We start from the raw sequence: 111969 nt of genomic DNA on the forward strand, positions 1-111969 counted from the left end.
AACGGCAGCTCCTCGCCCAGGGTCACCAGCACCACCATCAGCTCGCCGCTCTTGAAGCCCTTGCGGGTCATCAGGTTGCGCACACAGCCGGTGTGGTTCACTTCGTCATAGGCGGCGATGTTGTGCTCGCGCATCCAGCTGCGTACCCGGGCGTTCAGCTCCACGTGCAGCGAGTCCTGCACCGCGCAGTCATCGGCGGTGATGAGATCGTGGGAATGTTTGCGATAAAAGCCGATCTCGGCGCCAGCGTCGCAACCGCGCACCGCATATTGGGCCTTGTTGCGATAGGCAAACGGGCTGTCCATGCCGAGGATCGTCCTGACGGTGGTATCACCCAGTCCGGCCTGTTCCAGCGCACTCTCCACAAGCGCCTGTTTGAGCTTGAGCTGGGCCGGATAGGCCAGCGGACGCACCTGGCAGCCACCGCATTCGGTATTGGGGCAGAAGTCGGCGACCCGATCGGCGGAGGGCTGGAGCAGCTCGGTCACCTTGCCGTGCAGATAGTTGGGCTTGACCTCGGTCAGCTCCACCAGCGCCTGCTCACCGGGCAGCAAACCTTCGACAAACAGAGGGCGATCGAACAGGCGTCCTTTGCCATCTCCTTTGTCGGTCAGTTCCAGGATCTCGATCTGGTGTTGATGTCCCACTAACGGCATGAGCGGCTCCAAAAGTACATATAAAGAGGGGTGATGGAACCGGCCCGGCCAGCCCCATCAAGAAAAGGTGGCAGAGTTTAGCGGAGATCCGGCCAAATTGCAGGCATAAAACAGCAACAAGACCGAGGACATTACCCCGCCTGGCGTTATCTGTCGAAAAAGCCGGAATCCCCCACACGATCTTGAGGTTGTTCTTGTCAGGGGCATGGTGACCACGGACGGGCCATCATCCCCAACGGCCCAGACATCAAACAGGATGCTTGGCCTGGTGGGCGGACATAAAAAAGCCGCCGGCATGGCCGGCGGCAATATTGCTGATGACTAACAAATGGCGGATTACAGGCTGTAGGCCTTCTCGCCGTGGGTGGTGACATCCAGCCCCTCCCGCTCCGCGTCTTCTTTCACTCGCAGGCCGATCAGCAGATCCACCAGCTTGTAAGCCACCACCGAGATGATGCCGGACCAGAGGATGGTCACGCCGACCCCGATGGCCTGAATTTTGACCTGCGCCAGGATGGAGTAGCCCTCTGCCACCTGATTGGTGACGTAGTCCCACACCCCGGTACCGCCCAGATCCGGGCTTGCGAAAACGCCAGTCAACAGCGCACCCAGAATGCCGCACACCCCGTGCACACCGAACACGTCCAGGCTATCATCGGCGCCCAGCAGCCGCTTGAGGCCGTGGACCCCCCACAGCCCGGCAACACCGCTGATGAGGCCCATCACCAGACCGCCGCCCACACCGACGAAACCGGCTGCCGGAGTGATCACCACCAGCCCGGAGACGGCGCCGGAAGCCGCGCCCAGCAGAGAGGGGCGACCCTTCATCACCCACTCGGCCAGGGTCCAGGAGAGGGCTGCCGCCGCCGGAGCCACCCAGGTATTGATGAAGGCCAGTGCCGCCGTGCCGTTGGCTTCCAGCGCGGAGCCGGCGTTGAAACCGAACCAGCCGAACCAGAGCAGGGAGGCCCCGATCATGGTCATGGTAAGGCTGTGCGGAGTCATGGGGTCACGGCCATAGCCCAGGCGTTTGCCCACCAGATAGGCACCGACCAGACCGGCCACCGCCGCGTTGATGTGCACCACTGTGCCACCCGCAAAGTCCAGCGCACCGTGCTGGAACAGATAACCGGCGGTCGCGGTGGCTGCTGCCGCGGCATCGGCCGTGGTATAGGCATCCGGACCCGCCCAGTACCACACCATGTGGGCCAGCGGGATATAGGCGAAGGTGAACCAGATCACCGAGAACAGCAGCACGGCAGCAAACTTGATGCGCTCGGCGAAGGCCCCCACGATCAGACCACAGGTGATGGCGGCAAAGGCCCCCTGGAACACCACATAGATGAACTCGCTGATCCCGACTCCCTTGCTGAAGGTGGCGGCGATGGAGTCAGGGGTGACTCCCTTGAGCAGCGCCTTGCTGAAGGAGCCATAAACGCTGTTGCCCTCGGTAAAAGCCAGCGAATAGCCGTAGATCACCCACAGCACACAAATGAGCGAGAACAGGGTGAATACCTGCATCAGCACGCTCAGCATGTTCTTGCTGCGCACCAGGCCGCCATAAAACAGGGCCAGGCCCGGAATGGACATCAGGATCACCAGGGCTGCCGACAGCAGCATCCAGGTATTGTCCCCCTTGTTGATGGTCACGACTGCCGGTGCCGCAGCCTGCACGACCTCGGCCGAGGCGGCCACCACCTCTTCAGCCCAACTGGGGGCGGCCAGCAAGGCGGCAAGCGCCAACAGGCCAGTCATCACGAGTCTCTTGAGCATACAGCCATCTCCTTCCCTGTCGTCCCGGCTCCCGGCCGGGTTCATTTCCTGATATGAACATCGAAACCGACGATTCACGCACATCCACATTCGCTACACACTGGTGACCGCCCCGCCCATCATTCCTCGGATGAGCGGCATCATGGCGACATAAGAGCTTCAAAGCACAAAGCAGGCCAACTTGATAAATAGCTTTAAATCAATGAATTATGATTACTACAGCGAAGTGATGCACCAGATTGGCGCACGGGACGCGCTAACTTGAGCAAGTGCGCACTTCCGCTGTGCACACACATATTGCCGCACCGAAATAGCGCAGAGGGAGGTCATGCGGGGCATAGACGAGCAAGCCGGCTTGTCGATATCAGCCAGAAAACGGAAGAGCGATGAGAAAGGAGAAAGCGGAAAAACAAAAGGCCATCATTGCTGATGGCCTTTTATTTTGGAATTTGATGGTGCCCGGGGTCGGACTCGAACCGACACGGTTATTCACCGGCGGATTTTGAATCCGCTGCGTCTACCGATTTCGCCACCCGGGCAACTGCGAGGGATTATACGAATGGCGCTTGGGCATGCAAGGTGTTTTTCTTGCTCTCACAGTCGTTTGCTCATTTATTCAACGCCTTGCCGAGGCTGGGTCAGTTACATAGAATGCCCGCATCATATTAATGGAATAAAAACGATGGCCAAGCGTAAATCCGTCCAACCGACACCAACCTCTCCCGCGACTGCGCGCTACCCTTCTGCCGGCCTGCTGCGCCGGCTCGGCGCCCTGCTCTATGACTATCTGGTGGTCATCTCCTTGCTGATCATCGCCGGCTTTATCGGGATGGGGGTGGCACACTTGCTGCTGGCAACCGGCATGGCGACCGTGCCCGAAGGCAAAGACGCAGCCTGGCTGCTGACCAGCCCCATCTACAGCGCCTGGCTCGCCTTCATCATCTGCGGTTTCTACACCTGGTTCTGGACCCGTGCCGGCCAGACCATCGGCATGCGGGCCTGGCGTCTGCGCATCCAGAATGCCGACGGCAGCAACATTCGCATCACCCAGGCCCTGATCCGGCTGGCCACGGCGGCCTTCGGTCTCGGCAACCTGCTCTGCCTGTTCAACCACAAGTCACCCCGCGCGTTTCAGGACATCTGGTCCGAATGCGAAGTAGTGGTACTTGGCAAACAGGAGAACCTGGAACAGCTCAATCGCTGATCCTGTGGCAGCAACGAAAAAGGGCACCCCTAGGGTGCCCTTTTTGCTGGCCGATGCACTTACTGATTGCGACTCAGGATATAGAAGGAGATACCGCCAAACAGCAGTGCAGCAGGAGCGATGGGCGCCTTTTGTCAGCAGCGCCACCGCCCTCACAGCCCTTCAGGCCGCTACTGCTTGCGGCTCAAGATATAGAAGGAGATACCACCAAACAGCAGGCTCGGTGCGATGGCCGCCAGGATCGGCGGTACCGCATACACCAGACTGATGGGGCCAAACACCCGATCGCTGACGTAGACGGCAAAGCCGGTCATGATCCCCATCAGCATCCGCGCCCCCATGCTGACCGAGCGCAGCGGGCCGAAGATAAAGGAGGAAGCCAGTAGGATCATGGCTACCACCGAGAGCGGTGACAGCAGCTTGCGCCACATCTCCAGCTTGTAGCGCCCGGCATCCTGCTTGTTGGCATCCAGATAGCCGATGTAATCCAGCAGTCCCGCCACCGGCAGGTTTTCGGGATCGATGCTCACCACCCCCAGCTGTTTGGGCGTGAGCTCTGAGCTCCACTCCATCTGGGGCTGGGTTTCGCTCATGATCTGTCTGGGGTCATCGAAGCGGGTCACCTGTACCTGTTTCAGCAGCCAGTGATGCTGCTCGAACACCCCTTCCTGCGCCTGCAGGATATCGATCAGCTTGCGCTCCGGAGTGAAACGGTAAAGGGTGATGCCGGTCAGCGCGCCATCGTTGCGCACCCCGTTGATATTGACGAAGTTGTTGCCATCGCGGGCCCATACCCCGTAAGCCGACACGGTCAGCCGCCCCTCAGACAGGGCGCCCGCCTTGATGTCGTCCGCCATCCGCTTGGCGATGGGGGCCACGTACTCCCCCATCAGCCCCACCAGGATCATCAGCGGGATGGCGGTCTTGAGCGCCGCCATCACTATGCTGATCTTGGAGCGGCCCGCCGCCTGCATCACCACCAGCTCGGAGCTGGTCGCCAGCTGGCCAAGACCGATGAGACCGCCCAGCAGGGCCGCCAGCGGGAAGAAGAGCACCGCCTCTTTCGGCATGGAGAGCAGCACATAGTAGAGGGCGCTGAGCATGTCGTAGTTGCCTTCCCCTACCGACTTCAACTGCTCCACGTACTTGATGAGCGCCGCCAGCCCAACCAGGGTCAGTTCGCACAGCAGGACCGACATGAAAATAACACGGCCGATATATCTATCGAGAATGCCAAACATCAGTAGAGACTCCCAGATGGCAACATCATGCCGATTTTCTCTTGAAATAGAGGGTCTTGACCCCGTTCCACCAGCTGGTGCCCTGCAGGTTGAGCGGCAACCCGATCAGCAGCAAATAGACCAGCGGCACCAGGAACATGCCGGGCCAGTGCGGCAGCCGGCCGCTGTCGATGGCAGAGCGGGCGGCACTGAGCAGCAGGAAGTAGGAGAGGTAGAGCAGGATGGCTGGCAACAGCTTGGCATAGCGGCCCTGACGGGGGTTGACCCGCGCCAGCGGCACCACCAGGAAGGTCAGCACCAGAATGGAGAGCGGCAGCGACAGGCGCCACTGCAGTTCGGCCATCAGCTGGTTGTCCTGGGTACCCAGCAGCTCCATGGTCGGCTTGGCCGCCGCCTTGCGGTTGGAGCGCTCCATCTCCTGCTGGCGGATCACCAGGCTGTACTCGTCGAATTCGGAGATCTGGAACTGGCGGGTATTGAAGTGCCCCTCGTAGCGGGAGCCATCCTTCAGAGTCAGCCACTGCAGACCATTGCTGTCGACCGTGACCACCCCTTCGGTCGCCACCACCACCGACGGCGGCTTGCCGTCCTGAGAGCGCTGCAACACGAAGATTTTCTGCAGTTTGGAGCCCTTGTCGTTGAGATCCTGGATGTAGGCGACCAGGCGCCCCTTGTCGAGCTCCATGAAACGGCCGGCCTGCAGGAAGGAGATCCCCGGATCGGCCTTGAACTCGTCGATCACCTGGTACTCGCGCTCCTTGGCCTGCGGGGCCACCCAACCGGTGTTGAAGGCGGCAACGGCCGCCGTCAGCAAGGCCAGCACCATGGCGCTGCGCATCACGAAACGGTGGCTGAAGCCCACCGCATGCATCACCGTCATCTCGCTTTCGGCGTAGAGGCGCCCGTGAGCGAACAAGATGGCCAAAAACAGGCTGATGGGCAGCATCAACAGGGCCATGTTGGGCAGGTTGAGCAGCAGCAGGGTGGAGACCAGACGTGTCGGTACCTCGCCGTCGGCAGCGTCGCCAATAATCTGGATAAATTGCTGGCTGACAAAGATAAGCAGCAACACGAATAACACTGCCAGCTGGGTTTTCAGGGTTTCCCTGAACAAATATCGGAAAACGATCACAGTCATTCCCAAGTAAACTTGTGTTTTTAGTCGAATGCCTGAAAAATAGGGCCGTATATTGGATTTTTACCAGTTTGAACTGCGGAGCCAGTGCCTGTTCGCTCCGCCTCTGATACCCCAACAAGCACCGCATTATTCAATAAAAGGTGCCTTTTGTCTTTAGGATGTAGGAGATTCCATGGAGTTCAGTGTAAAGAGTGGCAGTCCTGAGAAGCAACGCAGTGCCTGCGTCGTGGTCGGCGTATTCGAGCCGCGTCGCCTCTCTCCGGTTGCCGAACAACTGGACAAGATCAGCGATGGCTACATCAGTTCGCTGCTGCGCCGTGGCGACCTGGAAGGGAAACCAGGCCAGATGCTGTTGCTGCATCAAGTACCGGGCGTGCTCAGTGAGCGCGTGCTGCTGGTCGGTTGCGGCAAGGAGCGGGAACTCGACGAACGCCAGTACAAGCAGATCATCAACAAGACCATCACCACCCTCAACGAAACCGGCTCCATGGAAGCGGTCTGCTTCCTGACCGAGCTGCACGTCAAGGGACGGGATACCTATTGGAAGGTGCGCCAGGCGGTGGAAACCACCAAGGCGGGCCTCTACAGTTTCGATCAGTTCAAGACCAACAAGGCCGAGCCGCGCCGTCCGCTGCGCAAGCTGGTATTCAACGTGCCGACGCGTCGGGAACTGACCATTGGTGAAAAAGCCATCGCCCACGGTCTGGCCGTGGCGAAAGGGGTGCGCGTCTGTCGCGACGTGGCCAACATGCCGCCCAATGTCTGCAATCCGGCCTATCTCGCCTCCCAGGCCCGTCGTCTGGCCGATGCCTTCGACAACATCACCACCAAGGTGATCGGCGAGCAGGAGATGGCCGAGCTTGGCATGAACTCCTATCTGGCGGTGGCCCGCGGCTCCGACAACGAAGCCATGATGGCCATCATCGAGTACAAGGGTCATCCGGATGCCAAGCCCATCGTGCTGGTCGGCAAGGGACTGACCTTCGACTCTGGCGGCATTTCCATCAAGCCGGCCGAGGGCATGGACGAGATGAAGTACGACATGGGTGGCGCCGCCTCCGTGCTCGGTACCATGCACGCCCTGGCCCAGCTGCAGCTGCCCATCAACGTCATCGGCGTGCTGGCGGGCTGCGAGAACATGCCGGGTGGCAACGCCTATCGCCCAGGCGACATCCTCACCTCCATGTCCGGTCAGACCATCGAAGTGCTGAATACCGATGCGGAAGGCCGCCTGGTGCTGTGCGATGCGCTGACCTACGTGGATCGTTTTGATCCAGAAACCGTGATCGACGTGGCCACCCTGACCGGAGCCTGCATCATCGCCCTGGGTCACCACACCACGGGTCTCCTGGCCAACCACAACCCGCTGGCCCACGAGCTGCTCAATGCCTCCGAGCAGGCGGGTGATCGCGCCTGGCGTCTGCCGCTGTTCGACGAGTATCAGGAACAGCTGGAGAGTCCGTTTGCCGACATGGCCAACATTGGCGGCCGCCCGGCCGGTACCATCACCGCCGCCGCCTTCCTGTCACGCTTCACCAAGAAGTACAACTGGGCACACCTGGATATCGCCGGGACCGCCTGGAAGAGTGGCAAGGACAAAGGCTCCACCGGGCGTCCGGTGCCCCTGCTGACCCAGTTCCTGCTGAACCGGTCAGGGGTGGTCATCGAAGAGAAGGAGTAACCCTTTTATCCCGTTCGATGCGAGCATCAAACGGGATGGCGTTACCCTGAATCACAAGGAAGAGGCCCGCCTCTTCCTTGTTTCATTGAGGGTTGGCAGGAATATCCCCTGCCCATCCTTACCGGCGGTCAATAGTCCGTCACCGCAAACGGGATCAACCTGATGAGCCAAGTGACCTTTTACCTGATGAGCGAGCAGGATGACGCGCAGGCTTCGGCCGTCGAACGCCTCGCCTGCCAGCTCGTAGCCGATAGCTGGGGTGCGGGCCATCTTTACCTGCTGTGCGACGACGAAGCGCAGGCCCTGCGCCTCGACGAGCTGCTGTGGCAGCTACCGCCGGAGCGCTTCGTGCCGCACCAGTTGCAGGGCGAGAGCGGTCAGGCACCGGTGGAGATCGGCCATCAGCCGCCACGGCGGCGCTATGCCTGCCTCATCAATCTGGCCAAACAGACACCTTTGTTTGCAGGACACTTCGCTCAAGTGGTAGATTTTGTCCCCACTGACGAAACGCAAAAGCAGCAAGCCCGCGAGCGCTACAAGCACTATCGCCAGGCAGGCCACGCCCTCGAGATGAGGGATCAGCCCGTCCTTGCCGCACCGGATCCGGCGCAGCCCTGACTGTGCCACCCTCGATCCACGACGAATCAACACCAGAATCCATCCATCCAGAATACGGCGAGACCATGGAAAAGACTTTTAATCACAACGCCATCGAACAGGCGCTCTATCAGCACTGGGAAGCCCAGGGTTACTTCAAGCCCCACGGCGACACCAGCAAAGACTCCTTCTGCATCATGATCCCGCCGCCGAACGTCACCGGCAGCCTGCACATGGGTCATGCCTTCCAGCAGACCCTGATGGACACTCTGATCCGCTACAACCGCATGCAGGGCAAGAACACCCTGTGGCAGGCAGGTACCGACCACGCCGGTATCGCCACCCAGATGGTAGTTGAGCGCAAGATCGCCGCAGAAGAGGGCAAAACTCGCCACGATTACGGCCGGGAAGCCTTCATCGACAAGATTTGGCAGTGGAAGGAAGAGTCCGGTGGCACCATCACCCGCCAGATGCGTCGTCTGGGTGACTCCGTGGATTGGGAGCGCGAGCGCTTCACCATGGATGAGGGTCTTTCCGCCGCCGTACAGGAAGTGTTCGTTCGTCTCTACGAAGATGGCCTGATGTACCGTGGCAAGCGTCTGGTGAACTGGGATCCGAAACTCAACACCGCCATCTCCGATCTTGAAGTGGAAAACCGCGAGATAAAGGGCCACATGTGGCACCTGCGCTACCCGCTGGCCAACGGTGCAAAGACTGCTGAAGGCCAGGATCACCTGATCGTCGCCACCACCCGTCCGGAAACCATGCTGGGTGATACCGCCGTTGCGGTAAACCCGGAAGACCCGCGCTACAAGGCGCTGATCGGTCAGCACATTCTGCTGCCACTGGTGAATCGTCTGATCCCCATCGTCGCCGACGAGCACGCCGACATGGAGAAGGGCACCGGCTGCGTGAAGATCACCCCGGCCCACGACTTCAACGACAACGAAGTGGGCAAGCGCCACAACCTGCCGATGATCAACATCTTCACCCTGGACGCCCACGTGCGTGCCGAGGCCGAAGTGGTCGACAGCAACGGCAACCCCAGCACCGCCTATGACGCCGCCCTGCCGACCGAGTTCGCCGGGATGGAGCGCTTCGCCGCCCGCAAGGCCATCGTCGCCAAGCTGGACGAGCTGGGCCTCTTGGCCGAGATCAAGGATCACGTGCTGCAGCAGCCTTACGGCGATCGCGGTGGAGTCCCCATCGAGCCGATGCTGACCGACCAGTGGTACGTGCGCGTGGCACCGATGGCCAAGACCGCCATCGAGGCGGTGGAAGATGGCCGCATCCAGTTCGTGCCGAAACAGTACGAAAACATGTACTTCTCCTGGATGCGCGACATTCAGGACTGGTGCGTCTCCCGTCAGCTGTGGTGGGGTCACCGCATCCCGGCTTGGTATGACGATGCCGGCAACGTCTACGTAGGCCGCAACGAAGACGAAGTGCGTGCCAAGCACAGCATCCCGTCCGTGACCGTGCTGCGTCAGGACGAAGACGTGCTCGACACCTGGTTCAGCTCCGCCCTGTGGACCTTCTCCACCCTGGGCTGGCCGAACAACACCGAGGCACTCAAGACCTTCCACCCGACCGACGTATTGATGAGCGGCTTCGACATCATCTTCTTCTGGATTGCCCGGATGATCATGATGACCATGCACTTCATCAAGGACGAAAACGGCCAGCCGCAAGTCCCGTTCAAGACCGTCTATATCACCGGCCTCATCCGTGACGAAGAGGGCCAGAAGATGTCCAAGTCCAAGGGCAACGTGCTGGACCCGCTCGACATGATCGACGGCATCTCGCTGGAAGATCTGCTGGAGAAGCGCACCGGCAACATGATGCAGCCGCAGATGGCCGAGAAGATCGGCAAGCGTACCGCCAAGCAGTTCCCGGAAGGGATCGAGGCCCACGGTACCGACGCCCTGCGCTTCACCCTGGCGGCGCTGGCCTCTACCGGTCGTGACATCAACTGGGACATGAAGCGCCTGGATGGCTACAACAACTTCTGCAACAAGCTGTGGAACGCCTCCCGCTATGTGCTGATGAACACCGAAGATCAGGATTGCGGTTTTGCCGGTGGCGAAATGCAGTTCAGCCTAGCGGATCGCTGGATCCAGTCCCAGCTGCAAGTGGCCATCCGTGACTTCCGTACCGCCCTCGATACCTACCGCTTCGACATCGCGGCTGGCGTGCTGTACGAATTTATCTGGAACCAGTTCTGTGACTGGTATCTGGAGCTGACCAAGCCGGTGCTGACCAAGGGTTCCGAGGCCGAGCAGCGCGCTGCCCGCCATACCTTGGTGACCGTGCTGGAAACCCTGCTGCGTCTGGCGCACCCGATCATCCCGTTCATCACCGAGACCATCTGGAAATCGGTCGCTCCGCTGGCTGGCGTACACGCCGACACCATCATGATTCAGGCCTTCCCGGAGTTCGACGCCGCCAAGGTGGACGAAGCCGCGATGGCGGATCAGGAGTGGGTGAAGGAGTTCATCGTCAGCATCCGCAACATCCGCGCCGAGATGAACGTGGCGCCGAGCGTGCCCCTGAACGTGCTGCTCCAGTGCGATGCCAAGGATGCCCAGCGCGCCGCTGACAACGAGGCCTTCCTCAAGTCGCTGGCCCGTCTGGAGTCCATCCGCGTACTGGCGGACGGTGAAACCGCCCCGCTGTCAGTGAAGAAGCTGATCGGTACCACCGAGCTGATGATCCCGATGGCCGGTCTCATCGACAAGGATGCCGAGCTGGCCCGTCTGGCCAAAGAGGTTGCCCGTCTGGTGGGCGAGTGCGGCCGGATCGAAGGCAAGCTTGGCAACGAAGCCTTCGTCGCCAAGGCGCCGGAAGCGGTCATCGCCAAAGAGCGCGAGAAGCTGGAAGATTACCGTCTCCAGCTGACCAAGCTGGAAGCCCAGCAGGCCGAGATCGCCGCGCTGTAAGCCGGATTTGACTTGGTAAAAGCCCCCTCCTGCAGGGGGCTTTTTATTGCCCGCCCGCCGCCCCCCGCGCTTTTTGCGCTTCTTCATGCAAAATTAGCGAGCCAAATCACCCGCTTTCACAAGCGCATCGCCCCCAAATTCATTACACTGCCAGCGATCTTTTCTACTCGGAGTGCTGTTGCAGTATGGAAATATTGATCCTGTTTGGATTGATTTTGCTTAATGGCGTCTTCGCCATGTCGGAAATCGCCATCGTCACCGCGCGCAAGGCCCGCCTCAGCAAGATGGTCAGCGAAGGGAGCCGTTCTGCCGCCATCGCCCTCAAACTGAGTGAAGATCCGACCCATTTTCTCTCCGCGGTGCAGATCGGCATCACCAGTATCGGTCTGCTCAACGGTATCTACGGCGAATCCCTGCTGGCCCAGCCACTGGCGCTCTGGCTGCAAGAGTGGGGCATGACCCCCAAGAGCAGCAGTCTGCTCGCCACCGTACTGGTCATCGTGGTGGTCACCTATCTCTCCATCGTCATCGGCGAGCTGGTGCCCAAGCGGCTCGGCCAGCTCAGCGCCGAACGCATCGCCTGCCTGGTAGCCCGCCCCATGATGTGGCTGGCGGCGCTTACCCGCCCCTTTGTCTGGCTGCTGTCGGCTTCCACCAAGGCCAGCCTGCGCATCCTGCGCGTCAGCCAGGACGGTGGCGCCAACGTGACCCAGGAGGAGATCCACGCCATGTTGGTGGAGGGTTCGGAGGCCGGGATCATCGAGGATCATGAACACACCATGCTGCGCAATGTGTTCCGACTCGACGAGCGCAGCCTCTCGTCACTGATGGTGCCGCGCAGCGACATCCGTTATCTCGACCTCGCCCTGCCGCTGGAGGTGAACCTGCAGCGACTGGTGGAGTATCGCCACAGCTTCTTCCCGGTCTGTGACGGCAGCCTGTCGGAACTGGTGGGCATCATCAACGTCAGCAAGGTGCTGCACGCCTACATCAAGGGAGAGCCCATCGATCTGGCGGCGCTGACCCAGGATGGCAGCCTGCTGCCGGAGACCCTGAACGGCCTCGAGCTGCTCAACCACTTCCGTACCCACTCAGAGCACATGGTGCTGGTGGTGGACGAATATGGCGAGCTGCAGGGACTGGTCACCCAGCAGGATCTGCTGGAGACCCTGGCCGGCGACTTCCAGCAGGAGGACGGCGACGACAACTGGGCATTCCAGCGTACCGATGGCAGCTGGCTGCTCGACGGCCTCATTCCGCTGCCGGAGCTGAAGGACTGTCTGGGACTGGTTCGGCTACCGGAAGAAGAAAAACATCACTATCACACCCTCGGAGGGCTTATCATGCTGCTCCTTGGCCGCGTTCCCCAGACCGGAGATCTGGTCACGCTGGAACAGTGGCAACTGGAAATTGTTGACATGGATGGTCTGCGCATCGACAAAGTGCTGGCCATGCCCTTGCTTGATCAACCCAGCTAACCTGCGGAGTTTGCAACTATGGAGCAGTTTTACCAACTGGCTCACGCCTTTATGCATCAGGATCTGGTGACGTTATCCGATCCCAAGATGGCCTTCATGGTCTGCGGCGTGTTATTGACGTTTCTGGTGCTGGAGAATGGCTTCATCCCCACCGCCTTTCTGCCCGGCGACAGCCTGTTGATCCTGACCGGAGTGCTCATCTATCAGGACGTGCTCTCCCTTGGGGTGATCCCGCTGCTGATCCTGGCCACCTTCGTCGGCACCTGGCTCGGTTACATGCAGGGGCGTTTCCTGGGCCACACCCAGCTCTACCACCGGCTGCTGTCCCATGTGGAAGAGAGGCACCAGCAGAAGGTGTATTACCTGCTCGACAAATACGGCATCGTGACCCTGATCACCGCCCGCTACATCGCCTTCGTACGCACCGCCTATCCCTATATCGTCGGCGCGACCGAGCTGCCCCAGGGGCGCTTTCTCATCGTCAATCTGGTCAGCTCCATCATGTGGATCTGCCCGCTGGTCGGCTTTGGCTACTTCCTGAGCCACACCAAGCTGGCGTCCGAGTATCAGTCCCAGTTCCTCAGCATCATTCTCTGCCTGCCTATCGTACTGCTGGTCGGCGGTCTCATCGCGCTGATCTGGCGCTGGCTGAGCAAACGCAAAGCCAGTGCGCCACGGGATTGAGACAAATACACAGGGCCATCGCAAGATGGCCCTTTTTTTAGCTAAATAATGGCGATTTACCCGCTGGCACTCTTGTCAAGCGAGGGTAAAAATGAGTGAATCTAGCGCCTTTTTTTCGACGTGAATGGAGTCGGTAGTATGCGGTGTCGGGTTAGCGCTATGGCGCTGGTTTATGCATTGGTTGGACTGCTGGGATTGCCAGCAGCATTGGCTGCCCCCAACCCGGCCAAACTGCAGCTGCAATCGAGCAGCGCGCTGGTGATGGATGTCGGTACGGGCAAGACCCTGTACCAGAAGAATGCCACCCGGGTGCGCCCCATCGCCTCGATCACCAAGCTGATGACGGCACTGGTGGTGCTGGATGCCCGTCAGGATCTCGGCCAGACCCTGACCATCGATCAGAACGACAGAGACGCCATCAAGCACACCTATTCGCGGGTACGCATGGGCACCCAGGTATCGCGCCGCGATGCCCTGCACCTGGCACTGATGTCGTCGGAGAACCGCATGGCCTCGGCGCTTGCCCGTCACTATCCCGGTGGACGCCCCGCCTTCGTGCGGGCCATGAACAACAAGGCCAAGCAGCTGGGCATGCGCAACAGCCGCTTCTATGACTCCACCGGCCTGTCGACTCGCAACGTCTCCACCGCCCAGGATCTGGCCAAGCTCATCGCCGCCGCCTATCGCCAGCCGTTGATCCGCGAGTTCACCCAGGACACCAGCAAGGACATGCGCTTTCGCACCCCTGCCTACAGCCTGATGTTCAACAACACCAACCCGCTGGTGAAGAACCCGGACTGGGATGTGCGCCTCTCCAAGACCGGCTTTACCGACGAGGCGGGCCGCTGCCTGCTGATGCGCGCCAAGCCGGACAACCGCGAGCTGGCCATCGTGCTGCTCAACTCGGTGGGCAAACGCACCCCCATCGGCGATGCCAACCGCATTCGCAAGTGGCTGAAAAGCTGATCCCGTACCACGGGGATGAAAAAGGATGCTGCGGCATCCTTTTTTATTGCCCGCAAATCGCCTCTGCGCCCATCTGGGGACAGTAATCACAAAGGAGGATAAAGGGTTGCCTCAGGCAAGGAGACAGCCATACGACGCGATACCGTGAACGTGAGGGGGAGAAGATGGCAAGGGTACACGACAAGGGAGCGCGTCATGCAGGCATAGGAGCCTTCGTCACGCTGTTGTTGGGCTGAGACCAAGACGGATGACGGCTGTCGAGCCAAACGGGAGGAGACCAAGAGCTGAGCCGTGTCAGCCCTTCCGGTGGCATGGCATATAAAAAAACAGCCCCGACCGAGGTCGAGGCTGTCTTCTGTATGGTGCGCCCGAGAGGATTCGAACCTCTGACCACCTGGTTCGTAGCCAGGTACTCTATCCAGCTGAGCTACGGGCGCTCATCAACTTTTGGTACTGCTTTCAATATGGTGCGCCCGAGAGGATTCGAACCTCTGACCACCTGGTTCGTAGCCAGGTACTCTATCCAGCTGAGCTACGGGCGCTCACAAACTTTTGGTACTGCTTTCAAAATGGTGCGCCCGAGAGGATTCGAACCTCTGACCACCTGGTTCGTAGCCAGGTACTCTATCCAGCTGAGCTACGGGCGCTCATAAACTTTTGATTTTGCTTTAAATGGTGCGCCCGAGAGGATTCGAACCTCTGACCACCTGGTTCGTAGCCAGGTACTCTATCCAGCTGAGCTACGGGCGCCCTGATTTAAAGCGATAAAAAAAGCTTACTCAACAGTAAGCCTTTTTCGGGTGTACCGGCTTGCTGATTGCCAGTACATGACTCATCGTGAGTCTAATATGGTGCGCCCGAGAGGATTCGAACCTCTGACCACCTGGTTCGTAGCCAGGTACTCTATCCAGCTGAGCTACGGGCGCAAATGGCGGAGAAGGGGGGATTCGAACCCCCGATGCGGGTATAAGCCGCATACTCCCTTAGCAGGGGAGCGCCTTCAGCCTCTCGGCCACCTCTCCGTTTGCGGGGCTGATAATACTTCACAGGGATTTTTAGTCAAACACTTTTTTGGAGAAAAAAGCGCGTTCGCTCAGCATTTGGCCAAAGAGTGGAATATTCAAGCAATATCGACACTTATCCCGCTCTTTTGCTCCCTGCTGCACGTTTTTCAGCACCCCAGAAAAACAAAAGGCGACACATGAGGTGTCGCCTTGTCACAGCCATTAATGCCGCTTAGAAACCGGATTGGCCCGGAACTTTCTCGGCCTGGATGCGCTGGTAGATCTCTTCGCGGTGTACGGAGACCTCTTTCGGTGCGTTCACACCGATACGAACCTGATTGCCTTTTACGCCCAGTACGGTGACAGTCACTTCGTCACCAATCATCAGGGTTTCCCCTACACGACGAGTCAAAATAAGCATTCGCTTGCTCCTGTATCCTGTTTTGTATTTATATCGATATGCGACATTATCTTACAAAGATACCGATATGGTAAATGGTTGAAACTAAATCAATCAGGGATTGTTTCCCAAGGGCTGCTCATGAGGCTCCTGATCCAGCCCAAAAGCGGAGTGCAAAGCACGCACTGCCAGCTCCAGGTACTTCTCGTCAATCACCACGGATATCTTGATTTCAGAGGTGGAAATCAACTGCATGTTGATCCCCTCCCCGCCCAATACCTTGAACATGGTGCGGGCGACGCCAGGATGGTTCCACATCCCGACTCCGACGATGGAAACCTTGGCGATCTCACCGTTGCCCTGCACGCAGGCGGCCCCCAGCTCGCTGGCGGTCTCCTCCAGCAGGGCGCGCGCCCGGCGATAGTCATCGCGATTCACCGTGAAGGTGAAGTCGGCGGTCCCATCGCCCAGCGTGTTCTGCACTATCATGTCGACATCAATGTTGGCGTCGCTGATCGGATTCAGGATCTGCGCGGCCACGGTGGGCCTGTCCGGCACACCCAGAATGGTCAGGCTCGCCTCGTTGCGATTGAATGCTATCCCGGATACCAGGGGAGCTTCCATCCTCTCACCTCCATATGTGATTAAGGTTCCCTCTCCATCGACAAAGCTCGACAGCACCCGCAGCGGTACGCGGTACTTGCCCGCGAACTCCACCGAACGGATCTGCAGCACCTTGGCGCCGAGACTGGCCATCTCCAGCATCTCCTCGAAGGTGATGGTATCGAGACGGCGCGCCTTGGGCTCGATGCGCGGATCCGTTGTATAGACCCCATCCACATCGGTAAAGATCTGGCATTCATCGGCCTTGATGGCCGCCGCCACGGCCACCGCCGTGGTATCAGAACCACCGCGGCCCAGCGTCGTGATGGCATTGTGCTCGTCACGGCCCTGGAAGCCGGCGATCACCACCACCTTGCCCGCGCCCAGTTCAGCCTGAACCTGCTCGGTGTCGATGTGGGTGATGCGCGCCTTGCCATAAGCGGAATCGGTATGAATGCGAACCTGATCGCCGGTCATTGAGACCGCAGGACAACCGCGTTTGTTCAACGCGATCGCCAGCAGCGCTATGGTGACCTGTTCACCGGTGGAGACCAGCACGTCCATCTCGCGCCGATTGGCATCAGGATCCAGCTGCTGGGCCATGCCCAGCAACCGGTTGGTTTCGCCCGACATGGCGGAGACAACCACCACCACGTCATGTCCCTGGGCGCGAGTCTGCTCGACCCGCTCAGCTACCGCCTCGATCCGCTCCAGCGTGCCGACCGAGGTGCCGCCGTACTTCTGTACATAGAGTGCCACAGATCACCTCGCCCGATTACAGGCGCTCTTCCAGCCAGGAGTGTACGGATTGCAGGGCTGCCGGCACCGCCTCGGGCTGGGTACCACCCGCCTGGGCCATGTCGGGACGACCGCCGCCCTTGCCACCCACCTGCTGGGCGACCAGATTGACCAGCTCACCGGCCTTGACCTTGCCGGTCAGGTCGTTGGTGACGCCCGCGATCAGGTTGACCTTGCCCTCGCCACTGGTAGCCAGCAGCACGACACCGGACTTCATCTGGTTCTTCAGTTCGTCCAGCATGCCGCGCAGGGATTTCGGATCGGCCCCTTCCAGCGCTGCAACCAGCACCTTCTGACCCTTGATCTCGATGACCTGACCCAGCAGGTCGTTACCGGCCTGAGCGGCCAGCTTGGCCTTGAGCTGCTCCAGCTCGCGCTCCATCATCTTGGCCTTGTCCAACACCTGGCGAATCTTGTCGGCGATGCAGAACTGGTCACCTTTCACCAGTGCGGCAGCCTCTTCGATCTGCTCGCCGACTTGATGCATGAAGTCGATGGCGGCCTTGCCGGTCACAGCTTCGATACGGCGCACGCCGGCGGCGATGCCGCTCTCGGCGATGATCTTGAAGAAGCCGATGTCACCGGTACGCTTGGCGTGAGTACCGCCGCACAGCTCGGTGGAGTAGTCACCCATACGCACCACGCGCACGTCGTCTTCGTATTTCTCACCAAACAGTGCCATGGCGCCGGCCGACTTGGCGGCTTCCAGGTCCATCAGCTGGGTGGTGATTTCGTGGTTGGCGCGGATCTGGTTGTTGACCAGCTCCTCGACCCGGCGAATGGTCGCCATGGTCATCCCCTCGAAGTGGGAGAAGTCAAAGCGCATGCGCTCGGCACCCACCAAAGAGCCTTTCTGGGTCACGTGCTCACCCAGCGCCTGACGCAGGGCAGCGTGCAGCAGGTGGGTCACGGAGTGGTTCAGGGCGATGGCCTGGCGACGCTCGCCATCGACCACGGCTTCGACCTCGGCCCCTTTCTCCAGGGTACCCAGCTCCATGTAGCCCTTGTGGATGATCGCCTTGCCCGCTTTGACGGTATCGGTCACGGCAAAGATGCCGTCGTCCACTTTCAGGGTACCGCTGTCGCCGATCTGGCCGCCGGACTCGGCGTAGAAGGGGGTCTGCTCCAGCACGATGACCGCTTCGTCACCGGCGATGAGACCGCTCACCTCGTCCACCCCCTTGTAGATGCCGACCACGCGAGTGCGATCGCTCAGGGTCTTGTAACCGGTGAAGGGAGTCTCGAAATCGAGCTTGAGCATCTCGTTGTAGTTCACGCCGAAGCTGGAGGCCTCTTTGGCGCGAGCACGCTGCTTCTCCATCTCGGCCTTGAAGCCCTCTTCGTCGATGCCGATCTCGCGCTCGCGTACCACGTCGGCAGTCAGGTCGGCCGGGAAACCGTAAGTGTCATAGAGCTTGAACACCACCTCGCCCGGAATAACCTTGGCATCGCCGAGATTGGCCAGAGCGTCTTCCAGCAGCAGCAGGCCTCTGTCCAGAGTGCGGACGAACTGCTCCTCTTCGATACGTAGCACGCGCTCGACCAGCGGCAGCTGGGCGATCAGCTCGGCAGCAACATCCTTCATCTGCACTGCCAGCTCGGCAGCCAGTTTGTAGAAGAACACTTCGGTAGCGCCCAGCTTGCGACCGTGACGCACGGCGCGGCGGATGATACGACGCAGCACGTAGCCACGACCTTCGTTGGACGGCATCACGCCATCTGCCACCAGGAAGGCGCAGGAGCGGATGTGGTCGGCGATGACGCGCAGGGACTGGTTGCTCAGATCGGTGGTGCCGACGATCTCGGCCGCTTTCTTGATCAGCGCCTGGAAGATGTCGATTTCGTAGTTGGAGTGCACACCCTGCATGATGGCGGAGATACGCTCCAGACCCATGCCGGTATCCACGGACGGACGCGGCAGCGGCTCCATGGTGCCGTCAGCCTGACGGTTGAACTGCATGAACACCACGTTCCAGATCTCGATGAAACGGTCGCCATCTTCTTCCGGTGAGCCGGGACGGCCACCCCAGATGTGATCGCCGTGGTCGTAGAAGATCTCGGTGCAGGGACCGCACGGACCGGTATCGCCCATCGCCCAGAAGTTGTCGGAAGCGTACGGGGCGCCCTTGTTGTCACCGATGCGTACGATGCGATCGGCCGGCACACCGACCTCTTTTTCCCAGATGTCGAAAGCTTCATCGTCAGTCGCGTAGACGGTCACCAGCAGGCGCTCTTTCGGCAGCTGCAGCACCTCGGTCAGGAAACCCCATGCAAACTTGATGGCATCCTGCTTGAAGTAGTCGCCAAAGCTGAAGTTGCCCAGCATTTCGAAGAAGGTGTGGTGACGAGCGGTATAGCCGACGTTTTCCAGATCGTTGTGCTTACCACCGGCACGCACGCAACGCTGGGAAGTCGTCGCGCGATTGTAGGCACGCTTGTCTGCGCCAAGGAACACGTCCTTGAACTGGTTCATACCCGCGTTGGTAAACAACAGGGTCGGGTCGTTATGCGGTACCAGCGAGCTGGAGGAGACAACCTGGTGCCCCTGGGAACGGAAATACTCGAGAAACGCGGCGCGAATCTCTGACGTGGACATATACATGGAAAATCCTGCTTGATTCGAATACGGACTTTTAACCGCATTAATGTAAGTTTTCTGCGGGGTAAAGTAAAACGGACAGGGCCGCCACGGGTGAAAAAGCGCGCATAAACGGGCCAGAAAAGAGCGCCACTGCTCACAGTGGCTTTTTTCACTGTCGAGAGGCAAAAAAGCAGCGCAGAAAGAGGGATGAGATGAACAAAAGGCGGCTTTTTCGGAATTGCGCTCGCAACCTACTGAGCCGGCAGGAAAAACCTGCCACAAGAAGAGGTAAAACGACTGTTGCCACGTAGTGGCGTTACTCCTCCCGATCCTGCAGGGCCGAGATGGCATAACGGGCCTGCTCCTGGGTAAAGCCGCGCCCCAGCAGATATTTGAGCCACTTCATCCGCAGCTTGAAATCGGCCAGATCGGCAATTTTTGCCCGTCGCTCCAGCAGTTCGAAGGCAAGCTCGAACCAGTCCAGCTCCGGCTGCTCAAAGGCGGCATCGATCTGGCCATCGTTCAGTCCCTTGCGACGCAGGTCGAAACGGATCTTGAGCGGGCCATGTCCCTTGGCGGCACCGGCCCGCACCGCCATGGCACCATAGCGTTCGTCATTGACCCAGTTGTAACCGCGGCAGTAGTCGACCACCGCCTCGATCACCTCTTCCTGATAGCCCTGCTGGCGCAAGCGTCTGGCCAGCTCCGACTCGGCACTCTCGCGGCGGGCCAGACTGCGCATGGCATAGCCGCGGGCAGCGGCCAGCTGTTCAGCAAAAGTCGGCTCGGCGGGCTCGAGCGGTTCGGTCACGGATTCATCTACCATCATAAATAACAAGGCCGGGTATCTACCCGGCCTTCCTTTGTTCCTTATTCGAACTCTTGTTCGCTTTCGGCATCGAACTCTTCTGCCTCAACCGATGCAGCCTTGTCATCGACAGGTACGGCACCGGAGAGCAGAAGCTCGCGCAGGCGGGCTTCCACTTCGCCAGCCAGCGCCTTGTTCTCGGCGAACAGCTTCATCACGTTGGCTTTGCCCTGACCAATCTTCTCGCCGTTGTAGCTGTACCAGGCACCGGCCTTGTCGATCAGCTTGTGCTTGACGCCCAGATCCACCAGCTCGCCCTCTTTGGAGATACCGGCACCGTAGAAGATCTGGAATTCGGCCTGCTTGAAGGGCGGGGCCACCTTGTTCTTGACCACTTTGACGCGGGTCTCATTACCGACCACTTCGTCACCTTCCTTGATGGCGCCGATGCGACGGATATCCAAACGCACGGAGGCGTAGAACTTGAGCGCGTTACCACCCGTGGTGGTCTCCGGGCTGCCGAACATGACGCCGATTTTCATCCGGATCTGGTTGATGAAGATACACAGGCAGTTGGCGTTCTTGATGTTGGCGGTCAGCTTGCGCAGCGCCTGGGACATCAGACGGGCCTGCAGGCCAACGTGGGAGTCACCCATCTCGCCTTCGATTTCCGCTTTCGGAGTCAGGGCAGCCACGGAGTCGACGATGATGACGTCAACGGCGTTGGAGCGAACCAGCATGTCGCAGATCTCCAGCGCCTGTTCACCGGTATCCGGCTGGGAGATCAGCAGGTCGTCGACGTTGACGCCCAGCTTGGCGGCATAGATGGGATCCAGCGCGTGCTCCGCATCGACGAAGGCACAGGTCTTGCCCTTCTTCTGTGCTTCGGCGATCACCTGCAGGGTCAGCGTGGTTTTACCGGAAGATTCCGGACCATAGATCTCGACGATACGACCGCACGGCAGACCACCGATGCCCAGCGCCACGTCCAGGGAGAGGGAGCCGGTGGAGATGGCTTCGATATCCATGGTCTTGCTGTCGCCCAGACGCATGATGGAGCCTTTGCCAAACTGCTTTTCGATTTGACCCAGCGCAGCCGCCAGTGCCTTCTGTTTGTTCTGATCCATGCCAATCTCCGCTGGAAATCGTGAGTAAGAAGTGAAGTTGGGCTAAGTATACTGTCTATTCATACAGTATCAAGCCCAATTTATCTGAGCAGGGCCAACAGACCCGACAAGGCCTGTCTCACCGCTTGCTGGCGCACCTGCCGGCGATCCCCGTCGAAGCGGGCCAGCAGAGACTGGTGACGGCCGTTGCGATCGGCCCAGGCAAACCAGACGGTGCCGACCGGCTTGCCCTCAGTTGCGCCGCCAGGGCCGGCGATGCCACTGATAGCAACGCTGATGGCGGCAGAGGAGTGCGCCAGTGCACCGCGGGCCATCTCCAGCACCACGACTTCGCTCACTGCGCCGTGCAGCTCCAGGCTCTCGTCGCTCACCCCCAACATCTGCTGCTTGGCCTCGTTGGTGTAGGTGACAAATCCGCGATCGAACCAGCCGGAGCTGCCCGCGATATCGGTGATGGCGCTGGCCACCCCGCCGCCAGTACAGGATTCGGCAGTCGCCGCCAGCCAGCCCCGCTGACCGAGGGCTCGCCCCAGCTCGATGGCAAGGTGCTCTATCTCTGCATCCAGTTTCATCACGACTCCTGCTGATCCGCTCAAGGGGCACATTATGCGATCCCGCTACCACCGCCCGCAACCATGGCAGGCCGCTGCGGCTACCGCCCTTGCCTGCCGCAATGGGGAGCCGCTCCGAAGCCATGCCTTCAATAGTGCAGAGCAGCCACGCTGGAACACCCGCTCCCCCGGCGCGACGCTTATGTGTAGAATGGCGCCATCAAGTTCAAGGCTCATCACCGCAGACACTGGCCCGCAGAGGCCCCTTCTGGAATCGCACATGACCGCACAACACCAAGCTACCGGCACCGCGCCAGGCGCCAATCTCAGCGCCCACACGCCCATGATGCAGCAGTATCTGACCCTCAAGGCCGAGAACCCGGAGATCCTGCTGTTCTACCGGATGGGCGACTTCTACGAGCTGTTCTATGACGATGCCCGCAAGGCCTCCCAGCTGCTCGACATCTCCCTGACCAAGCGCGGCCAGTCGGCCGGCAGCCCCATCCCGATGGCGGGGGTGCCCTATCACGCCATCGAGGGTTATCTGGCCAAGCTGGTACAGCTCGGCGAATCTGCCGCCATCTGCGAACAGGTGGGGGATCCCGCCACCAGCAAGGGGCCGGTGGAGCGCAAGGTCATTCGTATCATCACCCCGGGCACCGTCTCCGACGAGGCGCTGCTCAGCGAGCGGCAGGACAACCTGATCGCCGCCGTCTACCACGATGGCCGCCGCTTCGGCTACGGCACCATGGACATCGGCTCCGGCCGCTTCTTCATCAATCAGTTCGAGAAAGAAGAGACCCTGCTGGCGGAGCTGCAACGCACCAATCCGGCCGAGCTGCTCTACCCCGAATCGTTCGAGTTTCTGCACCACGTCGAGGGTCGCCGCGGCCTGCGTCGCCGCCCGGAGTGGGAGTTTGAGCTGGGCACCGCCCGCAAGCTGCTCTGCCAGCAGTTCGGCACCCAGGATCTGGTGGGATTTGGCGTCGAACAGAGCGAGACCGCCCTGTGCGCCGCCGGCTGCCTGATGCAATATGTGAAAGATACCCAGCGCACCGCCCTGCCCCACATCCGCAACGTGCGCCTCGAGCAGCCCGATCATGCGGTCATCATGGATGCCGCCACCCGCCGCAATCTGGAACTGACCCAGAATCTGGCCGGCGGCCATGACAACACCCTCTCCGCCGTGCTCGATTGCACCGCCACGCCGATGGGCAGCCGCCTGCTCAAGCGCTGGATCCATCAGCCGATCCGCGATCGGGTGATCCTGAAAGGTCGCCAGAGCACCATCAAGGAGCTCATCGAACAAAACCTCTATGACGAGCTGGGCGGATTGCTGCGTCAGGTCGGCGATGTGGAGCGGGTGCTGGCGCGTCTGGCCCTGCGCTCGGCCCGTCCGCGCGACCTCACCCGCCTGCGGCAGGCCTTCGCTCAGTTGCCGGAGCTGCAACAGCTGCTGGCGGAGAGCGAGCACGAGGCGGTGCTGCAGCTGCGCGATCGTGCCAGCACCTTCCCCGAACTGCTCGACCTGCTGGAGCGTGCCGTGATGGAGGTGCCGCCGGTGCTGATCCGCGATGGCGGCGTCATCCGTGACGGCTTCAACCAGGAGCTGGACGAACTGCGGGATCTGGCCAACGGCGCCACCGCCAGCCTGGCCCGCATAGAGGAGCGCGAGCGACTGCTGACCGGCATCAACACCCTCAAGGTGGGTTACAACAAGGTGCACGGCTTCTACATCGAGGTGAGCCGCGCCAACAGCCACCTGGTGCCAGCCCACTACATCCGCCGCCAGACTCTCAAGAACAACGAACGCTACATCATCGACGAACTTAAAAAGTACGAGGACAAGGTACTCACCGCCCAGGCCCAGGCGCTGGCGCTGGAAAAACGCCTCTACGAAGAGCTGCTCGATGCCCTGCTGCCCCACCTCGGCGATCTGCAGGAGTCCGCCGCCGCGCTGGCGGAGCTGGACGTGCTGGCCAACCTGGCCGAGCGGGCCGAGACCTTGGACTACCGCTGCCCGACGCTCATCGATGAGGATCAAATCCTGATCGAGGCGGGCCGCCATCCGGTGGTGGAGCAAGTGATGACAGACCCCTTTATCGCCAACCCGATCCGGCTTGAGAGGGAGCGGCGGATGCTGATCATCACCGGCCCCAACATGGGCGGCAAATCGACCTACATGCGCCAGACTGCGCTGATCGTGCTGCTGGCCCATATCGGCGCCTTCGTGCCGGCCGACAGCGCCCGTATCGGCCCCATCGACCGCATCTTCACCCGCATCGGGGCGTCGGATGATCTCGCTTCCGGCCGCTCCACCTTTATGGTGGAGATGACCGAGACCGCCAACATCCTCAACAACGCCACCGCCCGCAGTCTGGTGCTGATGGACGAGATAGGTCGCGGCACCAGTACCTATGACGGTCTCTCGCTGGCATGGGCCTGCGCCGAACAGCTGGCAAGCAAGATTGGCGCCTACACCCTGTTCGCTACCCACTACTTCGAGCTGACCCGTCTGCCGGAGCTCATGGAAGGGCTGGCCAACGTCCACCTCGATGCGGTGGAGCACGGCGACACCATCGCCTTTATGCACGCGGTGCAGGAAGGCGCAGCCAGCCGTTCCTACGGCCTGCAGGTGGCGGCACTGGCGGGGGTGCCCAAATCGGTGATCCAGCAGGCCCGTCACAAACTGCACGAGCTGGAAAGCGCTACCCCGGTGGCCGCTGGCGAATTTCGCCCAGCCCCGGTGGCCATGGCGCCCCAGAGCCATCCGGTAGTCGATGAGCTGGAAGCGGTGCGCCCGGACGAGCTCACCCCCCGTCAGGCGCTGGATCTGCTCTATCGTCTCAAACAGATGCTGTGACCAGCGGCAGCTGATCAGCCATGAAAAAGGGGAACCGCGAGGTTCCCCTTTTTCATGGCTGCTTGATGGCAGCCTCAACAGGAGGCAGCCAGGTCAGGCCGGCCCGATCCGCTCCAGCAGGCTCATGTGGGTTGAACCGTCGTGACGCTTGAGCTTTTGTCGGTATTCGAACTGGTGCTGGCTCTCCTGCTTGAGCCCCAGCATCAGCGAGTAGCACATGGCCAGCATGATCACCGAGAAGGGCAGCGCCGCTATGATGCTGGCGGCCTGCAGGGCGGCCAGCCCGCCGGAGACCAGCAGGATGGCGGCCACCAGCCCCTGACCCAGCCCCCAGATGGCGCGGTGCAGCACGGGAGGATCCTGATCGCCAATGGAGAGCAGGGTCGTAATCACCAGGGTGCCCGAGTCACTGGAGGTGATGAAGTAGGTACAGATCAGCAGGGTCAGCACCCCCTTGGCGATCCAGCCGAAGGTTTCCCAGTGCAGCAATTCCACCGTCTGGTAGAGCGCCAGGGTCACGTCCTGATTGACCGCGGCCACCACGCCGCCACCGCCGAACAGCTCCAGATTCATGGCGGTACCGCCGAACACGGTGAGCCAGAACATGCCGAGCAGCGAGGGCACCAGCAGCACGCCGAGCACGAATTCGCGGATGGTACGCCCCTTGGAGATGCGGGCGATGAACATGCCGACAAACGGCGCCCACGCAATCCACCAACCCCAGTAGAAGGCGGTCCAGCTCGACTGCCAGGCCGAGGTGCCGTTGGCCTCGGTGTTGGTCCAGAAGCTCAGCTTGACGATGTTTTGCAGGTAATCACCGATGTTCTGCACATAGGCGTTGAGGATGTAGGTGGTCGGCCCCAGCACCAGGAAGAGACCCAACACGAACACGCTCAGCCAAATATTGAGCTCGGAGAGCAGCTTGACCCCCCGTCCGACCCCGGAGACCGCCGACAGGGTGGCGATCAGGCTGATGCCGCCGATGAGCCAGAGCTGGTTCGCTTGCGATACCTCCATGCCGAACATCTGGTTGAGGCCGGTATTCATCTGGGAGACCCCCAGCCCAAGAGAGGTGGCCACCCCGAACACGGTGCCAAACACAGCCAGCACGTCGGCGGCATGACCCCAGAAGCCGTAGATGCGATCGCCGAGCAGCGGATAGAGCACGGAGCGGATGGCCAGCGGCAGCTTGCGCCGATAACTGAAGAAGGCGAGCGACAGGCCGACGATCACGTAGATGGCCCAGGGATGCAGGCCCCAATGGAAGAAGGTGAGGCGCATGGCGATCTGGGCTGCCTCCGGGGTCATCCCTTCGGTGATGAAGGGATTGCCCTGCAGGTGGTTCATCGGCTCGGCGATGCTCCAGAACACCAGGCCTATGCCCATGCCGGCGCTGAACAGCATGGCGAACCAGGCGAAGTAGCCGAACTCCGGTACCTGGTCGTCGTCACCCAGCCGGATGCTGCCAAAGCGGCTGAACATCAGGTAGACAGCGAAGAACAGGAACAGGGCGACCACCAGAATGTAGTACCACTTGAACCCGGCAATGATCTGATCCTTGGCGCCGACAAACCAGCTGGCGGCGGTTTCGGGGACGAACACCCCAAACAGCAGGAACAGGGTGATGACGGTGAGCGCCGTCATGGCCATGGTCGGGTTGAGGCCTTTGAATAGCCCTTTGCTTGCTCTCATCTGGCCTCCTTAGTCGTTGTTGAAAAAGTCTTCACCTACGTGATCGCCGGCACCGCCGATGGCGCGGTAGACCAGCTTGCCGGCCGTCTGCACCCGGTGGTCCACCAGGCTGACCGAAGGCTGGCCATTCACCGCATGACGCTTGCCGAGGAAGATGGCCATGGGCACGCCCAGGTTGGAGATGCCGCTGGTGATCCAGAGCCGGTTGAAGTCGTAGGATCCGCCGATGAACTCCAGCTGGGCCAGACCGGTATCAAGGCCGGTCAGATAGAAGTTCATCGCGCTCTCGTCCGGGAAGAGGTGCACCAGCACATAGGCGTAACGCAATTCATTCACCAACTCCTTTAGGTTGAAAGAACCAGTCTCACTGCAGGAGAGGGGCAGTTCACCATCGTAGTGGTGCACCTTGAGGTTGTTGGGGTCTTCGTCATAGGCAGGCTGGTAACGCACGAAAGCCGAGGTATCAGGCAGTTCATAACGCACTCTGACCACCCGAAGGTCGGCCGCCAGCGACTTGATGTCCAGTTCGTCACTCATCATCTTGCTCCTCAAAGGTCGGGTCAAAATTCGGAAAATGCCCGCTAACCTAACACAAAAATGATTAGAGCAGAAATCATTACAGTAAAAACCATATTGACCTTGTGACGAATTAGGCGGAGAATTTTGCGCCTCTCAACAGCCCCTCGACGATTCGTTCCCCATGGAAAAACATGATGAAGTGCTGGTCGCCCTGCGCCAGATAATTCGTGCCATCGACATGCACTCCAAGCGCTTGATCAAGGAGGCCGGCCTGACCTCGCCCCAGCTCTTGCTGCTCAAGGGGATCGACGAGCTGGGCCAGATCTCCATGCGCCAGCTGGCGGATCACACCAACATGAGCCAGGCCACCGCCACCACCATCATGGACCGCCTCGAGAGCCGCCAGCTGGTGCAGCGCATCCGCAGCGAAACCGACAAGCGCAAGGTGCATGCGACGCTGACTGACGCAGGCCGTGCCCTGCTGGCCCAGGCGCCTACCCCGCTGCAGGAGCGCTTCATCCAGCGCTTTCAGGCACTTGAGGTCTGGGAGCAGACCCTGTTGCTCTCTTCCCTGCAGCGCATCTCGGCCATGATGAATGCCGACGAGATAGACGCGGCCCCGGTGCTGAGCGTCCGGCCCCTCACCGAGGAGCGGGCATAAAAAAGCTCCCGTTCGGGAGCTTTTTTATGGGCCGGGGAGAGTGCGATCACTCTTCCAGGCTGATGCCGATATTGGAGACGCCATCCTGGGCCGCAAAGGTGCGGATCGCCAGAATGCGGTCGCTGTCGCGCTCATGGGCAACCCGCTTGAGCAGCTCGACCTGGAACTCCAGCTCGGCTTCCATGTATTCGTGCTCGTAGAGCTCCTCGTCGGTGAGGTCGCGCTCTTCCAGCATCTCGATGAAACCGGCCACGGTACCGACCGACGCATGGCTGGCATCGTTGGCCTCTTCACCCACCCGGCAGATCACCGAGTTGTAGGCACAGCCCAGCGCCACGCAGGCATCCAGCGCCGGATAGGCACCGTAGGACTCGAATTTGCCAGGTTCGGGAATATAGACTTCAAACGCCTCCAGGATCGCCCCCAGATTGACGCGGGATCCCTTCACCGTCAGGTAATTCCACATCTGATCCAGGGCGTGGCGAAATGCCTTCGCATCCCCGAAACCGGAGGCCTGGGAAAACAGCGCATAGTTGGGGTACATGCGCTCTGCCAGCGCCAGGGTGTAGACGGTCTGTTGCCAAGGCTGTAGCTCGGCCAGTCGCTTATAAAACTTGTCACCAAACACTGGAGTCGGATCCTTTGCAAAATGTGGGGCAGATTGTAGCCCACGAGGGGCCGCGCGAAAACGAAAAAGCGGCCTGGTCGGCTATGTTGGCCGGTCAACTCGGGTAAGATGAGGACAGAGCGGCCTCTCTCCCGCGCCGCAAATCTGATAAGGAACAAGAGTATGAGTCAACGTACCCTTCTTTTGCTCAGCCAGGACAATGCTCACTACGAGCGCCTGCTCAAGGCGGCCCACCTCCCCCATTTGCGCATTCTGCGGGCCGACAACCAGGGCGAGGCCGAGAAATTGATCGGCGAAGCCCACATCCTGATGGCAGAACCGGCACGGGCCAAGCCGCTGCTGGCCAAGGCCGGCAAGCTCAGCTGGCTACAGTCCACCTACGCCGGAGTCGACGTGCTGCTGGATGCCAGCTGCCGCCGCGACTATCAGCTCACCAACGTGCGCGGCATCTTCGGCCCGCTGATGAGCGAATACGTGTTCGGCCATCTGCTCAGCCTGATGCGCCAGCTGCCGCTCTATCGGGAGCAACAGAAGCAGCGGTTGTGGCAAAGCCACCCCTATCACGGCCTCAAGGGACGCACCTTGCTTATCTTGGGCACCGGCAGCATAGGCCAGCACATAGCCCACACCGGCAAGCACTTCGGCATGAAGGTGCTTGGCATCAGCCGCAGCGGCCGCGAGCGGGCCGGCTTCGATCAGGTGTATCAGCTGCCGGCCCTCAACAAGGTGCTGGCGCAGGCCGACGTCATCGTCAGCGTCCTGCCCGCCACCCGCGAGACACATCACCTCTTCACCGCTCCCCGTTTCGAACACTGCAAAGCGGGCGCCATCCTGTTCAACGTGGGGCGCGGCAACGCCATCCACGAAGGTGACCTGCTCACGGCGCTGCGCACCGGCAAGCTGGGCATGGCAGTGCTGGACGTGTTCGCACAGGAGCCGCTGCCCGCCGACAGCCCGCTCTGGGGCCAGCCCAATCTCATCATCACGCCGCACAACAGCGCCTACAGCTTCCCCGAGGATGTGGCCCAGATCTTCGTGCGCAACTACATCCGCTTCATCGACGGCCAGCCGCTGGACGGCAAGATAGACTTCGACAAGGGCTATTGATGGCCATCAGCCAACAACAAGGCCCCGCCAGAGTGGCGGGGCCTTGTTGTTTGGCTCTGTCCCAGTTATGTGTTGAAAGGCTAATCTTGAAGTAGGTCATCACCTTGAGGGCCTCCACCATGGATACCCAAGCCTTTCAACACCTACTGTCCCTCTTCCCATTACTCACTTTGCGTCAGCGTCGTCTCGCGCAACATGAACTCACCACCCCTCACCCCATCACCTCGTTGGCCACTCAACTGCCCGCATGCCAATGCTGCCCTCACTGTCAGGCCGAGGCCACACAGTTGGCTCCCTGGGGCTGGTCTCGCGGGCTGCGCCGTTATCGCTGCAAGCAGTGTTTGCGCACCAGTTCCGTTCTCACCAACACGCCTCTCGCCCGACTTCGCAAGCCACAATGCTGGGAAGACTATGCTCAGGCCCTCATCGAAGGTCTGACCGTCCGGCAGGCGGCGCTCCGCTGTGGGGTCGGTAAAAACACCGCCTTTTTATGGCGCCACCGCTTCCTGAAGGCCATGGCTAGCCACCAGGCGGTACGGGAAGAGGGTATCGTCGAGGTCGATGAGACCTTCTTCTTAGCGTCGTTCAAAGGACAGCGCGGATTGCCCCGCCCGGCCCGCCATCGTGGAGGCAAAGGCTGTACCCGAGGCACAGGGCCGGATTACATCCCGGTGATGGTGGTGCAAGACAGAGCAGGTCACCTGGCTGACTTCCAGTTGGAGCAGCTGAATGCCAGGGCAGTTAAGGCGGTGCTTGAGCCGCTTATCGCCCCGGATGCCGTCCTGTGCAGCGATGGCGCTGGGGTGTATGCCAGTTTCAGCAAGTCGCAGGGCATGACCCACCAAGTGGTGCACAACCGTGCGGGAGAGCGAGTGGTAGGTGCATATCACATCCAACATGTGAACGGGTACCACAGGCGATTGAAGGAGTGGATGGAACGGTTCCATGGGGTCGCGACCCACTATCTGAGGAATTATCTGGGTTGGCGAAGGATGTTGGAGCGCTATGGGCGGGAAGTGAATATCTCATGTTGCTTGCATGAGGCGCTGGGGCGCCCCATGCAACACGTAATTGGGACATAGCCTTTTTGTTTCGGCGAGAGAGGCATCAACCGGCCTCCATCTCCTTGCGATAGCTCTTCACCTTGGCGAGGAACTGGCGCTTCTCCTTGCCGGAAAGCGGTTCAGCCATCGGCAGCTTGACCTTCATGGCATCGACCGGACGGTTGTTGATCCGCACCTCGTAGTGCAGGTGGGCACCGGTGGAACGACCGGTGTTGCCGGAGAGCGCAATCTTGTCACCCATCTTCACCTTCTGACCAGGCTTGACCAGCAGCTTGCTCAGGTGCAGATAACGGGTCATCAGGGTACGGCCGTGCTTGATCACCACATAGGTGCCGGCCAGCGGGTGACTGGTCGCCTTCAGCACGACACCGTCACCGGTTGCCATCACGGGGGTGCCGACCGGCAGGGCAAAGTCGGTGCCCTCGTGGGGACGTACCTGGCCGGTGATCGGGTGACGGCGGTTCGGGTTGAAGCTGGAGCTGACCCGGTAGCGGCTGTGGGTCGGATAACGGCGGAAGCCGCGCTCCAGGCTGTTGCCCTGGCCATCGTAGTAGTTGCCATCTTCAGACAACCAGGCAGAGACGCTCTGGCCCTGGCTGAACACTTCCACCCCCAGCAACTGGGTATTGCCGGTGCTCTTGCCCTCGACCGTTTCCTGGCGTACCAGCACCTTGAACTTGTCGCCCTTTTTCAGATCCTTGGCGAAGTTGAGCCGCCACTGGAACAGGTTGGCAATCTTCTGGATGTGGTTGGCCGGGATCCCCGCATTGCGGGCACTGACGTAAAAACTGCCGTTGATGACCCCGTCATACCCCTTCTTCTGCCACTCCACCTCTTCATTGAGCATGTTGGCGCTGTAGGTGTCGTCGGTGCGCTCCAGGATCAGGGTCTGCTTGATGTTCAGACGAATCTTCATCTGCTGCAGTATGTTGTCCTGATCGATCAGCAGCTCGATGGTTTGACCGGGCTTGAGACGTGCCAGATTGTTCTTGGTATCGGCATCCAGCACCTTGTAGAGGGTGGTGGTGGAGAGACCCAGGTTGTTGAAGATGGTGGTCAGGTTTTCGCCGTTTCGTACCCGATAATCCTGCCACTGGGGGGTGGCATCGGTCGGGATGTCATCTTCCGGGGTCGCGGCTTCCACCAGCTCGTGATCCGGGATGTCGTTGAAGTCCGTATTGTCTTCGTTGGTTGCGGTGCCGTTGGTGGCGATCGGCAACTCCAGACGCAATGGCCGCTCCAGGATGTCACCCGGCGCTGGCAATATGGCTACCGCTGACATCGTCATCGCGGTCAGCAATAGCATGGCGTAAAAGTGTTTGCGGGGAACCGGGGGTTCCCAATTGGCGGCCTGCGCTACCAAGGGACGGAGACGTTTCATCCGCTATCCTGTCATTAGATCTAAGGGTGTTAGTGGTCAGTTTGTTTGTTATGAAACCGTATAAAACTGATTGTTTGACCTAAATACTCACAATTAGTTCATAGCAATCTGCATGAACCTCACATTTTATGCATAACATTCCTTTATGGGCAGAAATGATCGTCTTTTTTAACCATTTTTTTCCTATTTTTAAGAGCCGGGTCCGCTCGCATCAGACCCAAGTTTTCAGCATGTTGCGATAACTTTTCCATGGGGTGGATATGTCGTTAGCGAAACTGTTAAATCGAATCATCCTGATCTTGTTCCTGGCCGGGGCCATCCTGCTGTTCATGCTGGAGGTCACCACGGTACGCCAGTCCATCCTTGATCAGATGTCAGCCAATCTGGAAACCGCCATCACAGCCCTCGGACTGGTGCTGCAGGGCACCCTGCTCAACGATGACAAGGTACTGGCCGAAACCATCGTCAACGCCATGTTCGACGGCGGCTTTGTCAGCGCGGTCACCCTGCTGGATCCCGATGGCCAGGTGCTGTTTCAGAAGGTCTTCCACACGGCGCAGCAAAACGTGCCGACCTGGCTTCCCTCTGTTATCGACATGCCACCGGTAAAAATTGAGCAGGAGCTGACCGATGGCTGGCGCATGCTGGGCACCCTCACCCTGGAAGGGCACACGGGTTATGCCTACCAGCACCTGTGGAATGCCATCAGCCGTACCGGCACGGCGCTGCTGGCCGGTCTGCTGGTATTCACCCTGGTGATCTCCTGGGTCTGCAACCGGCTGCTGCGCCCGCTCGAGCAGATCAACCAGCAGTTGGTGAAGATCCGCAAGCGCCAATTCAGCGGCAATCTGGCCTCCCCCTGGCTGCAGGATCTCAAGGAGCTGGTTGCCTCGGTCAACCAGCTGGTGTCCGAACGCAAACGGGATCTGCTGCAACAGCGGCTCAAGATAAGCCAGCTCAGCAAACAGGTCGCCATATCAAGTCAGCCGCTGCAAACCCTGACTGAGGCAGGAGAAGGCCTGCTGCAGCAACATTTCTTCTCGACCCAGGGCAGCATTCGCCTCTACAGCCGCCTCATTCCAGAGGTCACGCCCTCGCTGGACAGCTCGCCGGACGAGATCCGGCACCTGCTCGATCTCTGGTTGCATCACACGGTCGAAGGATTGCAACTACCGCTCAGCCTGCTTGGCCACGCTGACTGGACGCAATTTTCTGCCCTGCTTGCCAAGGGCAGAGGCAAGACCCTCGACTGGCGCTGGGATCAGGAACATGTGCCGCCCCTTGCCCAGGAGCGGCTGGCCGCCTTGCAGGAGCAGGGTGTGGAGATGGCTTTCAGCGCGATCCCGATGACCAACGAGACCTTCAATCAGCTCGACCCCATCAATCCTGTCTTCATCAGCTGCCAGCCAACCCAGGCCCCGCTCTATTGGAATCTGGTGGCCCAATGCCTGCACAGCGCGGGCTACACCCTGCTGGCGGAGGCCGGCGACATTCAGGATATCGATACCCTGCGCAACTGGGGCATCGATGGCTACGCCAGCAAGGAGGCATGATGAACAAGACCGGATTGTTGCTCGCTCTGCTGTGCCCACTGCCGCTGCTGGCCGACACTATGACCATCGCCACCGGCGGTGAGCAGGGGATCTATCACCAGATCGCCAATGAGTTTTGCCGGCTTGCCAACAAGAGCGATGCCGGATTGCAGTGCAAGTTGCAGGCAACCTCGGGCTCCATCGAGAATCTGCGCCAACTGAAGAGCGGTGAGACCCGCTATGCGCTGGTGCAGTCGGACTGGCTTTATCAGGCCAGTCACGGCCTGGGTCCATATGCCAGTCAGCCGCAGCCAGAGCTCAGAGCCATCTTCGCCACCCACGCCGAGCCTTTCACTATCGTGGTAAGGGCCGACGGCGATATCACCAGCCTGGAGCAGCTCAAGCTGGCCCCCATCGACATGGGGCTCAAGAGCTCAGGCACCCGCCAGACGGCGCTCGCCCTGTTCAACGTGCTGGGTGCCAAGGAGCAGGATCTCGATCTCAAGAGCGTGGCCAATCTGGCCGAGTCGCTGTGCAGCAAGCAGATCGATGCCTATGGCCTGGTAATGGGCCACCCCAATCGCATCGTGCTGGATACAGCCAAACGCTGCGCCGTGCGTTTTCTGCCGATCGAGGGAGCAACCCGGGATCAGTTGCTCAAGGGGGTGAAGTATTACCAGCGCAGCCAAGTGCCTGCCCGCATCTACCCGGGCAACCTCAAGGCGACGCCGACCTTTGCCATCGCTGCCACCCTGGTGACCACCGCCAGCACGCCGGAAGCCGATGTGTACCGACTGACCAAAGCCATGCTGGCCCAGCAAACCAAGTTCAATGAACAGACCTACGGCTACGCCAACCTGTTCCACCAGGCACGCAATAAGACCGGCCCGGTGCTGAGCATCGACCAGCATACGGGCGCAGCCAAATATTTCGAGGAGTTGAAAACCGCGGGCAAGCTATAGCTCGCGGCGGGGGGAGCGCAGTTGCTCGCTGGAGAACCGGGTCTTCATCGACGTCCACTGCGCCAACCTGTCGGCACTGCCTGCCAGCGTCCCTTCACGGCGGGACTTCATGATCCAGATGCTTTTGGCATCAAAGCTGTAGACGGGGATAAGGTCGGTTCGCTTGCTGCCTGGCAGGATCCGGCTGTTGATGTTGTCGAGTACCAGCGGATCCGACTTGGGGGTAGCGAAGTAGAGCGTCACCATGTGGAACTGGTTGTAACGCAACGCCTTGACGTAGGCCAGCCGCAGCTTCTTCTCGTCCACCCCCAGTTCCATCAGGGTGTAGTACTTGGAGATGCTGTAATCCTCGCAGTCGCCACCGCGGGCGCCGATAAACTCCAGCGGATTGGCCCAATAATCCGCCTCTCCCCACAACCTGGGATCATCGCTATAGGTCAGGTTGTTGAAGTAGTTGTTCACCAGCTCGATCTTCTGCTGATCCGTGGTACCGGCTCTGGGCGTGAGCAGGCGCGAAAATGCCTCGGCCCGCTGAATGGCACGACCACCGTACACTTCCTGCAATTTTGCCCGCAACTCGGGACTGGCGATGTATTCGGAGAGGCGGGATGCCTGCACGCTGGCGCAGCATAGCGCCAACGTGCAGGTGGAAACGAGTAGCCATTTCATACAAGACACTCCCTGTCAGATGCTGGAAGTCAGTATAGTTGGCTGCGCTCACCCCATCGATGAGCATGGCGGCTCGGCGGGTCTGTCAGCGGCACTCGGCGAAAGCGTCGGCCAGTTGCTGCATGAACCGGGGATAGCCATCCGGGCCGAGCGGTACCTGCTCGCCCACTTCATCCAGCAGCAGCACCTTGGCACCGGTATTGCGGGCCACCGACTCGATCACCGCCGGCGAGAATTGCGGCTCGGCATAGATGCAGCTCGCCTTTTTCTCTTCCAGCGCCTTGCGGATCTCCACCAGAGTCTTGGCGCCAGGGCGTCGCTCCGGGCTCACGGTAAAGTGGCCCTTGGAGCTCATCCCATAGTGGCGCTCCCAATAGCCATAGGCCTCGTGAAATACGAAGTAGCCCTTCTGATTCACCGCCTTCATCTGCTCGGCAATCACCTTGTCCTTGGCCTCCACCTTGGCCTTGAACGCCAGCAGGTTGGCACGATAACGCTCGGCGTTGGCCGGATCCTGAGCGCTCAGGGTTTCGCTCAGGGCATTGGCGATGACCAGCGCCTGGGTCGGTCCCAGCCAGATGTGGGGGTCGACGCCCTCGTGGTGGTGCCCCTCATGACCGTCGTGGTCATGGCCTTCATGCCCCTCGTCGGCGTGTTCTTCGTGGCCGGCCTGCTTGCTGTAATCGAACAGCGGCATCCCTTCGACCCGGGTCAGGGTCAACACATGGGCATGCTTGGCCAGCGGTTTGGCCATGAAGCCTTCCAGCTCGGGGCCGACCCAGACCACCAAGTCGGCCTCATTGATGCTGCGAATATCGGAGGGGCGCAGGGAGAAATCATGGGGCGAGGCGCCGGTCGGCAGCAGCACCTTGGGCTCGCTTACGCCATCGGTGATGGCGGCCGCGATGAAACCCAGCGGCTTGATGGTGGTCAGCACCTCGAGGGCACGGACAGGCAGACTCACCGCCAGCAAGGCAGTGATCAGGGCAAGAATTCGCATAGAGATCTCGTCAGGAAGTGTGTGTGTGATAATATAACAAACCAACGTTATTGTTATATTATAACTCTCACAGGCTGTAAACCCCGGAGCTGTCATGACCCAACTGGTGGAGCTGAAAGAGGTCTGTCTTTCATTTGATGGACGATCCGTGCTCGACAAGGTCTCCTTTACCCTGAACAAAGGCAAAATCACTACCCTGGTCGGTCCCAACGGGGCGGGCAAGAGTACCCTGAGCAAGCTGGTACTGGGCCTGCTCACGCCGGATTCGGGCCAAATTACCCGCAGCCGCGACCTGCGGGTCGGCTATGTGCCCCAGCGCCTCTATCTGGATCCCACCCTGCCGCTGACGGTGCGCCGCTTCCTGCAGCTTGGCAAGAATGGCCGCCTCTCCATCGAGGAGGCGCTGAACCGGGTCGGTGCGGAAGATCTCTTGGACAACCGGATGCAGAAACTCTCCGGCGGCGAGATGCAGCGGGTGCTGCTGGCCCGCGCCCTGCTGGTCAAACCCGAGCTGCTGGTGCTGGACGAACCGGTGCAAGGGGTGGACATCAACGGCCAGATCGAGCTCTACGCCCTCATCAGCCAGCTGGCCGCCGAGTTCAACTGTGCCGTGCTGATGGTTTCCCACGACCTGCACCTGGTGATGGCCAGCACCCACGAGGTGATCTGCCTCAACCGCCACGTCTGCTGTCACGGCGAGCCGGAAAGCGTGGCCCGCCACCCCGAGTTTGCCCGTCTGTTCGGCCGACCGGAGCAGGAGGTGCTGGCGGTCTACACCCACCATCACCACTGCGACGGCGAACACCATCATCATGAACCGCAGGCCCCCGTCATTCGCCTGCCCTCCCGCAATCAATAACATACCCGACAGGATCATCAAGTGGACAGCTTTCTGTTATACGCCCTCGCGGCCGGCCTCGGCATCGCCCTGCTGGCTGGCCCTCTTGGCAGCTTCGTGGTGTGGCGCAAGATGGCCTATTTTGGCGACACCCTCTCCCACGCCTGCCTGTTCGGTATCGCGCTCGGCATCCTGCTGCAGGTGGATCTCACCCTGGCGGTGGTGGTCTGCTGTCTCGCCATGGCCATGCTGCTGGTGATCATGAGCCGCAACCAGCAGGTCGCCACCGATACCCTGCTCGGCATCCTGGCCCACAGCGCCCTGTCGCTGGGTCTGGTCACCTTGAGCTTCATGGACAACGTGCGGGTGGACCTGATGGCCTACCTGTTCGGCGACCTGCTCTCGGTACAACCGATGGACCTGCTCTGGATCTATGGCGGCGGCGCCCTGGTGCTGCTCACCCTGTGGCGGCTGTGGGATCCCCTGCTCTCCATGACCATCTCGGAAGAGCTGGCGCGGGTGGAAGGGGTAAGGGTCGATGTGCTGCGCTGCGTGCTGATGCTGCTGATCGGGCTGGTGATCGCCGTGGCGATGAAGTTTGTCGGGGCACTGATCATCACCTCCTTGCTGATCATCCCTGCGGCAACGGCCCGTCGCTTCAGCCGGACACCGGAACAGATGGCCGGCTTTGCCGCCCTCATCGGCTGCCTTGCCGTGCTCGGCGGACTGCTGCTCTCCTGGTATCAAGATACCCCGGCCGGCCCTTCGGTGGTGGTCTGCGCCACCAGCCTGTTTATCCTGAGCCAGTTCAAAAAAGCCTGAACCTAAGTGGCCTGAGCCTTGCCGTCAGGCCACTCCATATCTCGACCCTTCGCTGGATCTCCGCCACCAACCTGCTCGTGCTGCGCCTATTCAAACACGCCTGAGCGGTTCATTCTCGCCGGGACGCAAGCTGGCTTGCGCCTCCTGCCAGAGCCACTGGCGCAGCCGGCTGATGGCGGGCTCATGGACACGCGAGCGCTTGCAGACGAAATAGAAGTTGTCTCCGGTCTCCAGTGCATGCAGCGGCAGTCGTACCAGACCGGGATCCTCCGGCTGCAGCATATAGTCGTTGATGAGCGCCACCCCCTGATCCCAGTTGGCCGCCTCCAGTGCCAGCAGAATGTGGCTGAAATGGTGCATCCTCGCCTCGGGGGCGATCGTCAGCCCGCCCACGTCGGCCCAGCGACGCCAATCCTCCCCTTTCTCCTTGTAGATCGCCTGGATGGAGAGCAGCGGCAGTTGCCACAGGGCCGCGGGCCACTCCCCCTCCACCTGCTGCCACAGCCGCCGGCTGCACACCGGCATCAGCCGCTCCCGATAGAGCAGATCGTGCATATAACCGGGCCCCTTGGGGGAGACGGTGATGAAACAGTCCGCCACCCGATCGGAGAGCTCGGGGTCCTCCGCCACCATCTCCAGGCTGAGATCCAACTCGGGATAGAGCTGACGCAGCCCCGCCAGTCGCGGAATCAGCCACTTCACCGCAAACGAGCTGTAAACCGCGAGCCGGATCCGCATTTCGCCGCCGCCGCGCAACTGCTCGCTGCTCTGGGCAATCTGGCCGAGCCCGGCGGAGATTCCCTCAAAATAGACCTCCCCCTGCGCCGTCAGCGACAGCAGGCGACCCTGGCGCAGCAGCAACCGCTCACCCAGAAAATCCTCCAGCAGACGGATCTGGTGGCTGACCGCGCTCTGGCTGACGTTGAGCTCAACCGCGGCGCGAGAAAAGCTGAGCAGGCGGGCAACCACTTCGAAGTATTGAACGGCACGCAAGGGAGGTAGCTTCATTATCCAAAATTCTCATGCATGGTGATTTTTTATCATTTTACTGGATAACAGCACGCGGGCTACCCTTCCCTCATCAAACATGGGAGGTGGTATGAATGCAGTGGGGATCGGCATCCTTTATCTGGTGCTGGGCAATATGGTGGCGGTCTTTTCCGACGCGCTGGTCAAGGTGCTGGAGCCGGACCAGCCAGTGTTCCAGTTCGTCTTCTTCCGCCAGCTCTCCGCCGCCATCCTGCTGACCCCCTGGCTGCTCTGGTCATGGCGTCGCAACCCGCCGTTGGCGCTCAAGTGGCATCTGCTGCGGGCCCATATCTGGGCCGTCGGCGTCTGCCTGATGGTGATCGCCCTCACCCGGCTGCCGCTGGCCACCGCCAACGCCCTCTTCTATGCGGCGCCGCTGATGATGGTGCCGCTGGCGGTGTGGCTGGCGGGGGAAGCGATCTCGCGCCAGAAGGTGCTGACCGCCTTCATCGGCTTTGTCGGGGTGCTGATCGTGCTGCGCCCCACCGAGGTGAACTGGGCGGCGCTGGCGGCGCTCGGGGTGGCGCTCTCGATGGCGCTCAACAATCTGCTGATCAAGCGGATCCCGCTCCAGCAGCCCATCGCCCAGACCCTGTTCTTTACCAACGTGTTGAGCATGCCCTTCATCATGGCGCTGGCCTGGTGGGAAGGGGGCGACTGGCAGTGGCAGATGTGGTGGCCCGCCTTCGGCTCTTCGGCGCTGATCATGGTCTATGCGGGATTGTGCGTGGTGGCCTATCGCAAGGCGGAGGCGAGCAAGATCGCCTCGGCGGAGTACACCGGCCTGCTGATGGCGGTCGCCATCGGGGTATGGCTGTTCGATGAACAGCCGGGCCTGCCGCTGCTGCTGGGGTGCCTGTGCATCATACTGCCGCTCATCGCCATGGCCCGCAGCAAGCCCAAACCGCAGGTCGAACCGGCGCTCTAACCAACGAGGGTCACCCCAGCAGTGGGGCGACCCTTTGTTGCAGATGGGGGATCACATCCTGCTCGAACCAGGGATTCTTCTTGAGCCAGAAGGTGTTGCGCGGTGACGGGTGCGGCAGCGGCAACCAGGCCGGGCCGTAGTCCGTCCAGCTGCGTACCGTCTCGGTCAGCGACCCTTTCGCCGCATCCCGCAGATAGTAGGCTTGCGCATACTGGCCGATCAGCAGGGTCAGCTCGATGTGGGGCAGCAGCATCAGCACCTTGTCGTGCCAGGTGGGTGCACATTCAGGGCGCGGTGGCAGATCCCCCGACTTGCCCTTGCCGGGGTAACAGAGCCCCATCGGCATGATGGCGATACGGGATTCATCGTAAAAGGTGGCCTTGTCCACCCCGAGCCACTGGCGCAGGCGATCGCCGGAGGGATCATCCCATGGGATGCCGCTGGCATGCACCCGGGTGCCGGGCGCCTGGCCGATGATCAGCAGACGGGCGCGCTCGCTGCCACGGATCACCGGTCTGGGCCCGAGCGGCAAGTGTGCCTCGCACAGGCGGCAGGCCCGGATCTGTTCAAACAAACTGTCGAGTCGGTTCATGGGCCCGATAGTAGCAGAGTTTTCCGCCGGATCCTGCTTGTGAAAGATTCAGCAGATACTTATCATGCAGCCACATTTGTTTAATTTAATAAACGGAGCGAGATGAAGAACTGGATGGGCACCGGCAGCGCGGCCCTCTCATTCGTGCTGTGGGGCATGCTGCCCCTCTATTACCAGTTCATGCCCGCGGTCAACATGTGGGAGCTGCTCTCCCACCGGGTGCTCTGGTCGGCGGTGTTGCTGGGCGTCCTGTTCCTCCTCATCGGCTATCGGGTGCCCTGGGCGCGGCTGCGCAGCGAACCGCGCCAGCTCGGCCTCATCCTGCTGGCCGGCCCCGTCATGTCCATCAGCTGGTGCATGTTCACCTGGTGCCTCACCACCGGCCAGGTGCTGGCCACCAGCCTCGCCTTCTTCATGACGCCGCTGTTCAACATCGTGTTTGCCGTGTTGTTCCTCAAAGAGAAGCTCACCCCGCAAAAACACCTGGCGGTGGCGCTGGCGCTGGCAGGACTGGCCTACATGCTCTTTTCTTACGGCCAGCTGCCCTGGTTTTCCCTCATCATGGGGGCCAACTTCGCCCTCTACGGTCTGCTCAAGAAGAAGGTCCACTATGACGCCGGCGTCAGCCTCTATCTCGAGGCGCTGGTGCAACTGCCCGTCGCTCTGCTGATCATCGGCGCTCTGGCGGTGAGCGGCACCAGCCAGTTCGTGGCCGGTGACTGGACCGAGCGTCTGCTGCTGATGGGCAGTGCCCCCGCGACCCTGCTGCCGGTGGGGCTGTTCTGCTACGGCATGATGCGCACCCGCATGAGCACGGTGGGTCTGCTGCAGTACATAGAGCCCAGCCTCGCCTTCCTGCTCGCCATCTTCTGGTTTGGCGAGACGCCGGATCCGGTGAAATCGGTGGGGTTTGCCTTCGTCTGGGCCGGCCTGCTGGTGAGCCTGCTGCCGCTGCACAAGCTTGGGCGTCATCTGCGCCGCAATGCCGGCGCTCAGGGTCTGCCGCGGTAGGACTCCAGGATGGCGTGCCACTTGGGATCCCGGTCCATCTGCTCGGCGATGTCATTCAGCCGGCTGTGCAATGCGCTGCGGGATTTTGGCAACAGGATGTGGCGGGTATAGCTGGACTGGGCAAAGGGCGAGAGGAACAGCTTGCCCTCGAAGGCCGGGTCATGGGTGAAGAAGGTGAGCGCCGAACCCGGCACCAGGGTCACGTCGATGCGGCCGCGCACCAGCAGGCTGAAGTTGGTCTTGACCTTCTTGGCATCGACCCGCACCAGATCGCCCCTGGCCGCCGCCTCGTCGATGCCCTGATAGCGATACCCCTCGATGCCGCCGAAGGTCATCCCCTTCAGTGAGTCGGGCCCGCGATAGATGACCGGCCTGACGACGCTGGAGATGAGCTCGTTGGTATCGCGCATGATGGGAAAGGTCCAGAGGTAGAGCTCGCGCTGGGGATCCCCCACCCAGGCGGGATTGACCCAGGCCACCAGGCCGTCGAAGCCGGGATCCGACATCTCCAGCGCCAGTCTGGCCCGATTCACCAGCCAAAGTTCCAGCCTGGGTTCTCCGCCAAGCTTTTCATTGAGATACTTGACCAGATCCCGGCTCAGACCGGTCTGCTCCCCGGTCATGAAGGGGGGTGCTGATGATAGTCGTAGAGACGCAGCGTCTCGCCATGAGCCGATATCGACAGCAAACACCACAACCACCACCACGCTCGCATCGCACCTCCTTGAGCTGCTCTTGAGTGTGGCACAGAGAGATCGAATGAGAAAACCCGCTCCTGGCGCCGAACCGGCGGCCTGTCCGCCCGCCAGCCACTGGTTCATCTACATGGTGCGCACCACCAGCGGCCTGCTCTATACCGGGATCAGCACGGACCCCGTACGCCGCCTGCACCAGCATCAGAGCGGCAAGGGGTCCCGCGCCCTGCGTGGCAAGGGGCCGCTGACCCTGGCGTGGCAGCAGGCCGTCGGCGAGAAAGGGGCGGCGCTGCGCCTCGAATACCGGCTCAAGCAGCAGAGCAAGGCTTTCAAGGAGCAGCTGATCACCCAGCCGGAGCGCTGGCTCGCCTGCAGCCAGTCATGGCTGGCCGACACCCGCACACAAAAAAGGCCGCGGTACGCTGCGGCCAAGGAAGGATCCGATAACAGGGAGTGTCAACGGTAGGTGTTGATTAACCTGCTTGCGCCGACTGCTGAAACCAGCACACCACCGGCAGACACAAAAAAGGCCGCTGCACGCAGCGACCAAGGAAGGAGCCGGTAACAGGGAGTGTCAACGGTAGGTTGATTAACCTGCTTGCGCCGGCGGCTGAAACCAGCACGCCACCAGCAGACGCAAAAAAGGCCGCGGTACGCTGCCGCCAAGGAAGGATCCGGTAACAGGGAGTGTCAACGGTAGGTTGATTAACCTGCTTGCGCCGGCTGCTGAAACCAGCACTCCACCAGCAGACGCAAAAAAGGCCGCTGCACGCAGCGACCAAGGAAGGATCCGGTAACAGGGAGTGTCAACGGTAGGTATTGGCCTGCTTGCGCCGGCTGCTGATGAACCAGCACACCACCAGCAGTACCAGCAACCAGGGCGCCAGCTTGATGATGAGGGCAAACATGCCGGCCAGGGCGCCAAACAGCACGAAGACGCCGCTCACCAGCAACATGGCCAGCACGGTGAACCCGGCCAGCGCCATGCCGACCAGTACCAGCATCAAGACGATAAATTCCAGCATGTGTTGCTCCTCACTGGGTTAATGCGGCTGAGTGACCCGGGGTCAATCCAGCCAGCGCTTCAATTCACGACGGGGCGGCATGATCAGCACCGCCAGCAGATAGGCGGCCAGCGCCAGGGGCGGCATCAGGATCAGCGCCATCAGGGCCGCGACCCGCACCGTCACCCTGGAGAGCCCCAGCCCGTTGGCGATGCCGGCACAGACCCCGGTCAGCTTGCGATGGGCAAGATCCTTCGGCCAGGGCGTCATGGTTATGCCTCCACCTTTTGACCCTTGAGGCGGGCCAGCTCCCGTTCAATCTCGTCGTTCAGCTCCAGCTCGCGGAACTGGGCCTCCAGCGAGGGGTTCTGCCCCAGGGTTGCCGCCTCCAGCTGGGCTTCCAGCTGATCGACCCGGCCCTGAAAGCCGTCAAAACGGGCCATCAGCTCATGCATGCGCTGGTTGTCCACCTGGGCACGGGCTCGCAGCCGGCTGTGGGCGGTCTGCTCGCGCAAGGTCAGCAGCTTCTGCTTCTCGCGCGCCTCGGTCAGCTTGGCGGCCAGCCGCTCGCTGTCGGCGGTGAGCTGGGCCAGCACCTCGGCGACCCGCGCCTTGTCCTGCTCCAGCTGCTCGCATTTTTTGACCTCGGCCAGCTTCTCGGTCAGCGCGGCCCGGGCCAGGTCCTCACGCCCCTTCTGGATGGCGAGCTCGGCCTTGGCCGACCACTCCAGGATCTGGTGCTGCAACGCCTGCTGATGACGCTCCAGCTGCTTCTGTTCGGCAATGACGCGGGCGGCCTGGGTTCTCATCTCGACCTGGACCTGCTCCATCTCTTCGATCATCAGCCGCAGCATCTTCTCCGGCTCTTCGCTCTTGTCGAGCAGGCTGTGCAGGTTGGCATTGATCACGTCGGTCAGGCGGCTAAATACGCTCATGGTCTGGCTCCTTGTTGATGGGATGGCTATCTCTTCCCATAACACTACAAGAGCCGTGCCAAGATTATTTTTCCTTTACTTACATATAGATGGGGTTTTATCAGGTATTTTCAATATCGTCTTAGTGGCGAAAAATACCGATCCAGTGGTGATTTTCACCAATAAAAAAGGGAGCCAGCGGCTCCCTCATGCAATCAGCGACGTACTCAGGCGGCGCGGGGATGACCGAGCTTGCTGTCCAGTTCGGCCAGCTTGGCCTCCATCCGGGCGCGGCAGTTGTCGGAGAGGTCGCGAATGCCGGCGGCACCGTGCTCCTTGCTGCACACCGGGGCCATCACTTCCAGCAGCACCTCGCCGTTGTCCCAGCGGTTGAGATCGATCTGGCCGAAGTAGCTGGAGCAGACGATGGGCACCACCGGTACCTCGGCCTGTACCGCGGTATGGAAGGCGCCCGCCTTGAACGGCAGCAGGCCACGCCCCTTGGAGCGGGTCCCCTCCGGGAACATCCAGATGGAGGTGCCGCGATTCTTGATGCGCTCCACCACCTGGCCGATGGTGCCGATGGCGCGGGAGCGGTTGGAGCGGTCGATCAGCACGTTGCCGGAGAGCCAGAAGATGAGGCCGAAGAAGGGCAGCCACAGCAGGCTCTTCTTGCCCACCGCCACCACGCCGGGCTGCACCGCGCCGGTCACGGTGAAGATGTCGTAGTTGCTCTGGTGGTTGCAGACGTAGACCGCCGGCCCCACCGATTTGACCTCGTCGGCCACCGTCACCCGGACCTTGAGGCCGATCAGCGGGCAGACAGCATGGTACATGCGGGCGAAGACATAGACGTTGTTGGGATGGCGCGGACGCACCAGGCAAAGCAGCAGACCGAACAGGAACCAGAAGATGAGCAGCAGACCAAGCAGCAGCACACGGGCAAGTTTGAGCATCGAACACCTCGGATTTTGACTCGGCGCAGTATACTGGTCCCCCTTTTAGCGAACAAGCGTTCGCCAAACAGAACCGACCACCCCTGCTGCCCGCCCCTCAGCCTTAAAACGGACGGCGGCTTGCCCCATCCGGCGTTGGCCGTTAGGATGTGGCCATCTTGATGAACGGGGCGAGCATGATTCACCAACAACGCGTGGCGAAACGACTCCTGCTGCTGGTCTGCCTGCTGGTGCTCAATTGCGCGGCCCAGCCGCTGGCCCGGCTGGCCCTGCTCGATCACGCTCTCAGCTGTCAGGCCCTGCCCTCCTTCGTCACGGCCGACGACCAGGCCGACAAGGGCACGCCCGCCAGCCCGCAGCCCAACAGCTGCCAGCTCAACGGCAAGTGGCTGAGCGCCACCACCCTGCTCTGCCTCGAGCAGCTGTTCTTTGCGGTGGCCCTGCTCATCGCGCTGCTGGCCCCGCTCTGGCGCTACACGCCGCCACTGCCGCCGCCACGGGCCGTCTCCCCTCCCGAACGACGACTTCACCTCACCTTCTGTGTCTGGCGGGAATGAGTTCAGCCGCGCTTTTTCAGCCTGCTGTCATTCATTTTTTGCGAGACAACATTTATGTCAACTATCTTCAAGGCGAGCCTGCTGCTGGGCTGCCTGCTGTGGCAATCCAGCGGATTGGCCAGCGATACGGGCTGGCTCACCAGCCCCCAGAACGATCACGCCAAGGTCCGGCTGCAAGCCGACCGCAGCGCCCCTGACCACACCCGCATCCTGCTCGAGGTGGCCCTCGAATCCGGCTGGAAAACCTACTGGCGCAGTCCGGGTGAAGGGGGCATAGCGCCCCAGATCCTGTGGGATCAGCCGGTCGGCGACTTCCAATGGCACTGGCCCACGCCGCGCCCCTTCGAGGTGGCCGGGCTCAGCACCCAGGGTTATCAGCAACAGGTGCGCTTTCCCCTGAGCCTCGACTACCCGGCCGGGCAGCCGCTCAAGGGCACCTTGCGCCTCTCCACCTGCAGCAACGTCTGCATCCTGACCGACTACCCCTTCACCCTGGCGGTGGATGGGCAGGCGCCAGCCGGTTTCGACTTCGCTTGGGCCCAGACCATGAGCACCCTGCCGCAGACGCTGCCTGCCGACACCCGGGTCGAGCTCGGCTACCAGCACAACCAGCTGCAGCTGCGCGCCGAGCGGGCGGAGGGCTGGCAGGAACCAGCGCTCTTCGTCGATGCGCTGGAGGGGGCCGAGTTCGGCAAGCCCGCACTCGAGGTAAGCGGCAACACCCTGATCGCCCGGGTCCCGGTCAGCGACGGTTGGCAGGGGGATGCCCCTGACTTGCGCGGCCAATCCCTCAGCCTGCTGCTCGGCAGCGGCGATGAGGCCTGGCAGACCCGCGCCACCATCGCCGATCCCCTCGCCTTGCCGGCCCCAGGCCAGCCTCTCATCTGGCTGCTGGGGGCGGCGCTGCTCGGCGGCCTCATCCTCAACCTGATGCCTTGCGTACTGCCGGTGCTGGCGCTGAAACTGGGTACCGTGCTGCAGCAGCAGGAGAGCGAACAGCGACAGGTGCGCAAGCAGTTCCTCGCCGCCAGTGCCGGGATCATTGCCTCCTTCTGGGTGCTGGCGGCCATGAGCAGCCTGCTGCGCGCCACCCAGGGAGCCGTCGGCTGGGGGATCCAGTTCCAGAGCGCCGGTTTCATCGGCTTCATGGTGGCGGTGACCCTGCTGTTTTGCGCCAACCTGCTGGGGCTGTTCGAAATCCGTCTGCCCAGCAATCTCAGCACTCGCCTCGCCACCAGCGGCGGCAAGGGGCTCGTTGGCCACTTCCTGCAGGGGAGCTTCGCCACCCTGCTGGCCACCCCCTGCTCGGCCCCCTTCCTCGGCACCGCGGTGGCCTTTGCGCTGGCGGCGCCGCTCGGCCAGCTCTGGCTCATCTTCACGGCGCTCGGCATTGGCATGAGCCTGCCCTGGATACTGGTGGCGGCCCTGCCGCGCCTCGCCCTCTGGCTGCCCAAACCGGGCCGCTGGATGGGGCGACTGCGCATCCTGCTCGGGCTGATGATGCTGGGCTCCAGCCTCTGGCTGGCGAGCCTGCTTGGCAACCATCTGGGCAGCACGGCCACCGGCTGGCTGATGGCCGCCATGCTGCTGGCGCTGCTGATTGGCATCCTCTGGCGCTATGGCATGCGCGGTTTCACGCTGGCCCTCTCCCTCTCGGCACTCATCGGCGGCGCCCTGCTGCTGGGCGGCGCCCTCACGGCGCAGGGGTCGGGCAGCGTCGATCGCATTGCCTGGCAGCCGCTCTCCGAACAGGCCATCGTCGATGCGCTGGCCCAGCGCAAGCGGGTCTTCGTCGACGTCACCGCCGACTGGTGCGTCACCTGCAAGGCCAACAAGTACAACGTGCTGCTGCGTGACGAGGTGCAGAGCGCCCTGTCGGCCCCGGACGTGGTGGCCCTGCGTGGCGACTGGAGCCGGCCGAGCGATGCCATCTCCGCCTTCCTGCGCCAGCGCGGCGCGGCCGCCGTCCCCTTCAACCAGATCTACGGGCCCGGCCTGCCAGAGGGAGAGATCCTCTCGCCCCTGCTGGACAAGGCCGACTTGCTCGACGTGTTGCACCAGGCCGGCCTCGTCCAGGCCGATGCCCCCCATTTTTAAGGAGAATCCCATGACCCTGCGTACCCTGAAACTGCGCACCCTGACCCTCTGTACCGCCCTGGTTGCCGGCACCCTCTGCGCCCCCTTGCTGCAGGCGGCGCCCTTCACCCCGGAGCAGGAGGCACGCATCAAGGAGCTCATTCGCGAGACCCTGGTCGCCAACCCCAAGATCCTCGACGAGGCGGCCGAATCCTGGGAGAAGCAGAACGCCGCCGCCCAGGAGGCCCAGCTCGGCGACTTCATCAAGGGCAATCAGGATGTGCTGTTCAACAGCGCCACCAGCCCGCGCCTCGGCGCCAAGCACCCCAAGCTGACCCTGGTGCTGTTCACCGACTACAACTGCCCCTACTGCAAGCAGTTCGACCCCCAACTGACCAAGCTGCTCAAGGCCTATCCCGACGAGCTGGGACTGGTGATCAAGTTGCTGCCGTTCAAGGGGCAGAGCTCCGCCAAGGCGGCCCAGTACAGCCTGACCCTGTGGCAGCAGGAGCCGGCCCGCTTCCTCGCCCTGCACGACAAGCTGATGAGCAAGCAAGGGATGCTGACCGAGGCGGACATCAACAAGGCGCTGGCGGCCACCGGCAACACGGCCCTCAAGCCCGATGCCAAGGCCACCGAGGAGCTGCGCAACAGCCTTCGCATCGGCACCCTTCTTGGCGTGCAGGGCACTCCGGCGACCCTTATCGGCAACCAGCTGGTACCGGGTGCCCTGCCCTACGACGAGCTGGAGCAGCTGGTGAAGGCCGAGCTGGCCAAGCGGAGCTAAACCATGGCGGAGGATGCAGTCGTAAAGCCACCCCGCTGGCGCCGCTGGGGCAAGGAGGCGCTCTGGCTGCTGCTGATGGCGCTGGTCATCTCCACCCTGCTGGATCTGTGGCGCAGCCCCACCCTGCCAGCGGGGGCCATGGAGGCACCCTTCACCCTGCAGGATGGCACCACCACCAGCCTGGCCGAGCAGAGCCGCGGCAAGCCGCTGCTGGTCTACTACTGGGCCAGCTGGTGTGGCGTCTGCCGCTTCACCACTCCCACGGTGGAGCAGCTCTGGCAGCAAGGTGAAAACGTGCTGACGGTGGCGCTGCGCTCCGGCAGCAATGACCAGTTGCGCGCAGGGATGACGAAGAAGGGGCTCGCCTTTCCCACCCACAACGATGAGCGGGGGGATCTGGCCGCTCGCTGGAAGGTGGGGGTCACCCCCACCTTCCTCATCATCAAGGATGGGAAGCTGGTGAGCAGCACCACCGGTTGGAGATCATGGCTCGGGCTCAAGGCCCGCCTGCTGTGGGCCAGCCTGCGCTGACCCTTGACCTCGACGCCCGGCCAGTCCGGGCGTTTTTTCAACCCCTGTCACACATGGGTCACCATGGAACTGACAAAATAGTCACAAACGGCCCCAAACCGCCCCTGACGAGGCCCCGCACGACGCCACCGGCACGCCCATCTGTTCGCTTCCTATCCATGGCGATGGCGGCCTGTTTGCGTTAAAATGTCGGGTTTTTGCCGAGCCTGGTTTGCCAAGAGCCCCGCCGCCAGGCCAGCGCAGGGTCAATTCCACGATGCCAGTGAGGCAGGATCCGTCATGAACAACTACTTCCGGGTGTTGGGCGTCAAGTCCAACGCCAGTGAAAACGACATCAAAAAAGCCTATCGACGGCTGTCGAACCAGTACCACCCCGACAAGCTGCACGGGGCGAGCGAAGAAGAGAAAGAGCAGGCAGCCCTCAAGCTGCACCAGGTAAAGCAGGCTTATGAAGTGCTGTCCGATCCGAAACAGCGGGCCGCTTTTATCAAGGATTTCAACAACGTCATCGTGACCGATCCCGCTGCTGCCATGCAGGAGATGTGGGACCAGTTCTACCCCTGAGCCACCAGGCAAGAAGAGCGACTATGCAAAATAAATGGGACCAGGCACGGCTCAAGGCCCTGCAAAGCGATGCCAGTGAAAACATCGAATCCTACCGGGATCAGGACGACCCCAAGGGGCTTGAGCAGTTCACCGACCAGATGAAGGCCCTGCTGCTGGCCGACATGAGCATGCTGGAGTTTATGCCCGAGTATCTGCCGCTGGCCCTCTATGGCCGGGTGCAGTTCCCGGCCAAGGCCAAGTCGCAGTGGAACAAGTGGCTCGCCAGCGGCGAGCAGCCGGGCTGGGACGAGTTCAAGGTGAGCGTCGGCTTCAACAACGCCGTCCTGCCGCTGGTCAAGGCGGTGCGGGCCCAGAGCGAAGATCAGCTGATGGAAGCCTGCGCCGTGCTATTCCTGCTCGACAACCCGCTGCCGCGCGGCAGCCACCGCGGCGATGACGACTATGAGCTGCGCGACGAAGAAGAGGAAGACGGGGAAGATGCCGACGCCGACTACCACGGCGGCAGTGACCGCTATGGTGATGACGACGGCGATCAGGATATGTACGACGAAGTCCGTTTCTAATTGGGGCAAGGCATGAGCAACAGTCTGATAGAAATTACCGCCATCGAGATCAAAGAGCTGGCCGTCATCGAGCCGAAGCAGGCCAGCGAGAAGTTCGAGCTGATCGCCAAGACCATGTCTGACGACCAGCTGGCAGAAGTGATTGAAAACATTGATATCGTTACCCTGACCCAGATCAACGGCCAGCACGACATCTCCTTCCCCTCCATCATCTCCGAGCTGATGACCCCGGAGCGGATCCGCGACATCGTCTGCCAGCAGCCGCTCTACTGGGAAGAGGCGATCAAGAACAACGCCGACGAGCTACAACAGCACACCTTCGACTTCCTCAACTACCTGATCCGCACCCAGGATAGCGAAGCCAAGCAGCGCGAGATCCTCGAGTGCGTGGCCGAAGATCCGGCCGGTCTCTTCTACCTCGCCATCCCCTTTATCGAGTTCTATCGCGGCGATCGCTATGAAGAGGACGAAGGCTATCGCGACGTGCTGCACGCCGAAGAGGAAGATCTCGAAGAGTCCCTGCGCTACAGCGAGCGCCAGCAGAGCGAGGATGTCCACGACTACGCGCTGGATGACCCGAGAAGCCTCCTGATGCTCATTCGCGAGCTGGCCCCCGAGGTGGAGAAAGCCATCAAGGCGCTGCTGCGCAACGAGCACTCCACTTGGGACGGCATCATCAACAAGTTTGCCGCCGAGCTGGTGATGCAGGCCAAAGAGAAGAACAAGGTCGAGGAAGACGAGTACGGCGACGTCGACGACATGTTCAGCTTTCTGGATTAAGGAGCCCATTCATGCAGTTAGTCATTCGCGATGCCAACCAGGGCCCCTTTCTGACCCAGGTGCTGCGCTTTGGCCGCGACAATGAACGTTTGAGCGAGCAACAGCTCGCCGCCATCAAGGGCAAGGCGGTGCTGATGAGCCTCAAATTCGCCGACAAGTACTACAACAAGTACAAGATGCACCTGCTGGAGCAGGCGGCCCACGACGTCATCGGCGTAGTGAGCCTCGGCCTGCAGGAGCTCTCGGCGCGGGATCCGGCCAAGGCGCTGGCGCTGCTGCAGGCGCCGGAAGGCCCCATCAAGCCGTTCCAGAAGGGCTGGTCGATGCTCATCACCGTCAGCCCCAAGCAGGCTGGCAACAGCCTCTACGGTGACGTGGATGCCCGCCTGCTGGACAAGGTCTCGAGCCCGCCCGATGTGGAGGAGTGGCAAGGGTGGCAGGAGTACGAGAAGGCGCTGAGCGAGCACAACAAGAGCCGCCTGATGGCGCTCATCGACCAGCACTTCTTCGCCTGCGAGAGCGACCACCCCACCATGGAGGACAAGCTGGCCGAAGCGCTGCTCTACCGCATCCTCTGCGGCAAGGGCAGTGGCGCTGCCCCGCTCAAGGTGAAGCAGGATCTCAAGCGCAAACTGGCGCGGGAGATTGAGCTCGACGAGAGCTGGTACGACACCGACTACCTCGCCGCCCAGCTCGCCCTGATGCTGAGCGCGCTGCCCGCCGACATGGCCGCCGCCCTGCGCCAGGAGCTGAGCCCGGGCTTTGTGCCGAACCTGCTGCACACTCTCGGCTTTGTGCGCCAGTACCAGCTGCTGCAAAAAGAGAACGCCTCGCCGGAGAAGCTCGACAACATCGAGATGCGCGCCGGTCTCAAGCACCCGCTGCTCGGCTGGCCGCTCTATCACGACTTCTAAGGGAGCCATGCCCCCTTGCAGGACGGCACTTGCCTCTCCTCCCACAACGCCCGGCTTGCCGGGCGTTGTGGGCTTCAGCAACGTCTACATTCAATACAGTCTTATTTTTATTGTTGAAAACAATACTACTCACAGAAAAAACTAAAATAGTCCCCCCTTCATGTGCATGACCAAAGTAATAGCGTACACTGCCGCATCGCTGGGCCTATCCAGAGACGAGACAAGGAGATGCTGAAATGCTGGGAAATCTTATCAATCTAATCCCGCGAGACAAGCTGGATGGCGGTGGCCGTTGTGGTCATAAAAAGGGTGTTATGATGATGTCCCTTATCCAAGTTGAAGGACTTAAGAATTGTATCGAGATCGGTGTCTGGCGCGGTGCAAGCCTAATGTACATTGTTGAAGGTGCAATGGAAATTAATGGCCATGTTACCGCAATCGATCCATACAACTACGAACTGATCTGGAATGAATTACCGGATGAATACGTATTGGAGGCTCTGAAGAAAATCATCCCGGGGCAGCACACCTTGGATGAAATCCATGATGGACTGGTCGACATCATCAACAGCAACGGGCTTGAACAATATGCACAAGTCATTCGGGCTTGCTCAAAAGATGTCTACGAGAATTTCACTGATCAAAGTATCGATTTTATCCATATTGATGGCAACCACGATTATTCCTGCGTGACCAGTGATATCCATCTTTATTTGCCAAAAGTAAAAGTTGGTGGAGTAATTATCATGGATGACACTGATTGGCATGGCGTTCAAGACGCTATCAATGATCATCTTGCTCCCTATGTGGAAACAATATGCATTGAAGAAAGTTGGGCAGCATATCGTAAGATAAAGTGAGTTTTGTCTTGCCACAATAAAAGCCCACTTTAAATACCATTAGAAATCTGGCCCCCCATCAGAAATCACGGGAAATACTGTGATTTCTGACCGTGACCAACAATAGGCTCTTCTGTTCTCCTTTGAGAAACTCATGCAAAAAGATGGTGCTCTGGTTGTCTCAGTACACAAAACTCCACATGGCACTTTCCATACCAGTTTCCCGAAAGTCGATGGTCACGGGATATTCTTTGCCACACCCCATCACGGTCCAGCGCTCCTGCCAGTGGCGACTGCCCGGCTCTCCCCTAGTCAACTGCAACACCTCGGGCACAAAACGCTCCGGTGCCTCACAACCCTTGGTAGCCACCCAAGACGCCACGCCCACCATGGCATCTTGAATGAGCTGCGGGTTGGCGAGTGTGCCTTCTTGTACTGGCTTGGGTATCTCAGCCTGAGCACACAAAGCCCACCAACAAAGTAAGAGCGGGGTATATCTCATCATCACGTTTCCTTATGATTTTACCTGCTTCCACCGGGGAATTTGGTTCATCCTGACACCAATGATGCCCTGTAAAACAAGCAAGACCGTCTTCCTTATAGCATCCACACGAAACTACCCCGTAAGCGTCATTGGCCCCGTTTTTGGCAGGGATATAATGACTCCCCCATACCAGAGCCGGGGAACGAGCAGTGAGTAGAAAGCCGGACCGCATTACCGCAATGCAGCAGATCATCGACGCCGTGAAGGCGGAATTTCCGCTCTATCAATCGGATACCTTCAAATGCGGGCCGGACAACACCTGCATCGGCTGCCCCAAGAAGCTGATGGAGCTGGTGGATACGGACCTCTGCTACTGGCAATATCAGATCGATCGCGGCATCCCGCCCTCCTTCGACGAGATCCAGCACTTCGGCAAGATGTGCAAAAACATCCGCCGGGCCCTGGTGCGCAATGGCCGCATCCCCGCCTGAGCTCCCTATCGCAACCTAGGGAGAACCTCTCATCGGCAACCCCCAAGAGGAACAGTTTATGACCCAGGAAAGGATACAGACCCGCTACACCCTGAATGGCCCCCTTACCAACCACGCTGAGCTGGAACAGGCCATCGCCCGGGCGATAGAGGCCCACAAGCAAGACTTCTTCCCCCTGTTGGAGCGGCTGGTGGATGTGGGTGACAGCCGGGTCAAGCTCAGTCAGAAAGAGCCACTGCGAGTACTGGGGGTGAAACTCGACGGGGCTCACACCGGCGGCAGTGCACACCTCAGCTACGAATCCACCTTCTTCAAGCGCAGCCTTATCGCCAACTAATATAAGCAGCACCAGACTAGCGTGTCCTATAGCAAGCGGCCATGCAGGGGATGAGGTTACTGCGATATATCAATTTATCGCCAAAATTCTGTGCACGCACACACATATTTTAGATCCCACCCCCTTCAAACACCATAAAATATTATAACCTAGTTAAAATTCACCTATACATATGGTATAAAGCAAAAAACTTATAGCGGAACGATATCAGTGTTGTAGATAAAAAAAAGAAGAGAGAGACTTGGGGTGTTATAGATGAAATTGGGCTCTTGTACATGATGCTAAATATTTATTTTAAGTTTGTATCACAATATTATTTCTATATCGTCCGCATTGAACCAACAGTATTATAAGGAACTAATTTGAAAAACGAAACATACATAAAGGAAACCCCCGCAAACCTCATTTTCAATACTATTAGAGATGAGAAGCCACTCGTCTTATTTCTAGGGCAAGACTATTCAAGCGGGATCGATGGTGACCCAATACTTAATAAATTTCTAGCTCACCTTCAGCTACCTGTTGAAAAAAATAATAGCTGGCGAAGTGTCATGAAAGCAAAAGGTGTCACACGCGGAAGTTATGAATGGTTAGCTGAAAGATTTGAGCGCAATGTCTTACCCGAATCAATAGAAGTAATATTTCAAGTTGCATGGAGTGCAGTTTTTACAACATCAATTGACCAACAGATATCTCGAAGATTAGAAACCAGAGGACGGTTTCCAGAGACAATTGTTTCTAAAGACCATTATGCAAGAGTAGCTAGAAGCAGATCTCGCCCTCCAGTTCACTATCTTTTTGGTAAATCGAATGAGCTGGAAGGTAATTACAGTGTGCCAGTGAACCCTCTAGAGTTAGCTCAGCGAAAAAGCATTCATACAAACCCCTTGCTTAATCGAATACCTGAGACAATAACTGCATTAGGTTTACTAGTTGTAGAGGGATACAAGGAAGACAAAGATTGGTTGTTAGTAGATGAGCTACTAACGCCATTATCAATAGATGAGAACGCAATTATTTTATGGTTAGGATCATGGCCTGAAAAATCAATGTTTTTTGACATGATGCTAGAAAGAGGACAAATTCATTACTCCCCTTACACATTAAATGAGATATTGATTTCCTTACTTGTTAGCTCTAATTCAGATGAACAATTAGGGTTAATCGAGCATCGAGAGACGGAGACAATAGCTCTCGGTAATGGTAAATATTTTCAAGTGCCTCCATCTCTCCGATTAAGGGTCGAGGCTGCAGCAACAATAATTGATGACTCGTGGTTAGAGCAGACCCCTCCATTTATAGGTCAGGAGCTTGAAGATGACTTTAGACGATTCCATGGTGGTTTTGGCGGAATAAGAGCACAAGTTGATGGTGTACGAAAAGGATATGCAATAGTTCGTGATTTCGAGTACGCACTTGAGCAAAAAATAAAAAATTATTTGAAAGACTCTGGCAAGTTACACGGTAGCATTGTTGTTCATGGTCAGTCAGGAACTGGAAAATCAGTAGCGCTTGCGAGATTGGCTTCAGTATTACGGAGCGAGTATAAGCTTCCTGTTCTCTACGCAAAAAACAGAGTGCCAAACGCAAGCGACGTTGAAGATTTTATAGCAGAATCAGAGAAATCTGGGGCCGCATACATAGTACTTATCTGTGATGCAAACCAGGCCCCTGAACGATACCGTGACTTAGCAAATAGCTTGAAGAGCCGCGGTCGAAAATGCGTTGTTGTTGGCACTGCCTATAAAATAGAAGGCATTAAAAAAAGCAACCGTAGCTTTGTTGAAGCAGAAGTTGAAACATCTATTGATGAAGTCGCAAAACTTAAACAGTTGCTGAAAAATTTTGCACCGAAACAGATTGCTAATATTGAACTATCTCAATATGAGAAGAATGTTTTCGCTCTGTTATATCGTCACCTTTCGATGAGTAGAGCAAGGATTATCGATGGTATCGTAGACGAAGCTCGTAATGCTGAACGTATAGTTAGAATCAAAGCCAAAAATATTCCATTAACTATCAAACCTGAGTTTGCATTGGCTAGTAAATTAATTTCCCTTGGAGTGGGGAAAGATACAAAATCTATTTTTGAGGACGAGGTTCCTGATAACGTTGATGCAGGCCTAGATGCTGCAGGCAGATTGATTGACCTAGTGATGGTTTCCGGAAGATTGGATTGTCCAGTTCCCTTGAACTTGTTGTTACGCACTTTAAGCAGCACAAGTAAATCCCTCGATTATATTCAAATCTCATATTTATTTAATGATCTTGATTTATTTAGATGGCATGTGTCTGACGCAGAAGGAAATGAATATCTGGTTCAGCCTAGATTAAGACTAGAAGCTGAACTAATATGTCGAAGAAGATTGTCAGAACGTAGCAAGGAAATTGAATGCCTTCTACAAATAATAAATTCTGTAAGGCGTTCAGGGGCAGATGGCAGATCAGAAATCTCCTTTCTTCTAGATTTACTTGGGAAAATGCAGAAGGAAGGCCCCCGAAAGAAAGCATACCAAACTGGCTATTTAGATGTTGCAAAGGCTCTTACCAAGTTACGAGAGCAGCATGATGTGATAGATGCAAGCGTTATGCTCCAAGAATCAACCTTTCGTCGTGCGGCGGTTCAAGCCTCCGATAACAATGAGCTACCAGATGGCAGTAAGCTCACGGCAGAGGAACGTGATTTAATTTTAAATGATGCTCGACAAATCGTCGAAAAAGCTCGCAATGATATTGATGAACGGATCTTGCGGGCAAGCAAAAAGACAAAACAAAGCTTGGCTGTTGAACATGCATCCATATATGGATATTTAGCTGTTGGATTGGCTCGCCAGGGTGAGAGTGAAGATGTTGTTTGGTCACACTATTTGGCAGCCAAAACCGCAATTGCGACAGCCATATCAGTCGCGAATAATCACTATCCATTTGACATTGCTTTGTGGACCCCAATTGACATACTAAAATGTGGAAAAGCCACTCGCATACATGAAATGGAGTTACGTGCGGATGTTTTCTCTATATTCGATCAAGCTGACACTGAGAATTTTAACGACTACTCTTCGAGCAAGTTTATGGAACGAAAACTGCGAGTGGCTGACGATTTAGGGGCGTTTGAACTGGCAGATGAAACCTTCGCGGCCCTAGAGAAAAGCAATCCTTCAGTGGCTTACTATCTCAAAGCTAGGTCAATGTGCTCCACCCTTTTCAATGACAGAAAGAAAAATATCAATAACTCTCAGAAAGAGCCCCTAGCAGCAGCCGTAAATTTTTTGCGAGAAAGGTTAGATATTGTTCTGACTGATATACGTCCTTTACAACTGTTGATTCAGTTACTTTGGGCCCAAAATACTGGCTCTTTTATTTTTCATGGTGATAAAGCGATCATCCCTCAAGATAAAATATTTCAAAGCGAAATTCTTTCGCTTGTACGAAATTTGAATATTCTTGCAGGAGATAATCAACGTAATAACTTTCGTTTACTAGAGGCTGTTTTTGAGTGGATTGCGGGTAGCGCTGAACATGCTCGAATTCTATTTAAAGAGCTGTCATCCGACACTGAGTTTGAAGATTTTTCTAGGGTTGTACGGCGTTTTGTCGTGGAAGCTAATGAACCTAATCAAGGTTATAAGGGTCGGATTACTCGGGATAGAGGAGATGGGCATTGGACCGTCTCTGTATACCACCTGGCACAGAATATAGATATGTTGGGTCGTGATTTTGTGGGAGAAGACTTAGCAATAGGACGTGAAATAACTAATTTTAATATTGCATTTAACTTCCTTGGCCCCATTGCCGAACCACTATCACGACATGGAGTTCGATCATGAATTTTTCAGAGGTTCATACCCTTCATCTAGACTTTAAGCGGCGGCTGGCTTCTTTAGCTGGAAAGGAGGTATTTACAGAGATAACCGTAAGTCCACCAAAAGGGGATAATGATGAGCTTTCCTTTATAAGGCTTGTATCTTGGGGCTATATTTTTGTCTTCGAGTCTGGCAGAGGCTCTCTTAATTTTTTGAAAAAATTGCCGCCATTCAGTAATTCTGATACTCCACTAGCTCAGGACCTACATGCCTTGAGAACATGGGCTAGTCACAATTTAGACTTCGATAAAAAACGAGATATTCAAACAGTTCAGAGAGCAACCTCATGGTTGATATCGAAGTGTGGCACAGGATCGCCATCAACAGCTGAACATTGGCTATTGTGTTTTGATGCTATAGTAACAGATCTCAAAAGTATTTTGGAGCGTGCTATTTCTGCTTGCGACTGTTTTGATAAAAGTCCTGATCGAGTTGATTTGATAAGGGAGTTTAAAAAAAGTCTTGACAGGAATTGGGATGCTTACGTTTTTGATGAGTATGTTGAGAAAGCATTCGCTAGATTTGGTTATGAAGGATTGTCCGCAATGAATGTACGTTCCATTCATTTAGATGCTTGGCGGAAAATCGTAGCCGCTTCAATAGATGAGCAGTCAATCCAGCGAAACATTACAATTCGAATTGAAAACGATGTACTTAATCTGATGGCAAGATCCTTCCCAATAACATCTTATGAGATGGAGGGTCTTCTACGGCCCCTGAAGAAGGATTCTGTTACAACAGCTATGCTTTTTCTGCGGGAAAAGGCTGGTAATGACCTTGTAAATGTCCAACAGGTACTTGCTGAGCTCCGAGCCTTGAGTTAAGGATTGAAGTGCGATCACTGAGTTGTGATCGCACTTCAATTGAAATATTAACTGTACTGCAAAGATCTAGTTATTACCCTTCCTGATTTTCCCCGGCTGCCGGTTCTGCGCCGGCGACGGTTTCAATCTCGATACGATCGACTCGCTGCAGACCACGAGGCAGTTTGGCACCACGGCGGCCGCGCTCGCCGCGGTAGTAGTCAAGGTCAGCTGGCTTGAGGGTCAGCTTGCGCTTGCCGGCAAACAGGGTGACCGACTGGCCTTGCGGAATGACGGCAGCCATCACAACAAACTCCTCCCGCGCCTTCACGCGCGCCGACGGAATGCTGATCAGCTTGTTGCCCTTGCCCTTGCCGAGCACCGGCAGAGTATTGAGCGGGAACAGCAACATGCGCCCCTCGTTGGAGATGGCCATGCAGAGATCGGTATCCGGCGCACCTATCTTCTGGGGTGCCATCACCAGGCCCCCTTCCGGCACAGTGAGCAGCGCCTTGCCGTTCTTGTTCTTACCGATCAGGTCGTCATATTTGCAGACGAAGCCGTAACCGGCGTCGGAACAGATCAGATACGGCTCGCCCTCGTTACCCATCACCAGATGGCGCACCTCTTCACCGGCCCCCAGCGCGAAGCGACCGGTGAGCGGCTCGCCTTGACTGCGGGCGGAGGGCAGAGTGTGGGCCTCCAGCGAGTAGGTTCTCCCCAGAGTGGAGAGGAACACCGCCTGCTGGTTGCTGCGGCCATGGGCGTGGGCCAGATAACCGTCCCCCGCCTTGTAGGAGAGGCCCTCCACATCCACGTCGTGGCCCTTGGCGGCGCGCACCCAGCCCTTGTCGGAGAGGATCACGGTCACCGGCTCACTCGGGGTGAGCTCCTTCTCGGTCAGTGCCACGGCGGTGGCGCGCTCCACCAGCGGGGTGCGGCGATCGTCGCCGTACTTCTCGGCATCCGCCAGGATCTCTTTCTTGAGCAGGGTGCTGAGACGGCGCTCGGAACCCAGGATCAGTTCCAGCTTGTCGCGCTCTTCGGCCAGTTCGTTCTGCTCGGCGCGCAGCTTGAACTCTTCGAGCTTGGCCAGGTGGCGCAGTTTCAGCTCGAGGATCGCCTCGGCCTGGGTCTCGCTGATGTTGAAACGCTCCATCATCACCCGGCCCGGCTCCTCTTCGGTACGGATGATCTCGATCACCTCGTCGATGTTGAGGTAGGCGATCAGCAAGCCTTCGAGGATGTGCAAGCGGGCCAACACTTTGTCGAGGCGATACTGCAGGCGGCGGCGCACCGTCTCACGGCGAAAACTCAGCCACTCGGTGAGGATGGTCTTGAGGTCTTTCACCTGGGGCCGGTTGTCCAGACCCAGGATGTTGAGGTTGACCCGGTAGTTCTTCTCCAGATCCGTGGTGGCGAACAGGTGGGCCATCAGCCCCTCCACGTCCACCCGGTTGGAGCGCGGCACGATCACCAGACGGGTCGGGTTTTCGTGGTCCGACTCATCGCGCAGATCGGTGACCATGGGCAGCTTTTTGGCCACCATCTGGGCGGCAATCTGCTCCATGATCTTGGCGCCTGAGGCCTGATGGGGCAGCGCCGTGATGACGATGTCGCCATCTTCTTCGCTCCACACCGCCCGCTGCTTGATTGAGCCTTTGCCGGTCTCGTAGATTTTACGGATGTCGTCGCGCGGCGTGATGATCTCGGCGTTGGTCGGGTAGTCCGGCCCCTGCACATGGGCCATCAGGGCATCCAGGCCGGCATTGGGGTTGTCCAGGAGCTCCACACAGGCGTGGGCCACTTCCCGCGCGTTGTGGGGCGGGATATCGGTCGCCATGCCTACCGCGATGCCGGTCACCCCGTTGAGCAGGATGTGCGGCAGGCGGGCGGGCAGCACCACCGGCTCTTTCATGGTGCCGTCGAAGTTGGGCGTCCACTCCACCGTGCCCTGGCCGAGCTCGGAGAGCAGCAGCTCGGAGAAGCGCGACAGCCGCGCCTCGGTGTAACGCATGGCGGCGAAGGATTTGGGATCGTCCGGCGCCCCCCAGTTGCCCTGACCGTCCACCAGCGGGTAGCGGTAGGAGAAGGGCTGGGCCATCAGCACCATGGCTTCGTAACAGGCGCTGTCGCCGTGGGGGTGGTACTTACCCAGCACGTCACCCACGGTACGGGCGGATTTCTTGTGCTTGGACAGCGCCGACAAACCCAGCTCGCTCATGGCGTAGATAATGCGCCGCTGCACCGGTTTGAGGCCGTCGCCGATATGCGGCAGGGCCCGATCCATGATGACGTACATGGAGTAGTTCAAGTAAGCCTGTTCGGTAAAGGTGCGCATTGGCTGGCGCTCTACCCCGTCCAGACTGAGCTCTAGATCGCTCATAGATTTGTTCTCTTTCGGTTATAGAGTCGGTTGGCGCTCTACTTCATCCACAGACTGAGCTCGATAGCATCACTCATGTGATTTTCTCTTTCGGTTCGGGAGCCGCCACAGGGCGACTCCGGCTAAATGCTTGCCGGCCCCGACAGGGCCGGCTGACGGCTTAGATGATGGCGAGGTTGCCCTTCTCTTCCAGCCACTCGCGGCGATCACCGGCGCGCTTCTTGGCCAGCAACATGTCCATCAGCTGCAGGGTCTCATCCCCCTCGGCCTCTGGTCCCATGGTGAGCTGCACCAGACGGCGAGTGTTGGGATCCATGGTGGTTTCCCGCAGCTGTTTCGGATTCATCTCACCCAGCCCCTTGAATCGGGTCACCATCACCTTGCCCTTCTTCTTCTCGGCTTCGACCCGCTGCAGCACGCCGTTCTTCTCGTCCTCGTCGAGGGCGTAGTAGACCTCCTTGCCGATATCGATCCGGTAGAGGGGCGGCATGGCTACATAGACGTGGCCCTGATTGACCAGCGCGCGGAAGTGCTTCACGAACAGGGCGCAGAGCAGGGTGGCGATGTGCAGACCGTCCGAGTCCGCATCCGCGAGGATGCACACCTTGCCGTAGCGCAGGCCGGAAAGATCGTCGGAGTCCGGGTCGAGCCCGATGGCCACCGAGATGTCGTGCACCTCCTGCGAGGCGAGCACCTGACCGGCCTCCACCTCCCAGGTGTTCAGGATCTTGCCGCGCAGGGGCATGATGGCCTGAAACTCCCGATCCCGCGCCTGCTTGGCACTGCCGCCCGCGGAGTCACCCTCCACCAGGAACAGCTCCCCCTGCATGGGGTCGGCGCAGCCGCAGTCGGTCAGCTTGCCGGGCAGCGCCGGGCCCTGGGTTATCTTCTTGCGCACCACCGTCTTGGCCGCGCGCATCCGGCGCTGGGCGCTGGAGATGCACAGCTCGGCCAGCTGTTCGGCCAGCTCGGTGTTGCTGTTCAAATAGAGGCTGAAGGCATCCTTCACCACGCCGGAGACAAACGCCGAACTCTGGCGCGAGGAGAGCCGCTCCTTGGTCTGGCCGGCAAACTGCGGATCCTGCATCTTGATGGAGAGGATGTAGGCGCAGCGATCCCAGATATCTTCCGGGGTCAGCTTGACCCCGCGCGGCAGCAGGTTGCGGAACTCGCAGAACTCGCGCATGGCGTCGAGCAGGCCCTGACGCAGGCCGTTGACATGGGTACCGCCCTGGGCGGTGGGGATCAGGTTCACATAGGATTCGGCGAGGCATTCGCCCCCTTCCGGCAACCAGCAGAGGGCCCAGTCCACCGCCGACTGCTCGGTGCTGAAGGCGCCGACAAAGGGCTGCTCCGGCAGGCAGGTGAACTGCTTGACCGCGTCGACCAGGTAATCCTTGAGGCCGTCTTCATAGCACCACTCCAGCTTGATGCCGGTGTTCTTGTCGAGGAACTTGATGGTGAGGCCCGGGCAGAGCACCGCCTTGGCCTTGAGCAGGTGCTCCAGTTTGGAGACCGAGAACCTGGGAGAATCGAAGTAGTGGGCTTCCGGCCAGAAGCGCACCCGGGTGCCGGTGTTGCGGCGCCCGCAGGTGCCGGTGATGGTCAGCTCCTGCACCTTCTCGCCCTTCTCGAAGGCGATGTCGTAGACCTGGCCGTCGCGGCGTACCGTCACTTCGACCCGCTCTGAGAGGGCGTTCACCACCGAGATGCCCACCCCGTGCAGACCGCCGGAGAACTGGTAGTTCTTGTTGGAGAACTTGCCGCCCGCGTGCAGCTTGCAGAGGATCAGCTCCACCCCGCACACCCCTTCCTCCGGGTGGATGTCGACCGGCATGCCGCGGCCGTCGTCGATCACCTCGAGGGACTGATCTTCATACAGGGTCACCTCCAGGGTACGGGCGTGGCCCGCCAGCGCTTCGTCGACGCTGTTGTCGATGACCTCCTGGCCGAGGTGATTGGGCCGGGTGGTGTCGGTATACATGCCGGGACGACGACGCACCGGTTCAAGGCCATTGAGGACCTCAATGGCATCCGCATTGTATTGAGTAGACATGGAGGGCCTTGCGAATTGACGTTTGGGGAGAATCTTACTCGTTGGGAGGGTATTGGACAAACTTGGCTGCGGGAAAGGGTGATCCGGAGGGGATTGTGCCCCTCCGGAGGCTATTTCAGCTCCCCTCGGCAGGGCCCGGCAGCGCCTGTTGCAGCTGGGAGAGCGAGCTTTGCAGCCGCCACACCATGCCGGCCAGCTCTCGCGCCGAGCCATCGCCATGGTTGGCCAGCCCCTGACTGATCCGCTGCAGCTCAGCCAGCGTGCGGTCGAGGGAGGCGTGCTGCACTCCCTGCTCGGTGAGGATCCCCTTCAGGCAACGGATGCAGTTGTCGCGTACCAGATAGAGAGGGTGTTCGTCACCGCGCCACTGGCGCAGCTGCCAGACGATATGGCTGCAGTTGAGCAGCACCACGCCCCAGCGCAGCACCCAGAGGCGGGCGGTCTGATCCTGACTCTGACCGAGCTGGCTGATGCAGTGGTAGATGAGCGACTCGAACTGGCTCTCGCTCTGGCGCGGAGCCGGCTCCAGTTGATCCATGAAGTGGCGGCGCAGGGAGCGGATAATCCGGCGGCTCTTGCGCCGATCCGAGCTGGGTCGCAGCAGCTGAAACGCCAGCGCGGCGCTCATCACCCCCAGCATCTGGGCGAGGCTGCTGTTGATGAACTGCTGATAGTCATAGCTGGGCGGATTGGTGATGGCGAGAAACGAGCCGAGCAGCACGATCATCTGGCCCCAGAGGCCCGCCTGCCGCACCTGCTGTTGTTTGCAGAGCTGCATGGTGAGCAGCGCCGGAAAGAGCAAGAGGCAGAAGATCCAGAAGTCGTCGATGCGGATCATCAGGCCAAACTTGACCGCAAAGCAGATGAGGCTGAGCAGCAGGATCGCCCTGAGCATGGTGTTAGCCCCCTGAGCCGGGGCCGGGGTCGCCGAGTAGAGCACGCAGCAGATGGAGAGCATGGTGAGCGCCGAGCTGCCCGCATCCCATTGACTGTTGATCCAGAAGGTGCAGCCGAGCAGCACGCAGAGGAAGGTGCGCCCGCCGTTGTAGGCGGCCTCCAGCGTGTCGGTATGGCTGGTGAGGGAGGTGTGACGGGGTGGCGCCGGCCACTCCTGATCGTCGTAGCGGGTCAACCGGTCGAGCCAGCGCTGACACTCCAGATAGCTCCAGCAGAAGTGGCGCAGCCGCAGCAAAAAGGTGCGCAGCCGGTAATCATGCTCGCCGGTCGGCATCAGGGGAGCCAGCAACCTCGCAACCCGATACTTGTCGCACTCCGGTTTGCCAAGCTCGGTCAGCAGGATGGCGAGCAGCGCCTGAATGCCTTCCGGTTGTTCCGGCCAGTTGTGCAGCATGCGCCGCTGGCTGGAGATAAGGCTGATGAGCCGCAGCTGGCGATGGAGCAGGAAGTTGAGCAGCCGGTTGTGGCGCCGCAGCCGGTGATGGCTCCAGACCGCCTGAATACGCAGCACGTTCATGGTGAGGATCTGGCCGATCAACCCTTCGTGGGAGCTGCGCACCTCGGGCGTCATCTCCCCCAGCCAGAGCAGCTGGGCATGCTCCAGCAGGCGGGCTTGGCTCTTGCGCAGGGATTCAAGCAGGGTTTCGCTGTCCGAGGTGCTGGGCAGGACCATCATCATCAGACCGCCGCAGAGGATGCCGATGATCACCTCGCTCACCCGCGCCTGAGCAATATCGAAGATATGGTGGGGATCCGCCACATTGACGCAGGAGAAGGCGATGATGGCGGCGGTGTAACCGCCGAGGGCGAAGGCATAGGAGACGTTGTTCTGATAGTGGTTGGATATGTAGGTACACAAGCCCAGCCAGAGGGCGATAAGGAAGCTGAACAGCCAGGGATCGCTGAAGCCAAGACCGGTGATCACCACCGCCGCCATCGCCCCCATCAGGCTGCCAACCACCCGCCCCAGACTCTTGCTGATCACCCCGCCCACGGTGGGAAAACTCACCACGGCAGCCGAGCTCATCGCCCAGTAGGGGGAGTCGAGCTGCAGCACGAAGGCCAGCCAGAGCGACAGGCACATGGCCAGCGCATTGCGCAGGGCATAGCGCCACAGCCCCCCTGTCGCCTTCCCCCAGGGGGTTCGCAGCCAGAATGACTCGCTCACCCTACTCGCCAATGGTGATGGTGCAGGTGGTACCGGCGATCAGCGTCACGTCCGCCGGCACATCCAGCAGCTTGATCCGCACCGGCACCCGCTGGGCCAGCCGTACCCAGGGCACGTTGGGTTTGACGTCGATCAGCAGGCCGTTGCCGCCATCGACGCTCTGATCGTGGATGGCGCGTCCTATGCTCTCCACCTCGCCGCGCAACCGCTGTTCACCGCTGTAGAGCACCACTTCGGCCGGTTTGCCCGGCACTATGTGGCCAAGCTTGGTCTCTTCAAAGTAACCCTGCACATAGAAGGAGTGAGTATCCACCAGCGCCACCAGCGGTACGCCGGCGCTGGCATAGTTGCCGACCCGGGTCTGCAGGTTGGTGATGTAACCGTCGCTCGCGGCATGCACCCGGGTCTTGGCCAGCGACCATCTGGCCTGCTCCAGATTGGCCTGGGCTACCTGGTAGGCCGCCTTCATCGCCTGGGCATTGAGGCGGGCCTCGTCCACCGCCTCAGCGGAGATGACGCTGCGCGACAGGCCGCTGCGCCGGCTCGCCTCATGCTCCGCCTTGTCGAGATCCGATTTGGCCTTGGCCAGCGCAGCCTGGGCGTTGTCCAGCGCAATCCGGTAGGGCTCGGGATCCAGGGTAAAGATCTCCTCCCCCGCCTTGACCAGCTGGTTGTCTTTCACCGCTATCTTGATGATCTTGCCCGACACCTCGGGGGTGATGCTGACCAGCTCGGCGCGCACCTTGCCATCCCGGGTCCAGGGCCCCTGCATGTAGTAGTTCCACAGCCACCAGCCCGCCGCCAGCGCCAGCGCGCAGACCAGCAGGGTAGAGAAGTATTTGAGGGTCGCGAGGGGTGATTTAGCCATGTAGCAATATCCATAGGGCGCCGCTGACGGAGAGGATAAACAGGGAGAGATCCATCAGCAGGGGATGCCAGACATCCCCGCCGTAGAGCCAGTCACGCAGCAGGTGGTGCACCGGCAGCCAGCCCAGCAGGCCGAGCAGCACCGCCTTGAACAGCGGCGGAAAGTAGAGAGAGGCGCCCAGGATCAGATCCGGCAGTGCTGAAGTTGTCACAAGCGGGCTCCCTGTTGGCAAGCGAGATAATGCGGACTCACGGCCCGCCATGCGGCGGGTCTGGCAAGACTATCACAGCCCCGCAGGGCGCTACAGGAGCAGATGAGACCCTGCCGGTCAGACCAGCCGATCCGCCGGATGGTTGATGCCGTCGAGCAGCGGCACCTCGCCCAGCTCGAACGGATTGACGCCTTCGAGGCAGGCGAGGTTGTAACCATACTGGGCCGGATTGGAGCGGCGCTGATGGTGGGTATAGATGCCGCAGATGCTGCAGAAGTAGTGTTTGGCGGTGCGGGTATTGAACTGGTAGCAGCTCAGCACATCCTCCCCTTGCAGGATGCGGATGCCGGACAGCGGCACCGAGGCGACGATGGCGCCCCGGCGTCGGCAGAACGAGCAGTCGCAGCGGCGCGGATCCACCACGCCATCCGGCAGGGTCAGCTCCAGCACCACGGCGCCGCAGTGGCAGCTGGCTTTGTGCCGCTCCTGAATGGGGGTATTGCCGATACGCTTGCTCATGCTGCCTCCTTGCAGACAGGTTCAGGTTCCGAGCCAATCAATCAAACAGGGTATCTCGCCGCCCCTGCAGCAGATGGTCATGCAGGGTGCGCAGCTGGGACGCCACCACCCGATGGCGGGAGAGCGGGGGCAAGTCGTCGATGGGGAAGTACCCCGCCCCTTTGGTTTCATCGGTTTCGCCCAGCAGCTGGCCGCCGGTTACCTCGCACAGGAAGAACGCCTTGTAAGCGTGGGGCAGCTGGGGTGGATGAGGATGTTTTAGCTTGTCGAACAGCGCCAGCAGCTGCACGGCCCGACACGCCAGGCCGGTCTCTTCCACCACTTCGCGCACCACGGCCCCCGCCGGCGAGTCACCGATATCGCACCAGCCGCCCGGCAGAGTCCAGAAGTCGTCGCTGCGCTCCTGTACCAGCAGGATATGGCCCGCATCGTTCTGAATGAAGGCCCGCACATCGAGCTTGGGGGTGGGATAACCGCGATCGAGGGCGATCCAGTCGCTGATGGCTTCCGGTGCCAGCTCGCTCTGGCTGGCGATGAGCGCCACCGTGGCCGCTCGCAGCGCCTCGAAGCGGCCAATGTCGAAGGGATCTTTGGAGTAGGTGAGCCCGGCCTGCGCCGTGGCCAGCACCTGTTCCAGAAAGGTGGCCAACGGCGGCTGCATGGCTAGAGCCCGAGGAAACGGACGATCTGGGCGGGGTAGCGCTCGAACGCCACGAAGGCGTGGTCGCCGCCGCACTCCAGCGAGAGGCGGGCAAAGCGGTATTCGTCCAGCGCCTTGCGGTAGTCGAGCACCTCGTCTTCCTGCTGTTGCAGCACCCAGAGTCGCTCGGGGGCGCTCACCGGTACCGCCAGCGCCCGCAGCTCATCCATGTGTTCAGGCAGCAGTTGATACTGCTCCCCCGTGTAGGGGTTGGTCTGGGGGCCGAGGTAGTCGCAGAGCAGCTCGTGCGGGCGCACCGCTGGATTGATCAGGGCGGCGCGACAGCCGTATCGCTCGCTGATCCGGGTCGCCATAAAGCCGCCGAGGGAGCTGCCCACGGCGCCAAGTTTGAATTCGTTGCCATAACGGCTCTGCAGATCGACAACGGTCTGCTCGATGGCCGCCCAGGCCGCCGCAGGCGTGTTGGGCTGGGCCGGGATCACCACCTCGATATCGGGTCTGTGCTCAGCCACCCAGGCAGCCATCTGCTGCGCCTTGGCAGAACCGGGCGAGGAGTTGAAACCGTGCAGGTAGAGGAGTACGGGCTTCATCACGGCTCCTCAATAACCGGTGGCATTGGGGTCGGGCACGAACTGCCCCACCGGCAGACGCCACACCTGGCTGGCGATGCGGCCATCCGGGTAGAGGGTGAGGTAACGCCAGCCCGGGCCGGACTCGTCCAGCGCAAAGCCATCAGAGAGCGGTTTGAACTGGATGCAGGTGGAGGGGCTGGCGATCAGCCGCACCCCGCGGTGCACCTCGTCGAACTCCTGGTGGACGTGGCCAAACAGGATGGTCTTCTGCTGCGGGTGGCGGGCCAGCACGGCGAACAGGTCGTCGGCATTCTTGAGATTGTGCTGATCGAGCCAGGCACAGCCCACCGGCACCGCCTGATGATGCAGGGCGATCAGGGCATGACGCTCGGGATGCTGGCGCAGCGCCTGATCCAGCGCCGCCAGCTGGTGATCCCCCAGCACCCCGTGGGGTTTGCCGCGCACCTGGGTATCCAGCAGGATCACCTGCCAGTGCTCGCCTACCAGCTGCTTGGCCTCGCTGATGCCAGCCGCATGCAGGTATTCGGTCATCAGGGGGCCGTCGTCGTGGTTGCCGGGCAGCCAGTAGATGGGGCGCGCCAGCGGCGCCATCATGGAGGCGAACCGCTGGTAGGACTCCGGACTGTGATCCTGGGAGAGATCCCCGGTGGCGAGGATCAGATCGAACGGATGGTCATTGGCCTGCACCCGTTCCAGCACGGCAGCCAGGCTCTCGGCAGTGCGCACGGCCAATAGCCGCCCCTCGGCACTCGCGAAGAGGTGGGTGTCGGTAATTTGCAACAGGCGCACACTGCCGTCCTGCGCCTGGGGTAGCTCTGTTTCCAAAATCACGCTTCTTTTTATGAGTTCAACTAGAGGATGTTTATCAGGCTGGTACCATGTCTGAGACAAAATTTTAGCCAATCGGCCAGAAACAGGTTTACCTGCTCCTTTTCATCCCGCTGGTGCATATTTTTATTGGGATAATCATAACGTGGTTGCAACCTTGAAATCTGTTGCGCCGCACACACTTCCGCCATCCGCACGTCATGGTACAAACGAATCTCTATTCGGGCCTGCAAATAACTCGGCAATTCCGGGTTGTGCTGGGCCAGGATCACCTGGCTGGTGAAGCGACTCTCCTCGCTCACCGTGAGCTGAAACTGCAGCCCGTTGCCCACCTGATAGCGGCGTTCGGCGCCGACACTGCCGCCCGGGGGCAGCAGTTTCATCAGGGTCATGTAGTTGACCTCACAGGTACGCTGCAAGGACATCAAATCAGGCACATAGCGCTTGGCCTGGGTATGAACGAGCGCCACCTCAGCGCCCCGCCAGCCAGCGGGCACGCAGCTCGCCGTGATTGAGAGCCAGCCACTGCAGGGCGATGACGGAGGCGGCGTTGTCGATGCGCCCCTCTTTGAGCCAGGCATAGGCCTGCTCGCGGCTCACCACGTGGACCCGGATGTCTTCCCCCTCTTCCGCCAGACCGTGGATCCCCTCGGCCTTGCTGGCATCCACCTCGCCCACGTAGACCTCGATGCGCTCGGTACTGCCGCCCGGGCTCACCAGATAGCTGATGGCGTGCTCGCAGCGGCCGACCTCGATGCCCGCCTCTTCCACTGCTTCGCGCCGCACCACCTCTTCAGCGACCTCGCCCGGGTCTATGATGCCGGCCACCAGCTCCAGCAGCCAGGGGGTGGCGCTGGTCTCGATGGCGCCGATACGAAACTGCTCCACCAGCACGATCTGGTCGCGTACCGGGTCGTAGGGCAGCAGGGCGGCGGCATGGCCGCGCTCGAACAGCTCGCGGACGATGGGCTCGTTCCAGCCCCCTGCAAATAACCTGTGCTGCAGACGATAGACGTTTACTTTGAAGAACCCGTTATATCCTGCTGATTTATCGATAATTTTCACATCATCGGCAGAGTAGTGACGGGTTTGGGGCAAGGCTTGCTGCGACATACGAGACTCCCGCCAGCTTGACTTGGCTCGGTTAGACCATAAAATCCGGGAACATGAATGAACATTCATTCACTCGCTCCCGTCGGAGATGAGGGATGGATTTTAGCAGCCACAGGACATTTGGCTAGGCACGAGGGGGAGAAAACTCACCCTCGTTCTTGACGTTCCTGTCGCTGGAAAAGAGACAGTTATCATAAAATTTTGCTTATAGTAGAGTGATTAAGCTGAAATCAAGCTTGCTCAGTGACAATACCCCTCCTTCATCCAGCGACAGCTTTGGGTTAATACATAAGGTTAAAACGATCTATGAAAAGAACACTCTTGTCAGCCATGGTGTTGCTGGGCGTCAGCGCCGGCGCCCATGCCGAAAACCTGCTCGATATCTACCAACAGGCCCAGATCAAGGACACCCAGCTGCTGGAATCCAAAGCCAAGCGTGACCAGGCCTTCGAGAAGATCAACGAATCCCGCGCCGCCCTCTTGCCGCAGATCAACCTGGGCGCCGGTCTGAACTACCTGCAGAACAAGGGTGATACCCAGACCAACAGCAACGCCACCGGTTCCCTGTCGCTGGACCAATCCATTTACCGCCGCAGCAACTGGGTCAACCTGAGCCTGACCGAGAAGAGCGCCACCCAGTCCGACGTGACCTACAACCTCGAAATCCAGAACCTGATGCTGCGTACCGCCCAGGCCTATTTCGACGTGCTCAAGGCGATGGATACCCTGGAGTTCGTGCGCGCCAACAAGGCCGCAGTGGAACGTCAGCTGGAACAGACCCAGCAGCGCTTCGAAGTGGGCCTGACCGCCATCACCGACGTGCACGAAGCCGAGGCCGAGCGCGATCAGGCGCTGGCGGACGAGATCAACGCCGAGAACACCCTGGACAACAGCTACGAGAGCCTGCGCGAGCTGACCGGTATCGACCACCGTCAGCTGGACGTGCTCAACACCGAGCGCTTCAGTCCGCAGAAGACTCCGTTCAACTCCGACAAGTGGCTGGAGCTGGCGCTGGACAAGAACCTGCAACTGCACAGTGCCCGCATCGGCAAGGACATCGCCAAGGAGCAGATCGATCTGGCCAAGACTGGTCATGAGCCGACCCTGGATCTGGGCGCCGGCCTCTCCAGCACCTACAGCGACTACAAGGACGAGATCCGCAACCCGGAGAGCAACGCCAACCAGGCCAACATCGGTCTGAACTTCAAGCTGCCGCTCTACAGCGGCGGGGCAACCACCTCCCAGGTCAAGCAGTCCCAGTTCAACTACGTGGCCGCCAGCGAACAGCTGGAGCGCAGCTTCCGCAACGTGCAGAGCACGGTTCGCTCCTCCTACAACAACGTGAACGCCAGCATTGGCTCGGTGCGCGCCTACGGCCAGTCCGTCATCTCCGCTGACAGCGCCCTCAAGGCGACCGAGGCCGGTTACGAAGTGGGTACCCGTACCATCGTCGACGTGCTGGACTCCACCCGCAAGCTGTACCAGGCCAAGCAGAAGCTCTCCGAGGCCCGCTACAACTACATCCTCAGCATCCTCTCCCTCAAGCAGGCCGCCGGCACGCTGGAACAGAAGGATCTGGAAGACGTGAACCAGGGGCTGATGCCCGCCGCTCAGGCCAAGAACAAATCCTGATCCGGTTCATGACGACAAAAAAGGCGACCAGAGGGTCGCCTTTTTCATGTCTGTTCACCGCCAGGAGTGCGTTGGCCAGGGCCTGCCAGGCAACATCATGTCGCCGGCCCGGCAGCCCCATCAAAAAACCCGGCCTTGGCCGGGTTTTGCGCTTAGCTGCGTTCGCGGATGGTCTTGATGATGTCGCTGGTGGAGCAGCCATCCTCGAAGTTGAGGACCCGCACCTCGCCGCCATTGGCGGTCACCTCGGCGTAGCCGGCAATCTCTTCCGGCTTGTAGTCGCCGCCCTTGACCAGCAGGTCCGGCAGCACCTCGGCGATCAGCCGCTGCGGGGTATCCTCGGAGAAGGGCACCACCCAGTCTACGGCACCCAGCGCGGCCAGCACGGCCATCCGGCGCTCGGTCGGGTTGACCGGACGACCCGGCCCCTTGAGGCGACGCACCGACTCGTCGGTGTTGACCGCCACGATCAGGCGATCCCCCAGCTTGCCGGCATTGGCCAGGTAGGAAACATGACCGGCGTGCAGGATGTCGAAGCAGCCGTTGGTCATCACCACTTTCTCGCCACGCAGACGGGCGGCCTGCACGGCAATCTTGAGCTGTGCTTCGGACATGACGCCAAAGCCGGTCTCCTGCTCGGTGTAGAGGGCGTTGGCCAGCTCGACCGGGCTGACGGTGGAGGTCCCCAGCTTGCCGACCACGATGCCGGCGGCGGTGTTGGCCAGGGCACAGGCTTCGTCCAGGCTCTTGCCGGCGGCCAGCGAGGTGGCCAGGGTGGAGATGACGGTATCACCGGCACCGGTCACGTCATACACCTCGTGGGCCTGGGCCGGCAGGTGCAGCTCGGGTTGGCCTTCGCGGATCAGGGTCATGCCGTTTTCGGAACGAGTCACCAGCAGGGCCTCCAGCTCGAAACGCTTGACCAGCTCCAACCCCTTGGCAACCAGCTCTTCTTCACTCTTAACCTTGCCCACCACGGCCTCGAACTCGGACATGTTGGGGGTCAGCAGGGTGGCACCGCGGTACTTCTCGAAATCGGTCCCCTTGGGATCGACCAGCACCGGGATGCCGGCAGCGCGAGCGCGCTGGATCATGCCGGGTACGTCGTTGAGGGCGCCTTTGCCGTAGTCGGAGAGGATCATCACGTCGCTGTGCGGCAGCGCCTGCTCGACCTTGCCCATCAGCAGGGTGGAGTCCACATCGTGGAAGGCCTCTTCAAAGTCCAGACGCAGCAGCTGCTGGTTGCGCGACAGCACGCGCAGCTTGGTGATGGTCGGGTAGTCGGCCAGACGAACGAAGTCACAGGCGACCTTGACGCCAGCCATCTGGCCAGCCAGGGCATCGGCGGCCTCATCCTGACCGGTCAGCCCCAGCAGCACGGCGTGGGCGCCCAGCGCGGCGGAGTTGAGCGCCACGTTGGCGGCGCCACCCGGGCGCTCCTCAATGTGTTCAACCTTGACCACGGGCACCGGTGCCTCGGGCGAGATCCGGCCGGTGGGGCCATGCCAATAACGGTCCAACATGACATCGCCAACGACCAGAACGCGGGCTTTTTCAAACTCGGGCAGGGTGATCTTCATCTGTATCGACTCTCAAAACCTGAAAAATCAGTCGCCGATTTTATCACACTCTTTTATTTGAGGGAGAAAAAGCAAACCTGCGGTTTCCATTTAAAGAAACCGGTAGTGACGATTCCCGTCACGCCAGTGAACCACCATCAGCCCCTCTGACCAGCACATAGCCATTCGCCCCCGCCCCCGCTTTTCGGCTAGAATCCCCGCTTGCGAATAAAACGATCCGCTCAGGATCCCCACGTGCCTTTATCGCCTCTCCTTATTCGACCGGGCTTGCCCGGTGCATGGCGATTGCGAACAAGAGACTTTTCATGGCCCACGACAATGCTCCCCGCCTCGAACCCCGTCTGTTTCATCCCCGCTACTGGGCCAGCTGGTTCGGCCTCAGCCTGCTCTGGCTGCTGGTGCTGTTGCCCTGGCGCAGCCAGATGTGGCTGGGACGCCAGCTCGGCAGTCTGGCCCGCAAGCTGTTGAAATCCCGCGTCAAGATTGCCCGCCGCAATCTGGAACTGGCGATGCCGGAGCTGACCAAGGATGAGCGCGAGAAACTGCTCAAACAGAATTTCGAGAGCGTGGGCTGCGCCATCTTCGAAGTCGGCATGGCCTGGTTCTGGCCGGACTGGCGGATGCGCAACCTGATGAAGGTAGAAGGGGAAGAGCACGTCATCGCCGCCATGGAGAAGGGTCAGGGCATGCTGCTGCTCTCCTGCCATTTCCTCACGCTGGAGCTCAACGCCCGCTGCTTCGGCCTGGTGCGGCCCGGGGTCGGTGTCTATCGTCCCAACACCAACCCGGTGCTGGAGTATGCCCAGTACCACGGTCGCTGCGCCTCCAACAAATACCTGGTGGACCGGATGGACGTGAAGGGGATGATCAAGGCGCTGCGCAACGGGGATGCACTCTGGTATGCGCCGGATCATGACTACGGCAGCCATGCCAGCGTGTTCGTGCCCTACTTCGCGGTCGAGCAGGCCGCCACCATCACCGGCACCGCCACCCTGGCGCGGGTGAAGAACACCGTCACCCTGCCCTGCTACAACATCCGCACCAGCGAGGGTTACACCCTGCATATCGGTGCGCCGCTCGCCGACTATCCCAGCGGCGACGACCTGGTCGATGCGGCCCGTGCCAACCGCGAGATTGAGGCGGCCGTGCGCAAGGCGCCAGAGCAGTACATGTGGCTGCACCGCCGCTTCAAGACCAGGCCCAACCCGGACGATGCGGGCTATTACTGAGTGGGAAAAAACCGAAAAAGCCGCCGAAAGGCGGTTTTTTCTGGTCTGTCGCCGGTAAAGGGTTTTCATTCGTGGCTGAATATTTTATTAATGGCCCTGCCGAGCGGCGGGCCCAGGCCCGCCAGCAATACCAATAACGAAGGGAAGCGAACATGAAAGCCACTCTTTTGCTGGGCGCCCTGTGCGCATTGACCGGCTGCAGCCAGCAGACCCACAGCGTCCATCTGACCTCCCTCCCCTTAAGCGATCTCAAGGAAGTGAACGCCCAGTGGAGCCAGCTCACCCGGATGGAATCCCGCTACCCCAAAGAGGCCATCCTGGCCGGGCAGACCGGTTGCAGCTCGCTAGAGTACGTGATCAATCCGGCGGGACGGGCCGAACAGATCCGGGTACTGGACAGCAGCGACCCGCAGTTCAGCGACGCCGCCATCGCCGTATTGCAGCAGTGGCAATGGCAGGCCACCCCCACCAACTCGCAGCACATTCCGGTAAAATCCCGTACCCGCTTCGAATTTTGCATCGAGCACAACGGCCAGCCCTGCGACACCAGCGAACTGGAACTGCGCTGCCAGGGGGAAGACGTGGTGCGCAGCACCGGGCTGATCTACACCCAGGTCTGAATCAGCCGCGTAGACCTCCATTGCCAGCCCGCTGGCTCTATCGACAGCTAAAGAAAAAGGTGAGCCAGGCTCACCTTTTTGCATTGCAAGCGCTACGGCGCAGCCCATCACCCTTGCTGGTGCAGCCAGGCCGCGATGGCCAGTTGCAGGCGCACATAGTCGGCCTGAAGGAACAGGGCCGGCAACGCCAGCTGCCAGTCGGCCTGTCCGGCGACCGAGGCCAGCCGCGGCCCGAACCGGGTTAGCTCCACCAGCCAGTCCGCTGCCGGCAACCTGCCGGCCGCCTCGGCAATCAGGTCCATGCCCAGGCGCAGCTGCTGCAACGCCAACCCCTGCGCCTCGGTGCTCGTCTGTTCCAGCCAATACTGCTCGTGGTGCTGCCAGTGCTGCAGGCCGAGAGCGATACGCTCGGCCGCACTCAGGTCGGTCATCGCAGGCAAGGCTTGCAGCGCCAGCGGCTTGCCGAGCCCAGCCAGCCGATAACCACGCTGAGCCTTGGACTGAGCCCCGAGCCGCAGGCCGCCAAGCCCGGCCAACTGCTCTGCCAAGCCGAACAGGGCACTTGCCTCGCCGGATTTGAGCTCAAGCTCCAGCTCGTCGATGCGACTCTTGCCGAGCACGCCGACGATCTCCCCTTGATCCCAGGCCAGCTCAATTTCGGCTCCCTCGAAGGCGATCAACCAGTGGCGGCGCATGAAGTCGGTACGAAACTGAGCCACCAGGGCGCCCTGGATTGCATCGCGTGTGGAAAGACTCGGCCAAATCTCGTCAGGAAAAGCGTCAAGCGCGGGCATATCGCCAGCGACCGGAGCATTGTATTCAGGTCTGGCATGCAATCCGCCCACCGCCTGGCCCCGACATTTAATCGTCTGCTCGGCGAAATCATCACTGCGACGAATCCGCAATCCCATCTCCAGGCGGCGCAAATCCAGCGCTGGCGTATCAAAATAGACATTGCCGAGCTCGGCTTGAGAGTTGGATATAATTTCCAGTGAATTCAGAAGGTTGAAAAAAGGCTGTTGAAAATCTCGGGAGACAAAAAACTTTATCTCGATCTCAGTTTGCATAGTCATTCCGGGCTGGCAGGCAACTTTGGGGGGCGTGATGCTAAGCGCGAGGATATAATGCCTGCGATACATCAGGATTAATTCACGGTTTTATTGATGGCGCAGTTCGGTTACCATGCGCCCCTCATAAAATCGTATCGAGTGTTTTTTCACCGACACAGGTTTGGCCATGCCAGTAAATACTATTTTGGGGCTTTTTGCCAAGTCCCCCATCAAGCCGCTGCAGAAGCATATCGTCAAGGTTCACCAGTGCTCCCAGCAGTTGGTTCCCTTCTTTGATGCCGTTGCCGAAGACCGTTGGGAAGATGCCGAGAAGATCCGGCAGCAGATTGCCCAGCTGGAAAAAGAAGCGGACATCCTCAAGCGTGAAATTCGTCTGAAGCTGCCTCGCGGCCTGTTCCTGCCGGTTGCCCGTACCGACCTGCTCGAACTGCTGACCCAGCAGGACAAGATTGCCAACCGTGCCAAGGATATTTCCGGCCGCATGCTTGGCCGCAAAATGGAATTCCCCTCCGAGATGCGTGCCGATTTCATGGCCTATCTCAAACGCTGTATCGATGCGACCGCCCAAGCCGAGAAAGCCATCGGAGAACTCGATGAGCTGCTCGAAACCGGCTTTAAAGGACGTGAAGTTGAAATGGTTGCCGAGATGATCCACCAGCTGGATCTTATCGAGGACGATACTGACACCATGCAGATCGGGCTGCGCCAACAGCTGCAAGCCGTTGAGCAGAAATACAATCCGATCGACGTTATGTTCCTCTACAAGATCCTCGAATGGGTAGGTGACCTGGCAGATCAGGCCGAGCGCGTTGGCGCCCGTCTGGAACTGATGCTGGCTCGTTCGTAATCGACTGACTGGGTAAACACTGAATGGACATTATCGCGAATTACGGCACCACCCTGGTGCTCGTGGCGGCCTTGTTCGGCTTTTTGATGGCCTGGGGTATCGGCGCGAATGACGTCGCCAACGCCATGGGCACGTCGGTCGGCACCAAATCCCTGACCATCCGTCAGGCCATCATCATCGCCATGATCTTCGAGTTTGCCGGTGCCTATCTGGCCGGTGGCGAAGTGACCGCGACCATCCGCAACGGCATCATCGACAGCAACGCCTTTGCCGATACGCCGGATCTGCTGGTGCTCGGCATGATAGCCTCCCTGCTGGCTGCGGGCGCCTGGTTGATCCTGGCCTCCTACTTCGGCTGGCCCGTCTCCACCACCCACTCCATCATCGGTGCCATCGTCGGTTTCGCCGTGGTGAGCATTGGCCCGGAAGCGGTGCAGTGGAGCAAGTTTGGCGGCATCGTCGGCTCCTGGATCATCACCCCGGCCATCTCCGGCGTCATCGCCTACTTCATGTTCATCAGCGTGCAGAAGCTTATCTTCAACACCGATGATCCGCTGAACAACGCCAAGCGCTACGTGCCCTTCTACATGTTCCTGACCGCGCTGGTGATCTGCCTGGTGACCATCAAGAAGGGGTTGACCCACGTCGGTCTGCACCTGACCGACGGCGAGGGCATCCTGCTCTCCGTCGCCATCTCCATCGCAGTGGCGTTTGCCGGCTGGCTCTACATTCGTGGCCAGCAGTACAACCCGCAGGATGACAGCAAGATGCACTTCGCCAACGTGGAGAAGGTGTTCGGCATCCTGATGATCATCACCGCCTGTGCCATGGCCTTTGCCCACGGCTCCAACGACGTGGCCAACGCCATCGGCCCGCTCTCCGCAGTCGCCTCCATCGTGGCGGCCGGCGGCGAGATCGGTGGCAGCTCTCACATCGCCTGGTGGATCCTGCCGCTCGGCGGCATCGGTATCGTCATCGGTCTGGCCACCATGGGCGAGAAGGTGATGGCCACCGTCGGTACCGGCATCACTCACCTGACGCCGAGCCGCGGCTTCGCCGCCCAGCTGGCCACCGCCGCCACCGTGGTGATCGCCTCCGGCACCGGTCTGCCCATCTCCACCACCCAGACCCTGGTCGGTGCGGTCATGGGCGTGGGTCTGGCGCGCGGTATCGCGGCGCTGAACCTGGGTGTGCTGCGCAACATCGTGGTCTCCTGGGTCATCACCCTGCCTGCGGGCGCCATCCTGGCCATCGCCATCTTCTACGTGCTGCAGATCTGCTTCTCCTGAGGCGCGCTGCAATGAAAAGCCCGGGTCATTGACCCGGGCTTTTTTATCTCGATGCGCTCATCCACCCCTTGGGGACGCGAGCAACTTGCATCACCCGCCCCACAGGCGCAGACTGTTTGGCCTTGTTTCGACTCAAGGCACCCATCATGACGCCAGCCATCAACCTGCTGAAGAAGCTCAAGATCCCCCACAAGCTCTACCCCTACGAGTGCGAAGCCCACGACGACTTCGGCAAGCATGCCGCGACCCAGCTCGGCCTGCCGGAAGCCCAGGTGTTCAAGACCCTGATCGCCCATCACGACAAGCAGGCGGTGGTGGCCATCGTCCCCTCGTCCGGCCTGTGCAGCCTCAAGCAGCTGGCCAAGGCCACCGGTCTCAAGAAGGTGGAGATGATGAAGCCGGCAGAAGCCGAGAAGCTGACCGGCTACAAGGTCGGTGGCATCAGTCCGCTGGCCCAGAAGAAGCTCTTGCCCACCGTGCTCGACGACTCGGCCATGCAGTTTGACGAGATCCTGGTGAGCGGTGGCAAGCGCGGCCTCTCGGTGGGGGTGGCGCCTGCAGACATGCTGCGCCTGATGAAGTGGATCGCCGCCCCCATCGGGGAATAGAGGCGTGAGCGGGCCTGCCACTGCGCAGGCCCGCCCGGCCAGCCTCGTTTACGGGAGCATGCCCAGTGCGCGGCGACCATGGTCGTTCAGATCGGCCAGGGTGAAGCGCCCCTGCCAGTCGGCCTCGTAATCTTCGCGAGGAAAGTCGCCAGGCGAAGTTCCCTGCTCCAGCGCCTGGCGCACCAGGCGTGCATAGGCCATGTTCTTCTCGCAACGGGGCGCCGCCGGAATATACATGACGTTGCCCCACCCCTGCTGCTGCTCCACCGCTGCCACGCCGTGGATCAGGTCGCAGTGCCACCAGACCGAATCCCCTGCCGTCACCGCCGGGATCGAGGTCATCGCCCGCAGCAACAGCGGATGCCAGGTCTCGGAGACCGGCAGCACCTTGCCCGGCGCGACACCACACAACTCATCTTCCGGCACGTCGGGCTGCAGCGGCCGCAGCAGCACGTAGGCCATCGCCTCGGGGATCGGCACTACGTGCAACAATCCCTGCCCCGGCAACATGTCGGAGAGCGCCGTCCACCCCTGGAAGGTACGAAATACCGAACACTTGGTGGTGTTCTCCACACTGTACTCCTCGACCTCGGTGCGATGGGCCGCATCCCAGGGATCGTAGGCGGCTATGTCCCCCCGAAAAATCGACGCAAACACCTGCTGGTAGGCCGGCAGCAACCAGCGTTCGAGGGCCCCCGAGTCGGTATGGGCACCCAGCCCGCGAGAACAGGTACCGGGCGGACGGCGGCGAATGCGATCGGGATAGATGATGCTCACGTCCGGGTCGAACCAGTTTGTCCCATCCGCCCGCTCGAACTGCCACAGGCGGTTCAGGAACGACTGCACGGTCGCCATCTCGTCGCTCTGGCGCGCCTCCATCTGGGCCCGTGACCAGTAGATGGGATAAATCTCGGGGCGCGATGCGGCAAGGGAGCCGAAGAAACTGTCGCCGGGACCGCGATACAGCACATCAAAGCGGTTGAGATCCAGGTAGTCGAGCATGTCGCGATCCCAGGCCAGCGCCCGTTCCCGTGCAAAGTGCCCGCGGATCACCAGGCAGCCGCGCCGCCGTATGGCTGCACGCTCGGCCTCGCTGATCTTGCCCGCCGCCAGCGCCTGGTAATCCAGTTCTGGCCACACCGGCTCACCACGGGCACGCAACGCTTCCACCTCTGCCACCCGCGCCTCGATGCGGCGGCTGACCTCGGCAAAGACCGCCTCCACGTCGCCGAGTTGTGCGCGCAGGGCTTGTTTCATCTGACGGATGGCCGCCTTGTGATCGGCGGGCAACTGGGTATGGGTGACGCTCATCTTGCCTCCTGGATAATGGACGAAAACCAGCAAGTTACTTTCGTTCGAAATAACACCTAATTTCAAAAACAAGATACATTAAAAAAATGTTAATACAATCCTCTCCGCACTCGAGCAGTGAAGACGCAGCGAAAAAGCAGTGAAGAAAATAGAAGCGAAGGGAGATCAGCAGCGAGCAGACAAGACGGCAAAAGCAACAGGGCGGCCATGGCCGCCCTGGTTTATTCAAGCGCCGCGCAAGGCGGCCGTAAGGGTCGACAGGCGCTGGTGCTGGTGCCCCTGCGCATCGAAGTTGTCAGGCGCCAGCCAGCGCGCAAAGCAGGCCTGCAGCGCCGGCCACTCACTGTCGATCACCGAGAACCAAGCGGTATCGCGCGTGCGCCCCTTGTCCACCCGACTCTGGCGAAAGGTTCCCTCATAGCTGAAACCAAGGCGCAGCGCCGCCTGCCAGGAGGGCTGGTTGAAGGCATTGCACTTCCATTCGTAACGCCGATAACCGAGAGAAAAAGCATTGGCCATCATCAGTGCCATGGCCGCCGTCGCCAGCCGCGAGCGCTGCAAGGCCGGGGAAAAGTGCAGCCAGCCCACCTCGATGCTGCCGGCCAGGGGGTCGATGCGCAGGTAGCTTGCCAGCCCCAGCGGCAGTTCACCATGCTCGTCGAATATGGTGTAGAACTGGGGGTCTGTCTTGGCGGCGCACTCTCGCAGCCAGACCAGCATATCCACCTCTGTTGCGTAAGGGCCTGTGGTCAGGTAGGTCCACATGGCCCCGCTGTCGGCACTGAAAGCCTGCCACAGGCCGGGGCCGTGACGCTCAGGATCCAGCGGCTCCAGCCGGCAACCCCAGCCGTTGAGGGGGCGACGGGGCGGGAACTCGGCGCCCCGCCAATCGGGCAGCGGCGCACCGACCGGCTGGCCGAACTCGTTCAGATGGATATCAGCAGCCACAGGCAATCCCTCCCGTTTGCAGCACCCCCGCTTCGCTACCGGTGGCGACGGCAAAGCCGTCCTGCCGCCACCAGTGCAGGCCGCCGATCAGCTCCTTGACCTGAAAACCGAGCGCCGCCAGCTTGTAGGCGCCCCGGGTCGAGCCGTTGCAACCGATGCCGTCGCAATAGCAGACATAGACCTTGTCCCGCGCCAGCGCAGCCGTGGTGGCCGGGTTCATGGTGACATGGGGGAAGTTGAGGGCGCCGGGGATGTGTCCCTCGGCATAGTGACCGGCAGAGCGGGTGTCGATGACGACGATCCGCTCTTCGCCGGCCAGCAGATCGGCGGCCAGATCCGCCGGGTCGGTGCGCAAGGCCAGCTGGGCCTCGAAGAAAAGGCGGGCTTGTTCGGCACTGGCCAGCCCGCTGCTCAATACATGACTCATAGTGACGCTCCTTGTACTCAAACCCGGATCCGGGTGGTGATGTCGGTGGTGACCGAGTTGGCGATGAAACACTCCTCGTGTGCCTGGTGGTGCAACTGCTCCAGTGCGGCCAGATCCGGCTGACGTTCACCGCCGAACTGCGCCAGCGGCTGCAGGGTGACCCGGGTGATGGCCTGACGACCGCGGGCATTGGCTTCCATGATGCCCACCGCCTCGTCACGGTAGCTCTCCACCAGATAGCCCGCCCTGGCCGCCAGCCAGAGGAAGGTGAGCATGTGGCAGCTGGAGATCGCCGCGACGAAGGCCTCTTCCGGGTCGACGTTCTCGGCCACCGACCAGGGCAGCGGCACCACGTGGGGAGATGAGGAGGCGGGCACCCTGACGCCGCCGTCGAACTCCCACCAGTGGGCCCGGCTGTAACCTTGATCGACGAAGGGCTCGCTGGCCCCGCGCTGCCAGCTGATGGTGGCGCTGTACTCCGACATGCAGACTCCTTTCATTGCCAATAGTTGTGAATACCGATCCTTGAGCCTCAATGTAGCGACATAATGGCCTTGCCACGCCGACCAATTTTGCCAATATGAGCAGACCAATTAGCGCCCGGGAGATCCCCATGCCTGCCCTGCCCACCCTGTTTGCCACCCAGCAAGCCAGCGATCTGCCGCTGCACGAACAGCTGGTCCGTACCCTGCGCTCGGCCATGCTGGCCGGCCACCTGCCCCAGCACAGCCGGCTGCCCGCCAGCCGCATGCTGGCCGCCGATCTGGGGGTCTCCCGCAGCACGGTGGAGCTGGCCTATGGCCGGCTGGAGGCAGAGGGCTATCTGGTGCGCAAGGTGGGGGCCGGCAGCTTCGTGGCGCTGGCCGCGGTCTCCCCGACTCCGCGCCCGCCCCAGTCAGCGGCCGGTCTGTCACGCCGAGGTCAGGAGATGGCCAACAGCGGCGCCTGTCACGACGTGCCCGAGGTGGGCCGCTCCTTTGCCTCCAGCCAGCCGGATCCCCGCCTCTTCCCCCAGGCCCAGTGGGGCCGGTTGATGCAACAGCAGTGGCGCCGGCACGCCGGCAACTGGATGAATTACGGGGAGCCGCAGGGGCTGGAGGCGCTGCGCGGCGCCATCAGCAGCTATCTGGTGCAGTCGCGCGGCGTGGTGTGCGAGCCGGACCAGATCCTGATCCTCACCAGCTCCCAACAGGGGATCCTGCTGGCGACCCAGCTGCTGATCGATGCCGGCGATACCGTCTGGGTGGAGGATCCCGGCTACCCCGGGGCCCGCACCGCCATGGAGAGTGCCGGCGCCCGGGTGCACCCGGTGCCGGTGGATGGAGAGGGGCTCAACCCGCAGGGGGAACACCCGGCGCCGCGGCTCATCTACACCACGCCGGCCCACCAGTATCCGCTCGGCGTGCCCATGAGCCTGCCCCGGCGGATGGCGCTGCTGGCCGAGGCCGAGCGGCACGGCGCCTGGATCCTGGAAGACGACTACGATGGCGAGTACCAGTACGATCAGCGGCCACTCCCCGCCCTGCAGGGGCTGGATGGTCAGGGGCGGGTGCTCTACGTGGGCACCTTCAGCAAGGTGTTGTTCGGCTCGCTGCGCCTCGCCTACCTGGTACTGCCCAGGCCGCTGATGGAGTCCTTCTGTCGAGCCCGGGCCGCAGTCGATGGCCACAGCAACCAGCTGCTGCAGGCGGTGACCGCCGACTTCATCCGCGCCGGCCACTTCGCCACCCACCTGCGCCAGAGCCGGCTGGTCTACCAGAGCCGCCGCGACCTGCTGCTGGCCGAGCTGGCCAGCCACTGTCCCGGCCTCACCCCCATTCACAGCGGGGCCGGCCTGCAGTGTACCGTGCTGCTGCCCCCCGGCGGCGAGGCACGCTGGACAGAGGCCGCCAACGCACAGGGGCTGGGGCTGCGCCCCCTCGGCCAGTTCTACCTGGGCCCACCGACGCAGGAGGGGTGGCTGCTCGGCTTTGCCTCTCTCGACAACCAGGCCCTGCGCCGCCTCTGCCGCCAGCTGGGAGTGTTGCTGCAGATCTGATCTGCGCTCACGTTTCCCGCTCGCAGTCTACCGCGCCAGATCCATCGAACTATAATGGGAAGCATCATGTCGTCGGGCCAAGCCAAGATGTATCGATTGTCGTTGTTGCTCCTCTCACTTGTCTTCTCTCCCCTGCTGCTCGCCAGCAGCCGTTTCAGCCTCATTGGCCCGGAAAGCCACGGTGATGAACGCATGCGTTATTACCGCGATGTGATGACTCTGGCGCTTGAAAAGACCCGGCCGGAATATGGTGATTACGAGCTGGTCACCTCATTGAGAATGAACAAGGCCCGCATGCGTCTTGAGGTACAGAAGCGCGGCAAGGAGGCGCTCTTTATCGTCGACAGCTGGCCGCTGCAATCCCAGCATGGACAGGCCGCCTTCATCCCCTTTCCCATCGACTTCGGCATTCTTGGCTATCGTATCTGCTTTGTGAGCGAGCAAAAGGCTGAGACGCTGGGCGGGGTTGCCACCCTCGCTCAGTTGCAAGACTTCACCCAGGTTACCGGCAGTGGCTGGCAGGATGCCGACATCCTGCGCCGAGGTGGCTTCAAGGTGCGTGAGGTGGATAACTACGAATCCCTTTTTCGCATGGTAGCCCGTGGTCGCAGCGACCTCTTTTGCCGCGGCGCCAACGAAATCTTGCCCGAATGGCAAGCTCATCAGCTCCTGCAGCCCACACTGCGCGTCGACAGCCATGTTGCTATCTTCTACCCCCTCATTCACGTGCTCTACAGCCACGCCAGCTATAAAAAGGAGCGCGCGCGACTTCAACGAGGCATACTGCTGGCCTGGCAAGATGGCTCTTTGCAACGACTCTGGCGCGATCATTTTCGTGACTCCCTGCTGTTTGCCAATCTGGGACAGCGCCGCATATTCCGGCTGGCGAACCCACTGCTGCCGGAACAGGGGTTCGACTACCGGCCCTATTTGTATGATCCTGCACGGGATGACTTCGGCATTGCACCCTGAAGGATCGTCGAGTCGACAATGCCAACCCCGGAGGGGCCCACCATGGGCTACTTGAGTCTCCTGTTGCTGTTCTGACTGCTGCCAGCCTGCGGCCGGGCTTGCATCGACAACAGCGACTCTCCCACCTGGCTGCCAGCGCATCTGGAATACTGTCGAAACCGTGCGCCGCGCTCCGTCCATACCTGCTTTATCGCCAGCGCTGAACCGGTAGCGAAACACCTGGAAAAGGTGTCAACGTGGCTCGCGGCAGAGCGCCAGCCAGGCCTCGGCGGTGCGGGAGAGGTAGCGTTCGCTCGGCCAGATCACCCCGAGCCGCCAGCTCAGCTCGGGCACCAGCGGCCTCAGCACCAGGCCGTCCGGCGCCAGCCGCCGGCAGATGGGCTCGGGCAGAAAGGCGACCCCCATGCCGCTACGCACCATGGCGGTAAGAAAGTCCCACTGGCTGCTGCGCGCCGCCACCTGGGGCTCGAAGCCGGCCGCTCGGCACGCCTGCTCCAGCCGCTCGCTCAGGGTGAAGGCCTGGGTGTAGAGCAAGAAGGGCTCGTCGCAGAGCGCCTCCAGCCGGATTTCAGAACAATCCCGCCAGCACGGCAGGTCGGGCAACACCACCTGGATCGGGTACTGGTCCAGCTCCAACGCACTGAGGGCCCCCCCTCTTTGGTCGGCAGCATGGTGATGGCGAGATCCAGCTCCCCTTCCAGCACCGCCTGCTCGATGCGCCGGCCGCCGTACTCGACGATGGAGAGTTCGACCTTGGGGTAGCGACTGCGGTAGGCGCGGATCAGATCGGCATAGACGTGACCCACCATGGGCGGAATGCCGAGCGCCAGCCGGCCGAATTGCAGGCTCTGCAGATCGGCGAGTTCCGCCTCCAGCTGCTGCATCTCGGCCAGAATGGTCTGGGCCCGGTTGAACAGCACCCGGCCGCTGTCGGTCAGGGTGAAGCGGCGCCCCGCACGGCTCAGCAGCGGCTGACCCAGCTCCTCCTCCATATTGCGGATCATCTTGCTGATGGTGGGCTGGGTGACGAACAGCTTCTCGGAGGCGCGGGTGAAGCTTTGCTCCCGCACCAGTTCGACAAAGTAACGCAGGGCGCGGATGTCCATGACTCTCTCCTGGCGGACGGCAAAACCTGATCATGCCTCTTTGGCATGATTTTGATAATTTAAATTCATTTTTTGCAGGTTTGGCCTCTCTCTATACTGTGAGCAAGTTCACAGAAAGACCTAGATCATGAAAGCCCTCTGCATTCGCTGGTTCCAGACCCCCTTCCAAATCGCCCTGCTGGCCGCCATCTGGCTGCTGGCGGATCTGGCGGTACGTACCTTCCATCTGCCGCTGCCTGCCAACCTCACCGGCATGCTGGCACTGCTGGCCTTGATCCTGCTCGGCGTGGTCAAGACCCACTGGTTCAGCGCCGGCGCCCGCTGGTTGCTGGCCGAGATGCTGCTGTTCTTCGTGCCGGCGGTGGTGGCAGTGGTCAACTATCAGGATCTGCTGCTGCAGGAGGGATGGCGCATCATGGTGGTGCTGCTGCTCAGCACCATACTGGTGCTCGGCACCACAGCGCTGGTGGTGGACCGGGTCTATCGCCTTGAGTTGAAACTGGCCCGCCGGAGTCGTCGTCATGTCTGATACCTTGCTCGGCCTGCTCTGCTTCGCCCTCACCCTGCTGTTCTACTACGCCAGCAAGTGGCTCTACGGCAAGAAGCGCATCCTGCCCTTGATGCCGCTGCTGCTGGCCCCCACCCTGCTGGTGGCGGTGGTGATGCTGTTCCACATCCCCTATCAGGACTACATGGCCGAATCCCACTGGCTGTTGTGGCTGCTGGGTCCGGCCACCGTCGCCTTCGCGGTGCCGGTCTACGAGAACCGCCAGCTCATTCGCCGCCACTGGCTGTCGCTGTCGGTAGGGGTCGTCGCCTCGGTGGTGATGGCCGTGGGCAGTACCGTGCTGCTGGCCCGCTGGCTCGATCTCTCCGACATGCTGCAGCGCAGTCTGGCGATGCGCTCCATCACCACCCCCTTTGCGGTGGAAGCGACCCGCGCCATCGGCGGCCAAACCGATCTCACCGCCCTGTTCGTGGTGCTGACCGGCGTCATCGGCATGGCCGTCGGCGAGAGTGTGCTCACCGTGCTGGCCATCCGCAGCCGGCTCGGCAAAGGGGCGGGGTTTGGTGCCTCGGCCCACGGCGCCGGCACTGCCAAGGCTTATCAGATGGGCAACGAGGAGGGGGTGGTCTCCAGCATGGTAATGATGATCGCCGGCATGGTGACTGTGCTGCTGGCCCCCCTGCTCGGCCAACTGTTCTGGTAACCAGCCCGTCGGTAAAAGCCGCGTTTCCCGGTCCCAGGACCCCAGCCTTGACGCCACAGCCGCTACACTCAACTCAATGTGACAGCAGTGAGCGGTATGATGAACCACAGAGTGATGATCCTCGGGCTGCTGGCCGGCAGCCTGTTCTTCTCCCCCTTCTCTCGGCCCTGGACATAGTGACCCACGTCAGCCCGGAGAGTGAGCGGGACATGCGCACCCTCTATGGCCAGCAGCTGCTGCAGCTGGCGCTGGAGAAGACCCGCGACAGCTTCGGCGACTACGAGTTGCGTCCCGCCCCGCCCATGAGCCGGACCCGGCTGCGTCAGGTGCTGCAGTACAACCTCTACCCCAACCTGCTGGCGATTGACAGCTTCCCGCGCCCGGAGGGCAGCCACGACCTCGACTATGTCCGCTTTCCGGTGGATCTCGGCATCCTCGGCTATCGCATCTGCTTCGTCAGCCCCGAGCAGCAGCAAGCCGTGGCCCAGGTACGAGTTCTGCACGACTTGCAGCAGTTCAGCCATGGGCAGGGCCGCGGCTGGCAGGATGCCGACATACTGCGCAGGGCCGGTTTCAAGGTACAGGAGGTTGAGGGATACGAGCGGCTGTTCAAGCTGGTGGTGCGCGGCCGGGTGGATCTGTTCTGCCGGGGAGCCAATGAGCTACTGACCGAGCTGGATACGCACCGGGATCTGGAAAAATTGACGGTCGACCAGCATCTGGCGCTCTACTACCCCTTCATCCACCTCTTCTACAGCCACAAGGACAACCAGCACGCACTTCGCCGGGTCCAGGCCGGTCTGCAACTGGCCTGGCGGGACGGTTCACTGCAGGCGCTCTGGCTCAAGACCTTCAAGCCGGCGCTGGATTTCGCCAGGCTGGACCAGCGGCTGCTGTTCAGGCTGGACAACCCCTTGCTGCAGGGACTCGACTTCGATTACCAGCCCTACCTTTACGATCCCCTCACCCAGCGCTTCGGACCCGGCGAGCCGGCCAGCGGCAAGCAGTGACTCTGGCGGCTCCCCGCTCACCGCCGGGGAGAGCCACTACACTCAGAGGAGTCTCACCCTTTCACAGGAGCTCATGATGCACTGGACCCCGCTGCTCGCCCTGCTGCTGGCACTGCCCGTGCTGGCCAGCCCGACCCTGTTCACCTACATGAGTCCGGAGAGCGAGCACGATCCCAGAAGCACCTATGATCGCGAGCTGCTGCGCCTGGCACTGGAAAAGACCCGCGTCAGCCATGGCGACTACCGGATGCAGGCCGCGCCCCCCATGACCCTGGCCCGGATGTGGGTCAGCCTGCGCTTCAACGACTACCCCAACCTGTTCGCCATGGACAGTTACCGCTCCGACCGGGACATGAGCGGCATCGACTACGTGCGCTTTCCCATCCACCTCGGCATCGTCAGCTACCGCATCTGCTTCGTCAGCCCCGAGCAGCAGAGCGCCGTCGCCGGAGTGACCAGCCTAGAAGGGCTCAAGCGCTTCGACATCGGTCAGGGCAAAGGCTGGCTCGATGTGCAGATCCTGCAGCGAGCCGGTTTCAAGGTGCAGGAGGTGGAGGGCTACGAGCAGTTGTTCAAGATGGTGGCGCGTAGCCGTTTCGCACTCTTCTGCCGCGGGATCAACGAGTTGCCCCAGGAGAAACTGAACCACCGGGATGTACCCAGGCTGGTGATGGATGAGAACGTGGCGCTCTACTATCCGCTGCCCAGGGTCTTCTTCACCCACAACAGCAACCGGCAGGCCATCACCCGGGTACAGCAGGGGCTCAAGGCAGCCTGGCGCGACGGCTCCCTGCAGGCGCTCTGGCTGAAGACCTTCAAACCCTCCCTGAGCTTCGCCCACCTCCATACCCGCCGGCTGTTCCGGCTGGAAAACCCCTACATCAAGGGGATCGACTTCAACTATCAAGCCTACTTCTACGACCCCGTGCAGGAACGCTTCGGCCCAGGTGAATAGCCGCTCGCAGTGCAGGCGCAGCAATGAAAAAGCCCGGGTCATTGACCCGGGCTTTATTGTCCATGCCTCGTCTCCACACCTCGTCAATCCTCGAGGAAGGTCCACTCATCGCGCACCCGGCTGATGGCATCGAGCCGCCGCTTGGCCAGCTGCTCGCGAATAGCCTCCCCCTTGAATCCGGCTGCCACTATCTCCTTCACCGGCACGGCCTGGGCCGCCGCCAGCGCCTGCGCCACATAGTCGGGTTCGGCATAGACCCGCTCCTCGAAGCCGGTGCGGCCGTGGAAGTCGGCGCGGCAGGCGTCCAGCAGCTGGGCAAAGCGCTCCGGCCTGCGCCAGGCATCGGCCTTGTCGAACACCTTGAGCAGGGTTGCGGGCTTGAGCTCGAAGGCGATGTGGATATGGGTGTGCAGGTCGCTCACCAACAGCGCCAGATCGCGGCACTCGTTCGGTACCCGGAACCGCTCGCAGAAATCGCGGATGAGCGGCAAGCCCTTCTGGCCATGGCCGTGGTGGCTCGGCCAGAACTCCGGGGGGGTCAGCCCCTTGCCAAAGTCGTGGCACAGCGCCGCGAAGCGCACCGCCAGCTCGGGGGAAAGCCGGCAGGCCTGTGCCAGCACCATCATGGTGTGGATGCCGGTATCGATCTCCGGGTGCCACTTGGCGGGGGCAGGCACCCCGAACAGGGCATCCAGCTCGGGGAACAGCGCAGCCAGGGCGCCGCACTCGCGCAACACCTCGAAGAACACCTGTGGGGTCGGTCCCAGCAATACCTTCTCCAGCTCCTTCCAGACTCGCTCCGGGGTCAGGTGAGCCAGCTCGCCTGCCTCGGTCATCTCGCGCATCAGCGCCAGCGTCTCGGGGGCCACCACGAAGCCCTGGGCGTGGAAGCGGGCGGCGAAGCGGGCCACCCGCAGAATGCGCAACGGATCTTCGGCAAAGGCGGGGGAGACGTGGCGAAGCAGCCGTTGTTTCAGATCCTCGATGCCGCCATAGGGATCGTGCAGTTGCCCCGCCTCATCCTCGGCGATGGCGTTGACGGTGAGATCCCGGCGCAGCAGATCCTGCTCCAGCGTCACCTCCGGCGAGGCGTGGCAGACGAAGCCGGTATAACCGCGACCCTGCTTGCGCTCGGTGCGGGCCAGCGCGTACTCCTGTTGGGTCTTGGGGTGCAGGAACACCGGAAAATCGCGGCCCACCTGGGTAAAGCCCAGCGCCAGCATCTGTTCCACGGTCGCCCCGACCACCAGGTGATCCCTGTCGCCCTGCGGCAATCCCAGCAGGCGATCCCGCACTGCGCCCCCAACCAGATAAGTCTGCAAGCTGTGTCTCCCTTGATAAACCTGTCCCGATTATACCGGTTTGGCCGGTGGAGACTATGGCGGCCCCCATTCCCCGTCGGAGGGACGAGCCCATGACGGCCCAGTGAGAGGCAAAACGCCCCTCGCCACCAGCCTCGCCAGCCAACCCGGTGGCGCCCTTTCTCCCGCCGGCAAATCAGGGTGCGCGCTGGCCCCCCTTATGGCATCCGGGTCTTTGACATCCCTTTGGGGAGGCTTTAACCTGCCGCCCATAACAACGGAATGGATCCTTATGTACACACAGTTCTTCGGTCTGTCGGAGCACCCGTTCTCCATCTCGCCCAATCCCAAATACCTCTACATGAGTGAACGCCACGGGGAAGCCCTCGCCCACCTCAACTACGGGTTGCAGGATGGGGGCGGCTTCGTGCTGCTGACCGGGGAAGTGGGCACCGGCAAGACCACCGTCTCTCGCTGCCTGTTGCAGCAGTTGCCGGCCGAGACCGAGATCGCCTACATCCTCAATCCATCCCTGACCGAACGAGATCTGCTGGCGGCCATCTGCGACGAGTTCCAGCTGGCCTATGGCCAGGAGGCCGGCCTCAAGCAGTTGTTCGACCTCATTCGCGATCACCTGCTGGCCAATCTGGCGGCGGGCAAGCGCAGCGTGGTGCTGGTGGACGAAGCCCAGCACCTGCTGCCCGGCGTGCTGGAACAGCTGCGCCTGCTCACCAACCTGGAGACCGATGAGAAGAAGCTGCTGCAGGTGGTGCTCATCGGCCAGCCCGAGCTGCAGCAGATGCTGCGCCAGCCCCTGTTGCGCCAGCTGGCCCAGCGCATCACTGCCCGCTACCACCTGCTGCCGCTCTCCTGCCAGGACGTGGACGCCTATGTCCGCTTTCGCCTGCAGGTGGCTGGCTGCGTGCAGCCCATCTTCACCCCCAAAGCGATCCAGACCCTGCACCGCCTCTCCGGCGGCATCCCGCGCCTCATCAACCTCATCTGCGACCGCGCCCTGATCGCCGCCTTCGCCCGCGGCAGCCACAAGATAGTCCACGGCGACATCAGCCTGGCGGCCTTCGAGGTGAGCGGCATCCGTGACGAGGGCACCTGGCAGTCCGGCTTGATGGTGGCGCTGGTCGGCGCCTTGCTGGTGGCCACCGGCTGGTGGGGCTGGCAGTTCTTCGGCTTCTTCCCGACCCGCCCGGTGGTCACGGTGGAGGTGCCGGTCAAGGTGGACGACACCCCGGAGCAGCAGGAGCAGCTGACCCGCGCCATCAATCAGGCGCTGGAACCGGACAGCGCCATGCAGAATCTCTACAAGGTGTGGGGCTACCAGACCGAGCTGGAAGAGGCGACCTGCGACAACGCGCCGCGCGCCGGCCTGCGCTGCCAGGAGGGCGAGGCCTCCCTGGCCGATCTGCAGGCCCTGCAGTATCCCGCCCTCGTGAGCCTGACCGACGAGACCGGCGGCACCTATTACGCCACCCTGGTCAACCTCGGGCCCGACAAGGCCAACCTGCTCATCGGCAACCAGAGCTGGCAGGTCGACAGACAGTGGCTGAGCGATTACTGGGGCGGCAGCTACACCCTGCTGTGGCGTATGCCCAAGGGGGGGTCACCCTGATCGGCAACAACGCCGGCCCCAGCCAGGTGCAGTGGCTCGACAACGCCCTCAGTCGGGCCCTGCAGCAGCCGGATCGCAAGGTCCGCCGCTTCGATGCCGAGCTCAAGACCAAGCTGCAGCAGTTCCAGCGCGCCCAGGGGCTGAACCCGGACGGCATCGCCGGCAGCAACACCCTGCTGCGCCTCAACGTGATGGCCGGCGAACCCATGCCGAAGCTGGAAGACCCAGCCCAGCGGGCCAGCAAGCCGGCCAAGCTGGATCCGGCAGAGGATGACGATGCCATCAACACACTGTCGGAGGAGGCTTCCTGATGTCCACCCTGCTCAAGGCGCTGCGGCGGGCCGACCAGCCCCAGTTCACCCCGCACATCCCGGCGATGGGGCTGCCGGTCAGCCAGGAAGAGGAACAACCCAGGCGCTGGATCTGGTGGCTGCTGGCCCCGCTGGCACTGGTGATGGGGGCCGCCGCCAACTACGGCTGGCATCTGCTCAACAACCGCCCCATCGAGAAGACGGTGGAGGTGAAGGAGGTGGTGACGCCGCCCTTCGTGCGCGTCGAGCCCAGGCCGATGATCACCCGTCCGCTGCCACCGCCGCCGCCCGAACCCGTGGTCATCCCCAAGGCCGATGCCCAACCCGCACCGGCACCCGCCGACAGCAGCCAGGGGCTGGCCGAGCGCATCCTCAATGCCCTCAACAACACCCCGTTGCAGCAGAGCACGCCACCGCAGGTGCCGGCCGAACTGCAGGCCACGCCGCTCAGCGCCCTGCCGCAGGCGCTCCGCCAGCAGGTGCCGCCGCTGGCCTACGGTGCCCACGTCTTCTCCTCCAACCCGGCCAACCGGGCCGTGACCCTGAACGGGCGCACCTACCGGGAAGGCAGCGAGGTCGCCCCCGGCGTCACCCTGCTCACCATCGCCCAGGATTACATCATCCTGCAGGTGGGCGGCCAGAACGTCAGCCTCAAGGCGCTGCAGGACTGGCGCGGCTGAAGCGCGCCCCTGCCAGCCCGAGACTGGCCACCATTTCAAGAGGGAGCCTGAGAGCTCCCCTTTTTAATCAATAACATGAGAACAACGTGAGCAATCCGATCAACACCATCTTCGCCAACCGGGCGTTGCACTGGTATCAGCGCCAAGACCGCTACACGTTAGTCAATTTAGTTTTAAATCAATAATATGAGCATAATGTGAACAACTCAGATAACGTGACCTTCGCCACCAGGATCCTGGACTGGTATCAGCTCCACGGCCGCAAGACCCTGCCCTGGCAACAGGAGAAGACCCCCTACCGGGTCTGGGTCTCGGAAATCATGCTGCAGCAGACCCAGGTCGCTACGGTCATTCCCTACTATCAGCGCTTTATGGCCCGCTTTCCCGACGTGCTGGCGCTGGCCGACGCCCCCATCGACGAAGTGCTGCACCACTGGACCGGGCTCGGCTATTACGCCCGCGCCCGCAACCTGCACAAGGCGGCCCAGCAGATCCGCGACCTCCATGGCGGCCTCTTCCCGGAGCGGCTGGAGGAGGTGATGGCGCTGCCGGGCATCGGTCGCTCCACCGCGGGCGCCGTACTCTCCCTCTCCCTTGGCCAGCCCCACGCCATTCTGGATGGCAACGTGAAGCGGGTACTCACCCGCTGGCTGGCCCTGCCCGGCTGGCCCGGCCAGAAGCAGGTGGAGAACGATCTGTGGGAGCTGGCCACCCGCCTCACCCCCAAGCTCGGGGTGGCCCACTACAACCAGGCCATGATGGACATGGGGGCCACCGTCTGCACCCGCAGCAAGCCCGCTTGCGAGCGCTGCCCGGTGCGGGAGGATTGCCAGGGGCTGTCGCAGGGCAACCCCACAGCCTACCCCAACAGCAAGCCCAAGAAGAGCATCCCGGCTCGTACCGGCATCATGCTGCTCATCCGCCACGGCGATCAGCTGCTGCTGGAGAAACGGCCACCGCAGGGGATCTGGGGCGGGCTCTACTGCTTCCCCCAGGTGGAGTCGGACACCGAAGTGGCGGGGCTGTTGCAGCGGCTCGGCCTGACCGGCAGCGAACCCCGTGAACTGGCCGGTTTTCGCCATACTTTCAGCCACTTTCACCTCGATATCCGGCCCATGCTGATCGAAACCGACGCACCGCCGGCCCCCCTGCTCATGGAAGCGGATAACCGACTCTGGTATAACTTACGCCATCCTGCAGAGGTGGGTCTGGCGGCTGCCACGGCCCGTCTGCTCGCCTATCCGGACTTACAACCATAGAGGTCAACATGAGTCGTACCGTATTTTGCCAGCGCCTGAAAAAAGAGGGCCCGGGTCTCGATTTCCAGCTCTACCCCGGTGAACTCGGCAAGCGCATTTTTGACAACATCAGCAAGGAAGCCTGGACCGAGTGGCAGAAGAAGCAGGTGATGCTGATCAACGAGAAGAAGTTGAACATGATGAACCTCGAACATCGCCAGCTGCTGGAGAAAGAGATGGTGAACTACCTGTTCGAAGCGGGTGAAGTGGCCATCGACGGTTATACCCCGCCCAGCAAATAATCCGTGAACGGGGCCGGCACAGGCCGGCCCCGCCGACTCACGGCAACGACGGAAGTGACGGGCGGCCCGCCGCCCAGTTTGAGGACTCTATGGGCCGAATTTTCTGGCTGCTGTGCACCCTGCTGTTTCTCTCTGCCTGCTCATCCTCCCCCAAGCCCAATGGCAACGAGGATGACGATCTCGTCAACGGCAAGGACATCCGCGGTTTCGAACACATGATCAGCGCGCTCTCCCACAACGTGAACGAGATATGGGGGCGTGAGGCGCTGTTTGCGGGCAAGTTTGACTACGTCAAATACACGGATCAGTACAAGAGCCGGGCCCACATCGACTTCTCCAGCGGCCACATCATGGTCGAGACCGTCTCCGGCATCGACCCGCGCTCCCATCTGCGCCGCGCCATCATCGAGACCCTGCTTACCCCGGACGATCCGGCGGAAGTGGATCTTTACTCCGACGCCGAGATCCTGCCCGGCGGCGAGCCCTTCCTCTACGGCCAGGTGCTGGACAACCAGGGCCAGCCGATCCGCTTCGACTGGCGCGCCGAGCGCTATGCCGACTACCTGCTCAACACGGCGATGAAGAAGCGCACCCTCGGCATTCGCACCATCTTCTTCGTCGACATCCCCATGGTCGCCAACCACGAGGATCGACGGGGCTACAAGTACGCCAGCCTGATCCGGGAAGCCTCCCGCAAGTACGGGGTGGCCGAGAGTCTGATCTACGCGGTGATCAAGACCGAGAGCAGCTTCAACCCCTATGCGGTCAGCCATGCCAACGCCTACGGCCTGATGCAGGTTATCCCGGCCACCGCCGGACGGGACGTCTACGTGCGGGTCAAGGGCAAGAGTGGCCAGCCGACCCGGGAGGACCTGTTCAACCCGGCCTACAACATCGACGTCGGGACCGCCTACCTGCACCTGCTACAGACCGTCTATCTGGTGGATATCCAGGATCCGCGCTCACGCCGCTACGCCGTCATATCCGCCTACAACGGCGGCGCCGGCGGGGTGCTCAACACCTTCTCCAGCGACCGCAAGGCGGCGCCCGGCATGATCAACCAGCTCTCGCCCGAGGCGGTGTACCAGATCCTGACCGAGCAGCACCCCAAGGCGGAAGCCAGACGCTATCTCTACAAGGTCAATCAGGCCGAGAAGGGCTTCAAGCGCACGCTGGCCCGCACCGGTTAAGCAGACCAACAGCAAAAGGGCGCCTCATGGAGGCGCCCTTGTTACGTCTGGCGTAGGTGTTCAGGCCTTACTTGGCGATGAACCCGCCCTTGCTCTGCGGGGCGGCGCCCACCTTCTCCAGGCTCTCCACCTCCACTTCGGTCTTGTTCCAGCTGTGGTCCACCTCACCACGGATGCGGATCAGATCGTCCGGGCCCACCTCGGTGCCGCGCCACACATCCTGATCCACTTCCACTTCCACCTCGCCACTGGCGTCGCGGAACAGGTAGTTCTCGCCGCCCAGGTGCTTGACCAGCTTCCCTTCCAGGGTGGCCCAGCTGTCATCGGCCAGATCCTTCAACTGCGCGACGGACACCTTGTTCTGCTCCTGCGGGCCGGTATAGGCCGCCATGGCGAAAGAAGAGATGGACATCAGGGTCAACAGACCGATTACGCTTGCCTTGTTCATTTCATGCTCCTGTCATTGGGTACGGGAGCAGTGTGCCGGCCGGTGCGTGAAACAAACGTGAAGCCTCCCCATCTGGGGGACAGCGGTGTGACCGTAATCGATTTAATCCATATCGCATACTGTGAAATTAAATTCGGCTAGATACCCTGCAAGATGGCAAAACAGCTTCCCAGCACCTTTGCCTATCGAGGAACAGCCTGCAGGCCTGCAGGCACCACCTGCTTCCAACCAATGAGAACAACAAGATGAAGAAATGGTTTGTGTGTTTATTGGGACTCTTCGCGCTGACAGTTCAGGCAGCCGACAGTCGCCCCGCCTTCTCCCGGATCGTGATGTTTGGCGACAGCCTCTCCGATACCGGCAAGATGTACAGCAAGATGCGCGGTTACCTCCCCTCCAGCCCTCCCTACTATCAGGGCCGCTTCTCCAACGGGCCGGTCTGGCTGGAGCAGTTGACCAAGCAGTTCCCGGGGCTCACCATCGCCAACGAGGCGGAAGGAGGTGCCACTGCGGTGGCCTACAACAAGATCTCCTGGAATCCCAAGTATCAGGTCATCAACAACCTGGATTACGAGGTGACCCAGTTCCTGCAAAAGGACAGCTTCAAGCCCGATGATCTGGTGATCCTCTGGGTCGGTGCCAACGATTACCTGGCCTATGGCTGGAACACCGAGCAGGATGCCAAGCGGGTGCGCGACGCCATCAGCGATGCGGCCAACCGCATGGTATTGAACGGCGCCAAGCAGATTCTGTTGTTCAACCTGCCGGATCTGGGCCAGAACCCCTCGGCCCGCAGCCAGAAAGTGGTCGAGGCGGCCAGCCATGTCTCCGCCTACCATAACCAGCTGCTGCTGAACCTGGCACGCCAGCTGGCCCCCACCGGTATCGTCAAGCTGTTCGAGATCGACAAGCAGTTCGCCGAGATGCTGCGCGAGCCGCAGAACTTCGGCCTGAGCGACACCGAGAACGCCTGCTACGGCGGCGGCTATGTGTGGAAGCCGTTTGCCTCCCGCAGTGCAGCCAGCGTCGCCAGTGACAGCAGCCTCTCCGCCTTCAACCCGCAGGAGCGGCTCGCCATCGCCGGCAACCCGCTGCTGGCCCAGGCCGTTGCCAGCCCCATGGTGCGGCGCAGCGCCAGCACCCTCGACTGCGAAGGCAAGATGTTCTGGGATCAGGTGCACCCCACCACCGTCGTGCACGCCGCCCTGAGCGAGCGGGCCGGCGCCTTCATCGAGACTCAATACGAGTTCCTCCCCCACTGATGAAAAAGGGCCGACGACAGTCGGCCCTTTTTGTTGTGCGGCCCCGGCGGGCCCACCGCTCAGCGGTAGCGCTTTACGATGCCATCGTAGATGCCGTTCTGCTTGATGGTGGCCAGCGCCTCCTGCAGCCGCTTAATCACCTCGGGCGACGTCTTCAGACTCGCCGCCACGTACAGATCGCCCCCGGTAAAATCTTCGATGTCGTGCACTATCTTGAGAGACTCAGGCCCATAGCCAGCCTGGCGCGCGTAGTAGTTGGCCGTCTCCTGCGATACCGGCCAGAGATCGATGCGCCCCATCAGCAGTTTGAGCATGTTGGCCTCGTGGTTGTTGTTGCGCTGCAGGTTGGAGAACTTGCGACCGATCAGGTACTGCTCCAGCGCGTCGTTGCGCACCGTACCGATGGACCAGGTCCGCGCCTGCGACAGCTGGCTGAACGGCTTGATGTCGTCCCGCTTGGCCAGGGCGAAGACGTGAAAATTGATGCGCGCTATCACCCCGATCCACTGGAACTGCGCCTCGCGCTCTGGGAAACGGCTGATGCTGTAGATGAGCACGTTGGGGCGGCTGCGCGCCAGCGAGATGGCCCGTGCCCAGGGGTAGATGTCCAGCGTGTATTCGAAGCCGGCCTGCTCCAGCATGGCTTCCACCACCTCGGTGCCGAGCCCTTTGACGTCGGCCTCCTCCAGATAGTTGTAGGGTGCATAGTCCTCGGTCACCACCTGCAGAGTCTCGGACGCCCAACCCGGCGCCAGCCACAATACCCAGCACAGCCATATCCATCTGATGTTCATGCCCACCTCGCAGCAAACTCGCCTCGGTTAACTATCGTGCTCCCTCGCCAGAGCGCAAATCACAGCGGCAAATTGCAGCAATAACAATCACATTATGTTTTATATCAGTTGGTTGAGAACCTGCTTAAAACGACTACCCTTAATCTGTTGTGGCTGTGCTATAAGCCCCGACCCATAAGGAGAGGCGACCCTGTCCACCTCCCCCCACAATATGAAATTGCAGAGGCTCAACATGAATAAAACACTGATTACCTTGCTGGTTTCAGGCTTGCTTGCGGCCAACGCCCAGGCAGCCGGACAAGACAATACCTGGTATGGCGGTGCCAAGCTGGGTTGGTCCAACTTCTATGGCGTCGATCACAACCAGGATATCAAGGACAACTACGCCATCAGCGAAGAGGACAAGAATGACGTCGGCGCCGGCGCCTTCCTCGGCTATCAAATCAACCAGAACCTTGGCGTCGAGCTCGGTTATGACTGGCTCGGCAAATACAAATACACGGCGACCGACAAGCTGGTCCCCACCGACATCAGCCGGGACGAGCTCAAAGCCCAGCTGGCACAGCTCACCCTGAAGATCGGCCTGCCGGTCAGCGAGAGCCTGGATCTCTATACCCGCCTCGGTGGCGCCTACGCCTGGACCGACAGCAAGCAGCTGGACAATGACAACGGCGCCGCCTTCGTCGGTGCCCTGGGCGCCGAATACGCCTTCAACCGCGACTGGGCTGCCCGTCTCGAGTACCAGTACACCACCCCGCTCGGCGACAAGGCGCTCGACAAGACCGGGGCCGAACTCGACAACGGCCTGCTGGCGGTCGGCGTGGTCTATCGCTTCGGTCAGGTAGCCCCCGTGGTAGCCGCGCCGGTGCCGGCCCCGGCGCCCGAGCCGGTGGTGGTCGACAAACAGTTCACCCTGAGCTCGGACGTGCTGTTCGACTTCAACAAGGCCACCCTCAAACCGGCCGCCGGCCAGGCGCTGGATAACCTCTACAGCCAGATTGAGCAGGCCAGGCCCAAGGATGGCGTCGCCACCGTGATCGGCTATACCGACCGCATCGGCTCCGATGCCTACAACCAGAAGCTCTCCGAGCAGCGTGCCCGGACCGTCGCCGACTATCTGGTAGGCAAGGGCCTGCCGGCAGGCAAGGTCAACGTGGAAGGTCGCGGCAAGGGCAATCCGGTCACTGGCGACAGCTGCACCAGCAAGTCCAAGAAAGAGCTGATCGTCTGCCTGGCCCCGGATCGTCGGGTTGAGGTCAAGGTCGAAGGGATCTCGGAAGTTCAGCAGTGATCCTCAAGCGTGGCTGACAGCCACGAATGAAAAAACGGGAGGCCAAGGCCTCCCGTTTCATTTTGGGTCGATGCATCGGTAAACCGTCAGGCACTCTTGCGCACCTCTGTCGCAATCTGGTCGAGCAGTTGCTGCCAGCCAGCTCCCAACTCGCTTACCAGAGTGCCGTAGCCATCGGCCGGCAACACCCGCACCTGCTGGAAGGGAACGTCACGCAGTACAGTGCCCTCTTCGGTCAGCAGGCGCCAGCGGCCGCTCAGCACGGCACGACCGTCGTGGCGCCCCTGGAAGCGCTCCACCGAAATGGTCAGCACCGGCCCCTTACGGGCACCGTCCTGCCGTACCACCCAACCCGGCAAGCGGCTAGAGAGGCCGTTCAGGGTCAGCTGATCGAGCTGGGCATCCAGCGACCCCGCCCAGCGATGGTACTCGGCGAAGTGCAGCTCCTTGCCCTCCAGCTGATAGACCAGGCTCATCCGATCCAGCTGGCCGGACAGGGACACCGGCTTGAGCACCAGCTGGTGCTGCGGCTGAGCCACCACTGCAGTCGGTTGCTGCACCTCAGCGTCGAGGGAGTAGTAGTGGAGTTGCGTTGGCGCAGAACTGCAACCCGCCAGCAGGCCCAGCAAGGCCAGCGCCATCATCTGTTTTTTCATCATTGACCTCGCTTGGGCTCGGGATCACGGGGACGAGCCCGATCGAAAATCAACGAGCTCGGCTGCTCGTTGAGCGAATGCACCAGCGGCTGCAACTCGCGCATCAGCTGGTTGAGCGACTGCACCGACTGCCGCAGATCCTGATTGGTCTGGGAGTTGGCGTCATACTCCTGCAGTGTGCTCTGCAACTGCTTCAGGCTGTCGTTGAGGGACGCCGGCAACTGCTGGGTCGCACTCTGACCGGTGAACTTGTCCAGGTTGGCGCTCACCGCGCTGACGTTCTTCAGGGTCTGCTCCAGGGTCACCAGGGTGTGGTTGACCTGGTTCAGCGTCTTGGCGGTGTCCATATCGACGAACTTGTCGAGGATCTGGTTTACCTTGCGCTCAATCTGATCCAACCCAGCCTGCACGGTCGGGAACACCTGATAGCCCGCCAGCTTGGTGGGCTGGAACTTGGGCGCATCCGGATAGAAGTTGAGATCCACCACCTTGCCCCCGGTCAGCAGGCTGGAAGTCTTGAGCGTCGCCCGCAACCCCTCCTTGAACTGCCGGCCGAACAGCGCCCGCCACTGCTCCTTCTCCGCATTGGCATAGCGGTGAGAGAGGCGCTGCACCTCGATCCGCGCCAGTACCGGGATCTGCCTGCTCTGGAACATCTGTACCCCTTTCTCATCGATGAGATAGGGGGCCGAGATGACAGTGCCGACCCGGATGCCACGATACTCCACAGCCGCACCCGGGTGCAGGCCGCCGACGCTGTCCTCGAACAGGAACACGTAGTCGATGAACTGATCCAGGCTACCGGCCAGTACGCTGGCCTGATCCTGGAACAGGGTGAAGTCGTCCATCTGCTTGACCGGCTCGCCGGGCGCCCAGCCGGGCGGCAGCCCCATGGTGATGCCACCGTCCAGCAGGCTCTCCAGCGAATCCATCTTCACCTTCATCCCCTCGCTGCTCATGGAGACTTCGAAACCCGGGGTCATCCAGAAGCGGGAGTTACTGCTCACCAGCACGTCATAGGGGGCGTTGATGAAGATCTGATACTGCATCTCGCTCTTCTCGGGCAGGAACTTCGCCTCTTCCACCTGGCCTATGGTGAAGCCCTGGTAGTTGATGGGCGAGCCGACCCCGAGCGCCCGGGTGTCGCGGCTGCTCAGCGATAATCGCAGCCCTTTGGCGTCCTGCGAGGCCAGTGGCGGCTTGTCCAGCATGGCGTACTCGTCGCGCGCCTTGCCCTTCTTGCCGGGTGCCAGTTCGATGTAGGCGCCGGAGAGCAGGGTGCCGAGGCCGGAGACCCCCTCCCGACCGACTCTGGGCTTGACCACCCAGAACTGGCTGTCCTTCTTGAGCATGCCGGCGGCGGCGTTGGTCAAACGGGCCTTGAGCACCGCATGGCTGTAGTCCTCGCTGAGCTCCACCGCCTCGATGCGGCCCACTTCCACCTCGCGGGAGCGGATCACCGTCTTGCCCGCCACTATGCCTTCGGCCGTCGCCACCGTCAGGGTGAAGCTGGGACCTTGTGAATACCAGTGCTGGAACAGCATCCAGATCCCGATGAACAGCGCCAGCAGCGGCACCATCCAGATAGCGGCGGCCGAGCTCAGAAAATCAGAGCCGGGTTTCCACCTTTTCTTACGCTCACTCACGTTCGCGTTCTCCTTGTTGTAAATCCCAGATCAGGCGGGAATCGAAGCTCATGGCTGCCACCATGGTGATCAGCACCACACCCGCAAATGCGACGGCCGCAGGGCCCGGATAGATGGTCATCAGGTTGTCGAGCCGGATCAGGCCCGCCAGGATGGCCACCACGAAGACGTCGATCATCGACCAGCGTCCCACAAATTCAGTCATGCGATAAAGCTTGAGCTTGCCAAGGGGCGATGCCCCCTGGCCGCGCTGCACCATGTAGCAGAGCCACAGCAGCGCCAGGATCTTGACCAGCGGCACCACCACGCTGGCGAAAAAAATCACCGCGGCAATCGGATAGGAGCCCATGGCCCACAACAGCACCACCCCGCCCAGAATGGTGGAGGGACTGTCATCCCCGAGGAAGACGGTATCCATGATGGGATAGAGGTTGGCCGGGATGTAGAGGATCACCGAGGTGAAGAGCAGCGCCCAGGTCCGGTTCAGCCCACCCGGTTTGCGGCTGTGCAGATGATCGCCGCACCGTTTGCAACTGTCGGCACCGACCTCGCTCAGGGCACCGCAGATGTGGCAGCCCACCAGCCCGGAGGCCATGGCGCTGGCCTCGTCATCCTCCACCGTCAGCCCGTGCAGCTCGCTCGGCCCGAACAATCGTTGCCACAGCCACATCCGGTCCAGCGACGAGATCATCTTGATCAGCAGTACCGTGTAGCCGACGAAGGCCCAGAACGACAGGCCCATCTTGATGTCGGCCATTCCCATCAGCTTGACCAGCGAGATGAGCACCCCGATGAGGAAGACGTCCACCATCAGCCAGGGCTTGATCCGGCACAGCAGCCGGCCGAGGGAGCGCAGGGCGTTGCTGTGCAGATCCTTGTCGACCCGCCACAGCACCAGCATGATGGAACCGATATAGACCAGCGGCAAGCCGATCAGGGTCAGGCTCAGCACGGCCCCGAGAAACAGGTAGCCCTGATCCACCAGGGTGGTGATGCACTGCAAAAAGGTCATCTCCTGCCCCACCCCCTTAGCGGAGAAGGACATGAAGGTAAAAGAGTTGGAGAGCACGAACATGATGATGGCCGCAAAGCCGTAGGCGATGGGCCTGCGCTCCTGCTCCGGCAGATGGCGGCTCAGGGTGTGACCGCAACGCGGGCAACTGCTCGCCTCCCCCACGGCCAGCGTGGTGGCCGGCACCAGCAGGTCGCACTCTTCGCACGCGGTGGCGTCATGGGTATAGGTGGGTTGGTGTTGGTGTGAAACCGGATGCAAGATGAAACCCCAGCATGAGGCCCGCCACGGGGCCAGAGCCGCCAATTATTACAGCAGCGGCCCGCGCCGACCAGCCCTGTCGTTGCACCAACCGGGTCAGGTGTGAGAATGACTTTGACAAGCTAGTGACCATTTAGCACAATCAAACGCCACTTTTTTTCCGCGGGACAATAATTTATGACAACTGAATCCCCAAGCTACTCCACGATTGAGCAAGCCTTCTCCCTCGGGAACGGGCAAGATTCTGCACTCAACTGGTTGCGCAAGAATCGCAGTCAGGTCGCCATCTTCCTGGTGAGCGGCATCAAGCTGGAGGGGACCATCAGCGGTTTCGACCAGTACAGCGTGCTGTTGACCGATGCCCACGGCAATCAGCAGCTGGTCTACAAGGCCAAGATTTCCACCATCGCCATGCACTCCGGCCGCCCGCAGGTCAGCATCCAGCGTGCCCGCAAACCCCGCGTCTCCATGGCGCCGCGCCCCCACGGCGCCCCCGGTCGTTATGACGACAACCAGGGCGGCGGTAGCAGCGAGCAGTAATGCACTTGCCTGAGTCATCCCGACGCCATTGCTGCGTCAAAGGGTGACCGAGTCCATTCTCATGTATCATGTCTGTCCCGTATGAGAATGGACTCCACTCTTCCTCCCAGTGGATCCATCTGTTTTCTCTCTTCCCTTCAATACTGCAAGTCGACCGGTCTGCCATCCCTGACCATGCAGGTCTGCATCCCCGCAGCCTGACCGGCCTGCACGCCAATCCCCGTATCCTCGAATACCAGACAGCCTGCCGGCTCGACGGCCAGTCGACGTGCGACCAGCAGAAACGTATCGGGATGGGGTTTGTGCAACTCCACATCGTCGGCGGTCACCACCACGGGGAAGTAGCGATCCAGCCCGGTGTTGCGCAGTACGGCCTCCGCATTGATGCGGGGCGAGCCGGTGCCGATCCCCATCGGGATGCGGCCATGATAGCGCTCAACCAGTTCCAGCATGGCCGGGAAGACGGTCGCCTTGTGCAGGTTGGCCACATAGTGTTCAGTCTTGCAGCGGGTCACGATGAGCGGATCCAGGGCGATCTGCTGCTGCTCGGCCACCAGCAGGGCGATTTTGCGGCTCGGCATGCCGCCCAGCTCATAGAACCAGTCGGCATCGAAGTGAAAGCCAAATTCGCGGGCCGTGTGCGCCCAGGCGGCGAGGTGCAGCGGCATGGAGTCCACCAGGGTGCCGTCGAGGTCAAATACCAGGCCTTGAAATCCGGATAGGGTCATGTGCGGAGTCTGTCTCTGAACAAAGGGCCCCCATTCTAGCCAGAGCCTTCTTTACTCGCCACGACCTAGGTGGCGAGAAACGCTTGCCCCCACATTTGTGCCTGAAAATAGATGGGCGTCAGTCTGGCGGGCTCCAGCTGATAAGTGGGCGCCAGCTGGGCCAGCAAGGGCCAATCCCCCTGTTCATAGCTCTTCACCAGCTGAAACAGATGAAAGAGCGGCCCCTCGCGAGACTCCAACGCCCGTCTCACGTCCTTGGGCAGGTGGGCCTTGAGCTGCTCGGAGAGCAGCGAACCATCCAGGACCAACCCCACCAGAAAGGCCCAGCTGGCAGCCGCCTTGCCGAGCGCATTCAGGGCGATCAGCTCGCAGAAGCGGCCGCGGGCGATGGCCATGCGGGTGCAGGCCTCCGGCATGTGTTGGCTGACCCTGGCCAGCCCGTAGATGAGCACGAACTTGCGGATCTCCTGCTCCCCCAGATAGGAGAGCGCCCGGGTGACCGAGACGATGGGGCTGGCGTGATCGAAACCGGGAGCGTTGACATAGCTCAGCAGCTGCCCCGGCAGCCAGGCATCCTGCTCCAGCAGGGTGGCTACCCGGGCAAAGGAGAACTCCTCGCGGCAGATCAGCTGCAGTATCTCCTGCACCAGCTTCATGTCCGGCTGGGCGGCGCGCTGGTTGACCAGCTCGGGACGGGCGAGAAAACCGCCGGCGAAGAAGTCGACACCCGCCTCCTTGAGCGGCAGGAAGTCTCCCCAGGTCTCGATGTCGAGCGCCATCCGCTTGTGCTCGGTCGGCTGGCGGATCCCCTCTTCGCCCATCCAGAACACCAGCAGCCGGGAGGCGTTGAACCAGCGCGGCTCGCGCTGTGCACCGTGCACCGCCAACCGGCGCCGGTAGTCGCGCCACTGCTCCAGCACGGGGAAGGAGGCGGGCAGCCGATCGGCCGAAGCCTCGACCAGCGGTATGGTGTCCTGATCGAACAGCAGGGGGCGCAGTTCATCGAGCTGCTGGTGGGTGAAGGGCAGCAGGTATTGCCGCCCCTGTGCCAGCAGCCGGCACTGGGCCGCCAGCAGCGTCCATTCGGACGGGTCGGCAAGCTGGTAGTCGATGCCATAGGCTACGAGGGCGAGGCGGCGGTTGAAGATGGGATAGCGACGTAACAACATGGGCTCACCGATAGGCTAGCGTACACGCCCTCCCCTGCGATTTGGCATGATAGAGCGCCTGATCAGCCTGTTCGGTCAAGCTCTGCCATGTTCCATCCAGCGAGGGAACCAGATAGCTAAAGCCTATGCTAACCGTAATGAAATCAGCAACTCGGGAGGCCGGATGCGGGATCTTTAATTCGCTGAGCCCCTGGTGAATCTGTTCCGCCAATCGCTCCGCTTCGCCGGGTTGCGGACCACACAACAGGATCACGAACTCCTCACCGCCGTAGCGTGCCACCAGGTTGGTGCGCCGCCGCTCCGCCTCTTGCAGCAGACGGGCCACCTGTTGCAGACATTGGTCCCCCTTGGCGTGACCAAAGTGATCGTTGTAGGACTTGAACTCATCCACATCGATCATCAGCACCGCCAGCAGGTTTTGATGACGGCGCGCCCACTCCCACTCCCGCTGCATGGTGAGATCCCAGTGGCGGCGGTTGGCAATGCCGGTCAGCGGGTCCTCCAGCGACAACAGCGACAGGCGCTTGTTGGCCTCCTCCAGTGCCCGGTTGGTCTCCGCCAGCTGCATGGTACGCTCGCTGACCCGCAGCTCCAGTTCACGATTGAACCGTTCAAGCGCTTCCTGGGTGCGCTGGCGGATCAGCAACTGGGAGAGCATGGCCGCATACTGCTTGAAGATCTCGCTCTGATAGGTCTTGAGCGGTCGACGCCACAGCAGGTTGTCGGCCGCAATCCAGCCGATCGGGGTGGCGCCGTCCCACAGCGACACCATGGCGTTCCAGCCGCGACCCACCTCCTGCTTTTCGTAGTAGAGCGGTGCATCTTCCAGCACCAGCACATAGTCTTTGCGGCGCAGCGCCTCCTGCACCGTGGGGTGATCCGGAATCGGACTGATGAAGTGGTGCTCGTCGATCAGCTCGCCCGCCTCGTTGGTACCCCAGGTGCCGTGCATGGTCTTGAATTCGGCGTCGACCAGGAAGATGGCGATGCGATCAAACTGCAGCTCCTGGCGGGCCAGCACCACAGCCTCGCGCAACAGTTGATGCTCGCTGTCGCAGCGGGAGAGTTGAACCCCCACCTGATGCAACGCCTGCAGCATGCTGAGGAAGGAGCCTTGCAGCGCCTGGCTGCGAATAAGGTCGGCCTGGGTATGGAGTCGTTGATCCCGTTCCAGATCGATCTGGCAGGCGAGCAACCGGCTCTCCAGCTCGGCGGCAAGATAGTGCATCAACAACTGAATGCTCTGTTGCTGGCGACGGGAGAGGCGATCTAGGCGACGGCGGGTCTCCAGATAGACCACCGCCTCCAGCCCCTTGGGACGCTTGAGCGGGAAACAGGCGCGCAGGCGTGTTGTCTGCGGCTCAACCGTCTCCCAGATATCGTGAGGGTGGGCTAGCTGCTCCACCACCAGCTGCCCCTTGTCGAGGGCATGTTCGATGAAAACGATTGGCAGCTGGAGCGTAACAAGGGCGTCGGCAGTCAGGCTGACCAGCCCCTGTTCTAGCTGAAAGCTATATAGCTGGGACTCGGGTGCCCGCAGCCACAAGTAGATCTGTTCCGCTTCGGTTTTTTCCCTGACTGCCGCCAGCGTCACTTCACAGAGATGTTCAAAACTGGTGAAGTGCTCTGGATCCCATTCCTGCATGCCTGCCATCCTTGGTTGTACCCAAGCGAGTATATCGGCAAACTTTGCACTTTAATTGACTAGCCAGTCAAAAGCGCGATCCAGAGCCCACTTTTTATAACAGATTCAACGCCTGCATCGCGTCACGAATGCGGGTGCGCGTCGCCTCGGACAGCGGCATCACCGGCAGGCGGCACTCCTCGCTGCAAAAGCCCAGCAGGGAGACCGCATACTTGGCACCGGCGGGGCTCGGCTCGGCAAACATCGCCTGATGGAGCGGAATCAGCTTGTCTTGCAGTTCACGCGCGGCTTGCCACTGGCCGGCCAGCGTGAGGTTCTGCACTTCAGCCACCAGCTTGGGCGCCACGTTGGCGGTCACCGAGATGCAGCCCTGACCGCCGCCGATGTTGTAGGCCACGGCGGTGGCATCTTCACCGGACAGCCAGGCAAACGGCTTCTTGATCAGCTGGCGTTCGGTCCAGGGGCGGGCCAGATCGCCGGTGGCGTCTTTCACCCCGGCAATGCGCGGCAGCTCGGCCAGTCGGGCCAGGGTGGCCGGCTGCACGTCGACGATGGCGCGCGGCGGGATGTTGTAGACGATGATCGGCTTGCTGGTGGCGTCGTGCACCGCCTTGAAGTGGTGGTAGAGTCCCTCCTGATTGGGGCGGTTGTAGTAACCGGCCACATGCAGGGTGGCATCGGCCCCCGCCTGCTCGGCGTGACGGGTGTACTCGATCGCCTCGACCGGGTTGTTGGAGCCGGCCCCGGCGATCACCGGAATGCGCCCCGCCACCAGCTTGACCACCAGCTCCACCACCCGGCAGTGCTCGTCATGGGTCAGGGTCGGGCTCTCGCCCGTGGTGCCCACCGGCACTATGCCGTGGGTACCCTGCTCGATATGCCACTCCACCAGACGCGCCAGCGCTTCTTCATCCAGCTTGCCCTGTCGAAAGGGGGTGATAAGGGCGACGATTGAACCTTTGAACATGGAATTTCCTTCTCCGTTGACTCATGAATGTGGCAATAAAAAACCCCGGTACGATGTGCGCAACCGGGGTTTGAATCTGCTCAGGGATGAGAGGTTACGCGCGAACGTCGGCAGGCCCGAATGTCAGGCTTTTTTTATGCTTTCGTTTCAACCCGTTGAACCGCATTGCGTCATCTCTGCTCAAAAAATGGTGTCTGGGCATATTTCGGGAACACGGCATAAATGTCAAGGCGAAAGCGGCTATGTATAATGGCCGCCCAAAATTGCGTGGAGAGACCCGATGAGCAGCCCGATCAGTGCCGTCAGCCAGATGCTGGAACGAAACCAAGCCCTCTTTGTCGGCAAGCGGCTGCTGGTGTGCGGCGCGCTGGAGGATGACTATCCCCGCCAGCTGGCTACCCTGGCCCACTCCCTTACCGTCTTTACCACAGATTACTGCTACTACCGCAGCCAGCAGGCCGCGCTGGGGGATACCATCCTGTTCGACCATCAGCTCGGCGGCGCCCCCCGTTTCGATGCCCTGCTGCTGCTGATGCCCAAGGCCAAGGCCGAGGCCCAGTATCTGCTGGCCATGATGACTCCGCTGCTGGAGGCCGGTGCCGAGCTGTTCCTCGCCGGTGAAAACCGCGGCGGCATCAATGGGGCCGACAAGCTGCTGGCCCCCTATGGCGACAAGCCGGTCAAGCGCGACTCGGCCCGCCGCTGCTCCCTCTATCACGGCGAGCTGAGCAAACCGGTTGAACCGTTCGAGCTGGATGGCTGGTTTGGCCGCTACCAGTGCCAGGCTGGCGACACCGAACTGACCGTGCTGGCGCTGCCCGGCGTGTTCAGTGCATCCGAACTGGATCTGGGCAGCCAGATGCTGCTGGCCAGCCTGCCGGCCATGCAGGGAGCGCTGCTCGATTTCGGTTGCGGTGCCGGGGTGATTGGCTCAGTGCTGGCCAAGCGCAATCCCGAACTCAAGGTCACCATGGTGGATATCAACGCGCTGGCGCTGGAGTCCAGCCGCCGCACTCTGGCCATCAACGGCCTGCAGGGCGAGGTGCAGGCATCCGACGTCTATTCCGACATTCAGGAAAAATTTGACCGGATCGTCTCCAACCCGCCGTTCCACGCCGGCCTCAAGACCTTCTACGCGGCCACCGAGACCTTCCTGGCCAAGGCGCCGGATCATCTGCAGCCCCAGGGCTCGCTGACGATAGTTGCCAACGCCTTCCTGCGATATCAGCCTATACTGGAGACGCACTTCAAACGGACTGAAGTGATCAGCAGCGATGCCAAATTCAAGGTCTATCTGAGCAAAGTGTAAATAAGTGTAACCAGTCACCGGAAACAGGTAGAGAGCCCCATACGGGATCTGATAAGGTAATTGTCACACCTCAAACCACCCCTTTAGGGGTGTTTTTTTGCATCAAGCTGAAAACCTTTTCATAGTATGAATTCAGGGAGAGAAATACGATGGCAGGCATACTCACCATGATTCTGGCGGGCGGCGAAGGTACTCGCCTCCAGCCACTTACCACCACCCGTAGCAAGCCCTCGGTTCCCTTCGGCGGCAGCTACCGACTGATCGACTTCGTCCTCAACAACTTCGTCAACGCCGACTTCCTGCGCATCTACGTATTGACCCAGTTCAAGTCCCAGTCCCTCTATCTGCACATGAAGAAGGGCTGGAACATCGTCGGCATCACGGACCGCTTCATCGACCCGATTCCGGCCCAGATGCGGATGGGTAAACGCTGGTATGACGGCACCGCCGATGCCATCTACCAAAACCTGCGCTTCATCGAGATCTCCGACCCCGAGCACGTCTGCATCTTCGGCTCCGACCACATCTACAAGATGGACGTGAGCCAGATGGTGACCTTCCACAAGCAGAAGGCCGCCGCCCTGACCGTCGCCGCCCTGCGCATGCCCATCGAGGAGGCGAGCGCCTTCGGGGTAATCGAGGTGGATCAGGAGGGCCGGATGATTGGCTTTGAAGAGAAGCCCAAGCGCCCCAAGCACATCCCCGGCGATCCTACCCAGGCGCTGGTTTCCATGGGCAACTACATCTTCGAGACCGAGGCGCTCTATCGCGAACTCAAGCGCGATGCCGCCGAGGAGAACTCCAGCCACGATTTCGGCAAGGACATCATCCCCAGCCTGTTCCCGCGCGCTCCCGTCTATGTCTATGACTACAGCACCAACGTCATTCCGGGCGAGAAACCCAACGTCTACTGGCGCGATGTGGGGACGCTGGACTCCTACTGGCAGGCGCACATGGACCTGGTGGCCGACGATGCCCCCTTCTCTCTCTACAACCGCAAGTGGCCGCTGCATACCCACTACCCGCCGCTGCCGCCCGCCACCTTCGTCGATACCGACGACTGCAAGGTGAAGATTGCCAACTCGCTGATCTCCGGCGGCTGCTTCATCCAGGGCAGCCAGATCCAGCGCTCCATCCTGGGTTTTCGCTGCAACGTGGGGCCTTGCAGCCACATCAGCGAGTCGGTCCTGCTCGGGGACGTGAAGATCGGCGAGGGCTGCTCCATTCGCCGCGCCATCATCGACAAGAACGTTGAAATTGCGCCCGGCACCGTGATCGGTGAAAATCTGGACCATGACAGAGAACGATTTACCGTGTCCGAAGGCGGTATCGTCGTGGTACCTAAGGGAGCAAGAGTTGGCTATTAACCCACTGAAAATCCTGTTCGTTGCCTCGGAAGTTGAGGGGCTTGTGAAGACCGGGGGCCTGGCGGACGTGGCCAGAGCCCTGCCGCTGTACCTGGCCCAGAAGGGGCATGATGTCAGGATCATGCTGCCCTTCTACAAGACGATAAAGCGACGGGATGAGGCCAAACTGCTGGTCTCGCGCTGGCTGCCAACCCACCCGGGCCTGCCGGATATCGGCTATCGCATCTATCAGATGGATCTGGAGGGAGTCTGCGTCTACCTGCTCGACTGCCCGCAGTACTTCGATCGCCCCCAGCTCTACGCCGAAAACAACCAGGCCTATCCGGACAACGGCGAGCGCTTTGCCTTTTTGGCCGCGGCTGCGCTGCACGCCAGCGAACAGCTCGCCTTTGCCCCCGACATAGTGCACTGCAACGACTGGCACACCGGCCTGCTGCCGCTGCTGCTGAAAACCCGTCACGCCCACAACCCCTTCTTCCAGCACACCCGCAGCGTGATCAGCATCCACAACGCAGCCTTTCAGGGGGTATTCGAGCGCCAGCAGTTCTGGGCGGTGCCCGAGATTGCCGACTACGAACAGCGCATCAGCTACGACTACGGCCACGTCAACCTGCTCAAGTGCGGTGTGCTCTATGCCGACAAGATCAATGCAGTCAGCCCCAACTATGCCAGCGAATTGCTGACCCACCTGGGCGCCCACGGCATGGCCAGCATCTTCCAGCAACGGGCGGCGGATCTGCGCGGCATTCTCAACGGCTGTGACTATCAGGACTGGGATCCGGCGTTCGACGACTTCCTGCCAGCCACCTATGACGTCGACAACCTGGCCGGCAAGCGCATCTGCAAACAGAGCCTGCAACAGGAGACCGGCCTGCCGGTGGTGGACCTGCCTATCTATGGCATGGTGTGCCGGCTGACCGAGCAGAAGGGCGTTCACCTGCTGCTGCCGGTGCTGGACAAATTTCTGCATCACAAGGTGCAGGTGGTGATCGTCGGCTCGGGCGATCCCTCCCTCGCAGCCCAGTTGCAGACCCTGGCGCAACAATTCCCGGACCGGCTCGCCTTCATCAACACCTATGACGACCGGCTCGCTCATCTGGTGGAAGCGGGCGCCGACTTCTTCCTGATGCCCTCCCTGTTCGAACCGTGTGGACTCAACCAGATGTACAGCCTGGCCTATGGCACCCTGCCGCTGGTGCGGGCCGTCGGCGGCCTGAAAGATACGGTGGTGGACTGGGATGCCGACCCGGAGCACGCAACCGGCTTCTGCTTCAACGATCCGACCGCCAACATCTTGCTCGATGCCATGCGCCGCAGCCTGCTC

General features: G+C 60.9%; 101 protein-coding genes, 7 tRNA genes and 5 pseudogenes (2 of these 113 running past the window's edge). 54 read left to right on the top strand and 59 right to left on the bottom strand.

Features of this window, described 5'->3' with window-relative positions:
- From rlmD to ACPDZI_RS18430, 3 genes are all read right to left on the bottom strand, one after another.
- Positions 1-656: the beginning of a 23S rRNA (uracil(1939)-C(5))-methyltransferase RlmD gene (rlmD, locus tag ACPDZI_RS18420; RefSeq protein WP_241871756.1), read on the bottom strand. Its footprint begins 697 nt before the window's first position; 656 of the gene's 1353 nt are visible here — the first part of the coding sequence; its start codon is at positions 654-656; its stop codon lies off the left edge, out of view.
- A gap of 336 nt (positions 657-992) precedes the next feature.
- Complete coding sequence (amt, locus tag ACPDZI_RS18425) at positions 993-2429, bottom strand: ammonium transporter (protein ID WP_017411231.1); 1437 nt, start codon at positions 2427-2429, stop codon at positions 993-995.
- 453 nt (positions 2430-2882) lie between these two features.
- A tRNA-Leu gene (locus tag ACPDZI_RS18430) sits at positions 2883-2968 on the bottom strand.
- Between the two features lie 143 nt (positions 2969-3111).
- Here ACPDZI_RS18430 and ACPDZI_RS18435 point away from each other — a divergent pair.
- Complete coding sequence (locus tag ACPDZI_RS18435) at positions 3112-3633, top strand: RDD family protein (RefSeq protein ID WP_029304803.1); 522 nt, start codon at positions 3112-3114, stop codon at positions 3631-3633.
- Positions 3634-3803: 170 nt separating this feature from the next.
- Here the strand turns inward: ACPDZI_RS18435 and lptG are convergent, their stop codons facing one another.
- Together lptG and lptF are read right to left on the bottom strand one after the other, a co-directional pair.
- The gene (gene lptG, locus ACPDZI_RS18440; protein ID WP_011707420.1) at positions 3804-4874 is read right to left on the bottom strand and encodes an LPS export ABC transporter permease LptG; all 1071 of its coding nucleotides are present in this window, start codon (positions 4872-4874) and stop codon (positions 3804-3806) included.
- Between the two features lie 25 nt (positions 4875-4899).
- Positions 4900-6012 carry an LPS export ABC transporter permease LptF gene (gene lptF / locus ACPDZI_RS18445; protein WP_005305138.1) on the bottom strand — a complete coding sequence of 371 codons (1113 nt, stop codon included), beginning with the start codon at positions 6010-6012 and terminating at the stop codon, positions 4900-4902.
- A gap of 172 nt (positions 6013-6184) precedes the next feature.
- Between lptF and pepA the strand changes: the two genes are divergently transcribed.
- From pepA to pbpG, 6 genes are all read left to right on the top strand, one after another.
- On the top strand, positions 6185-7693 hold the full coding sequence (pepA, locus tag ACPDZI_RS18450; RefSeq protein ID WP_076361846.1) for a leucyl aminopeptidase: 1509 nt from the start codon (positions 6185-6187) through the stop codon (positions 7691-7693).
- Between the two features lie 162 nt (positions 7694-7855).
- On the top strand, positions 7856-8311 hold the full coding sequence (locus ACPDZI_RS18455) for a DNA polymerase III subunit chi (RefSeq protein ID WP_268032140.1): 456 nt from the start codon (positions 7856-7858) through the stop codon (positions 8309-8311).
- 65 nt (positions 8312-8376) lie between these two features.
- A complete protein-coding gene (locus ACPDZI_RS18460; RefSeq protein ID WP_438833593.1) occupies positions 8377-11229 on the top strand; it encodes a valine--tRNA ligase in 2853 nt (950 codons plus the stop codon).
- Between the two features lie 185 nt (positions 11230-11414).
- Positions 11415-12707 (top strand): hemolysin family protein, encoded by a 1293-nt coding sequence (locus ACPDZI_RS18465; RefSeq protein ID WP_024946378.1) that lies wholly within the window; start codon positions 11415-11417, stop codon positions 12705-12707.
- 18 nt (positions 12708-12725) lie between these two features.
- Entirely contained in the window at positions 12726-13391 is a 666-nt protein-coding gene (locus tag ACPDZI_RS18470; protein WP_011707426.1) for a DedA family protein, read from the top strand.
- A 138-nt stretch (positions 13392-13529) separates the two neighbouring features.
- Positions 13530-14357 (top strand): D-alanyl-D-alanine endopeptidase, encoded by an 828-nt coding sequence (gene pbpG / locus ACPDZI_RS18475; RefSeq protein WP_207137408.1) that lies wholly within the window; start codon positions 13530-13532, stop codon positions 14355-14357.
- Between the two features lie 360 nt (positions 14358-14717).
- Here pbpG and ACPDZI_RS18480 read toward each other — a convergent pair.
- The 12 genes from ACPDZI_RS18480 to ACPDZI_RS18535 all read right to left on the bottom strand — a co-directional run bounded on the left by ACPDZI_RS18480 (position 14718) and on the right by ACPDZI_RS18535 (position 22250).
- Positions 14718-14794: transfer RNA gene (locus ACPDZI_RS18480), tRNA-Arg, on the bottom strand.
- Between the two features lie 28 nt (positions 14795-14822).
- Positions 14823-14899, bottom strand: a tRNA-Arg gene (locus ACPDZI_RS18485).
- Positions 14900-14927: 28 nt separating this feature from the next.
- Positions 14928-15004: transfer RNA gene (locus ACPDZI_RS18490), tRNA-Arg, on the bottom strand.
- A 26-nt stretch (positions 15005-15030) separates the two neighbouring features.
- Positions 15031-15107: transfer RNA gene (locus ACPDZI_RS18495), tRNA-Arg, on the bottom strand.
- A 99-nt stretch (positions 15108-15206) separates the two neighbouring features.
- Positions 15207-15283 (bottom strand) — tRNA-Arg (locus ACPDZI_RS18500).
- Positions 15284-15286: 3 nt separating this feature from the next.
- Positions 15287-15379 (bottom strand) — tRNA-Ser (locus tag ACPDZI_RS18505).
- 214 nt (positions 15380-15593) lie between these two features.
- Positions 15594-15782, bottom strand: coding sequence for a carbon storage regulator CsrA (csrA, locus tag ACPDZI_RS18510; protein ID WP_005305164.1), 189 nt, complete (start codon positions 15780-15782; stop codon positions 15594-15596).
- Between the two features lie 93 nt (positions 15783-15875).
- Positions 15876-17123, bottom strand: a complete 1248-nt coding sequence (locus ACPDZI_RS18515; RefSeq protein ID WP_438833594.1) for an aspartate kinase — start codon at positions 17121-17123, stop codon at positions 15876-15878.
- Between the two features lie 16 nt (positions 17124-17139).
- Positions 17140-19764: an alanine--tRNA ligase gene (gene alaS / locus ACPDZI_RS18520; RefSeq protein ID WP_207137409.1), complete on the bottom strand. Its 2625-nt coding sequence runs from the start codon at positions 19762-19764 to the stop codon at positions 17140-17142.
- Between the two features lie 295 nt (positions 19765-20059).
- Positions 20060-20569, bottom strand: a complete 510-nt coding sequence (locus ACPDZI_RS18525; RefSeq protein WP_438834593.1) for a regulatory protein RecX — start codon at positions 20567-20569, stop codon at positions 20060-20062.
- Between the two features lie 44 nt (positions 20570-20613).
- A complete protein-coding gene (gene recA / locus ACPDZI_RS18530) occupies positions 20614-21678 on the bottom strand; it encodes a recombinase RecA (RefSeq protein WP_237685105.1) in 1065 nt (354 codons plus the stop codon).
- Positions 21679-21758: 80 nt separating this feature from the next.
- Complete coding sequence (locus ACPDZI_RS18535) at positions 21759-22250, bottom strand: CinA family protein (protein WP_438833595.1); 492 nt, start codon at positions 22248-22250, stop codon at positions 21759-21761.
- Between the two features lie 259 nt (positions 22251-22509).
- On the opposite strand from ACPDZI_RS18535, the gene mutS reads away from it, so the two are divergent.
- Complete coding sequence (gene mutS, locus ACPDZI_RS18540; RefSeq protein ID WP_438833596.1) at positions 22510-25092, top strand: DNA mismatch repair protein MutS; 2583 nt, start codon at positions 22510-22512, stop codon at positions 25090-25092.
- A 93-nt stretch (positions 25093-25185) separates the two neighbouring features.
- On the opposite strand, the gene ACPDZI_RS18545 is transcribed toward mutS, so the two are convergent.
- Positions 25186-26784, bottom strand: a complete 1599-nt coding sequence (locus ACPDZI_RS18545; RefSeq protein ID WP_011707434.1) for a BCCT family transporter — start codon at positions 26782-26784, stop codon at positions 25186-25188.
- Positions 26785-26793: 9 nt separating this feature from the next.
- Complete coding sequence (locus tag ACPDZI_RS18550; protein ID WP_011707435.1) at positions 26794-27321, bottom strand: hypothetical protein; 528 nt, start codon at positions 27319-27321, stop codon at positions 26794-26796.
- 163 nt (positions 27322-27484) lie between these two features.
- On the opposite strand from ACPDZI_RS18550, the gene ACPDZI_RS18555 reads away from it, so the two are divergent.
- On the top strand, positions 27485-27964 hold the full coding sequence (locus tag ACPDZI_RS18555) for a MarR family winged helix-turn-helix transcriptional regulator (protein WP_011707436.1): 480 nt from the start codon (positions 27485-27487) through the stop codon (positions 27962-27964).
- 46 nt (positions 27965-28010) lie between these two features.
- Here ACPDZI_RS18555 and ACPDZI_RS18560 read toward each other — a convergent pair whose 3' ends face one another.
- Positions 28011-28592 (bottom strand): YjaG family protein, encoded by a 582-nt coding sequence (locus ACPDZI_RS18560; protein WP_011707437.1) that lies wholly within the window; start codon positions 28590-28592, stop codon positions 28011-28013.
- Positions 28593-28754: 162 nt separating this feature from the next.
- On the opposite strand from ACPDZI_RS18560, the gene ACPDZI_RS18565 reads away from it, so the two are divergent.
- Positions 28755-29699 carry a D-2-hydroxyacid dehydrogenase gene (locus ACPDZI_RS18565; RefSeq protein ID WP_011707438.1) on the top strand — a complete coding sequence of 315 codons (945 nt, stop codon included), beginning with the start codon at positions 28755-28757 and terminating at the stop codon, positions 29697-29699.
- 119 nt (positions 29700-29818) lie between these two features.
- Entirely contained in the window at positions 29819-30781 is a 963-nt protein-coding gene (locus tag ACPDZI_RS18570; RefSeq protein ID WP_331412788.1) for an IS1595 family transposase, read from the top strand.
- Between the two features lie 25 nt (positions 30782-30806).
- On the opposite strand, the gene mepM is transcribed toward ACPDZI_RS18570, so the two are convergent.
- Entirely contained in the window at positions 30807-32144 is a 1338-nt protein-coding gene (gene mepM, locus ACPDZI_RS18575) for a murein DD-endopeptidase MepM (protein WP_438833597.1), read from the bottom strand.
- Between the two features lie 260 nt (positions 32145-32404).
- Here mepM and ACPDZI_RS18580 point away from each other — a divergent pair, with 260 nt between their 5' ends.
- Both ACPDZI_RS18580 and ACPDZI_RS18585 read left to right on the top strand, forming a co-directional pair.
- The gene (locus ACPDZI_RS18580) at positions 32405-33697 is read left to right on the top strand and encodes a LapD/MoxY N-terminal periplasmic domain-containing protein (protein WP_438833598.1); all 1293 of its coding nucleotides are present in this window, start codon (positions 32405-32407) and stop codon (positions 33695-33697) included.
- Positions 33697-34638 carry a TAXI family TRAP transporter solute-binding subunit gene (locus ACPDZI_RS18585; RefSeq protein ID WP_438833599.1) on the top strand — a complete coding sequence of 314 codons (942 nt, stop codon included), beginning with the start codon at positions 33697-33699 and terminating at the stop codon, positions 34636-34638. The genes ACPDZI_RS18580 and ACPDZI_RS18585 overlap by 1 nt, the downstream gene beginning before the upstream one ends.
- Here ACPDZI_RS18585 and ACPDZI_RS18590 read toward each other — a convergent pair.
- Both ACPDZI_RS18590 and znuA read right to left on the bottom strand, forming a co-directional pair.
- Complete coding sequence (locus ACPDZI_RS18590; RefSeq protein ID WP_438833600.1) at positions 34633-35307, bottom strand: transglutaminase-like cysteine peptidase; 675 nt, start codon at positions 35305-35307, stop codon at positions 34633-34635. The two genes, ACPDZI_RS18585 and ACPDZI_RS18590, sit on opposite strands and share 6 nt — an antisense overlap.
- Before the next feature lie 85 nt (positions 35308-35392).
- Positions 35393-36307, bottom strand: a complete 915-nt coding sequence (znuA, locus tag ACPDZI_RS18595; RefSeq protein ID WP_049046015.1) for a zinc ABC transporter substrate-binding protein ZnuA — start codon at positions 36305-36307, stop codon at positions 35393-35395.
- Between the two features lie 94 nt (positions 36308-36401).
- Between znuA and znuC the strand changes: the two genes are divergently transcribed.
- Positions 36402-37166: a zinc ABC transporter ATP-binding protein ZnuC gene (gene znuC / locus ACPDZI_RS18600; protein ID WP_017411255.1), complete on the top strand. Its 765-nt coding sequence runs from the start codon at positions 36402-36404 to the stop codon at positions 37164-37166.
- A gap of 21 nt (positions 37167-37187) precedes the next feature.
- A complete protein-coding gene (gene znuB / locus ACPDZI_RS18605) occupies positions 37188-37967 on the top strand; it encodes a zinc ABC transporter permease subunit ZnuB (protein ID WP_011707445.1) in 780 nt (259 codons plus the stop codon).
- Between the two features lie 90 nt (positions 37968-38057).
- Here the strand turns inward: znuB and ACPDZI_RS18610 are convergent, their stop codons facing one another.
- Positions 38058-38975, bottom strand: a complete 918-nt coding sequence (locus ACPDZI_RS18610; protein WP_011707446.1) for a LysR substrate-binding domain-containing protein — start codon at positions 38973-38975, stop codon at positions 38058-38060.
- 91 nt (positions 38976-39066) lie between these two features.
- On the opposite strand from ACPDZI_RS18610, the gene ACPDZI_RS18615 reads away from it, so the two are divergent.
- Complete coding sequence (locus tag ACPDZI_RS18615; RefSeq protein ID WP_438833601.1) at positions 39067-39924, top strand: DMT family transporter; 858 nt, start codon at positions 39067-39069, stop codon at positions 39922-39924.
- A gap of 10 nt (positions 39925-39934) precedes the next feature.
- On the opposite strand, the gene ACPDZI_RS18620 is transcribed toward ACPDZI_RS18615, so the two are convergent.
- Complete coding sequence (locus tag ACPDZI_RS18620; protein WP_259231623.1) at positions 39935-40516, bottom strand: uracil-DNA glycosylase family protein; 582 nt, start codon at positions 40514-40516, stop codon at positions 39935-39937.
- A gap of 102 nt (positions 40517-40618) precedes the next feature.
- Here ACPDZI_RS18620 and rarD point away from each other — a divergent pair, with 102 nt between their 5' ends.
- Positions 40619-41527 (top strand): EamA family transporter RarD, encoded by a 909-nt coding sequence (gene rarD, locus ACPDZI_RS18625; RefSeq protein WP_268032130.1) that lies wholly within the window; start codon positions 40619-40621, stop codon positions 41525-41527.
- On the opposite strand, the pseudogene ACPDZI_RS18630 reads toward rarD, so the two are convergent.
- Positions 41509-42242 (bottom strand): annotated as a pseudogene (locus ACPDZI_RS18630) (substrate-binding periplasmic protein). The gene rarD and the pseudogene ACPDZI_RS18630 sit on opposite strands and share 19 nt — an antisense overlap.
- Before the next feature lie 44 nt (positions 42243-42286).
- Here ACPDZI_RS18630 and ACPDZI_RS18635 point away from each other — a divergent pair.
- The gene (locus ACPDZI_RS18635; protein WP_268032128.1) at positions 42287-42688 is read left to right on the top strand and encodes a GIY-YIG nuclease family protein; all 402 of its coding nucleotides are present in this window, start codon (positions 42287-42289) and stop codon (positions 42686-42688) included.
- Between the two features lie 340 nt (positions 42689-43028).
- Here the strand turns inward: ACPDZI_RS18635 and pspG are convergent, their stop codons facing one another.
- The 4 genes from pspG to ACPDZI_RS18655 all read right to left on the bottom strand — a co-directional run bounded on the left by pspG (position 43029) and on the right by ACPDZI_RS18655 (position 45096).
- Positions 43029-43247: an envelope stress response protein PspG gene (gene pspG / locus ACPDZI_RS18640; RefSeq protein WP_010636066.1), complete on the bottom strand. Its 219-nt coding sequence runs from the start codon at positions 43245-43247 to the stop codon at positions 43029-43031.
- A gap of 42 nt (positions 43248-43289) precedes the next feature.
- A complete protein-coding gene (locus tag ACPDZI_RS18645) occupies positions 43290-43496 on the bottom strand; it encodes a PspC domain-containing protein (RefSeq protein WP_017411260.1) in 207 nt (68 codons plus the stop codon).
- Positions 43497-43498: 2 nt separating this feature from the next.
- The gene (gene pspA / locus ACPDZI_RS18650) at positions 43499-44161 is read right to left on the bottom strand and encodes a phage shock protein PspA (protein ID WP_017782532.1); all 663 of its coding nucleotides are present in this window, start codon (positions 44159-44161) and stop codon (positions 43499-43501) included.
- A gap of 206 nt (positions 44162-44367) precedes the next feature.
- Complete coding sequence (locus tag ACPDZI_RS18655; protein WP_016352068.1) at positions 44368-45096, bottom strand: 1-acylglycerol-3-phosphate O-acyltransferase; 729 nt, start codon at positions 45094-45096, stop codon at positions 44368-44370.
- A 176-nt stretch (positions 45097-45272) separates the two neighbouring features.
- Between ACPDZI_RS18655 and ACPDZI_RS18660 the strand changes: the two genes are divergently transcribed.
- The 9 genes from ACPDZI_RS18660 (at position 45273) to ACPDZI_RS18700 (ending at position 52731) form a co-directional block, all read left to right on the top strand.
- Positions 45273-45653: a hypothetical protein gene (locus ACPDZI_RS18660; RefSeq protein ID WP_043164617.1), complete on the top strand. Its 381-nt coding sequence runs from the start codon at positions 45273-45275 to the stop codon at positions 45651-45653.
- A 54-nt stretch (positions 45654-45707) separates the two neighbouring features.
- A complete protein-coding gene (locus ACPDZI_RS18665; RefSeq protein ID WP_438833602.1) occupies positions 45708-47750 on the top strand; it encodes a protein-disulfide reductase DsbD family protein in 2043 nt (680 codons plus the stop codon).
- A 10-nt stretch (positions 47751-47760) separates the two neighbouring features.
- A complete protein-coding gene (locus ACPDZI_RS18670; protein WP_323946224.1) occupies positions 47761-48516 on the top strand; it encodes a DsbA family protein in 756 nt (251 codons plus the stop codon).
- A 3-nt stretch (positions 48517-48519) separates the two neighbouring features.
- Entirely contained in the window at positions 48520-49047 is a 528-nt protein-coding gene (locus ACPDZI_RS18675) for a protein disulfide oxidoreductase (RefSeq protein ID WP_438833603.1), read from the top strand.
- Between the two features lie 279 nt (positions 49048-49326).
- The gene (atcJ, locus tag ACPDZI_RS18680) at positions 49327-49611 is read left to right on the top strand and encodes a cold adaptation protein ActJcold adaptation protein ActJ (protein WP_005305278.1); all 285 of its coding nucleotides are present in this window, start codon (positions 49327-49329) and stop codon (positions 49609-49611) included.
- Positions 49612-49634: 23 nt separating this feature from the next.
- Complete coding sequence (atcA, locus tag ACPDZI_RS18685) at positions 49635-50177, top strand: cold adaptation protein AtcA (protein ID WP_221366117.1); 543 nt, start codon at positions 49635-49637, stop codon at positions 50175-50177.
- A 12-nt stretch (positions 50178-50189) separates the two neighbouring features.
- Positions 50190-50957, top strand: coding sequence for a cold adaptation protein AtcB (atcB, locus tag ACPDZI_RS18690; protein WP_005335887.1), 768 nt, complete (start codon positions 50190-50192; stop codon positions 50955-50957).
- Positions 50958-50968: 11 nt separating this feature from the next.
- On the top strand, positions 50969-51871 hold the full coding sequence (atcC, locus tag ACPDZI_RS18695) for a cold adaptation protein AtcC (protein WP_438833605.1): 903 nt from the start codon (positions 50969-50971) through the stop codon (positions 51869-51871).
- 236 nt (positions 51872-52107) lie between these two features.
- The gene (locus ACPDZI_RS18700) at positions 52108-52731 is read left to right on the top strand and encodes a class I SAM-dependent methyltransferase (RefSeq protein WP_438833606.1); all 624 of its coding nucleotides are present in this window, start codon (positions 52108-52110) and stop codon (positions 52729-52731) included.
- Positions 52732-52891: 160 nt separating this feature from the next.
- Here the strand turns inward: ACPDZI_RS18700 and ACPDZI_RS18705 are convergent, their stop codons facing one another.
- A complete protein-coding gene (locus tag ACPDZI_RS18705; protein ID WP_429045787.1) occupies positions 52892-53215 on the bottom strand; it encodes a hypothetical protein in 324 nt (107 codons plus the stop codon).
- Between the two features lie 218 nt (positions 53216-53433).
- On the opposite strand from ACPDZI_RS18705, the gene ACPDZI_RS18710 reads away from it, so the two are divergent.
- The 4 genes and pseudogenes from ACPDZI_RS18710 (at position 53434) to ACPDZI_RS18725 (ending at position 58709) form a co-directional block, all read left to right on the top strand.
- Positions 53434-53685 (top strand): hypothetical protein, encoded by a 252-nt coding sequence (locus ACPDZI_RS18710; protein ID WP_438834594.1) that lies wholly within the window; start codon positions 53434-53436, stop codon positions 53683-53685.
- Between the two features lie 58 nt (positions 53686-53743).
- Positions 53744-54019, top strand: a pseudogene (locus ACPDZI_RS18715) (hypothetical protein); the annotation flags it as partial.
- Positions 54020-54384: 365 nt separating this feature from the next.
- Positions 54385-57849 carry a hypothetical protein gene (locus tag ACPDZI_RS18720; RefSeq protein WP_438833607.1) on the top strand — a complete coding sequence of 1155 codons (3465 nt, stop codon included), beginning with the start codon at positions 54385-54387 and terminating at the stop codon, positions 57847-57849.
- Entirely contained in the window at positions 57846-58709 is an 864-nt protein-coding gene (locus tag ACPDZI_RS18725) for a hypothetical protein (RefSeq protein WP_438833608.1), read from the top strand. The genes ACPDZI_RS18720 and ACPDZI_RS18725 overlap by 4 nt, the downstream gene beginning before the upstream one ends.
- A 73-nt stretch (positions 58710-58782) precedes the next feature.
- Here the strand turns inward: ACPDZI_RS18725 and parC are convergent, their stop codons facing one another.
- The 11 genes from parC to nudF all read right to left on the bottom strand — a co-directional run bounded on the left by parC (position 58783) and on the right by nudF (position 70048).
- Positions 58783-61074 carry a DNA topoisomerase IV subunit A gene (gene parC, locus ACPDZI_RS18730; protein ID WP_077095178.1) on the bottom strand — a complete coding sequence of 764 codons (2292 nt, stop codon included), beginning with the start codon at positions 61072-61074 and terminating at the stop codon, positions 58783-58785.
- A gap of 160 nt (positions 61075-61234) precedes the next feature.
- On the bottom strand, positions 61235-63130 hold the full coding sequence (gene parE, locus ACPDZI_RS18735; RefSeq protein ID WP_076361873.1) for a DNA topoisomerase IV subunit B: 1896 nt from the start codon (positions 63128-63130) through the stop codon (positions 61235-61237).
- A 115-nt stretch (positions 63131-63245) separates the two neighbouring features.
- Positions 63246-65255 (bottom strand): FUSC family protein, encoded by a 2010-nt coding sequence (locus tag ACPDZI_RS18740; RefSeq protein ID WP_438833609.1) that lies wholly within the window; start codon positions 65253-65255, stop codon positions 63246-63248.
- A gap of 1 nt (position 65256) precedes the next feature.
- Positions 65257-66123, bottom strand: coding sequence for an efflux RND transporter periplasmic adaptor subunit (locus tag ACPDZI_RS18745; RefSeq protein WP_438833610.1), 867 nt, complete (start codon positions 66121-66123; stop codon positions 65257-65259).
- On the bottom strand, positions 66116-66385 hold the full coding sequence (locus tag ACPDZI_RS18750) for a DUF1656 domain-containing protein (protein ID WP_438833611.1): 270 nt from the start codon (positions 66383-66385) through the stop codon (positions 66116-66118). Before ACPDZI_RS18750 ends, ACPDZI_RS18745 begins: the two co-directional genes overlap by 8 nt.
- A gap of 66 nt (positions 66386-66451) precedes the next feature.
- Positions 66452-66853: a GFA family protein gene (locus ACPDZI_RS18755; protein ID WP_438833612.1), complete on the bottom strand. Its 402-nt coding sequence runs from the start codon at positions 66851-66853 to the stop codon at positions 66452-66454.
- 37 nt (positions 66854-66890) lie between these two features.
- Positions 66891-67514: an NUDIX hydrolase gene (locus ACPDZI_RS18760; RefSeq protein WP_263679778.1), complete on the bottom strand. Its 624-nt coding sequence runs from the start codon at positions 67512-67514 to the stop codon at positions 66891-66893.
- A 2-nt stretch (positions 67515-67516) separates the two neighbouring features.
- Positions 67517-68104, bottom strand: a complete 588-nt coding sequence (locus tag ACPDZI_RS18765) for a YqiA/YcfP family alpha/beta fold hydrolase (RefSeq protein ID WP_438833613.1) — start codon at positions 68102-68104, stop codon at positions 67517-67519.
- Between the two features lie 9 nt (positions 68105-68113).
- Entirely contained in the window at positions 68114-68932 is an 819-nt protein-coding gene (cpdA, locus tag ACPDZI_RS18770) for a 3',5'-cyclic-AMP phosphodiesterase (protein ID WP_011707475.1), read from the bottom strand.
- Positions 68933-68958: 26 nt separating this feature from the next.
- Positions 68959-69360 carry a DUF1249 domain-containing protein gene (locus tag ACPDZI_RS18775; protein ID WP_198426826.1) on the bottom strand — a complete coding sequence of 134 codons (402 nt, stop codon included), beginning with the start codon at positions 69358-69360 and terminating at the stop codon, positions 68959-68961.
- Between the two features lie 46 nt (positions 69361-69406).
- Entirely contained in the window at positions 69407-70048 is a 642-nt protein-coding gene (gene nudF / locus ACPDZI_RS18780; RefSeq protein WP_016352088.1) for an ADP-ribose diphosphatase, read from the bottom strand.
- Between the two features lie 306 nt (positions 70049-70354).
- Between nudF and tolC the strand changes: the two genes are divergently transcribed.
- Positions 70355-71680, top strand: coding sequence for an outer membrane channel protein TolC (tolC, locus tag ACPDZI_RS18785; RefSeq protein ID WP_029302135.1), 1326 nt, complete (start codon positions 70355-70357; stop codon positions 71678-71680).
- A 152-nt stretch (positions 71681-71832) separates the two neighbouring features.
- Here tolC and hldE read toward each other — a convergent pair whose 3' ends face one another.
- Complete coding sequence (gene hldE / locus ACPDZI_RS18790) at positions 71833-73260, bottom strand: bifunctional D-glycero-beta-D-manno-heptose-7-phosphate kinase/D-glycero-beta-D-manno-heptose 1-phosphate adenylyltransferase HldE (RefSeq protein WP_438833614.1); 1428 nt, start codon at positions 73258-73260, stop codon at positions 71833-71835.
- A gap of 305 nt (positions 73261-73565) precedes the next feature.
- On the opposite strand from hldE, the gene lpxL reads away from it, so the two are divergent.
- On the top strand, positions 73566-74489 hold the full coding sequence (lpxL, locus tag ACPDZI_RS18795) for an LpxL/LpxP family Kdo(2)-lipid IV(A) lauroyl/palmitoleoyl acyltransferase (RefSeq protein ID WP_043127102.1): 924 nt from the start codon (positions 73566-73568) through the stop codon (positions 74487-74489).
- 152 nt (positions 74490-74641) lie between these two features.
- Positions 74642-75109: an energy transducer TonB gene (locus ACPDZI_RS18800; protein ID WP_016352092.1), complete on the top strand. Its 468-nt coding sequence runs from the start codon at positions 74642-74644 to the stop codon at positions 75107-75109.
- A 107-nt stretch (positions 75110-75216) separates the two neighbouring features.
- On the opposite strand, the gene ACPDZI_RS18805 is transcribed toward ACPDZI_RS18800, so the two are convergent.
- The gene (locus ACPDZI_RS18805; protein ID WP_438833615.1) at positions 75217-76176 is read right to left on the bottom strand and encodes an inorganic triphosphatase; all 960 of its coding nucleotides are present in this window, start codon (positions 76174-76176) and stop codon (positions 75217-75219) included.
- Between the two features lie 169 nt (positions 76177-76345).
- Here ACPDZI_RS18805 and ACPDZI_RS18810 point away from each other — a divergent pair, with 169 nt between their 5' ends.
- The 3 genes from ACPDZI_RS18810 to ybaK all read left to right on the top strand — a co-directional run bounded on the left by ACPDZI_RS18810 (position 76346) and on the right by ybaK (position 78923).
- Complete coding sequence (locus tag ACPDZI_RS18810) at positions 76346-77026, top strand: TIGR00153 family protein (RefSeq protein ID WP_005305357.1); 681 nt, start codon at positions 76346-76348, stop codon at positions 77024-77026.
- Between the two features lie 23 nt (positions 77027-77049).
- The gene (locus tag ACPDZI_RS18815; RefSeq protein ID WP_076361878.1) at positions 77050-78315 is read left to right on the top strand and encodes an inorganic phosphate transporter; all 1266 of its coding nucleotides are present in this window, start codon (positions 77050-77052) and stop codon (positions 78313-78315) included.
- 146 nt (positions 78316-78461) lie between these two features.
- A complete protein-coding gene (gene ybaK, locus ACPDZI_RS18820) occupies positions 78462-78923 on the top strand; it encodes a Cys-tRNA(Pro) deacylase (protein WP_029302130.1) in 462 nt (153 codons plus the stop codon).
- A gap of 48 nt (positions 78924-78971) precedes the next feature.
- On the opposite strand, the gene ACPDZI_RS18825 is transcribed toward ybaK, so the two are convergent.
- The 4 genes from ACPDZI_RS18825 to ACPDZI_RS18840 form a co-directional block, all read right to left on the bottom strand.
- Positions 78972-80234, bottom strand: a complete 1263-nt coding sequence (locus ACPDZI_RS18825) for a DUF1479 domain-containing protein (protein ID WP_438833616.1) — start codon at positions 80232-80234, stop codon at positions 78972-78974.
- Positions 80235-80459: 225 nt separating this feature from the next.
- Complete coding sequence (locus tag ACPDZI_RS18830; RefSeq protein ID WP_438833617.1) at positions 80460-81182, bottom strand: GNAT family N-acetyltransferase; 723 nt, start codon at positions 81180-81182, stop codon at positions 80460-80462.
- Positions 81172-81609: a rhodanese-like domain-containing protein gene (locus ACPDZI_RS18835; protein WP_438833618.1), complete on the bottom strand. Its 438-nt coding sequence runs from the start codon at positions 81607-81609 to the stop codon at positions 81172-81174. Before ACPDZI_RS18835 ends, ACPDZI_RS18830 begins: the two co-directional genes overlap by 11 nt.
- A gap of 17 nt (positions 81610-81626) precedes the next feature.
- Positions 81627-82094 (bottom strand): OsmC family protein, encoded by a 468-nt coding sequence (locus ACPDZI_RS18840; RefSeq protein WP_168967688.1) that lies wholly within the window; start codon positions 82092-82094, stop codon positions 81627-81629.
- A 128-nt stretch (positions 82095-82222) separates the two neighbouring features.
- On the opposite strand from ACPDZI_RS18840, the gene ACPDZI_RS18845 reads away from it, so the two are divergent.
- Both ACPDZI_RS18845 and ACPDZI_RS18850 read left to right on the top strand, forming a co-directional pair.
- The gene (locus ACPDZI_RS18845; RefSeq protein WP_438833619.1) at positions 82223-83647 is read left to right on the top strand and encodes a PLP-dependent aminotransferase family protein; all 1425 of its coding nucleotides are present in this window, start codon (positions 82223-82225) and stop codon (positions 83645-83647) included.
- Between the two features lie 87 nt (positions 83648-83734).
- Positions 83735-84619, top strand: coding sequence for a hypothetical protein (locus ACPDZI_RS18850; protein ID WP_187268988.1), 885 nt, complete (start codon positions 83735-83737; stop codon positions 84617-84619).
- 231 nt (positions 84620-84850) lie between these two features.
- Here ACPDZI_RS18850 and ACPDZI_RS18855 read toward each other — a convergent pair.
- Positions 84851-85725, bottom strand: a pseudogene (locus ACPDZI_RS18855) (LysR substrate-binding domain-containing protein).
- Positions 85726-85852: 127 nt separating this feature from the next.
- On the opposite strand from ACPDZI_RS18855, the gene ACPDZI_RS18860 reads away from it, so the two are divergent.
- The 4 genes and pseudogenes from ACPDZI_RS18860 (at position 85853) to ACPDZI_RS18875 (ending at position 88901) form a co-directional block, all read left to right on the top strand.
- Complete coding sequence (locus ACPDZI_RS18860) at positions 85853-86254, top strand: CidA/LrgA family protein (protein WP_011707491.1); 402 nt, start codon at positions 85853-85855, stop codon at positions 86252-86254.
- A complete protein-coding gene (locus tag ACPDZI_RS18865; protein ID WP_024944703.1) occupies positions 86247-86936 on the top strand; it encodes an LrgB family protein in 690 nt (229 codons plus the stop codon). The genes ACPDZI_RS18860 and ACPDZI_RS18865 overlap by 8 nt, the downstream gene beginning before the upstream one ends.
- 96 nt (positions 86937-87032) lie before the next feature.
- Positions 87033-87946: pseudogene (locus ACPDZI_RS18870) on the top strand (hypothetical protein).
- A 76-nt stretch (positions 87947-88022) separates the two neighbouring features.
- Positions 88023-88901 (top strand): hypothetical protein, encoded by an 879-nt coding sequence (locus tag ACPDZI_RS18875; RefSeq protein ID WP_438834595.1) that lies wholly within the window; start codon positions 88023-88025, stop codon positions 88899-88901.
- An 83-nt stretch (positions 88902-88984) separates the two neighbouring features.
- Here the strand turns inward: ACPDZI_RS18875 and ACPDZI_RS18880 are convergent, their stop codons facing one another.
- Complete coding sequence (locus tag ACPDZI_RS18880) at positions 88985-90223, bottom strand: multifunctional CCA addition/repair protein (RefSeq protein ID WP_016352105.1); 1239 nt, start codon at positions 90221-90223, stop codon at positions 88985-88987.
- A 271-nt stretch (positions 90224-90494) separates the two neighbouring features.
- Between ACPDZI_RS18880 and exeA the strand changes: the two are divergent.
- The 5 genes and pseudogenes from exeA to mltC all read left to right on the top strand — a co-directional run bounded on the left by exeA (position 90495) and on the right by mltC (position 95550).
- Positions 90495-92140: pseudogene (gene exeA, locus ACPDZI_RS18885) on the top strand (type II secretion system protein ExeA).
- The gene (gene exeB, locus ACPDZI_RS18890) at positions 92140-92820 is read left to right on the top strand and encodes a GspB family T2SS assembly factor variant ExeB (protein WP_276845463.1); all 681 of its coding nucleotides are present in this window, start codon (positions 92140-92142) and stop codon (positions 92818-92820) included. Before exeA ends, exeB begins: the two are co-directional and overlap by 1 nt.
- A gap of 197 nt (positions 92821-93017) precedes the next feature.
- The gene (gene mutY / locus ACPDZI_RS18895; protein WP_187268936.1) at positions 93018-94079 is read left to right on the top strand and encodes an A/G-specific adenine glycosylase; all 1062 of its coding nucleotides are present in this window, start codon (positions 93018-93020) and stop codon (positions 94077-94079) included.
- A gap of 8 nt (positions 94080-94087) precedes the next feature.
- Positions 94088-94360 (top strand): oxidative damage protection protein, encoded by a 273-nt coding sequence (locus ACPDZI_RS18900; RefSeq protein ID WP_005305420.1) that lies wholly within the window; start codon positions 94088-94090, stop codon positions 94358-94360.
- An 89-nt stretch (positions 94361-94449) separates the two neighbouring features.
- On the top strand, positions 94450-95550 hold the full coding sequence (gene mltC / locus ACPDZI_RS18905) for a membrane-bound lytic murein transglycosylase MltC (protein WP_005305423.1): 1101 nt from the start codon (positions 94450-94452) through the stop codon (positions 95548-95550).
- A 67-nt stretch (positions 95551-95617) separates the two neighbouring features.
- Here the strand turns inward: mltC and ACPDZI_RS18910 are convergent, their stop codons facing one another.
- Positions 95618-95998, bottom strand: a complete 381-nt coding sequence (locus tag ACPDZI_RS18910; protein WP_024944710.1) for a YgiW/YdeI family stress tolerance OB fold protein — start codon at positions 95996-95998, stop codon at positions 95618-95620.
- A gap of 245 nt (positions 95999-96243) precedes the next feature.
- Here ACPDZI_RS18910 and ACPDZI_RS18915 point away from each other — a divergent pair, with 245 nt between their 5' ends.
- Positions 96244-97260 (top strand): SGNH/GDSL hydrolase family protein, encoded by a 1017-nt coding sequence (locus ACPDZI_RS18915; RefSeq protein ID WP_187268937.1) that lies wholly within the window; start codon positions 96244-96246, stop codon positions 97258-97260.
- 59 nt (positions 97261-97319) lie between these two features.
- Here the strand turns inward: ACPDZI_RS18915 and ACPDZI_RS18920 are convergent, their stop codons facing one another.
- Complete coding sequence (locus ACPDZI_RS18920) at positions 97320-98054, bottom strand: substrate-binding periplasmic protein (RefSeq protein WP_438833620.1); 735 nt, start codon at positions 98052-98054, stop codon at positions 97320-97322.
- A gap of 232 nt (positions 98055-98286) precedes the next feature.
- Between ACPDZI_RS18920 and ompA the strand changes: the two genes are divergently transcribed.
- Complete coding sequence (gene ompA / locus ACPDZI_RS18925) at positions 98287-99345, top strand: porin OmpA (RefSeq protein WP_039214073.1); 1059 nt, start codon at positions 98287-98289, stop codon at positions 99343-99345.
- Positions 99346-99431: 86 nt separating this feature from the next.
- Here the strand turns inward: ompA and ACPDZI_RS18930 are convergent, their stop codons facing one another.
- From ACPDZI_RS18930 to ACPDZI_RS18940, 3 genes are read right to left on the bottom strand one after another with little or no spacing between them, the layout of a single operon-like run.
- Complete coding sequence (locus tag ACPDZI_RS18930) at positions 99432-100001, bottom strand: PqiC family protein (RefSeq protein ID WP_146062740.1); 570 nt, start codon at positions 99999-100001, stop codon at positions 99432-99434.
- A complete protein-coding gene (pqiB, locus tag ACPDZI_RS18935; protein WP_017409490.1) occupies positions 100001-101647 on the bottom strand; it encodes an intermembrane transport protein PqiB in 1647 nt (548 codons plus the stop codon). Before pqiB ends, ACPDZI_RS18930 begins: the two co-directional genes overlap by 1 nt.
- Positions 101640-102920: a paraquat-inducible protein A gene (locus tag ACPDZI_RS18940; RefSeq protein ID WP_268032103.1), complete on the bottom strand. Its 1281-nt coding sequence runs from the start codon at positions 102918-102920 to the stop codon at positions 101640-101642. Before ACPDZI_RS18940 ends, pqiB begins: the two co-directional genes overlap by 8 nt.
- Before the next feature lie 177 nt (positions 102921-103097).
- On the opposite strand from ACPDZI_RS18940, the gene hfq reads away from it, so the two are divergent.
- Positions 103098-103460 (top strand): RNA chaperone Hfq, encoded by a 363-nt coding sequence (gene hfq, locus ACPDZI_RS18945; protein WP_011707507.1) that lies wholly within the window; start codon positions 103098-103100, stop codon positions 103458-103460.
- Between the two features lie 137 nt (positions 103461-103597).
- Here the strand turns inward: hfq and ACPDZI_RS18950 are convergent, their stop codons facing one another.
- From ACPDZI_RS18950 to dapA, 4 genes are all read right to left on the bottom strand, one after another.
- Positions 103598-104188, bottom strand: coding sequence for an HAD family hydrolase (locus tag ACPDZI_RS18950; protein WP_049046126.1), 591 nt, complete (start codon positions 104186-104188; stop codon positions 103598-103600).
- A 65-nt stretch (positions 104189-104253) separates the two neighbouring features.
- Positions 104254-105357: an EAL and HDOD domain-containing protein gene (locus ACPDZI_RS18955; RefSeq protein ID WP_124251897.1), complete on the bottom strand. Its 1104-nt coding sequence runs from the start codon at positions 105355-105357 to the stop codon at positions 104254-104256.
- A gap of 4 nt (positions 105358-105361) precedes the next feature.
- Entirely contained in the window at positions 105362-107002 is a 1641-nt protein-coding gene (locus ACPDZI_RS18960; protein WP_438833621.1) for a diguanylate cyclase domain-containing protein, read from the bottom strand.
- Positions 107003-107096: 94 nt separating this feature from the next.
- Positions 107097-107969: a 4-hydroxy-tetrahydrodipicolinate synthase gene (gene dapA / locus ACPDZI_RS18965; protein ID WP_011707511.1), complete on the bottom strand. Its 873-nt coding sequence runs from the start codon at positions 107967-107969 to the stop codon at positions 107097-107099.
- Between the two features lie 280 nt (positions 107970-108249).
- Between dapA and rsmC the strand changes: the two genes are divergently transcribed.
- From rsmC to glgA, 3 genes are all read left to right on the top strand, one after another.
- On the top strand, positions 108250-109278 hold the full coding sequence (rsmC, locus tag ACPDZI_RS18970; RefSeq protein WP_438833622.1) for a 16S rRNA (guanine(1207)-N(2))-methyltransferase RsmC: 1029 nt from the start codon (positions 108250-108252) through the stop codon (positions 109276-109278).
- A gap of 149 nt (positions 109279-109427) precedes the next feature.
- Positions 109428-110645 (top strand): glucose-1-phosphate adenylyltransferase, encoded by a 1218-nt coding sequence (gene glgC, locus ACPDZI_RS18975; RefSeq protein WP_011707513.1) that lies wholly within the window; start codon positions 109428-109430, stop codon positions 110643-110645.
- Positions 110635-111969 carry the 5' portion of a glycogen synthase GlgA gene (glgA, locus tag ACPDZI_RS18980; RefSeq protein WP_202011936.1) on the top strand. 126 nt of this gene lie beyond the right edge of the window, so 1335 of the gene's 1461 nt are visible here — the first part of the coding sequence; its start codon is at positions 110635-110637; the stop codon falls past the right edge of the window. Before glgC ends, glgA begins: the two co-directional genes overlap by 11 nt.

The organism is Aeromonas oralensis, from assembly GCF_049665575.1.
In the GTDB taxonomy this organism is placed as follows: domain Bacteria; phylum Pseudomonadota; class Gammaproteobacteria; order Enterobacterales; family Aeromonadaceae; genus Aeromonas; species Aeromonas hydrophila.

Excerpts from the sequence above, each read along its gene's own strand:
- amt (WP_017411231.1), bottom strand. The coding sequence starts at position 2,429 with ATGCTCAAGAGACTCGTGATGACTGGCCTGTTGGCGCTTGCCGCCTTG.
- ACPDZI_RS18435 (WP_029304803.1), top strand. The coding sequence starts at position 3,112 with ATGGCCAAGCGTAAATCCGTCCAACCGACACCAACCTCTCCCGCGACT.
- lptG (WP_011707420.1), bottom strand. The coding sequence starts at position 4,874 with ATGTTTGGCATTCTCGATAGATATATCGGCCGTGTTATTTTCATGTCG.
- lptF (WP_005305138.1), bottom strand. The coding sequence starts at position 6,012 with ATGACTGTGATCGTTTTCCGATATTTGTTCAGGGAAACCCTGAAAACC.
- pepA (WP_076361846.1), top strand. The coding sequence starts at position 6,185 with ATGGAGTTCAGTGTAAAGAGTGGCAGTCCTGAGAAGCAACGCAGTGCC.
- ACPDZI_RS18455 (WP_268032140.1), top strand. The coding sequence starts at position 7,856 with ATGAGCCAAGTGACCTTTTACCTGATGAGCGAGCAGGATGACGCGCAG.
- ACPDZI_RS18460 (WP_438833593.1), top strand. The coding sequence starts at position 8,377 with ATGGAAAAGACTTTTAATCACAACGCCATCGAACAGGCGCTCTATCAG.
- ACPDZI_RS18465 (WP_024946378.1), top strand. The coding sequence starts at position 11,415 with ATGGAAATATTGATCCTGTTTGGATTGATTTTGCTTAATGGCGTCTTC.
- ACPDZI_RS18470 (WP_011707426.1), top strand. The coding sequence starts at position 12,726 with ATGGAGCAGTTTTACCAACTGGCTCACGCCTTTATGCATCAGGATCTG.
- pbpG (WP_207137408.1), top strand. The coding sequence starts at position 13,530 with ATGCGGTGTCGGGTTAGCGCTATGGCGCTGGTTTATGCATTGGTTGGA.
- csrA (WP_005305164.1), bottom strand. The coding sequence starts at position 15,782 with ATGCTTATTTTGACTCGTCGTGTAGGGGAAACCCTGATGATTGGTGAC.
- alaS (WP_207137409.1), bottom strand. The coding sequence starts at position 19,764 with ATGTATATGTCCACGTCAGAGATTCGCGCCGCGTTTCTCGAGTATTTC.
- ACPDZI_RS18525 (WP_438834593.1), bottom strand. The coding sequence starts at position 20,569 with ATGGTAGATGAATCCGTGACCGAACCGCTCGAGCCCGCCGAGCCGACT.
- recA (WP_237685105.1), bottom strand. The coding sequence starts at position 21,678 with ATGGATCAGAACAAACAGAAGGCACTGGCGGCTGCGCTGGGTCAAATC.
- ACPDZI_RS18535 (WP_438833595.1), bottom strand. The coding sequence starts at position 22,250 with ATGAAACTGGATGCAGAGATAGAGCACCTTGCCATCGAGCTGGGGCGA.
- mutS (WP_438833596.1), top strand. The coding sequence starts at position 22,510 with ATGACCGCACAACACCAAGCTACCGGCACCGCGCCAGGCGCCAATCTC.
- ACPDZI_RS18545 (WP_011707434.1), bottom strand. The coding sequence starts at position 26,784 with ATGAGAGCAAGCAAAGGGCTATTCAAAGGCCTCAACCCGACCATGGCC.
- ACPDZI_RS18550 (WP_011707435.1), bottom strand. The coding sequence starts at position 27,321 with ATGAGTGACGAACTGGACATCAAGTCGCTGGCGGCCGACCTTCGGGTG.
- ACPDZI_RS18555 (WP_011707436.1), top strand. The coding sequence starts at position 27,485 with ATGGAAAAACATGATGAAGTGCTGGTCGCCCTGCGCCAGATAATTCGT.
- ACPDZI_RS18565 (WP_011707438.1), top strand. The coding sequence starts at position 28,755 with ATGAGTCAACGTACCCTTCTTTTGCTCAGCCAGGACAATGCTCACTAC.
- ACPDZI_RS18570 (WP_331412788.1), top strand. The coding sequence starts at position 29,819 with ATGGATACCCAAGCCTTTCAACACCTACTGTCCCTCTTCCCATTACTC.
- mepM (WP_438833597.1), bottom strand. The coding sequence starts at position 32,144 with ATGAAACGTCTCCGTCCCTTGGTAGCGCAGGCCGCCAATTGGGAACCC.
- ACPDZI_RS18580 (WP_438833598.1), top strand. The coding sequence starts at position 32,405 with ATGTCGTTAGCGAAACTGTTAAATCGAATCATCCTGATCTTGTTCCTG.
- ACPDZI_RS18585 (WP_438833599.1), top strand. The coding sequence starts at position 33,697 with ATGAACAAGACCGGATTGTTGCTCGCTCTGCTGTGCCCACTGCCGCTG.
- ACPDZI_RS18590 (WP_438833600.1), bottom strand. The coding sequence starts at position 35,307 with ATGAAATGGCTACTCGTTTCCACCTGCACGTTGGCGCTATGCTGCGCC.
- znuA (WP_049046015.1), bottom strand. The coding sequence starts at position 36,307 with ATGCGAATTCTTGCCCTGATCACTGCCTTGCTGGCGGTGAGTCTGCCT.
- znuC (WP_017411255.1), top strand. The coding sequence starts at position 36,402 with ATGACCCAACTGGTGGAGCTGAAAGAGGTCTGTCTTTCATTTGATGGA.
- ACPDZI_RS18610 (WP_011707446.1), bottom strand. The coding sequence starts at position 38,975 with ATGAAGCTACCTCCCTTGCGTGCCGTTCAATACTTCGAAGTGGTTGCC.
- ACPDZI_RS18615 (WP_438833601.1), top strand. The coding sequence starts at position 39,067 with ATGAATGCAGTGGGGATCGGCATCCTTTATCTGGTGCTGGGCAATATG.
- ACPDZI_RS18620 (WP_259231623.1), bottom strand. The coding sequence starts at position 40,516 with ATGAACCGACTCGACAGTTTGTTTGAACAGATCCGGGCCTGCCGCCTG.
- rarD (WP_268032130.1), top strand. The coding sequence starts at position 40,619 with ATGAAGAACTGGATGGGCACCGGCAGCGCGGCCCTCTCATTCGTGCTG.
- ACPDZI_RS18635 (WP_268032128.1), top strand. The coding sequence starts at position 42,287 with ATGAGAAAACCCGCTCCTGGCGCCGAACCGGCGGCCTGTCCGCCCGCC.
- pspG (WP_010636066.1), bottom strand. The coding sequence starts at position 43,247 with ATGCTGGAATTTATCGTCTTGATGCTGGTACTGGTCGGCATGGCGCTG.
- ACPDZI_RS18645 (WP_017411260.1), bottom strand. The coding sequence starts at position 43,496 with ATGACGCCCTGGCCGAAGGATCTTGCCCATCGCAAGCTGACCGGGGTC.
- pspA (WP_017782532.1), bottom strand. The coding sequence starts at position 44,161 with ATGAGCGTATTTAGCCGCCTGACCGACGTGATCAATGCCAACCTGCAC.
- ACPDZI_RS18655 (WP_016352068.1), bottom strand. The coding sequence starts at position 45,096 with ATGCTCAAACTTGCCCGTGTGCTGCTGCTTGGTCTGCTGCTCATCTTC.
- ACPDZI_RS18660 (WP_043164617.1), top strand. The coding sequence starts at position 45,273 with ATGATTCACCAACAACGCGTGGCGAAACGACTCCTGCTGCTGGTCTGC.
- ACPDZI_RS18665 (WP_438833602.1), top strand. The coding sequence starts at position 45,708 with ATGTCAACTATCTTCAAGGCGAGCCTGCTGCTGGGCTGCCTGCTGTGG.
- ACPDZI_RS18670 (WP_323946224.1), top strand. The coding sequence starts at position 47,761 with ATGACCCTGCGTACCCTGAAACTGCGCACCCTGACCCTCTGTACCGCC.
- ACPDZI_RS18675 (WP_438833603.1), top strand. The coding sequence starts at position 48,520 with ATGGCGGAGGATGCAGTCGTAAAGCCACCCCGCTGGCGCCGCTGGGGC.
- atcJ (WP_005305278.1), top strand. The coding sequence starts at position 49,327 with ATGAACAACTACTTCCGGGTGTTGGGCGTCAAGTCCAACGCCAGTGAA.
- atcA (WP_221366117.1), top strand. The coding sequence starts at position 49,635 with ATGCAAAATAAATGGGACCAGGCACGGCTCAAGGCCCTGCAAAGCGAT.
- atcB (WP_005335887.1), top strand. The coding sequence starts at position 50,190 with ATGAGCAACAGTCTGATAGAAATTACCGCCATCGAGATCAAAGAGCTG.
- atcC (WP_438833605.1), top strand. The coding sequence starts at position 50,969 with ATGCAGTTAGTCATTCGCGATGCCAACCAGGGCCCCTTTCTGACCCAG.
- ACPDZI_RS18700 (WP_438833606.1), top strand. The coding sequence starts at position 52,108 with ATGCTGGGAAATCTTATCAATCTAATCCCGCGAGACAAGCTGGATGGC.
- ACPDZI_RS18705 (WP_429045787.1), bottom strand. The coding sequence starts at position 53,215 with ATGATGAGATATACCCCGCTCTTACTTTGTTGGTGGGCTTTGTGTGCT.
- ACPDZI_RS18710 (WP_438834594.1), top strand. The coding sequence starts at position 53,434 with ATGCAGCAGATCATCGACGCCGTGAAGGCGGAATTTCCGCTCTATCAA.
- ACPDZI_RS18725 (WP_438833608.1), top strand. The coding sequence starts at position 57,846 with ATGAATTTTTCAGAGGTTCATACCCTTCATCTAGACTTTAAGCGGCGG.
- parC (WP_077095178.1), bottom strand. The coding sequence starts at position 61,074 with ATGAGCGATCTAGAGCTCAGTCTGGACGGGGTAGAGCGCCAGCCAATG.
- parE (WP_076361873.1), bottom strand. The coding sequence starts at position 63,130 with ATGTCTACTCAATACAATGCGGATGCCATTGAGGTCCTCAATGGCCTT.
- ACPDZI_RS18745 (WP_438833610.1), bottom strand. The coding sequence starts at position 66,123 with ATGGCTAAATCACCCCTCGCGACCCTCAAATACTTCTCTACCCTGCTG.
- ACPDZI_RS18750 (WP_438833611.1), bottom strand. The coding sequence starts at position 66,385 with ATGGCGGGCCGTGAGTCCGCATTATCTCGCTTGCCAACAGGGAGCCCG.
- ACPDZI_RS18755 (WP_438833612.1), bottom strand. The coding sequence starts at position 66,853 with ATGAGCAAGCGTATCGGCAATACCCCCATTCAGGAGCGGCACAAAGCC.
- ACPDZI_RS18760 (WP_263679778.1), bottom strand. The coding sequence starts at position 67,514 with ATGCAGCCGCCGTTGGCCACCTTTCTGGAACAGGTGCTGGCCACGGCG.
- ACPDZI_RS18765 (WP_438833613.1), bottom strand. The coding sequence starts at position 68,104 with ATGAAGCCCGTACTCCTCTACCTGCACGGTTTCAACTCCTCGCCCGGT.
- ACPDZI_RS18775 (WP_198426826.1), bottom strand. The coding sequence starts at position 69,360 with ATGTCCTTGCAGCGTACCTGTGAGGTCAACTACATGACCCTGATGAAA.
- nudF (WP_016352088.1), bottom strand. The coding sequence starts at position 70,048 with ATGTCGCAGCAAGCCTTGCCCCAAACCCGTCACTACTCTGCCGATGAT.
- tolC (WP_029302135.1), top strand. The coding sequence starts at position 70,355 with ATGAAAAGAACACTCTTGTCAGCCATGGTGTTGCTGGGCGTCAGCGCC.
- hldE (WP_438833614.1), bottom strand. The coding sequence starts at position 73,260 with ATGAAGATCACCCTGCCCGAGTTTGAAAAAGCCCGCGTTCTGGTCGTT.
- lpxL (WP_043127102.1), top strand. The coding sequence starts at position 73,566 with ATGGCCCACGACAATGCTCCCCGCCTCGAACCCCGTCTGTTTCATCCC.
- ACPDZI_RS18800 (WP_016352092.1), top strand. The coding sequence starts at position 74,642 with ATGAAAGCCACTCTTTTGCTGGGCGCCCTGTGCGCATTGACCGGCTGC.
- ACPDZI_RS18805 (WP_438833615.1), bottom strand. The coding sequence starts at position 76,176 with ATGCAAACTGAGATCGAGATAAAGTTTTTTGTCTCCCGAGATTTTCAA.
- ACPDZI_RS18810 (WP_005305357.1), top strand. The coding sequence starts at position 76,346 with ATGCCAGTAAATACTATTTTGGGGCTTTTTGCCAAGTCCCCCATCAAG.
- ACPDZI_RS18815 (WP_076361878.1), top strand. The coding sequence starts at position 77,050 with ATGGACATTATCGCGAATTACGGCACCACCCTGGTGCTCGTGGCGGCC.
- ybaK (WP_029302130.1), top strand. The coding sequence starts at position 78,462 with ATGACGCCAGCCATCAACCTGCTGAAGAAGCTCAAGATCCCCCACAAG.
- ACPDZI_RS18825 (WP_438833616.1), bottom strand. The coding sequence starts at position 80,234 with ATGAGCGTCACCCATACCCAGTTGCCCGCCGATCACAAGGCGGCCATC.
- ACPDZI_RS18835 (WP_438833618.1), bottom strand. The coding sequence starts at position 81,609 with ATGAGTCATGTATTGAGCAGCGGGCTGGCCAGTGCCGAACAAGCCCGC.
- ACPDZI_RS18840 (WP_168967688.1), bottom strand. The coding sequence starts at position 82,094 with ATGTCGGAGTACAGCGCCACCATCAGCTGGCAGCGCGGGGCCAGCGAG.
- ACPDZI_RS18845 (WP_438833619.1), top strand. The coding sequence starts at position 82,223 with ATGCCTGCCCTGCCCACCCTGTTTGCCACCCAGCAAGCCAGCGATCTG.
- ACPDZI_RS18850 (WP_187268988.1), top strand. The coding sequence starts at position 83,735 with ATGTATCGATTGTCGTTGTTGCTCCTCTCACTTGTCTTCTCTCCCCTG.
- ACPDZI_RS18860 (WP_011707491.1), top strand. The coding sequence starts at position 85,853 with ATGAAAGCCCTCTGCATTCGCTGGTTCCAGACCCCCTTCCAAATCGCC.
- ACPDZI_RS18865 (WP_024944703.1), top strand. The coding sequence starts at position 86,247 with ATGTCTGATACCTTGCTCGGCCTGCTCTGCTTCGCCCTCACCCTGCTG.
- ACPDZI_RS18875 (WP_438834595.1), top strand. The coding sequence starts at position 88,023 with ATGCACTGGACCCCGCTGCTCGCCCTGCTGCTGGCACTGCCCGTGCTG.
- exeB (WP_276845463.1), top strand. The coding sequence starts at position 92,140 with ATGTCCACCCTGCTCAAGGCGCTGCGGCGGGCCGACCAGCCCCAGTTC.
- ACPDZI_RS18900 (WP_005305420.1), top strand. The coding sequence starts at position 94,088 with ATGAGTCGTACCGTATTTTGCCAGCGCCTGAAAAAAGAGGGCCCGGGT.
- mltC (WP_005305423.1), top strand. The coding sequence starts at position 94,450 with ATGGGCCGAATTTTCTGGCTGCTGTGCACCCTGCTGTTTCTCTCTGCC.
- ACPDZI_RS18910 (WP_024944710.1), bottom strand. The coding sequence starts at position 95,998 with ATGAACAAGGCAAGCGTAATCGGTCTGTTGACCCTGATGTCCATCTCT.
- ACPDZI_RS18915 (WP_187268937.1), top strand. The coding sequence starts at position 96,244 with ATGAAGAAATGGTTTGTGTGTTTATTGGGACTCTTCGCGCTGACAGTT.
- ACPDZI_RS18920 (WP_438833620.1), bottom strand. The coding sequence starts at position 98,054 with ATGAACATCAGATGGATATGGCTGTGCTGGGTATTGTGGCTGGCGCCG.
- ompA (WP_039214073.1), top strand. The coding sequence starts at position 98,287 with ATGAATAAAACACTGATTACCTTGCTGGTTTCAGGCTTGCTTGCGGCC.
- ACPDZI_RS18930 (WP_146062740.1), bottom strand. The coding sequence starts at position 100,001 with ATGAAAAAACAGATGATGGCGCTGGCCTTGCTGGGCCTGCTGGCGGGT.
- hfq (WP_011707507.1), top strand. The coding sequence starts at position 103,098 with ATGACAACTGAATCCCCAAGCTACTCCACGATTGAGCAAGCCTTCTCC.
- ACPDZI_RS18950 (WP_049046126.1), bottom strand. The coding sequence starts at position 104,188 with ATGACCCTATCCGGATTTCAAGGCCTGGTATTTGACCTCGACGGCACC.
- ACPDZI_RS18955 (WP_124251897.1), bottom strand. The coding sequence starts at position 105,357 with ATGTTGTTACGTCGCTATCCCATCTTCAACCGCCGCCTCGCCCTCGTA.
- ACPDZI_RS18960 (WP_438833621.1), bottom strand. The coding sequence starts at position 107,002 with ATGCAGGAATGGGATCCAGAGCACTTCACCAGTTTTGAACATCTCTGT.
- dapA (WP_011707511.1), bottom strand. The coding sequence starts at position 107,969 with ATGTTCAAAGGTTCAATCGTCGCCCTTATCACCCCCTTTCGACAGGGC.
- rsmC (WP_438833622.1), top strand. The coding sequence starts at position 108,250 with ATGAGCAGCCCGATCAGTGCCGTCAGCCAGATGCTGGAACGAAACCAA.
- glgC (WP_011707513.1), top strand. The coding sequence starts at position 109,428 with ATGGCAGGCATACTCACCATGATTCTGGCGGGCGGCGAAGGTACTCGC.